This is a genomic window from Catellatospora bangladeshensis (assembly GCF_016862575.1).
Taxonomy (GTDB): Bacteria; Actinomycetota; Actinomycetes; order Mycobacteriales; family Micromonosporaceae; genus Catellatospora; species Catellatospora bangladeshensis.
Map to the genome: position 1 here is coordinate 56,368 of NZ_BONF01000001.1, position 90,536 is coordinate 146,903.

Genomic DNA, 90,536 nt, shown 5'->3' on the forward strand with positions numbered 1-90,536 from the left:
GCCGGCTGACCCGGGGGCGGGTCAGGCGTACACGCCCGTGAGCCACTCCTCCAGGGCCTTCTGCTCGGCGGCGGCGTCGGCGTCCGCGTCGAAGTGGTGCACCGCCACCCCCACCGGCGCGCCGAACGCGTTGCGGCCGAAGAACCGGTACATCGCGCTGCCGGTGCGCAGGCCGATGAAGTTCGGGTGGAGGTAGTCCACGACCGCCTCGGTCTCGCCGAGCGGCAGCGCCACCTGGACGGTGTCGTCCTGGCTGGTCTGCGCGGTCAGGCCGAGCGCGGCGCGCAGCGTGGTGAAGCCGCCGGGCGAGTTCGACGCGGCGGGCGCGTCGGTGGACAGGTAGACCACCGGGCGGTGGCTGAAGTGGGCCAGGTACTGCCCGAGGGTGTGCAGGTAGAAGTCGGTGTGCTGGGCGGCGCCGTCGTACTGGTTCTCCCAGTCGTCGGTGAAGACGCCGCTGTGCACGTACCGGAACCGGGTCCGGCCGCCCTCGCGGCCCTCGACGGTGTGCTCGACCTGGTTGAACCAGCCGTCCTCGCCGTCCATCCGGGAGCACAGGTGGTGCGGCGGCTCCCACGCCGTGATGGTGCCGCCGAACGCGGCCGCCCCGCCGACCCGTGGCTCGAACTCCATCGGCCACAGCCAGCCGCCGTTGCCGGTGGTGACGGCGTCCCAGTACTCCTCCGGGGTGGTCGCCAGCTCGCCCTCGCGCACGATCTCGAAGTTCTCGCCCATGGTCCTGCTCCTTGTCGGTATCCGCGCCGGACGGCACCGGATCTCGCCTCACCATGTCACCGACAATAAAAGTTGTCAAGGAGGGAAACCTCGTCGGTGTGTCCATTGGTGCGGTTTCCCCGAAAGTGCACCCGGAAACACGTCTCGACCTGCACTTTCCCCGAAACTGCGGCCCGCCGGGCGATCGAGACGGAGGCGCACGTGCGACGCCCCGGACGCGGAGGTCGCGGCCCGGGGCGTGGGAAGTGCCGGGTGGGGCGGTCAGGCGATCTGGTCGCGGAGGAGGGCGGCGAGGCGGCGTACGCCCTCTTCGAGGGTGTCCGGGTCGAGGCCGCTGCAGGACAGCCGCAGCGAGTGGGTGCCGCCGTCGGTGTAGAAGAAGCTCATCGGCGTCCACAGCACCCCGTGCCGGGAGGCGGAGACCTCCAGCAGTTTCTCGTCGGCGGCCACCGGCACGTCCAGCACGGCGAAGAAGCCGCCCGCGGGCACGTTCCAGCTGATGCCCGCCTCGTCGCGCCACGGCGCGGGCAGGTGCCGGTCGAGCGCGTCCAGCAGGCGGCGCAGGTTGCGCCGGTAGAAGGCGATCTTCTCGACGTTGGCCGCCTTCAGGCTGCAGCCCGACTCGACCAGCACCCCGCCGACCACCGCCTGCGCGATCGGGGAGGTGTTCACGGTGACCATGCTCTTGATCGTGGACAGCTCCTCGGCCAGCAGCGTGCGCCGCCCGGTGGCGTCGACCACGGTCTGGTCGGCGACCAGGAACCCGATGCGCGCGCCCGGGAACACCGACTTGGCGAACGAGCCCAGATAGATGACCCGCTGCTGCTCGTCCAGCGACTTCAGCCGGGGCCGGGGGCGGTCGTCGAGGCCGAACAGCCCGTACGGGTCGTCCTCCAGGATCAGCAGGTCCTCGGCCTCGGCCACGTCCAGCAGCGCGCGCCGGGCGGGCAGGTCCAGGCAGCGCCCCGACGGGTTCGAGAAGTCCGGCACCAGGTAGAGCGCGCGTGCCCGGCGGCCCTGTGCCCGTACCGCGCGGGCGACCTCGGCGACCCGCCGGGGGTCCAGGCCGTCCGGGTCCTCCGGCACCGGGACCACGTCGATGTTCAGCACCCGGGCCGCGCCGGTGATGCCGACGTAGCACGGCTCGGCGGCGAGCAGCACGTCGTCCGGGGTGGCGCAGAGGCCGCGCAGGGCCATGATCATGGCCTCCTGGCAGCCGGCGGTGACCGAGATCGCCTCGGCGGGCACCTCGATGCCCTCGTCCGTGGCGAGCATCCGGGCGATCAGGCCGTGGATCTGGCCGTTGGTGCGGCCGTACTGCATCAGCGCCCGGCGCACCTGCTCCTCGGTCTGCCCCTGCGCCCGCAGATGCCCGGTGTAGAGATCCAGGTAACGGGTGATGTCGGCGGTGTCGTAGAAGCCCTCGTACGGCCGCCCGGCGGCCAGCGAGATCGCGTCGGGGTAGCGGCCCGCCACCTCGTTCAGGAAGTTCATCGAGGCGGCGACGGGGTCGCTCACCGAGGCGTGCATCGCCTCCTTGACCAGCTCCACCACAGCGGCTCCCTCAGACGTCCGCGCGCTCGGGGGTGAGCACCGCGTCGCGGCCGATGTCGGCCAGCCGGGGGCGCCCGGCCAGCGCCATGGTGTGCGCCAGCTCCTCGCCGAGCAGCCGCAGCAGGTGCGCCACCCCGTCGGCGCCGTCCACCGCCAGCGCCCACAGCGCGGGCCGGCCGACCAGGACCGCGCTCGCGCCCAGGGCCAGCGCCACGAAGACGTCCCGGCCGTGGCGTACGCCGCCGTCCAGCAGCACGGGGCAGCGGCCCGCAACGGCCGCGACCACCTCGGGCAGCGCGCGCAGTGCGGGCACCGCGCCGTCGAGCTGCCGTCCGCCGTGGTTGGACACGATGATCGCGTCGACGCCGTGCTCGACAGCCCGGTCCGCGTCCTCGGCGGTCAGCACGCCCTTGAGCACCAGCGGCAGGTCGGTGAGGCTGCGCAGCCAGGCCAGATCGGCCCAGGTGACGCTGGGGTCGAAGGTCTGCGCCGCGTGGGCGGCGATGGCGGAGGCGCCGGCGACCGGCTCGTGGGTGGTGGCCATCAGCGCGTCGTCGAGGTTGACGGCGCGGATCGCGGGATCGACGGCGAAGCTGTTGCGCTGGTCGCGCAGGCGGCGGCCGATGCGCGGCGCGTCGACGGTGAGCACCAGCGCGCGGTAGCCCGCATCCTGGGCGCGGCGGGCCAGGTCGGCCAGTGCGGAGCGGCGGCGCAGCCAGTACAGCTGCAGCCAGAGCGGCCCGGTCGCGGCCGCCGCGATCTCCTCCAGGCTGCGGCTGGCGAAGATGCTCACCACGAACAGGGCCCCGGTCGCGCCCGCCCCCCGCGCCGTGGCGACCTCCCCGTCGGGGTGCGCCAGGCGGTGGTACGCCACCGGCGCGACGCCGAGCGGGGCGGCCAGCCCGCCGCCGAGCAGCTTGGTGGTGGTGTCGGTGACGGAGACGTCGACCAGCACGCGCGGGCGCAGCTGGGCGCGGTCGAACAGCCGGCGGTTGGCGTCGAGGGTGAGCTCCGCGCCGCTGCCGCCGTCGATGAAGTCCCAGACGTCCGCGGGCAGCCTCGGCTGGGCCAGAGCGCGGTAGTCGTCGGTGCACAGGATCGGCAACGGACCTCCACACACTCGTCCCGTCCGCGCCCCACGCTAGAAGAGCTGATCGACAGGACGCAATACCTGGCGATCACTATGCAGTGATTGTCGTAAGAATGATTTAGATACCGTTTTCAATCGAGAGAGCCCTGTTGTGTCGGCACGCCGACACTCATTGCCGTCTATTCGGACAGTTCAGAGCGCTTCGCCAACAGATCACCATTGAAAGGCTTCACTGCTGAGTCAACAATCGCTACAGTCCCTAACGCGAGCCGCTGGACCCCTTCGGTGACAAACCATGCAGTCATCGGAGGTCTGGACGGCGCGTGCCCGTCAAGATCTGCGGAGGAGGTGTGATCATGGAGGTCGCCAAGGAGGTCGCGAAGCGCGAGGTTGCGCGGCGCGAGGTTGCCAAGCGCGAGGTTGCTCAGCGCGAGGTCGACGGCGTCGTCGCCTGATCATCAGGTGACAACCGGGGCGCGGCAGCGCCGCGCCCCGGCCCCGTTTCACCGCCGGGCCGGCCCGGCCCGAACCCGTCACCACCACGCCCCCGGTGGACGTCGGGTCCGAGGCGAGGCCACCGCACCCGGCGGGCCCGGCTACGCTCGCCCCTCATGAGCAGGGCGGAGCGAGGGTCGGACGCGCTGACGCTGCTGCGCCGCGCCGAACACGTGCTCTTCGCGGCGCTGCTGGCGCTGGGCGCGGTCGAGGCGTGGGTGGACGGGCGGCACCGCCCGGCCGTCGTCGCGACGGGCGTCGCCGTCGCCGGCTGGTACGCCGTGGGCATGGCGCTGTCGCGCCGCGCCGCCGGACCCCGGCTCGCGATGCTGTGGCTGGCCGTGCTCACCGCAGGCTGGGCCGTGCTGACCGCGCTCTCGCTGACCTTCGTCTGGCTGGCGTTCGCGCTGTACCTGCTCACCATGCAACTGCTGCCGACCAGGCAGGCCCTGCCCTGGGTGGCCGCGCTCACCGCGGGCGCCGTCGCCGCGGGCGGCCTGCACCGCGATGGCCTCGACTCCGGCACGGTGCTCGGCCCCGTCTTCGGCGCCGCCGTGGCCATCGTCATCACCGCGGTCTACCGCCGGCTGCGCCGCGAGAGCGAGGCGCGCGCCGAACTGGTGCGCGAGCTGACCGCCGCGCAGGAGCGGCTCGCCGCGACCGAGCGCCGCGAGGGCATCCTCGCCGAACGCGAGCGCCTGGCCCGCGAGATCCACGACACCGTGGCGCAGAACCTGTCCAGCGTGATCCTGCTGCTGCGCGCCGCCCGCGACGCCGCCGATCCCGGTCCCCGGCTGGAGGTCGCCGAGCAGGCGGCGCGCGGCGCGCTGGAGGACACCCGGCGGCTGGTCCGCGCGCTGGCCCCGGCCGAGCTGACGGGACGTTCGCTGCCCGAGGCGCTGGAGCGGGCAGTGGGCGACGTACGCCACTTCGGCGTCGACGCGCGGTTCGTGGTGGACGGCGAGGCCGGTGCGGTCCCGACCCCGGTCGCGGTCGCGCTGCTGCGCGCGGCACAGGGCGCGCTGGCCAACGTGCGTACCCACGCGCAGGCGGGCACGGTCGTGGTGACCCTGGCCTTCCAGCCCGATGCGGTACGCGTGGACGTGGTCGACGACGGCGTCGGCTTCGACCCGCTGCGCCCCGCCGCCGCGCCCTCGGCCGGCACCGGGCTCGGCCTGTCCGCGATGAGCGGCCGCCTCGCCGAGGTGGGCGGGGCGCTGGTGGTGGAGTCCGCGCCCGGCCGGGGCACCGCCGTGAGCGCCACCGCGCCGCTGCCCGCACCCCCGGCGGAGCCGTCATGATCACCGTGCTCGTCGTCGACGACCATCCGATCGTGCGGGCCGGGCTGCGGGCCACGCTGGAGGCCGACCCCGGGCTGCGGGTGGTCGGCGAGGCCGCGAGCGGGGAGGAGGCGGTGCGGCTGGCCGCCGCGCACATGCCCGACGTCGTGCTGATGGATCTGCAGCTCGGACCCGGCCTGGACGGCGCGCAGGCCACCGCCCGGGTACGCGAGCTGCCCCGCCCGCCCCGGGTGCTGGTGCTGACCACGTACGACAGTGACGCCGACATCCTGCGCGCGATCGAGGCGGGCGCCATCGGCTACCTGCTCAAGGATGCCGAACCGGCCGACCTGCTGCGGGCCCTGCGCGCGGCGGCGGCGGGGGAGACGGTCCTCGCGCCCTCGGTGGCCACCAGGCTCACCTCGCGCGAACGCGCGCCCGGGGTCAGCCTGACCCCGCGCGAGGCGCAGGTGCTGCAACTGGTCGCGGGCGGCCACTCCAACTCGGCGATCGCCGGGCAGCTGTTCATCAGCGAGGCCACGGTCAAATCGCACCTGGTGCAGGTCTTCGCCAAGCTCGGCGTGGACAACCGCACCGCGGCCACCGCCGAGGGCCGCCGCCGCGGCGTCATCCGCTGACCGGACTTGCTCCCTGCCACCGTCCCTCGGCCGGTGCGCGCGGGATCGTGGCCGGATCGCAACTCGGCTGCCGTTGCCGGGGTGGCGCGGTGGCCCCACAGTGACGCCCATGCGATGGACACGGGTGGCGATCGCACTGCTGCTGGCGGCGGGCCTCACGGGATGCGGCCGGCCCGGCGAGCCGGTGCCGTGGGAGGTGACCGAGGTCGGCGACGCCGGTCCGGGCCGCGTGCAGATCCGCGTGACGGGCGGGGAGGCGGAGGAGATCTGGCAGGTCTCCGACGAAGGCCACAACCTCGGCCGGGCCGAACGGGCGCGCCCGATGACGGCGTCGGTGTCGTCCTGCGCGGGGCAGCTCTGCTACCGCGTCGTGACGGGCCTGCTCCGGGTGGAGACGGGCGGCGACGCCGCGGGCTGGACCACGGCCTGGCAGATCACCGGCGCGGACTACACGCAGCTCGCCGCGGACTACATGCCGCTGGGCGCCCCGGCCACGCACCTGTCGTCGACCTCGGTGGTGGTGCACGAGGTGGCCGGCGGGCGGCACGTGGTGTTCGTCGCCAACGGCCGCGACGGGCTGCTGCACCGCTCGGCCGACGGCCGCTGGCACCGGCTGGGCCTGCCCAAGGGCGGCGAGGGCTGGTACTTCGCCGAGCCCCCGCGGCTGGCCTCCGAGCCGCCCCCGGCCGACCCGTCCTGGGTGGTCGCGGCACTGGTGACGGCGCTGCTGCTGGTCGCCGGAGCGATCCCGCTCGCGGTACGCCGTGCCTGGCACCCGCGCGCCGTCCGGCTCACCGCGGGCACGGCCGTGGGCGGCGGGCTGCTGTCGTACGCGGCCTGCCACGTGCCCGGCGCGGGCATGTTCCCGCCCGAGTTCTACGCGGTCATCTTGGTCACGGCGATCGTGGTGACCGGGCTGGTGGTGATCCTCAACGGCATCGCCCACCACACCTCAGCGCCGCGCTGACCCGCCGCCGCGGGCGGATCAGCGGCCGTGCGAGGTGCGCGAGCGCTGCACCAGGGCGTCGATGACGACGGCGGCCAGCAGCACCGTGCCGGTGACGATGAGGCGTACGTCGCTGGACAGGCTGAGCAGCTCCAGGCCGTTGGCGATGGCGCCGATCACCAGCGCGCCGAGCAGCGGTGCGTAGCGGCGGGTCCGGCCGCCGAACAGGCTGGTGCCGCCGATGACCGCGGCGGCGATCGCGTTGATCAGCGTCTCGCCGCTGCCGGACTGCTGGTTGGCGAAGCCCAGCCGCATCGCCGCGACCACGCCGCTGACCGCCGCCAGCGTGCTGCACAGCGCGAACACCGAGATCCGGATCGCGTCCACGTTGATGCCCGCGCGCCGGGCCGCCTCGATGTTGCCGCCCACCGCGAAGATCTTGCGGCCGTACCCGGTGCGCCGCAGCAGCCAGTCGAAGAACACCACGATCAGCACCATGAACACGAACGTCCACGGCACGCCCCGGTCCAGGTACAGCTTCAGGACGATGACCTCCAGCAGCACGAACAGCGCCACGGCCACCGCGACCGGCAGCCACAGCGGCATCACGGGCAGCCCGGCCGCGCTCCGGCGGCGCCGCGTCATCAGGTTGAACACCAGGTAGAGCACCGGGACCAGGGTAGCCAGCAGCAGCGCCAGCCAGCGCGGCACGAACGAGAACTGCGCCCAGCGCACCAGCGTGCCCGCCGGGGGCAGGTTGATGGTGCCCTGCTCGCCGAGCACCCGCAGCTGTACGCCCTGCCAGATGAGCAGGCCGGCCAAGGTCACGATGAACGAGGGCACCCCGATCCGGGCGAAGATGGTGCCCTGCAGCGCGCCGATGAGCGTGCCCACGAGCACCGCGATCAGCACCGCGAGCAGCGGGGCGGAGGCGTGGTTGACGTGGGTGACCAGCAGCACCGCGGCGGCCAGGCCGCTGACCGAGCCGATGGACAGGTCGATCTCGCCGAGCATCAGCACCAGCGTGATGCCGGTGGCCATGATGCCCAGCGCGGCGATCTGGAGGCACAGGTTGACCAGGTTGAACGCGTTGAGGAAGGTCGGGTTCAGGCTCTGGAACACGACCACGATCAGGACCAGGCCGATGATGATGGGCAGCGAGCCGATGTCGCCGGTGCGCAGCGTCTGCAGCCAGCCGCCGACCGCCTCCTTCGGGGTGCTCAGCTCGGTCGCCGGGGTGGGCGGGGGCACCGCCGGGTCGGTCACGGGATCGGTCATCGGGCGCCGCCCTCCGGGCCGCCGGCCGTCAGCGGGTCGTCGCCGGAGGTCTGCTCCCGCAGCCGGGCCACCCGCTCGCTCACCACGTTCTGCGTCGCGCCGGTGATCGCCGCGATGATCTGCTCGTTGCTGACCTCGCCGATGCGGAACTCGCCGTTGTTGCGGCCCAGCCGCAGCACCACGACCCGGTCCGCGACAGCCTGCACGTCCACCATGTTGTGGCTGATCAGGACCACGCCCAGGCCGCGGTCGCGCAGCCGCTCGATGAGGTTGAGCACCTGCGCCGTCTGCGCCACGCCGAGCGCGGCGGTGGGCTCGTCGAGCAGCACCACCTTCGGGTCGCCGAGCAGCGACCGGGAGATCGCCACGGTCTGCCGCTGGCCGCCGGACAGGGACGCGACGGGCAGCCGTACGCTCGGGATCCGCGCGGCCAGCTCGCGCAGCAGGTTGCCGCTGCGCCGCTCCATCTCCACCTCGTCCAGCGCCGCGCCCCGCTTGAGCTCGCGCCCCAGGAACAGGTTGTTGACCACGTCCAGGTTGTCGCACAACGCCAGGTCCTGGAACACGGTGGCGATGCCCAGCTCCTGAGCCGCGTGCGGGCTGTCCACCCGCACCTCGCGCCCCGCGAACGTGATGGTGCCGCTGTCCGGCGGCCCCACCCCGCAGATCACCTTGACCAGCGTCGACTTGCCGGCCCCGTTGTCCCCGACCAGCGCGACCACCTCACCGGCGGCCACGTCCAGGTCCACCTCGGTCAGCGCCTGCACCGCCCCGAACCGCTTGCTGATCCCGCGCAGCGACAGGATCGGCTCCCTCGCCCCGCTCACCGCCACCCCCGGCTCAGGTCAGGCCCGCCGCCTGGCAGGCGGCCGCGTACGTCTGGGTGCAGATCTGCTCGACCGTGTACAGCTTGTCCGCGACCACGGTGTCCTTGATGTTCTGCTTGTTCACCGCCTGCGGCTCCAGCAGGAACGAGGGCACGTCCACCGCGCCGTTGTTCACGGTCCGGTCCGTCGTCGGCTTCTCGCCCTTGACCAGCGCGACCGCCAGCTCCGCGGCCTTGTCGGCCTCCGGCTGGAACGCCTTGTAGACGGTCATGTACTGGTCGCCGTTGACGATGCGCTGGATCGCGGCGAGTTCGGCGTCCTGGCCCGTGGTGGGCGGCACCGGGTTCATGCCCGCGGCGCGCATGGCCGAGATCGCCCCGCCGGCGGTGCCGTCGTTGGCGGCGTACACCCCGACGAACCCGTCCTTGCCGAGCTGCGAGATCTGCCCCTCCATGAAGCGCTGCGCGTTCTCCGGCTTCCACTCCGGCGTGAAGAAGTCGGGCGTCGGCACGGTCTTGAAGCCGGAGGTGTCCAGCACCGAGTGGGCGCCCTTGTTGAACTGCTTGGCGTTGTTGTCCGTCGGCGAACCGTTGATCATGACGATGTTGCCGGCCGTCTTGCCCAGCTCCTTGAGCCGGTTGACCAGCGACTCGCCCTGCAGTTGCCCGACGCGCTCGTTGTCGAAGGAGATGTAGTAGTCCACCGGCGCGTTCTGGATGAGCCGGTCGTACGAGATCACCGGCACGTTCTTCGACTTCGCCAGCGACACGATGGTGGCCGCCGCGGCGCCGTCGACCGGGTCGAGCACCAGCACCTGCGCGCCGTTGTTGAGCGCCGCCTCGGCCTGCTGCTGCTGGCGGCTCTGGTCCTGCTGGGCGTTGCTGTAGATGACCTCGCAGTCGGCGCACAGCTCCTTGACCTTGGCCTCGAAGAGCGGCCGGTCGTGCTGCTCGTACCGCGTGGTCTGCGACTCCGGGAGCAGCAGCGCGATCTTCCCGCCGCTCGCCGACCCGGACTGCGAACCGCCGCTCTCACACGCGGCCGCACCGAACGCGACCAGGAGAACGGCGACGCCAACGGCGAGACGCCGCCAAATCATGCGAACCCCCTTACAGCCGGCTCGCCGGGCGCGTCGGCACGGATAGGCGATACACCACCCTATATCTCACCTATGCCCGCATATTCCCGTATCGCAAAAACCCGATGATCACGACGATCTTGCGCGAAGTGTTAGGGATATGCCCGATATAGCCGTGTCGCACCCACAGCTCGCGCAAGATCGCCGCCGCGCTGGGGCGCGCCGCGCCGGCGGGGCGGGGTCCCGTTACGCGGGGGTGATGGGGACTTGGAGTTCGGTTATGCCGGTTTCGGGGGAGTCGGGGTGGTAGTCGAGGTAGACCTCGCGGTGGTAGCCGAGGGGGCGGTAGCCGTGTTGTTCGATCCAGCGGGCCAGGGTCTGGATGCTGGCGAGGACGTCGTCCATGGGGCCGTGGTGGATCAGGGTGGCGGCGTGGACTTCGGGGAGGTCGACGACGGTGAAGTCGTGGGCGGGGTCGGGGGCGTCGGCCACCTGCATCGCGGCGTGGACGAGGACGTTGTCGCCGTCGGGTTCGTAGTAGGCGATGGCGGGGGCGCCGAGGGGCGTGATGCCGGCCTTGTCGAGGCGGCGCATCAGCTCGGGGTAGAGCGGGGAGATGACGGGGCCGATGTGGGCGGGGATGTAGCCCTCGGCGACGGCGGTCAGCTCGGCGACGCGCAGCGGGGCGATCTGCTTGACGGTGACGTCCTGGGTGGGCATGCGGCCCTCCTCCTCGATCATCCGGAGTCTCGCCTCGACCATGGCCAGGCGCGCGGTGTCGGCGGCGACCTGGGCGGCCAGCTCCTCGCGCCGCAGGCGCAGCATGCCGCGCAGTTCGGCGACGTCGAGCCGGTCGTCGAGGATGGCCTGGACCTGCTGGAGCGTGAAGCCGAGGTCCTTCAGCGCGACGAGCTTGTTGAGCCGCCACAGCTGCTCCGCACGGTAGAGCCGGTAGCCGCTGGCGGGGTCGACGGACGCCGGCGGGAGCAGCCCGATGGCGTCGTAGTGGCGCAGCATGCGGACCGACACGCCGCCGAGCTTGGCGAAGTCTCCGATGGTGAACATGTCGAGAACCACCCTGGGGCCTGACATCGTGTCAGGGTCAAGCCCATCCTCGCGTACCGCATCGGGTCCGGGCATGGCGAGAGGCCCGGATCAACGCTGATCCGGGCCTCTCGTCGGGGGGATGGGTCGGGGTATGGGGGACGACTGTCAGCAGGAGGTCTGGATGCCTCGGTCAGCCAGCCAGCCGTCGGGGTTGATCTGGTTCCACATGCTGCCCTTGTGCACCTCGAAGTGCAGGTGCGGGCCGGTCGAGTCGCCGGTGGAGCCCTCGTAGCCGATGACGTCGCCGGCCTTGACCTCGTCGCCGACGGCGACGGCGTCACGGGACATGTGGGCGTAGTGGGTCAGGTAGCCGTTGTGGTGGTCGACCACGACGGAGATGCCGTAACCGCTGTACGCCCAGCCGGTGCTGACGACGGTGCCCTTGCCGACGGCCCGGATGGGGGTGCCGTTCGGCATGGCGAAGTCGATGCCGGCGTGCAGCACGCCCCAGCGCTGGCCGAAGCAGGAGGTGACCTGCGCGCCCTTCATGGGCACCACCCAGGCGGGCGGCTTGGGCGCGGCGGGCTTCGGCTTGGGCGCGGCTGCCTTCTTCACCGTCGCCTTCGGCTTGGGCGACGCCGAGGGGGAGCTGCTGGGGGAGGCGCTGGGCGACGCCGACGGGGTGACCGTCGGCACCACACGCTGGGCGCGGGTCGCGGCGTCGGCGATCGCCTGCCGCTGGGTCTCCCAGGCGGACACGTTCGTGATCGCCTGGGTCTCGGTGGGGGTCTCGCCGCCGTCGGCGTTCGCCGCGCTGATGAGCCCGAATGCGCTGACCCCGGCCAGGGCCGTCACGGCCAGAGCCAGGCGGGAGTGCCGGGCCAGGCCACCGCGAACCATTCCGCCGGTCTGGGCGAGGCGGTCACGGCTCTTGTCGAGGGTGCCGGGGACGCTGTGCTTGCCACGTCTGAAGTAAGTCACGGGGGTTGGGGGCCTTCCGTCATCGCCGTTGATACGGGAGCGCCCATATTGCCTGCTCAGTGAGGCTACTCACCAGCGCAGTCAGGAATCATCTGCCCTGAAGGGTGAACTTTCCTCCCCTTCTAGGGGCTTGCCGGGTGTTTCGTCACCTCTTGCGATCCTGTGATATGGCTCACATCATGTCCGTATTGCTGGCATTTACCCCTACGGGCTGACCGCATTCTGCGCCCGTTTTATGCAATCAAAGCTCCCTTCAGGCTGCCAAAACAGCACTAAACGGAGCTTTGATCTTGAGGGTTTTTTCAGTGCAGCATGACGGGCAGCCGATCCAGGCCGCGTAGCAGCGCTCCGGGACGCCATGCCAGCTCGTCCAGCGGCTGCGCCGCGCGCAGCTTCGGGAAGCGCTCCAGCAGGCCGGTGAACGCGATCTGCCCCTCCAGCCGGGCCAGCGGCGCGCCCAGGCAGTAGTGGATGCCGTGGCCGAAGGCCAGGTGCTGGTTGTCCGTGCGGGCCGGGTCGAAGCGCTCCGGGTCCGCGAACGCGGCCGGGTCGTGGTTGGCCGACAGCAGGCTGATCATGACGACCGCGCCGGCCGGGACGGTCACCCCGTCGAACTCCACCGGCTCGGTCGCCATCCGGATGGTGGACGTCTTCACCGGGCTCTCGAAGCGCAGGAACTCCTCGATCGCGGGGGAGAGCTGCTCGGGATACGCGCGCAGCTGCGCCATCCGGTCGGGGTGACTCAGCAGCAGGTAGACGCCGTTGCCGATGAGGTTGACGGTGGTCTCGTGGCCGGCGAGCAGCAGCAGGAACACCAGCGAGGTCAGCTCGTCCTCGGAGAGCCGGTCGCCCTCGTCAGCCGCCGAGATCAGGCCGGACAGCAGCGCGTGGTCGGGCTCGGCGCGCTTGCGCGCGATCAGCTCGCGCACGTAGTCGTTCATCGAGGTGGCCGCCGCCAGCGCGTCGCCCTGTGCGAGCGCGCTCGCGATGATGGTGTTCGACCAGGTCCGGAAGCTGTCCCGGTCGTCGATGGGCACGCCGAGCAGCTCGCAGATGACCTGCAGCGGCAGCGGGAACGCGTACTCGCCGATCAGGTCGACCTCGTCGCGCCCGGCGAAGCCGTCGAGCAGCTCGTCGGAGATGCGCTGCACGTCGGGGCGCAGGTCGGCGATGCGCCGCGCGGTGAACACGGAGGAGACCAGCTTGCGCAGCCGGGTGTGGTTGGGCGGGTCGGCGCTGAGCATGTGCGAGTCCATCGCCTTGCGCAGGTCGTCCGGCCAGCCGCCGCTGGTCCGGACCGGGGCGTCCTTGATGTTCTTGCTCAGCCGGGGGTCGTTGAGCGCGCGGCGGGCGTCGTCGTAGCGCGTGATGAGCCAGGCGTTGAGGTTCGGGCCCAGCGGGATCTCGTGAGCCGGGCTGTCCTCGCGCAGCCGGGCGTTGATCGGGTGCGGATCGGACGTCGCCTCAGGACCGAACGGATGCATGCTGGAACGTTACCAATCGATGTCCGGTTTCGATGCCCCGTGCGAGTGAACGGCGGGTTGCCCGGTTCGCCCCACGGATGCGCGGTGTTGCGCGTGGAAACGCTCCCGGAAAACCGTACGAACGGCACAAGTGTCGATACCTGTGCCATACGTCACCAGCTCCTCCTAAATTCCCTGACCGGCCGTTAAGGTCCGCGCAAGACTGGTTGTCGAGGAGTGGGGGTCACGATGACGAAGTACGTGTACGACTTCGCCGAGGGGAACAAGGACCTCAAGGACCTGCTCGGCGGAAAGGGCGCGAACCTCGCCGAGATGGTGCGTCTCGGGCTGCCGGTCCCGCCCGGCTTCACCATCACCACCGAGGCGTGCCGGGAGTACCTGGCCGCCGGCCGCCCGCCGGACGAGCTCGCCGCGCAGGTCGACGCGCATCTCGCCGCGCTGGAGGCCACCATGGGCCGCCGCCTGGGGGAGCCGGCCGACCCGCTGCTGGTGTCGGTACGCTCCGGCGCGAAGTTCTCCATGCCCGGCATGATGGAGACGGTGCTCAACGTCGGGCTGACCGACGCCAGCGTGCACGGGCTGGCCGCGCGCAGCGGCAACGAGCGCTTCGCCTGGGACTCGTACCGCCGCCTGATCCAGATGTTCGGCAAGACCGTCTGCGACGTGCCGGGCGAGGCGTTCGAGCACGCCATGGACCGGGTCAAGGGCGAGCGCGCCGACGTGGACCTCACCACCGAGGAGCTGCGCGGCCTGGTCGGCGAGTTCAAGGCCATCTTCGCCGAGCACACCGGGCGCGACTTCCCGCAGGACCCGCGCGAGCAGATGGACCTGGCGACCAACGCCGTCTTCGACTCCTGGAACGCCGAGCGCGCCGTGCTCTACCGCCGCCAGGAGCGCATCCCGGCCGACCTGGGCACCGCGGTGAACATCGTGGCGATGGTCTTCGGCAACCTCGGCCCCGACTCGGGCACCGGCGTGGCCTTCACCCGCGACCCGGCCACCGGCGCGCGCGGCGTGTACGGCGACTACCTGGCCAACGCCCAGGGCGAGGACGTGGTGGCCGGCATCCGCAACACGGTGCCGCTGCAGGAGCTGGAGCAGCTCGACCCGAAGTCGTTCGCCGAGCTGATGGCCATCATGGCCACGCTGGAGGGCCACTACCGCGACCTGTGCGACATCGAGTTCACCATCGAGGCCGGGCGGCTGTGGATGCTGCAGACGCGGGTGGGCAAGCGCACCGCGGCGGCGGCGTTCATCATCGCCTCGCAGCTCGTCGACGAGGGCATGATCGACCTGGACGAGGCGCTGCGCCGGCAGAGCGGCGCCCGGCTGGCCCAGCTGATGTTCCCCACTTTCGACGACAAGGACGTGGGCGAGCCGCTGGCCAAGGGCATCGCCGCCTCGCCCGGCGCGGCCGTGGGGCGGGCCGTGTTCGACAGCGCCCGCGCGGTGGAGGAGGCGGCGAAGGGGGAGAAGGTCATCCTGGTCCGCCGGGAGACCAACCCCGACGACCTGCCCGGCATGATCGCCGCGCAGGGCATCCTGACCAGCCGGGGCGGCAAGACCTCGCACGCCGCCGTGGTCGCCCGGGGCATGGGCAAGACCTGCGTCTGCGGCGCCGACGCGCTGGAGGTGGACACCGCCGGCAAGCAGGTCACCGTCAACGGGACCACCGTGCGCGAGGGCGACCTGATCTCGATCGACGGCACCTCGGGCGCGATCTTCCTCGGCGAGGTGCCGGTGCAGCCCAGCCCGGTGGTGCGCTACTTCGACGGCGACCTGGCCCCCGACGCCGACCCGCTGGTCGCGGCGGTGCACCGGCTGCTCACCCGGGCCGACGAGCGGCGCCGGCTGGGCGTACGCACCAATGCCGACACCGGGGAGGACGCCGCCCGCGCCCGGCGCTTCGGCGCGCAGGGCATCGGGCTGTGCCGCACGGAGCACATGTTCCTCGGCGAGCGCCGCGCGATGGTGGAGCGGCTGATCCTCGCCGACGGGCCGGACGAGCAGCAGCACGCGCTCGACGCGCTGCTGCCGCTGCAGCGCGACGACTTCGCCGAGATCTTCCGGGCCATGGACGGGCTGCCGGTGACCATCCGGCTGATCGACCCGCCGCTGCACGAGTTCCTCCCGCCGCTGGAGGAGCTGGCCGTCGCGGTGGCCACTGCCGAGACGCCCGACCCGCATCAGGAGGCGCTGCTCGCGGCGGTGCGCCGGATGCACGAGCAGAACCCGATGCTGGGGCTGCGCGGCGTACGCCTCGGCCTGGTCATCCCCGGCCTGTTCGGGATGCAGGTGCGGGCCATCGCGCAGGCGGCGGCGAAGGTCCGCGGCGAGGGCGGCGACCCGCGTCCGGAGATCATGGTGCCGCTGGTCGGCGCGGTGCAGGAGCTGGAGGCGGTACGCGCCGACGCCGAGCGCATCCTCGCCGAGGAGGGCACGGCGGGCACCCCGATCGGCACGATGATCGAGGTGCCGCGCGCCGCGCTGACCGCCGGGCAGATCGCCGAGGCGGCCGACTTCTTCTCCTTCGGCACCAACGACCTGACCCAGATGGGCTGGGGCTTCTCCCGCGACGACGTGGAGGGCTCGTTCTTCAGCCGCTACCTGGAGCTGGGCGTGTTCGGGGTGTCGCCGTTCGAGACGCTGGACCGCGACGGCATCGGGCGGCTGGTGCGCATCGCCGTGCAGGAGGGGCGGCAGGCGCGGCCCGACCTGAAGATCGGGGTGTGCGGCGAGCACGGCGGCGACCCGGAGTCGGTGCGCTTCTTCGACGAGGCCGGGCTGGACTACGTGTCGTGCTCGCCGTTCCGGGTGCCCGTGGCGCGGCTGGAGGCCGGTCGCGCGGCGCTGTGACCTGCGAGAGGTTAAGAAGGGCACCTTCTTATACGCATAGCGTTAAGAAGGTGCCCTTCCTTTCTTCGGGTGGGGTTTGCGGGTGGTGGCAGGAGGGAATCGGGGGGCGTACGCTTTCGGCACTCTGTCCACACCGGAGGAGGCGGCGATGGGGCTGCGCTGGCAAGGCACCGCGGTGGACGCCGGAGACCCGGCGCGGCTGGCTCGGTGGTGGGCGGAGGTGCTGCACTTCCAGATTCTGGAGGAGCGGCCTGACGCGGTGTCGATCGCGCCGGACCAGGGTGAGTATCCCGGGATGATGTTCGTGCGGGCGCCCGACGCGAAGGTGGGCCGTAACCGGCTGCCGCTGGAGCTGGACAGCGACGACCTGGTCAGCGACATCGAGCGCCTGATGGACATGGGCGCGCGGCACGTGCCCGCGCAGCCGGCGGGCGCGGGGTGGACGCTGCTGGCCGATCCGGAGGGCAACGAGTTCCGGCTGTTCCCGCCGCGCCGCTGAGCGCCGCCGAAACTTTCACCGTGCTGTTCGATCACCACGGTTCGGTGCCCGTGAATATGGGAGCGTTTCCATAGGTCAGCGTGTTGTCGCTGGTCATCGCCGCTTCACATGGCCGCAACATCGGGCTACATTGTCCAGCAACCGTGGGAGCGCTCCCGAGCCTCCCGCGAGGACTGCCCGATCCCACCGGGCCCGGAGCGCCGCGCCGGGCGGGGACGGACGCGCCCACGTCCGGCTCCGTGCACCGCCGTCGCCGCGCCATGGGTCCGGCTCCACGTACGAGGAGTCACTCCATGCCCGACGCACGTCCCCGCTGGGCCCGCCGCCTGGCGGCGACCGCGGCGGCCGCGCTGACCGCGGCGGCGTTCGCCGTCGCGGTCAGCCCCGGACCGGCCGCGGCCGCACCGACCTTCAACTACGCCGAGGCGCTGCAGAAGTCGCTGTACTTCTACGAGGCGCAGATCGCCGGCCCGAAGCCGTCCTGGAGCCGGGTCTCCTGGCGCGGCGATTCGGCCATGAACGACGGCTCCGACGTGGGCCTGAACCTCACCGGCGGCTGGTTCGACGCGGGCGACCACGTCAAGTTCGGCTTCCCGATGGCGTTCACCACGACCATGCTGGCCTGGGGCGCGGTGGAGTACCGCGACGGCTACGTCGCGTCCGGGCAGCTCCAGGCCCTGCTGAACAACCTGCGGGTGCCCAACGACTACTTCATCAAGGCGCACCCGTCGGCGAACGTGCTCTACGGCCAGATCGGCAAGGGCGACGACGACCACAAGTGGTGGGGCCCGGCCGAGGTGATGCCGATGGCGCGGCCCGCGTACAAGATCGATGCCACCTGCGGCGGCGCGGACCTGGCCGGGGAGACCGCGGCCGCGATGGCCGCCTCGTCCATGGTGTTCCGCCCGACCGACCCGACCTACGCGGACACGCTGCTCGCGCACGCCAAGCAGCTCTACACGTTCGCCGACACGGTCCGGCAGACCTACCACTCGTGCATCACCGACGCGACGAACTTCTACAAGTCGTGGAGCGGCTACACCGACGAGCTGGTGTGGGGCGCGATCTGGCTCTACCGGGCCACCGGCGACGCGAGCTACCTGGCCAAGGCCGAGGCCGCGTACGACAGCCTGGGCACCGAGCCGCAGAGCACCACGCGCTCGTACAAGTGGACCATCGCCTGGGACAACAAGCAGTTCGGCGCGTACGTGCTGCTGGCCAACCTGACCGGCAAGCAGAAGTACATCGACGACGCCAACCGGTGGCTGGACTACTGGACCGTCGGCGTCAACGGCGAGAAGATCCGCACCTCGCCCGGCGGCATGGCCGTGCTCGACAGCTGGGGCGCGCTGCGCTACGCCGCGAACACGTCGTTCGCCGCGCTGGTGTACAGCGACAAGACCACCGACACGGTGCGCAAGGCCCGCTACCACGACTTCGCGGTGCGGCAGATCAACTATGCGCTCGGCGACAACCCGCGCAGCTCGTCGTACATGATCGGCTTCGGGGCGAACTCGCCGAAGAACCCGCACCACCGCACCGCGCACGGTTCGTGGTGGGACAGCATGACCGTGCCCGTCGAGACCCGGCACGTGCTGTACGGCGCGCTGGTCGGCGGGCCGTCCTCGCCGGACGACGCGTACAAGGACGAGCGCAACGACTACGTGATGAACGAGGTCGCCACCGACTACAACGCGGGCCTCACCTCCGCGCTGGTCCGGCTGACCAAGGAGTACGGGGGCACCCCGCTGGCCGGGTTCCCGGGCGTGCAGGCGCCGGACATGGATGAGATGACCGTGGAGACCACGCTCACCGCCGACCTGCGGGAGACCCGGGTCAAGGCGATCGTCTACAACAAGTCCGCGTTCCCGGCCCGCGCGCTGACCACGGCGAAGTTCCGCTACTACTTCAACCGTGACGACGCCAGCCCGGTCGTGGTGACCTCCGGCTACACCCAGGGCTGCCCGTCGCCGAGCACCGCGAAGCAGGCGCAGGGCAACCTCTGGTACGTCGAGGTCGACTGCACCGGCTACACCATCGCGCCCGCCGGGCAGTCGCAGCACCGGATGGAGGTGCAGTTCAAGGTCGGCGTCGGCGAGGGCGGCACCTGGAGCGCGGCCAACGACCCGTCGTACCTGGCCACCGCGGGCGTCAACCGCAACGTGCCGCTCTACCACGGCGGCGTGAAGATCTGGGGCAACGAGCCGAGCACCACCCCGGACACCACCGCGCCCACCGCGCCCGGCACCCCGAGCGCGTCCGGCGTCACCAGCACCGGCCTGACGCTGGCCTGGGCGGGCTCGACCGACACCGGCGGCAGCGGCCTGGCGGGTTACGACGTCTACCGCGAGGCGGGCGCCACCGACGTGCTCGTCGGCTCGCCGAGCGCGGCGGCGCTGTCGCTGACCGGGCTCACGCCGAGCACCACGTACACCTTCTACGTGGTGGCGAAGGACGGGGCGGGCAACCGTTCGGCCGCCTCGACCCCGGCGAGCTTCACCACGCTGGCCGCCGACCCGGTCGACACCACCCCGCCGAGCACGCCCGGCACGCCGGTGGCCTCGGCCGTCACGCAGACCGGGGCGACCCTGACCTGGGCCGCGTCCACCGACAACGTGGGCGTGACCGGCTACCGGGTCTACCGGGAGGCCGGGGCGACCGACGCGCTGCTGGCCACGGTCACCGGGACGACCTACAGCGTGACCGGGCTGACCGCCGCCACGGCGTACCAGTTCTACGTCGTCGCGGTCGACGCGGCCGGCAACGCCTCGACGGCGTCGAGCGCGGTGTCGCTGACCACGCTGCCGAACAACCCGGGCGGGTCGTGCCAGGTCACGTACTCGACGAACGACTGGAACAACGGGTTCACCGGCAACGTGACGGTGAAGAACACCGGCACCACCACCATCAACGGCTGGACGCTGCGGTTCTCCTTCACCGCGGGCCAGCAGGTCACCCAGTCCTGGTCCTCGAAGTACACCCAGACCGGGGCCGACGTGGCGATCAGCAACGAGGGCTGGAACGGCACCCTGGGCGCCGGGGCGTCCACGTCGTTCGGCTTCAACGCCACCCACACCGGCAGCAACCCGCGGCCGGCGGCCTTCACGCTCAACGGCGCCACCTGCACCATCGGGTGACGCCCACGGCCCGCGCCGCCGCCAGGGGGTGGCGGCGGCGCGGGCGGCGCGGTCCGAGCCCAAGCGGACCGACAGGGGGTACGCGGGTGCGGCGCGTACCCCCTTTCACCCACCCCGTCGGGCGAGGGGTGGGGTGGGGCGGACGCCGCTGCGAAGCGGGGTCAGCAGCGGCGGCCGCGGTTGATGCAGTCGGTGGCGAAGGTGATCAGCTGGGCGGGCATCACGTTGGCGAAGTCGGCGTGGTCGGTGAGCGGGTTGTGGTTCTGCTCCGGGAACGTGTCCAGCGCGAACGAGCGCCCGCGCGGCACGGTGTAGGTGAGCGTCATCCGTAGCTGCGCGATCGGCTTGGTGCCCTCCGAGCAGCGGCCGTCCGCCGCCGGGAAGATCACGTGGGCGCGGTGGTTGGCGCTGTCCGTGTTGACGCCGTCCCAGCAGCTCGGGAAGTCCAGGATGCGCTGCACCTGGCTGCCGCGCGGGCAGAGCGGGTACTTGGTGGTGCGCCGGTTGGTGAAGCCGGTGCACGTCCACTGCGCCCTGGCGTTGGCCGGGCCGTTCGTCACCGCCTTGGCATCCCCCATGATCAGCCGCAGGAAGCGCGGCATCTCGGCGACCTTGGCGAAGCGGTTGCCCCGGAACTCCAGGCGCACCGACGCCGGGGTCAGGATGCGGCCGACGTTGCCGTCCTTGCCGCCGCCGTCGGCCTCCGCGTCGCCGCCCACGGTGCCGCGCACCCGCAGCACCGGCCAGTAGTACGTGGAGCGGTCGTCCCGGCGGCAGGTGGTGCCCGCCGCGGCCAGGCTCTCGTTGGTCGAGTTGCCGTCGGCGGACAGGTTGCCCACGTAGTCGTGGGTGTGGTGGGCGCCGTTGAAGACTCCCGGCGCGACGATGAAGTTGTCGGGGTTGCGGTGGTTGTTGACGTTGCGGCCGCAGAGCGAGATGAACGTGCCCACCGAGCCCTCCGCGGTGGCGCGCCGGTTCTGCACGTTCGGCGCGACCGAGCGGATGTCGACGTAGTCCGCCGCGGCCGGGTCACCGGTCGGGGCGTGGCAGCGGGCGGGCGGGCGCGAGCGGCGGCACTCGGCGTCCGGGCCCTGGTCGTTGGGGATGCGGGCGGCCGCGGCGAGCGCCTCCGGCACCGCCGCCGAGGGCTGCGCCGCCGGGTCGCCCGAGCCGGTCGCCGCCTGCGAGATGTGGGCGATGGTGGCCCAGACCGTCGCGGCCACCAGGACGATCACGGCCGCGAGCAGGCGCCGGCGGGGCTCCCAGCGATGCCGGGGGATGTGTGTGCGGGGTGCCATCGGAGGTTCCCTTCGGGGAGGACGGGTCAGCGCGGACGCCAGACCCGGGCGGCGGTGACCGTGCCGACGGCGAGCGCCGCGACCAGGACCAGCCAGATGAGGGGTTGGGGCGGGCCGCCGACCCGGTTGCGGGCGGCGGGGACCGGGGCCGCGGCCGGGGCCGGGGCGGTGGGCAGCGAGCCGTAGTCGACCAGGCCGCTGCTCTCCAGCAGGGTCATGTGCTTCATCACGACGGTCACGGCCTGCTGGGCGAACTCGCGGATCACCTGGTTGCGGGTGCCGGCCCGGACCCCGGCGACGACGCCGAAGACCTTGCCGTGGGCGGCGCGCAGGCGGGCCACCCAGACCCGGTCGTACGCGTCGCCGCGCAGCGCGGAGAACTCGTCCAGCCAGCCCTGCTGCTCGGGGCTGGGTTTGTCGGGCAGGGCCACGCCGAGCTTGGCGGCGACCCGGCGCACCTCGACGTCGAGCTTGAGGTGGTCGGTCATCAGGTGGTGGCCGATGTCCTTGATCCGCTGGTCGCCGGCCCGCTCCTGGGCCTGCTGGCCGGCGGGGGCCTCCCACAGGCCGGCCAGCCGGACCCGGACCAGCAGGTCCCGGTCGGCGGGGCCGAGCGGCCCGAACTCGTTGAGACTCCAGCCGGGGGGCAGGTCATCGGCCGCGGCGGCCGGTTGTGCCGCGGCGACCGGGCCGAGGGCGAGCAGCACGGCGGCGGCGAGCGCCGCGGCGCGGAAAAGGTGCCCGGTATTCATCCGATGCCCTTCCGTGGTCGGTTGAATACACCATGCGCATGCCTTATGGCAGCGACGGAAGCCTATGCTCAGCCCGCGCTGAAGAGTCAATACCGGTAGGCAATGTTAAGTAGCTATTAGGGTCCGCATAGGACCCACCTAAAAAAGTGTGCCCAGTTCGCAGGTGGCGTCCGCAATGTGAGTCGGTGTATTGACTTTGCCTCTTAAATTGCCGAAGGTTTCGACCGAAAGGGATTGCGGAGTCTATTCGCGATACCGGAGACGCCTATTCGAGAAGAGTAGCGGGGCGGTCATGGAGAGTGTGCACGTCATTGCCGCGACAGTGGGATTCACCTCGTTCGGCCTGCTCTGGCTGTCGGTGCTGGGCGGCGTGGCCCTGCGCAACGGCTGGGGCCTGACCCGGCTGCGCCAGCCCGTGGCGTACGCCCTGCACCAGGGCGTCGCGCTGACCGGGCTGACCCTCGGGCTGGTGCACGGCCTGGCCCAGCTCGCCGTGCCGAACGGCACCATCGCCGTGGTCGAGGTGATCATCCCGTTCGTGGACGCGCACGACCCGATCGGCACCGGCGCCGGCGTGCTCGGCCTGGAGCTGGTGCTCGCCGCCGCGATCTCGATCGTCATCCAGCGCCGGCTCGGCTTCAGCCGCTGGCGGGCGGTGCACACGGCGACCTACGCCGGGTTCTTCCTGATCTCGGCGCACGTGCTGGTGTCCGGCTCGGACATCGGGCCGTGGTGGGTCTGGGGCACCGTCTACACGCTCTGGCTGGGCACCGTGGCGCTGTGGTTCACCACGCTGCCGAAGCGGTCCCTGCGCGCCGAAGGGCCGACGCTCGTCGCGACCGGCCCGGCGCAGATCAACGGCAACCTGCGCGTCGACGTCGACCCGGTGCGGTGTGCCCGGTTCGGCTTCTGCGAGCAGGAGGCCCCGGAGGTGTTCAGCCTGCAGGGCGACGGCCGCCTGGACTACACCGCCGCGCCGCCGGTGACCCGGCTGGACGACGTGATCCGCGCGATCGAGATCTGCCCGGCCCGCGCGATCAGCGTGCGCCACTCGTCGGCGGGCGGCCCGGCGCCGCGCACCCCCGCCCCCACCACGCCGCAGGTGGTGCGGCAGCGCACCCGTACCAACACCTTCGAACCCGCGACCGAACTGGACGAGTACCGCCAGGCGCGGGGCCGGCACAGCCGGGCCCAGCACCACGCGGCCGTCCACCGCGACGAGCTGACCGACGAGGAGCAGCAGTGAGGCATCGTGCCGGTGACCTGGACCGGATCGTCATCGTGGGCGCCGGCCGCGCCGCCGTGGCCGCGGCGGAGGAGCTGCACCGCCTCGGCTTCACCGGTGCGATCACGATGCTGGGCGGCGAGGCGCACCCGCCGTACCACCGCCCGGCCTGCTCCAAGGGCCTGCTGACGGGGCGGCAGCGGCCCGCGGACGCGCACCTGTCGTTCTCGGCGCCCGTCCGCTGGCTGCCCGGCCGGACCGCGGAGGACCTCGACGTCACCCGCCAGATCGTGTACACGCAGACCGGCGAGGAGTTCGAGTACGACGGCCTGATCGTGGCGACCGGCGCCAAGCCGGTGAGCCCTCCCGGCTGGCCGGTCGGCGAGCCCGGCCTGCACGTCCTGCACGACATCGAGGACGCGTTCGCCCTGGCCGGCGCCCTGCGCGAGGCGCGCCGGGTGGCCGTGGTGGGCGCCGGGTTCACCGGCTGCGAGGCCGCCTACGTGGTCAGCTCGCTGGCTCGCGAATGCGTGATCGTCGACTCGAACCCGCAGGTCATGACGCGTGCCGTGGGAGCGGTCACGGGCGGGCTGGTGGCCGACTCGATGCGCCACGAGGGTGTGCGCATGCGGCTGGGCCGCCGGGTCCGCACGGTCAGCCGGAGCCGCCGCGGCTGGCGGCTCGATCTCGACGACGGCTCCCACGTCGACGCCGACGTGGTGATCTCGGCGCTGGGCGAGCGGCCCGACACGAGCTGGTTCACCGCGCGCCACGCCGACACCGGCGACGGCCTGCTCTGCGACGAGAGCCTGCGGGTGCTCGGCGTGAACCGCGTCGTCGCCGCCGGAGCCGTCGCCCGCTGGCCCAACCCCTGGTACGGCGACGCGCCCGGCCGCTGCGACCAGTGGATCGCGGCCCTGGAGCAGGGGCAGGCCGCCGCCCGGACGCTGCTGGCCGGGCAGCGGCCCGCCCCCGCCGCGCCGCTGCAACCGCGCTACTGGTCCGACCTGTTCGGACTGCGCATCCAGGTCTGCGGCCGGCTCGACGGCGCCGACGACGTCGAGGTCACCGAGCTGCGCCCCGGGCGCCGCGACATCGCGCGCGGCGGGATGGTCGCCGTCCACCTGCGCGACGGGGTGGCCCGCGGCGTCGTGGCCGTCAACGCGCCGCGGCAGTTCACCACGCTCGCGCGGGAGATGCGCGCGGCGGGTCCCGTGGCCCGGCCGCGAGTGTCGCTGCCCGCGGCGCAGACCTCACATCAGCGCCGGCTGAGCCTGGTCGGCTGATCCGAACCCCGCCCCGGCGGCCACCCGGCCGCTCGACCCGAGGAGGAAAGCTCGATGCACCGAAGGGTTAGCACCGCGCTCGCGGTGACGCTGCTGTCGGCGTCGCTGGCCGGGCTCACCGCTTGCCAGGGCCAGCTGCGAGAGGGCGCGGCCCCGCCCGCGACGCCCGCGCCGATCCAGCTCAAGCCCGGGGAAGACGCCGCGGCCGAGCTGGTCGCGGCGGTCGGCACGCCGACCGGGCAGCTGCGCGCGAAGAAGATCGCCAAGATGGGCTCCGTCGTCACCGACGGCGAGGGCTGGGTGCTCTACCGGTTCGACAAGGACAGCGCCGACCCGCCGGAGTCGCGCTGCTCGGGCGACTGCGCGGCGGTCTGGCCGCCGGTGCTGGTCGACGAGAACCTGGAGCTGACCGGCCTGAACGCCGACCTCGTCGGCACGGTCGAGCGGGAGGACGGCTCGACCCAGGTCACCCTGGCCGGCTGGCCGCTCTACCGCTACGTCGGCGACCTCAAGCCCGGCCAGTGGAAAGGCCAGGGCGTCGGCGGGGTCTGGTTCGTGGTGGCCCCGGACGGCAAGAAGAACCTGAGTTGCCTGCCCAAGGGCACCCCCAAGGCGGTGCCGCCGCCGTCGGCCGCGCCCGAAACGTCGCCCGAGCCCGGCGCGTCGCCCGCCGCTGACGCCTCGCCCTCACCCGAGCCCGGCGGGTACACCTACTGACGAGACCGCAACTTCTGGGATGCGGAGGCAACCCAGAAGTTGCGGGCCCTGCGGCATGACCTGCCGCGGGCGGCCGAGCCACCCGCCCGCGGCACCGCGCGGTCAGCGCCGGAAGCGGAACCAGTCGACGTTGACGTAGTCGCTGGGCTGGCCGGACGTGAAGGTCAGGTAGACCGTGTGCGTCCCGGTCACCGCGCCCACGTTGGCCGGCACCTCCCGCCAGCTCGTCCAGCCGCCGGTGTTGGCGATGGCGAAGCTGCCGGCCGGCGCGTTGGACAGGCTGTCGATCCGCACCTCGACCAGGCCGCTGATGCCGCCCGCGGCCCCGGACGCGACCCGCGCCACGAAGTCCAGCGGCCGCGTCGCGCCGAAGTTGACGCCGTCGAACCGCAGCCAGTTGCCGTTGTTGAGGGCGCCCACGTAGTAGCTCTCGTAGATCGTGGTGCCGGACTCGGCGTTGCGGCTCTCCGCCTGGATGTTGGCGTACGCGTCACGGTTGCCCGCGGGCGGCGGGCTGGCCGGCGGCGACGACGGCGGCGTGGTGCCGCCCGTGGTCTGGTAGACCGCCACGTAGTCGACCCGCATCGGCTGACCGGACACGGTGCTGCCGGTCGGCGTCGCCGAACCAGCCACGCCGTTCGGGAACGCGCCGCCCATGGCGACGTTGAGCAGCAGGAAGTAGCCCGCGTGCGAGGTCATGTTGGACCAGTACGAGCCGACCTGGCTCTGGTTCACGGTGTGGTAGAGCGTGCCGTCGACATACCAGCGCAGCTGCTGGGCGCTCTCGTTGGTGCGGTCCCACTCGAACCGGTAGGTGTGGAACGCCGACTGGCAGCTGCTGCCCGGGCAGGCGCGGCTGGCGCCGAGGCCGTTCGTCTCGTTGCACGGCCCGCCGGGGTTCACGCCGCAGTGCAGCACGCCCCACACCGAGTTGATGCCGTTGACGTTCTCCATGATGTCGAACTCGCCGACCCCGGGCCAGTTCTGGTAGTTGCCCCGGTAGGGGGCGCCCAGCGCCCAGAACGCGGGCCAGTAGCCGGCCGCCGCGGCGCCGGTGACGTTCGGCATCTGGATGCGGCCCTCGATGCGCAGCACCCGCCCGGCGGCGGGCTTGAAGTCGGTGCGGACCGTCTCGATGCGGGACGAGGTCCAGCTGTTGCCGTTGCGGATCGGCGTGATCAGCAGGTTGCCCGCGCCGTCCTGCCGGACGTTGCTCGTGCTGTTGGTGTACGTCTGGATCTCGCCGGTGCCCCAGTTGGCGGGGCCGCCCGGATACTGCGTGCCGGTGTCGATGATCCAGTTGCTGGACGACGGCAGCGTGTTGTTCGCGCCGTTGAAGTCGTCACTCCAGACCAGCGACCAGCCCGAGGGCGTCGCGGGCAGCGAGGCCTCGGCGGGCAGCGCGGTGACGGCCGCCGCGGTCGCGGCGATCACGAAGGCCAGGCCGGCGGAGCCCGCGGCCAGCCTTCTCGCGGAGAATCGTCTGCTCATCAGGGCATTCCTCCATGGGGGACGGGAGCGGTCCGCGCGCCGGGGAGGGGCGGCGCGGGCGGGCGGACCGGTCCGTGGCGGGTGTTGTGAGAGCGCTCTCTTGCCCACCCACTTAACGTCCCCGCAACACGAATGTCAATAACCGTCGATGCCAAGGTGGGGTACCCAGGTACTTGGGTACCTGAGTACCCTGGAGGTCATGAGCGAGCGACGGCAGGCGCCGCTGAAGGTGGACCCCGAGATCGACGAGCTGATCTCGCAGGGTGCGCACTTCCTCGGCCTGACGAAGAAGGACTTGGTCGCGGAGGCGGTCAAGGACTACTTGGCCGCGCGGCGGGAGGAACTCCACCGGCGGATGACCGAGGCGATGCGGGTGCTCGACGGCAGCACTGCGTCGCGGGTCGCCATGCTGGCAGGCGTCTCCCCGGACGACGTAGAACGCCTCGGCGGCATCGGGAAGCAGGTGGCATGACGCGCGTCCGGCCCACGCTGCGCTGCCTGAAGGAAGATCTGAAGATCGAGCTGCCTCCCGTCGACCGGCTGCTCGACGAGCTCGAACATCCGCTGCTGGCCAAGGCGTCGGAGCAGTTCGCGGACGAGTCCACGCCGCATGAGCGCATCTCCGCGGTCGACGACCAGGTCCTGTTCAAGGTGAAGGTCCAGCGCTGGCGCGGGGCCGTATGGGTCGAGCCCGGTCTGCCGTGGCTGGTCGCGGCGGGCTGGCGAGAATCCGGCAGCGGCGACGACTTCTACGCCGTGCTCGCCTCCGACGCGCGGACCGCGCGCAGCCGCTACAACGCCGAGTACCGGCCCTCGTTGACCACCGAGACCCATACCGCGTACCTGCTGCCCACACACGACGACCGGCTGCGGCACCGGCTGGAGTCGGTCACCCGGTTCGTGCGGCGGCTGGAGGCGCTCGTCCCGGATCTGGTACGGCAGTCGCTGCGTGACGGTCACGAGCGGGTCGCCGAGTTCGACTCGTTCGATCTCGGAGTGCAGGTCCGGGCGGATCGGGGGCATGAGACCTACGTGGCGATCCGGATCAGAGGGTCGGTGCCGGTGAACCTCGTTCCGGTGATCCTCGACATCGTGCCGGGCTGTGACCGCAGCGGGTGGTTCCCTGAGGCCGCTTTGCCGGATCGGTCGCTGCGCGCCGCTGAGCAGGCGTGGTCCAACATCATGGACACCGCGGTGGCGGCGGCGCTGCTGGACTCGTCCGAGGGGTGACCAGGCGGACGGCCGAAGTTCACCGTTGCGCACGTGAGGACGGCGGTCGCGGTCAGTAGTCTTGGTTGATGGTCGATCCCAGCGAGCGGTTCATCCCCGAGCCGGCCAAGGACACCGGCTTCGGGCGCAGCCCCTACGAGCGCGACCGGGCCCGGGTGCTGCACTCGGCCGGGTTCCGGCGGCTGGCCGCCAAGACCCAGGTGCACACGGCGGGCAGCGGCGACTTCCTGCGTACCAGGCTCACCCACTCCATCGAGGTGGCGCAGATCGCCCGGGAGACGGGGGCCCGGCTGGGCTGCGATCCCGATGTCGTCGACGTGGCCGGGCTGGCGCACGATCTCGGCCACCCGCCGTTCGGGCACAACGGGGAGGACGCGCTCGACGAGGTCAGCCGGGAGTGGGGCGGCTTCGAGGGCAACGCGCAGACGCTGCGGGTGCTCACCCGGCTGGAGGCCAAGGTCGAGGGCGCCGGGCTCAACCTGACCCGGGCCTCCCTCGACGCGACCTGCAAATACCCCTGGCCGCGCCGGGAGGGCACCCGCAAATTCGGGGTGTACGCCGACGACCGCCCGGTCTTCGACTGGGTGCGCCTCGGCGCCCCGGACGACGACCGGCGCTGCCTGGAGGCGCAGGTCATGGACTGGTCCGACGACGTGGCGTACTCGGTGCACGATGTGGAGGACGGGCTCTACTCCGGGTTCATCGAGCTGCAGCCGCTGATCATCGACGCCGACGAGCGGGCCGCGCTCTGCGCCGACGTGGCCCGGGTGTACTCGCCCGAGTCCCCGGCGGTGCTGCACGAGGCACTGCTCGACCTGCTCGCCGATCCGGTGGTCGCGCCGCTGGCCGGGTACGACGGCTCGTTCAAGGCGCAGCTCGCGCTCAAGCGGTGCACCAGCGTCCTGACCGGACGGTTCGTGGCGGCGGCGGTCGACGCGACGCGGGACAAGCACGGCGACGGGCGGCTGCGGCGCTACGACGCCGACCTGATCGTGCCGTCGGCCGCCCGGATCAGGTGCGCGCTGCTCAAGGGCATCGCGCTGCGGTACGTGATGCGACGCCGGGGGATGGAGCCGTGGTACGCCCAGCAGCGGGAGATCCTGACCGACCTGGTCCGGCTGCTGGCCGACCGGGCGCCCGACGAGCTGGACCCGGTGTTCGCCCCGCTGTGGCGGGCCGCGCCCGACGACACGGCCCGCTGCCGCGTCGTCGTGGACCAGGTCGCCTCCCTGACCGACACCGCCGCCCAGGCCTGGCATCAGCGCCTCACCGCCCCGGGCGACTGACCCGCCGCCGTGGCGCGCTGGGTCGCGCGGGCGGATGGGGAAGATCGCGGGTTCGTGTCAAAAAGTGCGGTCCAGCCACGGGTTCTGACACGAGACGGCGATCTTCACGCCGCCGGAGCCGCCGGAGCCACCGGAGCGGGGTCCGGCGCCGGGTCGGGGTCGGCGGTGGCGGAGGTGAGCGGCGGGAACAGATCGAGCACGTCGAGGGCGCGGGCGGCGAGCAGGCGCTCGCGCTCGGCGGCGTCGCGCCGGACGGTCCGGTCGACCCACCACAGGTGCACCGCGGCCGCGGCGGCGAACAGCGCCAGCGCGACCAGCACCACCGGCCAGCCGTCGAGCACACCGCTGACGGCGAGCGCGCCCGCCGCCGCGAGCAGGGTGCTGTTGACCAGGCCGATGGTCGCGGCGAGCCCGACCGCCTGGCGGCCGCGCCGGCTGCCGGCGGACGGCTGCAGCAGTCCCGCGTCGTCGAGGGTGGGCAGCAGCACGTACGGGGCGAGCTGCGGCGCGCGCCGGACCAGGTACGTGCGCAGCGCCTCCTCGGCGACGGCGTAGTTGCGCCCGGCGTTGCTGAACCGCAGCTGGCGCAGGAACACCGTCGGGCCCATGAGCAGCACCAGCAGGGCGAGCGCGGCGACGGCGCCGATCCGCACGTTGGCGTCGATGCCGCTGCCCAGCACGCCGGCGGACACGGCGGCCACGCCGGTGGCGATGACCAGGAAGAAGTTGTAGCGGTTGTGCGCCTGGTCGCTGATCGCGCGGCGGGCTTCGCCGAGCTTGGCGTACTCGGCGAGCGCGACGGTCAGCTCGATGTCGTCGGTGGCGCGGCGGGCAGGCTCGGGGGCAGCGGCGGGGGTGAGGGTGGGGTGGGCCACGATCGCACGGTATCGGCTGTGCGCCCGCCGGGCACCCCCTGGCAGGATGTAGCGCATGGCCGGGGGTCGGATCCGCGATGAGGACATCGCGCTCGTACGAGAGCGCAGCTCGATCGTGGACGTGGCCGGTGAGCAGGTCACGCTGAAGAACGCGGGCGGCGGCAACCTGAAGGGGCTGTGCCCGTTCCACGACGAGAAGACGCCGTCGTTCACCGTCTCGCAGGCGCGCAACGTGTGGTTCTGCCACGGCTGCGGCGAGGGCGGCGACGTGATCAACTTCGTACAGAAGATCGATCACCTGTCGTTCATCGAGGCGGTGGAGCGGCTGGCCGACCGGGCCGGTCTGGAGCTGCGCCGGGTCGAGGGCGGCCCGGCCCCGGCGCGCCCGCAGGCCGGCCAGCGGCAGCGCCTGGTCGCCGCGCACGTCGCGGCGCAGGAGTTCTACGCCGAGCAGCTGCTGACGCCGGGGGCGCGGGCGGCGCGGGAGTTCCTGGCCGAGCGCGGGTTCGACCGGGACGCGGCGCAGCGCTACGGCTGCGGGTTCGCCCCGGCGGAGTGGGACCTGCTGGTCCGCCACCTGCGGCAGAAGGGCTTCAGCGCGGCCGAGATGGAGACCGCGGGCCTGGCCCGCCCGGCGCGCTCGGGCAGCCTGGTGGACCGGTTCCGGCGGCGGCTGCTGTGGCCGATCCGGGACGTGTCGGGCGACGTGATCGGGTTCGGCGCGCGCAAGCTGTTCGACGACGACGACGGCCCGAAGTACCTGAACACCCCCGAGACGCCGCTGTACAAGAAGTCGCACGTGCTCTACGGCATCGACATGGCCAAGCGGGAGATGGCCAAGCAGGGCCGGGCGGTGATCGTCGAGGGGTACACCGACGTCATGGCCTGCCACCTGGCCGGGGTGACCACGGCCGTGGCGACCTGCGGGACCTCCTTCGGGGCGGACCACATCGGGGTGCTGCGGCGGCTGCTGCTGGACACCGACGCGTTCGCCGGGGAGATCATCTTCACCTTCGACGGCGACGCCGCCGGGCAGAAGGCGGCGCTGCGCGCGTTCGGCGACGACCAGCGCTTCGTCTCGCAGACCTTCATCGCGGTCAGCCCCGACAGCATGGACCCGTGCGAGCTGCGCCTGGCCAAGGGCGACCTGGCGGTACGCGACCTGGTGGCCAGCCGCGAGCCGCTGATCGCCTTCGCGCTGCGCTCCACGCTGGCCCGCTACGACCTGGACACGGTCGAGGGCCGGGTGGCGGCGCTGCGCGCGACCGCGCCGATGGTCGCCAAGATCAAAGATAGGTCACTGCTCACCGGGTACGCCCAGAAACTCGCCGGGGACATCGGCGTCGACGTGGACCAGGTGCGTACGGCCGTGCGCAACGCGGGCACCGAGGGCGCGGCCGTCCCGGCGCCCCGCCCGTCCGCGCTCGCGCCGGACAACCCGCGCCTGGTGGTCGAGCGCGAGGCGCTCAAGCTGGCCGTCCAGCAGCCGGTGCTGGCCGGGCCGGTGTTCGACGCGGTCGACGAGACCCACTACGCCCACCCGCCGTACCGCGACATCCGCGCGGCCATCGGCGCGGCCGGCGGCGCGAGCGCGGGGGTGGCCGGGGCGGGCTGGGTGAACAGCGTGCGCGACGCCTGCCCGGATCTGGCCGCGCAGATGCTGGTCATGGAGCTGGCGGTGGAGCCGGTGCGCTACGACGGCGAGCCCGACTCGGCATACCTGCACGTGGTGCTGGCCCGGTTGCAGCTCGCGGGGCTGCACCAGCGCATCGGCGAGGTCAAGTCGCGGCTGCAGCGCATCAACCCGGTGACCGAGGCCGACGAGTACCGTGCCCGTTTCACCGAACTCGTGGCCCTGGAGCAGCACTCCCGGGCGCTCAAGGAGAAGGCCGCCGGAGGGCTGTGATGAAGTTCCGACTGTTCGGCGGGCGCCGTGTGCTGCCCGTGGAGCGCCGCCCCGAGCTGGACCGGGAGGAGCGGGTGCTGGCCTGGGCGCCGGTGGGCGAGGACGACACGGTCGTCGCGACCAACCTCGGGCTGTGGTGGGGCGGGACCCGCACCGGCTGGCACCGGATCGACAAGGCCGTCTGGGACGGCGAGCACCTGGTGGTGACCCCGGCCGAGCTGGTGGCCGAGCGGGCCGGGTACGACGTGATCGCGGACGGGACGCCGGTGCGGCTGCGGCTGGCCGACCCCGATCACGTCCCGCACCAGGTGCGCCTGCGGGTGACCGGCTCGGTGCGCCACCCGCAGCACTACGAGCTGCCCGGCGGCGGGGTCTGGGTGTTCGCCCGGCGGGTGCCGGGAGCCGACGGCCTGGCCTGGGCGGTCCGCTACGACCAGGGCACCGACGGGGACGATCCGGCCGTCGTCGCCGCGACCGACCAGCTCGTGGCCCAGTCCCAGGGCGACGCCGTCGCCTGACCCACCCGAGCCGCCGCCCGGCAGGCTGGGCCCGGCGTGGCTAGGGCTCGGCGTGGCTGGGGCTCGGCGTGGCTGCCCAAGATCGCTGTCTTGTGTCCAAAAGTGTGGCCTGGCTCCAGGTTTGGACACGAACTCGCGATCATCGCCCGGCGGCCGGGGGACAGGTCGGAGTCGCCGGGTAGGCGGCCGGCCGGTAAACGGGAAAAGGCCGCGAGTTTGTCGGGGCCTGCGGTTAGGGTCGCCGGGTGAGCGAGCAACGGCCCCCCATGATCTACGCCCGCGGCCTCGTCAAACGGTTCGGTGAGTTCACCGCGGTCGACGGGATCGACCTGGAGGTGGCGCCGGGCGAGGCGTTCGGCTTCCTGGGCCCGAACGGCGCGGGCAAGTCCTCCACCATGCGCATGATCGGCTGCGTCTCCCGGCCGACCGCCGGTGAGCTGCGCATCCTCGACATGGACCCGGTGCGCGAGGGCCCGGCGATCCGCGGCCGGCTCGGCGTCTGCCCGCAGACCGACAACCTCGACCCGGACCTGACCGTCTTCGAGAATCTGACGACGTACGCGCGCTACTTCGGCATCCCGCGCCCCGAGGCCCGCCGCCGCGCCGCCGAGCTGCTGGAGTTCGTCCAGCTCACCGAGAAGTCCGGGAGCACCGTCGACCCGCTGTCCGGCGGCATGAAGCGGCGGCTCTCCATCGCCCGCGCGATGATCAACGAACCGGACCTGGTGCTGCTCGACGAGCCGACCACCGGCCTGGACCCGCAGGCCCGGCACCTGCTCTGGGAGCGGCTGTTCCGGCTCAAGCAGCGGGGCGTGACGCTGGTGCTGACCACGCACTACATGGACGAGGCCGAGCAGCTGTGCGACCGGCTGGTGGTGATGGACGCCGGGAAGATCGTCGCCGAGGGCTCGCCGCGCCACCTGATCGAGACGCACTCCACCCGTGAGGTGGTCGAGCTGCGCTTCGGCGACGAGCCGCCCGCGGCGTACGTGGAGAAGCTCGCCGGGATCGGGCAGCGCCTCGACCCGCTGCCGGACCGGCTGCTGCTCTACAGCGACGACGGCGACGGCGCGGTCGACGAGGTGCACCGGCGCGGGTTCACCCCGTCGAGCGTGCTGGTGCGCCGCGCCACGCTGGAGGACGTGTTCCTGATCCTCACCGGCCGGACGCTGGTCGACTGATGGGCACGCTCGCGGTGCTGGAGCGCGCGCTGGTCTCGTACAAGCGGCTCTGGCAGGCCTCGGTCTTCTCCTCGTTCATCCTCCCGGTGCTGTTCGTCATCAGCATCGGCATCGGGGTGGGCGGCTACGTCGGCGACGTCGACGGGGTGAGCTACCTCGACTGGATCGTGCCGGGCGTGCTGGCCTCGACTGCGTTCCAGATGGCGGTGGGCGAGTCGACGTTCCCGGTGCTGGGCGACTTCAAGTGGGTCAAGGGCTACCACGCGATGCGGGCCACCCCGGTCGGCATCGGCGACATGGTCGCCGGATACCAGCTCTACATCGCGTTCCGGGTGATCATCGCGTCGGTGGTGTTCCTCGGGGTGAGCGCGGCGTTCGGGGCGATCCACTCGCCGTGGGTGGTGGTGACGCCGTTCGTGTGCGCGCTGCTCGGGGTCGCGGTGTCCGCGCCGACCAGCGCGTTCTCCGCCAGCATCGAGAACGACAGCTACTTCGCGCTGCTGTTCCGGTTCGTGGTGATCCCGTCCACGCTGTTCGCCGGGGTGTTCTTCCCGGTGTCGCAGCTGCCGGCGCTGCTGCGGCCGCTGGCGTACGCGTCGCCGCTGTGGCACGCGGTCGAGCTGTGCCGGTCGGCCACGCTCGGCGTCGCGCCGCCCTGGCCCGCTGTCGCGCACGTGGCTTATCTGCTGCTCTGGGCGGTGCTGGGGGCTCTGCTCGCGGTGCGCGCCTTCCGCCGACGGCTCTCGGACTGAGGGGACGGACATGGTCACCACGTACGCCGTCACGCAGGCCCTGCGCGGCGGGATCGTCTCCCCGGCGCGGGTCGGTGCGGTCATCAACCGCAACGTCGGGGCGCTGCGCTCCGGTCCCGCGTACTGGATGGTGCTGTTCTCGGGGTTCTTCGAGCCGGTGCTCTACCTGCTGTCCATCGGCATCGGCGTCGGGGCGCTCGTCGGCGACCTGACCCTGAAGGACGGGCAGGTCATCACGTACGCCGCGTTCGTCGCCCCGGCCATGCTGGCGGTTTCGGCGATGTCCGGCGCGCTGGCCGAGACCACCTTCAACTTCTTCTTCAAGTTCAAGTACGTGAAGACGTACGACGCCATGCTGGCCACCCCGCTGCGCCCGGCCGAGATCGCCGCGGGGGAGCTGCTCTGGGCGATGATCCGCGGCTCGCTCTACACCGGGGCGTTCCTGATCGTCATGGTGGCGATGGGGCTGACCTCGGCGGGCTGGGCGCTGCTGGCGTTCCCGGCGACCTGGCTGGTGGGGCTGGCGTTCGGTGCGGTGGGCATGGCGGCGAGCACGTACATCCGCGGCTGGCAGGACTTCGACCTGATCAGCGCGGGCCAGTTCGCCATGTTCCTGTTCTCGGGCACCTTCTCGCCGGTGCAGGACTACCCGCCGGCGGTGGAGGTGCTGATCGCGGTCACCCCGCTCTATCACGCGGTCGAGCTGATCCGCGGCATCACGACGGGGTCACTCGGCTGGGCGATGCTCGGGCACGTGCTCTACCTGATCGTCATGATGGCCCTCGGCCTGTACGTGGCGAGCCGGCGCCTTACCACTGTGCTGTGCCGTTAAACCTGTGCGAGGATGAATGAGCACATGAGCGAGATCAAGCTCATGTGCTCATTTGTTAAGTTCTATTTGTCTGATGTGGATCAGGCGGGTACGTTCTCGGCAACACGCCGCCGGGCGGAGGTGACCGATGCGCCTACGACACCCCGACGGACAGACTGTGCACGTGGCGACCGTCGTGTCCGTCGAGAACGTCAAGGACGTGCGCGCGCTCCTGCGGGCCCTCGACGCACGAGTCGTCCCGCAGCGCCAGCGCCTGTTCGCCGACGTGCTCAGCGTGAGCCTGCGGCTCGGCCCGATCCTCGCCGCCACCCTCGCCTCCTCGCTCGGCCTGCGCCAGCGGCTGCGCCACGAGCTGGCCACGCGGCGGCTGGAGGTGGTCACCCTCGACACCGGCCCGGACGCCATCCCGCCCGACGCGAGCTGGCGCACCTGGTGGATGCATACCCTCGATCTCGCGCGGGTGCTGGTCGACCTGCTTCCCGACGACAGCCACCACGGCTCCGTCTCGACCACGCTGCCCCGCTCGGCCGCCGCGCTCGCCGCCGCACCGGCCCCCGCCCCGGCGGCCGAGCCGGCCCCCGGCGAGGAAGCCACCGCGCAGGGCGCCGCCGACCGCGATCATGAGCTGCATGAGCTGCGCGAACGCGAGTGGCAGGCGGCCACCCGGCTGATGGCCGACCTCAGCGGCGGGCTGACCGAGATCGCCTGGCACACCGGGCGGCTGGTCCGGGTCGCCGTGGAGGCCGCCCCGCAGACGCTGGTCACCGGCTCGAAGGACATCGTCCGGCTGCTGGAACGCGCCGACCCGGCCCGCATCGGCGCCTGCCTGAGCGCGGCCCGGCTCGCCGAGGCGGCCGAGAGCCCGGCCCAGGCGCTCACCCGGCTGCGCCGCTCCCGGCTGTCCGTCGTCAAGCTGCGGCTCGGCGGCCACGCCGACCCCGACCTGGCCGCCACCGGCCGCACCATGCTGGCCGCGGTGCTCGGCGGGGTCCACGCCGAGTGCGACCACCTGGAGGTCGAGGGCACCGAGGAACTCGACGCGGCCCGCGACGAGCTGGGCGCGGTGGGCCTGGACGGGGCGGCCGACCGCCCGATGCCGGGGGTCGGCCGTGCCGTGTGACGCGGAACCCGCGGTCACACCTGCTGGTTGAGCTTGCGCAGCCCCTCGTCGTAGAACCGTGCGGCCTGCGCCTGGACCAGACCCGCCGCCTCCTGCACCGTGGGGTGCTCCATCAGCTTGCGGGTGCCGGCGACCAGGTCCTCGTAGGTCTGGCGCCCGGCACGGGTGCCGAAGACGAATCCGACGGCCGCGCCCGCGGCGAACCACACCAGCTTCCCCATCGTGCCTCCTCATCCTCGATCGCGTGATACATCCCATCCTGCCTGGTGCGGGCATCGCGCGACATCCAGACCGGCCGGGGTTACCCGTTTGCCATACCCCCGGTGGTGTCCTGTACTCTTGTCGAGGCACGCCGCCCCGGAGAGATCCGGAGCACGTGTCGAGCGACATTCCCCTGTAGCTCAATTGGCAGAGCAGCCGGCTGTTAACCGGCAGGTTCTTGGTTCGAGTCCAAGTGGGGGAGCCAGAAGTCAGGCCCCGGGCGATCGCCCGGGGCCTGAACTGTCTTCGCGGCCGGTAGGGCCTCGCGGCCCGGGGCAAGATCGCTGTCCCGTGCCAAGATCTGCGGCGTCGCGCCAGGCGGCGACGCGAGACGGTGATCTTCCCGGCGGGCGCGAGAGTTCCGTGCGGCGCGGCGCGGCGAGAATCGGGCGTGTAAGCACCGGCGGTGACCCGCTAGGCTATGCCCGCCGGGCACTCCCGGCACGGGGCGGTAGCTCAGCAGGTTAGAGCAGGGGACTCATAATCCCTCGGTCGCGGGTTCGAGTCCCGCCCGCCCCACAGGCGTTGTGCGGTTCACACGGAAATGCGAATCGGCTGTGCCCGTCCGGTGACGGTCACAGCCGATCGCTGCTCATGCCGCGTTCAGTTCGCCGAGCAGGCGGTGTCCAGCTCCTTGAGGGCGGCTTCGAGCTTCTCCTTGCCGGGCTTGGCGGTGGCGCTGTCGTACGCGTCGGCCAGGGCCGCCATCTCCTGCTGGACCTTGTCGGCGGCGGCGCCGACCGGCCCGCTCGCGCCGATGGAGAACGCGATGACCGAGGCCGAGCCCGCGGTCCACTGTGCGCTCACCGCGATGTGCCCGGCGGGCGGGCCGATCTTCTCGGCTACGGCGATCTTGTCCGCGTTGTCCTTGAGTGCCTTCTTGATGTCGGCACAGGCCTTGGCGGTGGCCGCGTCGACGGCCGGGGCGGCGCTCGAGGCCGCCGGCGCCGGCGAGGCCGCGGACGGCTCCGACCCGGGTTGCGGATCGCAGCCCGCCATCGCGATCGCCGCCGCGAAGGCCAGGCCGCTCAGTACGAGCCGGTTCTGGTACATGAATGTCCCCCATGATCGTTAGGTCGGGGCGGACACTACCAGTTCGCGATCATCCGGGTTGTCGCGCGAAGGGCCGCGGGCGCGGTGAGCCCAGCCGTGGGGTGGGAGCGCCGCGCCGGTGGGCGGACTCGGGCAGCGCCGTCATCGGCTGCACCGCGCCGGGCCGGTTCACCGCTGCCGGACGCGCAGCACGCCGGTGAGCATCGGCAGGGCGAACTCGCCGTCGGCGGTCTCCGGCGTCTGCGCGAGGAACGCCCGGATCCGGCCGAGCGCCGCCTCCCGCGCCTCGCCCGGCATGGTGAGCATGCCGGCGCGGGTCCCGAGCGTCGCGACGAGGGACTCGGCCGTGCGGAGCTGTCCGTGCGCGAACTCCGCCTGCTCCGGCGAGCCGAACCGGGCCGCCCCGCCTGCGCGGGGCAGGTGCAGGCTCGCGGTCGCGGCGCGCCAGCTGCGGAAGGTGTCCCGCGGCCCGATCGCCTCGCCGCCGCTGACCCGTTCGAGCCCGGCGATCCAGCCGACCCGGTCGTCGAGGACGTTCCACAGCCCGGCCAGGATGCCGCCGGGCGCCAGCACGCGGGCGATCTCGGGGCCGGCGACGGCCATGTCGAACCAGTGCATGGCGTTGCCGGCCAGCACCGCGTCGACGTACGCGTCCGGCAGCGGGATCGCCTCGGCGCTGCCCGCCAGGGCGCGTACGGACGGCAGCGCGCGGCGCAGCTCGGCCAGCATCGCCGGGTCGGGCTCGACCGCGACGACGTCGGCGCCCAGCGCCGCCAGGGTGCCGGACAGCTTGCCCGTACCAGCGCCGAGGTCGAGCACGCGGGGGCCGGGTGCGGCCGCCAGCGCCCAGCGCACCGCGTCCGGCGCGTAGTCCGGGCGGTGTTCGGCGTACGCGGTCGCCGCCGCGCCGAACGACGACGCGAGCACCCGCTCGTCCTGTCCCATGATGTGCCCACGTCCAACGTGTACAGCTCGCCGGGCCATGAGATCAGAAGGCGGGCCGTGCCGCCACACCGCCGTTCGTCCGTCAGGTTGACGGCGACGGCGGCGGAGGGGCGGCGTGATGCGGGATCCGCTCGTGGGCCTGTGGCGGGGAGCCTTCGGCGACGGGACGCTCGTCGAGATCACGGGCACGCCGGCCGGGTACGCGATGACGTCGCTGGAGCCGTATCCGAAACGGCGTCTGGCGCTGCGCCGGATCCCCGCAGGGTCGGCGGTGGCACGGCTGCACCGGACCGGCGGGACGTCGTACGGCGGGGTCCACGGCCGGTGGTGGGAGACGAGCCTGCGCCTGGCGGAGTGGTCGGCGGTATGGCTGACGCTCGACCCCGCCGGCATGACGCTGTCCGGCACCATCGCCGGCAACTCCACCGACCCGGGCGCGCACCTCACCTACCGGCGGGCGCTCACCGAGGAGCGTGCCCGCCGAGTGGACGGCCAGGTGCCGGACGTGCCGCCAGGCCTGGCTGAGGCCGACACGGTGCCGAACCTGGACCGGCTGCCCGGCGATCCGTTCCGGAGGGCGCGCGGGCCGCGAGACGACCTCCGGCTCCGGAACCGCCGGGACAGCTACTGAGCGCCTTTCCGTGGTCCGGCCGCGCGACCTGCATCACAGATCAGACAGGACTCATCACCGGGCGTACGCTAAAGCATCGGCAAAGCCTCGACAAAGCGAAGCCAAAACCTCGATCGGGCATCGGTGAGGTGTCGCCGAAGAAGCGTTTCCGGAGTCTGTCCCGCAGTGACGCAGAGTATACGTTTCCAAGTTTCGCTCATCCGTCTCTCAGTCGGCGAAACTTGACACCCGTATAGGTCCGAACCAGACTTGGGATCGACTCTGGCGGGGGAGGCTGGCGTGAGATTCATCGTCATGGGTGGATTCGAGGTGAGGGATGATCAGGGGATGGACTGTTCTCCCGCCTCGCCGAAGCTGCGCGCGTTGCTGGCCTTGCTCGCCGTGGACGCCGAGCGGGTCCTGCCGGCGCAGCATCTGATCGAAACGCTGTGGGACTACGAGATACCACGCACCGCGTCCACCGCACTGCAGGTTTACATTTCGAAATTGCGGCAGCATTTCGACGCCATCGGAATAGGTCGCGAGGCCATTGCCACCAGGCCCGCGGGATACCTGCTCTCACTGGCCGGGCATCAGCTCGACCTGTTCGAGTTCGATCGGCTCGTGGCCGACGCGCGGCGGCTCTCGGCGGACGAGCCGCACGAGGCGATGGACCGGCTCGGGCGGGCGCTGGCGCTGTGTCCCGGCCCGTCACTGGGCGACCTGCGGTCCCACGGCAAGCTGGACATCATCGCCCGGCAGCTCGACGGGCGCCGCCTGCGGGCCCACGAGCTGCACTGCGACCTGGCCTTCCGGGTGGGCCGGGAGAGCGAGATCATCTGCGACCTCTACCGGCTCGCCGCCGAACGGCCCACCGACGAGTCCGTTCGGTGGTATCTGATGGCGGCGCTGTACCGCAACGGGTCGGTCGCCGATGCGCTGGACGTTTACCGCGACCTGCGCGAGGCGATGGTCGAGCGCCTGGCGATGGAGCCGGGCGAGCGGCTGACCCGGCTCTATGTCGATATCATCGGCCGGGCGTCCTGGCTGGACGGCGCAGGCGGCCTCGCCACGGCGCGGCGATGAGTCCCGGGGCCGTGCTGCCCGCCGCCGGCCACGTGCACAGCGAGTGGTCCTGGGACGCATACGTCGGGTCGATGGAGCGGACCTGCGCGCGGGCGGTCGAGCTGGGCCTGCCCGCGGTCGCCTTCACCTGGCCGACGGTGCGTTCGAACGAGTGCTGGGCTCCCTGCACTGCCTGCCGGTCGGTGCGGGGTTCGCCGAGCCACCGCACCACTTCCAGCGCCGGCCGCCCGCGGAGGTGATGCGCGACTACCTGGTCGAGATCGCGTGCCTCGTGGCGGGGTCGGACGTGTTCTCGGTGCTGGCGCATGTGGACTATGCCGTCCGCTACTGGCCGGAGCAGGCCGGGCCGTTCCGGCCACACCTCTTCGAGGGCGAGTTCCGTCATGCGCTGCGGGCGCTGGCCGGCGGCGGGCGGGTTCTGGAGGTGAACACCGGGGGACGACTGCACCCGGAAATCGTTCGCTGGTGGGGTGAGGAGGGCGGGAAGGCGGTCACCTTCGGCAGTGACGCGCACAGCCCGCGGGCTCTCGCACGCGACTTCGCGCAGGCCGTGGCGATGGTCGAGGCACACGGCCTCCGGCCCGGCCGGCACCCGTATGACACCTGGTTCCGGCCGGGCCGCTGACCGGCGGTTAGCGGATCGGGTTCCAGCCGTCCGCTCCGGCGAGGTACGCCTCGGGCGTCATCGCGGCGGCGGCCGCGGCGTCGAGCTGCGGCCGGTCCACGCTTGCCACGGCGCCCGGCCCGCGGTTGGCGTACTCCGCGTAGCGCGCGTCGCGCCAGGAGAACGCGCCGAAGTCGGTCCACGGCGCCGCGCCGATGATGTGCGCGCCGAGCTTCGAGTCGCGGATGAGCACCTGCGCGATCGCGTTCGGATCGTTGCTCGGATGCCACGGCCGGCCCAGGTGGACGGTGCCGGCCGGGGCGGTGCCGGTGAGGGTCGACTCGCTGAACAGGAAGCCGTAGGGGTTGGCGATGCTGGTGCTGGCCGCGGTGACGTACCCGTTGTTGGTGGCCGAGCCGCGGTCCAGGGAGTGCACCCGGCAGCGGTCGAACACCGCGGTGGCCCGGCCGAAGATGAAGTCGACGTCGCCCTCGACGTAGCACTTGCGCAGGTAGACCCGGGCCGGCACGTCCGCGGCGGGGCTGTTGACGTAGAGGGTGTCCTGGTTGCCGAGGAAGCGCACGTTGTCGAAGACGATCCGGTCGGCCCGGGTCAGCACGGCCACCGCCTGCCGGTTGGTGATCTCGGGATGGGCCGCCTCGTCGAACGCGTTCTCGAAGGTCAGGTTGCGCGCGCTGAAGTCGTGCCCGTCGATGGTCACGGAGGCGCTGCCGGAGGTGCCCCAGGGGGTGCCGTCCGGCTTGAGCGTGCCGTTGGCCCGGTCGTCGGTGATGACCACGGCGGACGGGTCGGGGCCCTGGCCGCGGAACACCACGTACGGCTTGCTCGCCGGGACGATCACCTGTCCGTGGTAGACGCCGGGCTGGATTTTGATGGTGAAGGTGGACGCGTTCCCGGCGGGCACCGCGTCGACGGCGGCCTGGACGCTGGTGAAGTCGCCGCTGCCGTCGGCGGCGACGGTGACGTAGGGCCCCGGCCAGGCGTGGGCCGGTGCGCCGGGCACCACGATCACGGCCAGGGCCAGCACGGCCGGCCAGATTCTGCGCGCGCGCATGAACTGCTCCTCAGGGATGGAGGCGATGCGGGACGAAAGGGGAAAGCGCTTTCCGCGCCAACATAGACGGATCTCGCTCCGGCGTCAACGCATCGGCCGCCCGGCCAGGTTTCCCCGTGCCGAAAGCAGGTGGTGTCTTCGGACGGTCGTCGCTAGCGTCACCCGATGACCTACCTCAGCCCGCTGGCGTACCTGCTCGGCATCGAAGGTGTGGCCCTGCTGCGGGGCATCCGGGAGGGCGGCGCCGACCGGGCGTTCGTCGAGGCCCGGCTCACCGAGATCCGTGCCCTGCTGGACCTCCCGGCGCTCGACGAGGAGGCCGAGGTCATCACGGCCACGCACGGCACGATCAGCACCGCCGACGTGTACCGGGACTGGGCGCCGACCTATGACGAGCCCGGCAACGGGATGATCGAAATCGAGCAGCCGCTGGTCCGGCAGATCCTGGACGGGTTGCCGGTCGGCACCGCGCTCGACGCGGCCTGCGGCACCGGGCGGCACGGGGCGTACCTGGCCGAGCTGGGCCACCGCGTGATCGGCGTGGACCAGTCCGCCGAGATGCTCGCCCTGGCGGCCGTGCGGTTGCCGGACGCCGACCTCATCCAGGCGGACCTGGCGGCGATCCCGCTGCCCGACGATTCCGTGGACACCGTCGTGTGCGGACTGGCGCTGGCCCATGTGCCCGACCTCGGGCCGGTGCTGGCCGAGTTCGCGCGGGTGCTGCGGCCGGGCGGGCACCTGGTGATCTCCGACGCGCACCTGCTGCTGTCGTACCTGCGGCCGACCCTGCCGCGGCGGCCCGGACCGGACGGCCGCCCGAGCATCCTCACCGAGTACCACCGGCCGCTCAGCGCCTACCTGGCCGCGGCCCTGCCGCTGGGATTCCAGGTCCGGCACTGCGCGGAGCCGGGCCGTCCGCCGTCGCCCACCGCATCCGGCCCGCTGCCCACGGAGATGTCCTGGGACCTGCTGCGCTGGTGCCCCGAGGCGGCGTCCGCAGCCCACGACGACGCCCCGGTCGTCGTGATCTGGCACTTCCAGCTCGAGGTCAGCGGTGGTTCCACCAGTCGGGCTTCTTGAATACCCAGCGGATGCTCCGGTAGACGAGCCACGCGGGGACGAGCCAGCAGCACAGCTGACCTACCAGGTGTCCCGCCTCATACGAGTCCACTGATGATCCTTTCGGCGCGGTCCGAAGATCATATGGGGGTACGCGGCAGGCACGCGCCCGGCTGATCGGCCGGGAACCGGCCCGGCCCGGATGATCCACAGTCGCCCGGTCAGGCGTAACGGGCCGCCGCGGCGCGCAGTTCGGCGGCCACCCGTTCGCGGAAGGCCGCCGGGGCGAGCACCTCGACGTGGGAGCCGAGGCCGAGCATGGCCGACACCGCCCACAACCCGTCCTCGAACGGCACGGTCAGCTCGACGTCGCCGTCCGCGGTGAGCGGCACCCGGTCCTGCCCGTGCACCGGCACCAGGCGCCGCAGCCGGGGCAGCGCCCACGCCGACACGCGCACCGTGACCTCGACCGCGGTGGTCTCGCGCTCCAGCTCGCGGCGGGACAGGGCCCAGGTCTCCGCGAGGTCGAACCCGTCCGGGCGGGCGGCGGGCGTCTCCAGCGGCTCGACCGCCCGCACCCGCGACACCCGGTAGGTGCGCCGGCCTCCGTCCCGCAGGGCCACCAGGTACCAGTCCCCGGCGGCCAGGACCAGGCCGAGCGGGTCGATCTCGCGCACCGACTCCCGCCCGTCGCGTACGTAGGTCAGGCGCACCCGGCGGTCCGCCCACACCGCCGCGGCCAGCTCGGCCAGGCAGGGCACGGGCTCGGCGGTGGTGTACCAGCGGGTCGGGTCGAGGTGGAAGCGCTCGGCGCTGCGGCCCGCCCGCTGCCGGGCCTCGCCGGTGAGGCTGGCCCACACCTTCATCCGGGCGCCCTCCAGCATCTCGCCCAGCCCGAGCTGCTGCGCCGGGCCCGCCAGCCCGAGGAACGCCAGCGCGCCCGCCTCGTCCAGCCCCACCCCGGTCAGCCGGGTCCGGTAGCCGCCGTCCAGGCGGTAACCGCCCGCGGGGCCGCGCGCCGCGCGCACCGGCACCCCCGACGCGACCAGGGCCTCGACGTCCCGCTGCACGGTGCGCTCGCTGACCTCCAGCAGCCGGGCCAGATCCCGCGCGCTGGCCTGGCCGCGTACCTGAAGGTGCAGGAGCAGGGACATCATCCGGGAGGCGCGCATCCGCCGATTCTCGCCGACGTATACGACAGAAGATGTCGGGAATTAGGGGCATAGTGTCTCCGGCGGTGCCGCCCGAGGCGCCGATCAGGGAAAAGGGAGTGACATGACCGAGACGGCGCAGCGGATCTCGCCCGCGCAGTTCCACCAGGCGGAGGGCGTCGGCGACTGGCGCGTCATCGGCGACGGCGCGTGCGCCTGGTTCCGGATCCCGTCGTTCGCCGCGGGCGCGCGGTTCGTACAGGCGATCAGCGAGCTGCCCGGCGCGCCCGCCCCCGACGTCGACCTGCGGGACGGGGCGGTCACCGTACGCCTGATCCGGTGGGTGCCCGGCTTCTTCGGGATGACCGAGGCGCACGTCGAGCAGGCCCGGCTTATCTCGGCCGCGGCGCGCGAGCTGGGCCTGACCGCCGACCCGTCCCGGGCGCAGAACGTGCAGATCTGCCTCGACGCCCTGGTCGTGCCCGACGTCATGCCGTTCTGGCTGGCCGTGCTCGGCTACACGCAGCGCGGGGACGGCCCCGGCGACATGATCGACCCCCGGCAGCGCGGGCCGCTGATCTACTTCCAGGAGATGGACGCGCCGCGCCCGCAGCGCAACCGGATCCACCTCGACGTCTGGGTGGCGCACGACCAGGCCGAGGCGCGGGTCGCCGCGGCGCTCGCGGCGGGCGGCCGGCTGGTCACCGACGAGCACGCGCCGTCGTGGTGGGTGCTGGCCGACGCCGAGGGCAACGAGGTCTGCATCGGCACCTGGCTGACCCGCGCCGAGTAGCGGGCACGGCCCCGGCGACAGGCCGGGGCCGTGCCCTCCGGTCAGCGGCGCTTCAGGGCGAAGACGCCCCAGCCGAGGTACGGCCGCCGGTAGCGGACGTGGTCCAGCGGCGCCCGGTCCAGCTCAGCCCGGAGGTCCGCGGCCAGCTCGTCGTCCGGGTTGGCGTCCAGCCAGGCCCGGATGTTGAACCACTGCGCCGCGGCGTACCGGTCCCAGCTGTCCTCGTCGGCCAGCACCATCTCGACCAGGTCCCAGCCCTGCCGCCCGCACAGCTCGACGAGGCCGGGCAGGTCCCGGAAGTCGTCCCTGGACGTGGCGTGGCAGCCCTCGACGGTGGCCTGGTCGGGCGGGTCCTGCCGCCAGAACGGCTCCCCGACGAGCAGCAGCCCGCCCGGCCGCAGGCTGCGGGCGAGCAGGTCGAGGGTGCCGGCGAAGCCGCCGCCGATCCAGGTGGCCCCGATGCAGCAGGCCACGTCGACGGGGGTGGGCGCGACGTGCCCGGCGGCGTCGCCGTGCACGAAGGTCACCCGGTCGGCGACGCCGAGCTCGGCGGCCCGCTCGCGGGCCCTGGCGGTGAAGACGGTGCTGATGTCGACACCGGTGCCGGTGATCCCGTGGTCGCGGGCCCACCGGCAGAGCAGCTCGCCGGTGCCGCTGGCCAGGTCGAGCACGGTGGTGCCGGGGCGCAGGCGCACGGCCCGGCCCAGCAGGCCGAGCTTCTCCTCGGTGATCGGGTTGTGGACGCGGTGGCTGCTCTCGCGGATGGTGAAGCTACGTGGAAGATCCACTTCTGCGATTCCTCTGGTCTGGTCTCAACATGGTCGGGGGGTCGAGGCGGACCAGCAGCGCGGGCATCAAAGCACCTCCGGGAATCGTCGGAACCGTCAAGCCAACCGCACGGCCGAAGCGGTGTCGAGCGGTTTCCGGATCTCCACTTCGGATTGCCGCCCTTGACGGGCGGGCCGGGCGATGCCTACGGTACGCGCGACAACTGAAGACTTCGCTGAACGAACCGCAGCGGGAGAGCCCCGGCCATGCCGGGCGCCGAAGGAGCAACACTCCCCGTCAATCTCTCAGGCCCACGTACCGCCGCGGTCAGGCGACTCTGGAAAGCCGGGACACCGTCCCGCGCCCACGGTGCAAACCACCCCGCCGGTGGTGAAGCTCTCAGGCTCCATGACAGAGGGGGAGGCACACCGACCTCGGTGCCGCGCGCCGCGGCACCCGGACCAGGGAGCCTCCCGTGAGCAGTGCCGTGCCCGCGCACCTGCGCTACACCCGTGACCACGAATGGCTGGACGGCGACGGTGTCGCGACCGTCGGCATCACCGCGTTCGCCGCCGACGCGCTCGGCGACATCGTCTACCTCGAACTGCCCGAACCCGGCCGGACCGTGGCGGCGGGCGAGCCGTGCGGCGAGATCGAGTCGACGAAGTCGGTGAGCGAGCTTTACGCCCCCGTCGACGGCGAGATCGTCGCCGTGAACGAGGCCGCCGCGACCGAGCCGGGCCTGCTCAACAACGATCCGTACGGGCAGGGCTGGCTGTTCCGGCTGCGCCTGACCGGCACGCCGGAGCTGCTTGACGCGGCCGCCTACGCGGCGTTCACGGGGGAGGCGGCGTGACCGGGCTGGACCGCACGCTGGCCGAGTGCGACCCCGAGGTGGACGCGGCGCTGCGCGCCGAGCTGGGCCGCCAGCGCGACACCCTGGAGATGATCGCCAGCGAGAACTTCGCGCCGCTCGCGGTGCTGCAGGCGCAGGGTTCGGTGCTCACCAACAAGTACGCCGAGGGGTACCCCGGCCGCCGCTACTACGGCGGTTGCGAGCACGTCGACGTGGTGGAGCGGCTGGCGATCGAGCGGGTCAAGGCGCTGTTCGGCGCGGCGTACGCGAACGTGCAGCCGCACTCGGGCGCGCAGGCCAACGCGGCCGCGATGGCGGCGCTGCTCCAGCCCGGCGACACCATCCTCGGCCTGGACCTGGCGCACGGCGGCCACCTCACGCACGGCATGCGGATCAACTTCTCCGGCCGCCTCTACCGCGCGGTGGCCTACCGCGTGTCCGAGCACGACGGACGGGTGGATCTGGCCGAGGTCGAGCGGCTCGCGCACGAGCACCGGCCCGCGCTCATCATCGCGGGCTGGTCGGCGTACCCCCGGCAGCTCGACTTCGCCGCGTTCCGGCGCATCGCCGACGCGGTGGGGGCCCGGCTGATGGTGGACATGGCGCACTTCGCGGGGCTGGTCGCGGCTGGGCTGCACGCCAACCCGGTGCCGTACGCGGACGTGGTGACCACCACGACCCACAAGACGCTCGGCGGCCCGCGCGGTGGCGTGGTGCTGACCTGCCACGAGGACGTCGCGCGCAAGGTCGACAGCGCGGTCTTCCCGGGTCAGCAGGGCGGGCCGCTGCAGCACGTGATCGCCGCGAAGGCGGTGGCGTTCAAGCTGGCGGCCGAGCCGGAGTTCACGCAGCGGCAGCGGCGCACGCTCGGCGGCGCGCGGCTGCTGGCGCAGCGGCTGGCCGAGCCGGACGTGGCGCGGGCCGGGATCAGCGTGCTCACCGGCGGCACCGATGTGCACCTGGTGCTGGTGGACCTGCGCGGCTCGGTGCTGGACGGCAGGCAGGCCGAGGACCGGCTGCACGCGGTCGGGATCACGGTCAACCGCAACGCGGTGCCGGGTGATCCGCGCCCGCCGCTGGTCACCTCGGGCCTGCGTATCGGCACCGCCGCGCTGGCCGCCCGGGGCTTCACCGAGCCGGACTTCGTGGAGGTCGCCGACGTGGTGGCGCACGCCCTGCTGCCTTCCTTCGACGGCGCGGTCGCGGCCTGGCTGCGCTCGCGCGTCGCGGCCCTCACCACGGCGCACCCGCTCTACCCGGGTATTTGATCTTTACCCCCTCCATAGAAAGACGCCGGTCTGCCCGGGCTCATCCGGGCAGGCCGGCGTCGACGGGCAGCGCACGCTAGCGCCCGGCCGTAGGGGACGGGGTGGCCCGGCGTGCGCCGTCGAGCTGCGCGTACACGTGGTCCGGGGTGGCCAGCCGGGTGACCGCGGCGGCCAGCGCGCCCGCCGCGTGCACCGGGGGCACGTCGGTGTTGGCGAGCACCACCAGCGTGGCGCTGCGCTGCGGGATCGACATCACCACGCTGGTGTAGCCGGGGATGCTCCCGTTGTGCCCCCACCAGCCGCCGCTCTCGAAGATCGCGAACCGGTACGCCGCCGCGGGCCCGCTCTCCGGCGCCCGCTCCAGCCGGACCGCCTGCGTCTGCGGATCCAGCAGGGTGCCCTTGCCCAGCGCCAGTGCCCACGTCTTCATGTCGGCGAACGTCGACACGATGGCGCCCGCCGCCCCGGCCCAGGCCGGGTTCCACAGCGAGGCGTCGGTGACCGCGCCGTCCGCGCCCCGGGTGTAGCCGTGCGCGTACGGCTCCGGCAGGGCCCCGGATACGGGATAGACCGATTCGGACAGGCGCAGCGGTGCGAAGACGTGCTCGCGCAGGTGGTCGCCGAGCGGCCGCCCGGTCACCCGCTCCACCACCATGCCGAGCAGCACGGCGTTGACGTCGACGTACTCGAAGCGGCTGCCGGGCGGGAAGCTCAGCGGGCGGGCGGCGCTGACGTCCACCAGCTGCGCCGGGGTGACCGCGCCCGCGCCCGGCCCCTGCGGCAGCTCGGCCAGCATCGCCGCGACGAACGCCGGGTCCTGCTCGTACGAGTACAGGCCGCTGCGCATGTCGCCGAGCATGCGCAGGGTGATCTGATCGCCGGAGGGCAGCCCGCCGACGAACCTCGCGATCGGATCGGTGAGGGCCAGCAGCCTGTCCTCGACCAGCCGCAGCACGGCGGTCCCGGTGAACGTCTTGGTCACGCTGCCGATCCGCATGTGCTCGGCGAGGGTCATCGGCCGGCCCGTGACGTCGTCGGCCACCCCGAAGGCCCGGCTGTACTCGACGATCCCGGGCACCGAGAGGCCGACGATCGCGCCGGGGATGCCGAGCTGCCGCATCGTGCCGGTGACCGCGGCGTCGAGCCGGGCGTTCAGGTCGTCGCCGGGCGCGCGGGGCGAGGCGGTCGGCAGCGGCCCGGTCGCCGCACAGCCGGCCGCGGCCGAGCCGGCGAGCAGCGCGCCCGTTCCGGCGAGCAGTCTCCGGCGGGAGACGCGCGGCGGATCCGGCGGTGGGGCGGACTCCGCGGCGCGTCCGGTCATCGGGGCGGCCAGAGGGCGTCGATGCGGGCGACCGAGCGGTCGATCTGCGCCGGGCTGACCTTGCCCTCGCGGATCAGGCGCAGCACCAGGTCGACGGTCTGCTCCACGATCGCGGTGTCGTAGACCGCCTGGTTGCAGAAGACGAGCTGGTCCACCCCGGCCTGCAGGGCGTACGTGGTGGCCTCGTCCCGGGCGTAGCGGCTGGTGATGGCCACGGCCTGCATGTCGTCGGTGACCACGACCCCGTCCCAGCCGAGCTGCCCGCGCAGCAGGTCGGTGACCACCGCCTTGGACAGCGACACCGGGCGGTCGGGGTCGAGCTGCCGGTTCAGGAAGTGGGTGACCATCACGGTGTCCACCGTGCCCGCGGCGATCAGCCGCTGGAACGGCTCGATCTCGGCGCGCGTCCAGGTGCCGGTGACGTCGACGGCCTCGAAGTCGGTGTTGCCGGTCGCGCTGCCCAGTCCGGGGAAGTGCTTGATCGAGGTGCGCACCGAGGCCTTGCGGAACTCGCCGATGAAGTCGGTGCAGCAGGACACCACGACGTCGGGGTCGGCCGAGAAGCTGCGCTGGAGCTGGGCGATCGCCGGGTTGTCCGGGTTGACCGCGAGGTCGGCGACCGGGGCGAAGTCGAAGTTCACCCCGATCTGGACCAGCGTGTGCGCCATACCGGCGGCCCAGGTCCGGGTGATCGGCGGGGAGTTCGTCGCGCCGATCTCCGCCGGCGACTTCGTCGCGGGGAAGCCGTTCTGCGGGCCGAGCCGGGCGATCCGGCCGCCCTCCTGGTCGATGGAGACGATCAGCCCGTGCGGCGCGGCCCCGGTCAGCGTGTCGATCAGGGTGGTGACCTGGTCCGGAGAGTCGATGTTGCGGCTGTCCCCGGTCAGCTGGTCGCGGTCGAAGAGGATGACGCCGCCGAGCCCCTGCTCGCGGATCGCCCGCATGATCCAGTCATCCGGGCCGACCGTGGCGCCCCGGAAGCCGACGATCAGCATCCGGGCGATCTTCTTGCGCAGCGCCGCCTCGTCCGCCGGGCTCGGGCTGGGGGCGGGCGTGGGCTGCGCGGCGGGCAGCGGGACGTCCTTCGCCCGGCACGCGCCGAGCCCCGCCGCCACCGCGGCGGAGCCGAGCCCGGCGAGCAGGCCGCGGCGGGTGACTCCCTCGCCCGTCACCCCGTCCACGTTACTTACCGGGCAGGTCCGGCAGGCTGCGATCACCGTTATCCACTCGCGGGCGAGATCGCTTGCACGCGCTTGCTAATGATGGACTGTTTCTTGCGTAAAATCTGCTGTCGGCAGGCTGTCGGAGCAGGTTTTCACTCCCCTGTGAGTGGGTGATGGGGCGGCAAAGCTCCTGTAAGGGGCCATAACCTGGGCGCCCTGCCGCCTCATGGCGGTGGCGGAGGGTTGTCGAATTTTTGCGTTGACCTCTGGACGTGGCGGCGATGGCGGTCTTAATCTGCTCGCGTCCCGTTCAGCTACGCGGTCGCGACGTGTTCGAACGGCGGCTCCACCACACCCCCGATCCGATGAGGCGCGCCCCGCGGCGCGCGATTCGTCCTGATAGGAGCCTTTGATGAAGCTCCGCTCCACCGTGCTGGCCGCGGTCGCCGCGACCGGCCTGCTCGCGGCGTCGAGCCCGGCGCACGCGGCGGCCCCCGCCCTCCCCACCCTGCCCGGCACCGCGCTGCCGTTGCCCGCCCTGCCCGGCGGCCCCGGCGCGCGGGTCCCGTTCACCGAGTACGAGGCCGAGTCGGCGCGCACAAACGGCGCCGTGCTCGCGGCCACCCGGGCGTTCACGAAGCTCGCCGCAGAGGCGTCCGGCCGCCGCGCGGTCGCCCTAGACGCGGGCGAGTACGTCGAGTTCACCCTGGCCAAGGCGGCCAACGCGGTGGACGTGCGCTACTCGGTGCCGGACGGCAGCACCGCCTCGCTCACCGTCAGCGCGAACGGCAAGGCCGCCGGCTCGCTGGCGCTGTCCTCGGCGTACGCCCATGTTTACGGCAACTACCCGTACACCAACGAGCCCGCCGACCGCGGGCAGCACCACTACTTCGACGACGCGCGCACGCTGCTCGGCCGGACGCTGGCCGCAGGCACCCGGGTGCGGCTGCGGGCGAGCGCCCCCGCCGTGCTCGACCTGGCCGACTTCGAGCTGGTCGCCGCCGCTGCGGCCAGGCCGGACGGGTTCCTGGACGCGCTCGCCTTCGGCGCCGACCCGACCGGGGCCGCCGACTCCGGCCAGGCCCTGCAGGACGCGATCGACGCGGCCCGCGACCAGCAGCGCGGCCTGTGGATCCCGCCCGGCGAGTACGCGGTGACCCGCAAGCTCCAGGTGGACCGGGTGACCGTGCAGGGCGCGGGCCCGTGGCACACCGTGCTGCGCGGCGCGGGCGTCGGCGTGTTCGGCAACGCCGCGCCGAGCCCGAGCACCGGCGTGCACCTGTCCGGCTTCGCCGTCTTCGGCGGCACGGCCGGGCGCGACGACGCCACGATCGACAGCGGCTTCGGCGGCTCGCTCAGCGACTCCAGCATCAGGAACGTGTGGGTCGAGCACGTCAAGGTCGGCATGTGGTTCGACGGCCCGTCGGAGAACCTCGTCATCGACGGCGGCCGGATCAAGAACGTGTGGGCCGACGGCCTGAACCTGCACAACGGCGTCAGCCGGTCCACGGTCGGCAACCTGTTCGTGCGCAACACCGGCGACGACGGCATGGCCATGTGGTCGGCCAGCAACGCCGACACCGGCAACACGTTCGCGCACAACACCGTCGCGCTGCCCATGCTCGCCAACGGCTTCGCGGTGTACGGCGGCCGGGACAACACGGTGCGCGACAACATCGCCGCCGACACCGTCACCCAGGGCGGCGGCGTGCACGTCGGCAACCGCTTCGGGGCGAGCCCGCTCGCCGGGACCACCACCATCGCCCGCAACCTGCTGGTACGCACCGGCAGCCTGGTGCCCAACGAGCCGACCCAGATCGGCGCGCTGTGGTTCTGGGCGGCCGACGGGCCGATGACCGGCGCGGTCAAGGTCCAGGACGTGTCGCTGGTGGACAGCTCGTACTCGGGCCTGCACTTCTTCGGCAAGAGCATCACCAACGTGTCGGTGGAGCGGGTGACCGTGGCCGGGGCGGGCACGGTCGCGCTGCAGCTGCAGGCGCCGGGCGCGGCGACGTTCGCCGGGGTGGTCGCCTTCGGGCTGGGTGGCACCGGTGTGCACGACTGCGGCAGCGGCTTCACGGTGACCCGCGGCGCGGGCAACCTCGGCTGGTCCGGCAGCCGGTGCGGGTTCGCGCCCGCCGGTCAGCTGGAGATCGCGCAGGCCACCGGCGTGGACTACGGCTTCCAGCCGCTGGGCACGGACGCGGTCCGGCCGATCGCGATCACCAACCCGGGGCCGGAGCCGATCACGGTCGAGGCCGTGGTGCCGCCGCGCGGATACACGGTCGGCGGGATGTGCCCGGTGATCGAAGTAGGGGCCACCTGCACGCTGTCCGTGCGCTTCGCGCCCACGGCGTCCGGCAACTACGCCGGGCTGCTCACGATCCACAGCAGCTCGCCCGCCGGGCCGTACGTGGTGGGCCTGCGCGGCATCGGGTTCGACCCGGACGGCAACCTGGCGCTGGGGCGCGACATCACGTCCAGCTCCCAGGCCGGGTGGTGGATCGCCCCGCCGAACCTGGTCGACGGCGACCCGGCGACGTACTTCGAGAGCCAGAACGGGGCGTTCCCGCAGACCGTCACCCTGGACCTCGGCCACCAGGTCGAGGTCCGCCGGATCGTGCTGAAACTGCCCGCCAACTGGGGCGGCCGCTGGCAGACGATCGCCGTCGACGCCGACGGGGCCGCGCTGGTGCCCGCCGCGGAGCACCTGTTCGCCCCGGAGACCGGCAACGTCGTCACCATCGCCTTCCCCGCGGTCACGGCGCGGGAGCTGACGCTGACGTTCACGTCGAACACCGGCTGGCCCGCCGCGCAGATCTCCGAGTTCGAGGTGTACGCGCACTGACCACGGCGGAAGCTCCCCTGCATGCTGCTGGACCGGCATGCAGGGGAGCTTCGGTCGCAGGCGTCAGGGGTTCAGCGCACCGGCTCGGGCGGCCGACAGGGGATCGCGGCGGGCGGGGCGCTTGAGCGTGGCGCGTGCCGTGTCCTGAGCCTTGCGGATCTCCGCCATCAGCACGTCCGGGGGCACCGGGCGGGCCAGGGCGAAGCCCTGCACCTGGTCACAGCCCAGCTCGTCCAGCATCGCCAGCGCGGTGAGGTCCTCCACGCCCTCGGCGGTCACGAACAGGCCGAGGTTGTGCGCCAGCTCGATGGCGCTGCGCACCAGGATGGCGTCGCCGGGGTCGGTGGCCAGGTCGTGCACGAACGTCTTGTCGATCTTCAGCTCGTCCGCGGAGAGCAGCTTGAGCTGGTTCAGTGAGCTGAACCCGGTGCCGAAGTCGTCGATCGAGACCTGTACGCCGTCCCGGCGTACCCGGCGCAGCACGTCCTGGGCCCGCACCGGGTCGGTGGTCATGCCGCTCTCGGTGATCTCCAAGCGCAGCAGCGTGGCGGGCAGGCCGTGCTCGGCCAGCGCCGAGCGCACCTGCCCCACGAACGCGTCGTCGAGCAGGCAGTTCGGCGACACGTTGACCGAGACCGTCAGCGGGTGCCCCTGCGCGCACCACTTCGCGGCCTGCTTCACCGCGATGCCCATCAGGTGGTAGGTGAGCGGGATCTCCAGGCCGCCGGTCTCCGCCACGTAGAGGAACGCGTCCGGCGACAGCAGCCCGAGCTGGGGGTGCTGCCAGCGCACCAGCGCCTCGGCCGCGCTGACCGTGGCGTCGGACAGCCGGACCTGCGGCTGGTAGTAGAGCACCAGCTCGCCCTCGGGATCGCCCTCGGTGAGCAGGGCGCGCAGGTCGCCGAAGAGAGCCATCCGGCTCGGCTGGTCGGTGTCGACGTCGGGGTCGTAGACGGCCACCCCCTTGCCGCTGGTCTTGGCCCGGTACATCGCCGCGTCGGCGTGGCGCAGCATGTCCTCGGGGCAGGTGCCGGCGTGGGCCAGGGCCATGCCGACGCTGCCGCTCACCGCGGCCGAACCGGCGGGCAGCAGGTAGTTGCGGCGCAGCGCGCCGGTGGCCCGCTCGGCGATCTCGACGGCCGCCTCGACCGAGCCGACCCGGGGCAGCAGCACGGCGAACTCGTCGCCGCCCAGGCGGGCGACGGTGTCCCCGTCCCGGACCACCTTGCGCAGCCGGTGCCCGGTCTCCACCAGCACGTCGTCGCCGGCCTGGTGGCCGAGCGTGTCGTTGACGGCCTTGAAGCCGTTCATGTCGATCAGCATGACCGCGAGCTGGTCACCCGGCGCGGCACCGCCCGGGTCGAGGGCGTCCTCCAGCTGCCGCTGGAACAGCAGCCGGTTGGCCAGCCCGGTGAGCGGGTCGTGCAGCGCCTGGTGCTGGCTGACCTCGGCGTGCTGCAGCACGCGGCGCTGGTAGCCCAGCATGACCCGCCAGATCGCGGCGACCAGGCCGAGGCCGACCGCGAAGCCGACGACGGTCGCCGCGAACATCCGGGTCTGCACCTTGCGCAGGTCGGCGACCAGCTTCTGGGCCTGCACGTGGTGGGACCGGGATACCTCGGTGACGTCGTGCTGGAGCGTGTAGTACGCCGGGGTGACCTCCAGCCGGTCCTGGGTGACCGCCTCCGGGTTGCGGTCGGTCACCATGACGATCAGCTCGTCGGCGGCCTGCCGGTACGCCGACTGCTCAGCCTGCAGCCGCAGCGCGTCGTCGTGCGCCGCGCCGGAGCTCAGCTCGACCGCCCGGCGCAGCGCCGCGTCGGCCTGCGCGGCGGACTCCAGGTAGCGGGCGCGCGCCGCCACGGACGGCTCCAGCTGGTAGTGGCGGGCCTGCATCTCCTGCACCGCCACCGCCGAGCTGGCCTCGCTGAACACCGCGTCCAGCACGAGCGCCTTGGACTGCGCCTCGGTGGCCTGGGTGGCCTGCAGGGTCCCCCAGAGGGTGAACGCGCCCAGCCCGCACAGCACGAACGCCAGGGCGGCGGTCATGCCGAGGCTGCGGCGCGGCCGCAGCACCGGATCGGCCCGGCGGGCGGACACGCCCTGCCTGCCGAGCCGCTTGACGGCCCGCCTCCACGACGGCCAGCGCATGTTTCGGGGGTCCTCCTCCGGTCGGCCTCAGCCGACCTGTCCGGTGCTGCTAGCAGTACAAGTCGGCCAGCCTATGCGGCGATTCCGACTTTCCCGAGAATTCTGATATTAATTCACGATATGGACAAGCTCCACGAGTCGGGCGCGCTGCGTCAGTTGAGGCGAGTGGTGAGCGTGGTGCTCGCCGCCGCCCTGTGCGGCGTGGCCGCCGCCTGCACCGACGGCGCAGAAAAGGACGAAACACCCCAGGTGGTACGTCTCGGTGCGCTGATCCCGCTGACCGGCGACAACGCTCCCACGGGCAAGCGCCTGCTGGAGGCGTACCAGATCGCCATCCAGGACGCGAACGAGGCCGGCGGCGTGCTCGGGCGCAAGGTGGAGCTGGTCGTCGGCGACGACGCGTGCGACCCCGGCACAGCGGTGGTCAAGGCCAACGAGATGATCGGCCGGGACATCACCGTCTCCGTCGGCGGCGGCTGCAGCGTGGCCGCGGTGCCCGTGCTGAAGGTGTTCCACACCGCCGGCATTCCGATGATCATCCCGGCGGCGAACTCGACCGACCTGCTGGTGCCCGGCTACAACAGCGTCTTCCTGCTCTCCGGCACCACCACGGTGGAGGCGGCGCACGCGGTCGACGCGATGGAGGCGCTGGGCCGCAAGCGGCTGCTGGTGATCGACGACGGCACCAGCTTCCCGGAGACCATCGCCGACGCCGCTGTGGCGGACGTGAACAAGAGCGGCGGGCCGCTGAGGCTGGCCGACCAGATCACGGTCAGCCAGGGCGCCACCAGCTACCCGCGGGTGGTGGACACGGTGCGCGAGAAGAACGCCGACCTGGTCTTCTTCACCGGGTACTACCCGGAGGCCGCCCGGATGATCCGCGACCTGCGCGACTCCGGCTTCCAGGGCACCATCATGCTGTCCGACGCGGGCACCGACCCGACCCTGTTCGACCAGCTCACGGACGCCCAGGAGAAGGGCGTGTACGGCATCACGCTGCCGCTGGCGCAGTTCGAGCCCGCGGCCTCGGACTGGGCCGCGAAGTACCGCGCCTCCTACGGCCACGAGCCCGGCCCGTTCACCATGCAGGCGTACGACGCCGTCCGGCTCAGCCTGAACGCGATCCAGCGGGCGGGCAGCCTCGACCGGGAGGCCGTGCGCAAGGCGATCGCCGAGACCAAGCCGGGCGACATCGAGCTGCTTTCCGGCCCGGCGGAGTTCAAGCCGGACGGCACCCAGCCCAATCCCACGTTCATCCTGCTGCAGATCAAGAACGGCGAGTTCTCGCTCGTCCGCGAGGTCAGCTGAGATCTCGCTCTCCTGTCCCGACTCCCGCGGTTAGCGCTCTCCCGAGCGGGTATCCGGTTCGCGAACGGGCCACGTTCTTAGGCGTGCTCGGCGCGAACGAGGAGGTCTGCTCATGGCAAGGAACAACGGAGTCGCCGCTTCGGCCAGCCAGCTCAAGGAGACGCTGGCCGAGTCGGGTCGCGCGGTCGCCGCGCAGGCCGGCGAGGTCAGGCACACCCTGGCCGAGTCCGGTCACACCCTCGCCGGCCAGGCGGGGGAGGTCAAGGACCAGGTCGCCGCGACGGCGGCGCTGGCCCGCGACAAGGCGGGCGAGGTCGTGCACGATCTCGCCGTGAAGATGCCGTCCAGCTCCCAGGAGTGGGAGGCGGCGGGCCGCGACGTGATGGCGAGCGTCCGGCGCAACCCGCAGCCGTGGATCGTCGGCGCGGCCGTCGTCACCGTCGTGTGGTGGCTGGCCCGCAAGACCAAGCGGTAGGCGTAACCGCACCTCCGGCACCGCGAGGGCCGGCCACCTCCCACCCCCGGGTGGAGGTGGCCGGCCCTCGCGGTGTGACGGTCCTTATCGGAGGCATGCCGGGTACGCAATCCCTCGGTGACGGACAGTGTGTGCGATTCGCCGAGGTCGAAGGTGCGTAACCTCCCGTGCGGCCGGGCTTCGGCGGAGGACCCACCTGGTGGGCACACCATCCAGCGCACCGTCTACATACGACTTCCATGGGTCTTTCGGGCAATTAGTTACAGACGAATAGTTTTCGCGTGAATCATCTCTTATCTCTGTCACCTGCTGTAGTCTGCACCGAGCTACCCGTTACCGCGGCGGTGATCCAGGCGCGCCGAACGGCGACGACCCGCGGGTGGCCTCACTCTCCGGGGAGCGGGTGTGCTTGATATCGACGACTGCCTTCAGCAGTTGATGGCGCTCCAGGGCGTGCACGGGGCAAGCCTCATCGACTTCCCCAGCGGATCGGTCATCGGCGCGGCCGGCCGAGGGCCCGGCAGCATCGGCGACGCGCCCGCGGACGCGGCGGACATGATCCACGCGACCATGCAGACCGCGGCCTTCGCCACCGTCGGGCAGCCCGCGCACGTCGAGGACATCGTGATCACCGCGGGCAACGGCTATCACGTGATGCGCCTGCTGCGCTCGGACATCGAGGCGCGCATGGTGCTCTACCTGTGGCTGGACCGGTCGGTGGGCAACCTGGTCGTGGCGCAGCGGCAGCTGAGCGCCGTCGCCGCGCAGATCAGCGCGAACTGATCGCCGTATGCCTACGAGCTCACGCCAGCCGATGCTGCGCGAACTGCTGGAGCCCTGGTGCGCCGCCGGCGTCACCGGCGCCCTGCGCATCCTCGACCCGCCCGGCGGGGTCGTGTACATCGTGGACGGCCGCGTCGCGTACGCCGAGTGCCCGGTCGCGTCCGGGCTGGAGCGGCTGCTGACCGCCTCCGGCCGGCTGCCCGCCGAGGCGTGGCGCGCCGCGGTCAACGCCGGCCGCGCCCAGCACCGCATCGGCCCCGAGCTGGTGGACGGCGGGCTGGTCAGCCAGCCCGAGCTGGAGGCGCTGGGCGTGATGGCGCTCTACGACGCCGCCTTCTTCCTGTTCGACCTGGTCGTGGGCACGCAGTTCGAGCACCGCGCCCGCCATCCGGTCGGCCACCTGCGCACCCTCGACCTGCGCGTGGTCTGCCAGGAGGTGGACCGGCGCAAGCGGCTGCTCGCCGACGCCTGGCCGGACGCCGCCATCGACACCGCGGCCGTGCTGCCGCAGCGCCGGCTGCGCTCGCAGTGTGTGGCGCTGACCGCGCTGCAGTGGGAGGTCGTGGCCAACGCCGACCGCCGCCGCAGCCCCGTCGACCTGGCCCGCCTGCTGGGCCGGGACACCTTCTCGGTCATGCTCGAGGTGCGCCGGATGGCGAGGTCCGGGCTGGTCGAGCCGGGTCGGCCCGGTGGCTCCGCGGCCGCCGAGTCCGTCGCCACCGTGCGCGCGCGGGCCGCCGCGGGCCTGCCCACGACCCCTGAGGCGGAGCGGGTCGGCAGGCATGCCCGGCCGGCCCCGGAGCACGAGCCGCTGCCCGAACCCGAGCCGGAGCAGGTGGACACGAGCCTGCCGCCGCCCGTGCTCCCGCATCGCGCCGTACGGCACCAGCCCTCGGCCGAGTTCCTGGTGCCTGCCGGGATGCCGGCAGAACCCCGGGTGTCCGAACAGATCCTCGTCCGGCTCCTCGCCGGGCTGGGGGCGCTGTGATGCGTCACCTGCTGAGAAACGTCCTACGCGGTAGGAGGAGAGGAGTCACCCCTTTGACACCTGACAGTCCGGTGCTCGCTGAGATACGCGATCTGCGCCTGCGCCTGCCACACGTGCTGGGCGTGGTCGTGGCCAGCGTGGACGGCCTGCTCATAGCGCAGGACACGCACGGTGTGGAGCCGGAGGTGTTCGCCGCGATGTCGGCGGCCCAGCTCGGTCTGGGGCAGCAGACCGTGGCGGCGGTGCGGGCCGGCGAGTTCCGCGAGTCGGTCACCACGGCCACCAACGGCTACGTGGCGACCTTCGCCGCAGGGGCATCGGCACTGCTCACCGTCATCGCGGGGCGGGAGCTCAACGTCGCCCGCCTGCACCACGAGGCCCGCCCGGCCGCCGCCCGCATCGGCGAGCTGGTCCGGCAGGCCGAACAACGCCGAATCACCGAACAGTACGACCCTTCATCCGGAAAGAGATCGAGGTAGGCCATGGCTGACATGGAGAGCTCGCTGCAGGAAGCGATGCAGATCGAGGGCGCGACCGGCGTCGCGCTGGTGGACTACACCAGCGGTATGGCGCTGGGCACGCTCGGCAACAGCAAGGACTTCGACCTGACCATCGCCGCGGCGGGCAACACCGACGTGGTGCGGGCGAAGCTGCGCACGCTGGAGATGCTCAAGCTCAAGGAGAACATCGAGGACATCCTCATCACCCTGAGCGGGCAGTACCACGTGATCCGGCCGCTCACCAGCCGTAACACCCAGGGGCTCTTCCTCTACCTGGTGCTGAGCAAGGGGCGGGCGAACCTGGCCATGGCCCGGCACAAGCTCAAGACCATCGAGGAGGGGCTCCAGATGTGACGCCGCCGCCGTCCACGCCGCCGACGGTCGGGGCCGTGCGCCGGTCCGTCGGCGGTGGACGGTCGTGATCGGACGTGATTCACTTTAATCTTCGTTAAAGTCTGCGGTATCGCAGATTGCTCTATGGCGATCAAGGTCGGTCGATCTCATACTGGGCGGTAAGGAAGCGCCGCCGCTTCCGCCGACAGGAGCGGCGCCCGGCTGGCACCGAGCGCCGCTCGAAGGCCTCATCCCGTGCAGGGAAAGGAGGACCGATCTCATGTCATCTTCGCAAAACCGCCTCCCCGCCTGCAAGGGCCGTTCGAGGGAGAGCGGAGATGCCCGTCTTTTATCGAGGTCCCTGCGCGCGCATCACCCACCGGGTGCTCGCCGTGCGCACCCCGGCGCCGCGCCGGTTCGCGCTGTGCGGGCTGAGCGCGGTGCACATCGTCGAGCTGGCGCCTGAGCGCGACGGCTCCGGCGCCACCGCCCGGCTGTACGCCACCGGCACCGCCGGCGCCGCGGTCGTGGCGGCCTGGCCGGTGCTCGGCTCGACCCCGCTGGCCGTGGCGGCGACCCTTGCCGCCGCCGCGCTCGCCGGGGTCGGCGGCTGCTGGCGCACCCGAGGTCACTCCTACGAGTTGCACGGGGTCTACCAGGGCTCGCTGCAGGTGCTCTTCCGGAGCACCGACCGGCGCACCTTCTCGCAGGTGGTGCGGGCTCTGGTCCGCGCCATGGAGTACGCCGACGACCACCTGACGAATTGACATCGTTTTGTGTCGCGAGGCGGTCCCGGGGGATGCCGCGGAGGTGTAACGTCGTTGCGTTACGTCGCTCAGCGGCATCTCGATCTGCGGTACGGCTGATTGAACGTCGGGAGGACCACCATGAGTTCGGGTGACTCGCCCGCGGTGGCCCGGCGGCGTCTCCGGCTCGCGCTGCGGCGCTCGCGGGAGGCGCACGAGCTCACCCAGGGGCAGGTCGCCGAGGCTCTGGACTGGTCGCTGTCGAAGGTGCAGCGCATCGAGAGCGGCGAGGTCACCGTGTCCAGCACCGACCTGCGCGCGCTGCTGCAGACGCTCGGGGTCACCGACCGCGACACCGTCGACCAGCTCGCCCAGGACGCCCGGACCTCCCGCCGCCGTGGCTGGTGGGACCAGTCGGACTACCGCAGCCAGCTGACCAACGGGATGCTCCAGCTGCTGCAGTTCGAGAGCCAGGCGACGGCGATCCGCTGCTTCTCCTCGACGATGATCCCGGGTGTCCTGCAGACCCGGGAGCACGCCGACACCGTGTTCGAGTTCTGGAACCGGGACCTCGCCGAGATGTCGGACGAGCAGCGCGCCGTCCGGCTCGAGGTGCGGATGCGCCGGCACAGCCAGGTCTTCGACCGGCCGGATCCGCCCGAGTACCTGCTCGTGCTCGACCAGTCCGTGCTGCACCGCGAGGTGGGCGGGCCGGAGATGATGTACGAGCAGCTCAGGCAGCTGCTCGCGTACATCGCCGTCGGCAAGGTCGTGCTGCGCATCCTGCCGTTCACGAAGGGGTCCTTCGTGATGCTCGGCCCGTTCGTGATCCTGGACCTCGGCGCCGACGACGACCTCGTCCTCTACCGGGAGAGCTGGCTGAAGGACGAGGTGGTGCACGCCCCCGAGGCACTGCACCGGCATCGGTGGATGTTCGACGAGATGTGGCGCGTGTCGTACCCGGAGGAGAAGTCGGTCCTCCTGGTGGAGGCGCGCGTCGCCGCACTCAAGGCCGCCATTGATCGTTGAGCGAGGTGATAATCCGCCACTCCGGGTCCGAAGGGAATTGCTGATCAGAAGATGTCTGTTGTCGAAACGCCCACTGGCTGGGTGAAGAGCAGCTACTGCGATTCGAGCGCGTGCGTCGAGGTGGCGCTCGCCGGTCAGGAGATCGCCGTACGCGACGGAAAGGACCCGCAGGGGCCGGTCCTGCGCTTCAGCCGCCAGGAGTGGCAGACGTTCGTCGCCGGTGTGGGGGCCGGCGACTTCGCGTCCCGGTAGCCGATCACCTCGGCCACAGCTTCGGTGACCGGCACTCGTGACCACGGGTGCCGGTCACCGGCCGAAAGCGGCACGTTCCTCCGGTTCCCGCGTGTGCTGGAGCTTGTAGATTTGAGAGCCAGCCATCGATGGGAGGGCGAGCCCATGACATCGGACGACAGCGAGCGTGTGACCTGGCGGATCGGCTCCTTCTGCGACACCAGCGCCTGCGTTGAGGTGGGCTTTGGCGCCGGCGAGGTGCGGGTGCGCCGGGCACGGACGGACGGGCCGGACGTCGTCTTCAGCAAAGAGGAATGGGCGGCATTCCTGCAGTCCGCCAAGGCCGGCGAGTTCGATCTCTGACACGGGGCGGCGCGGCGACGGAGTGGTCACCGCGCCCGACCGCGAGGATCACCAGCCCCGCCAGAACTGGAACAGGTGGTAGCCGAGGCCCACCGCCTCCAGCGGGATGCCGGACACGTCGAGGAAGAAGAACGTCGCCTCGCCGAACAGGTCCCGGAACACGTCGATCCAGAGCAGTGCGAACACCAGCAGGATGCCGAACGGCTTGATCCGGTCCCCGACCATGCGTGCCGATGCGGGCAGATACGGCTCGATCGTGCCCCAGCCGTCCAGCCCCGGCACCGGCAGCAGGTTCAGGATCGCCGCCGCGACCTGCAGGTATGCCAGCAGCGACAGTGCCGCCCAGAACGCCGCCTCCGGCTCGGGCACCAGGGCCAGGTACTCCGGGCCGAACGCCGAGACCGTCGTGAGCAGGACCGCCGCCGCGATGATGTTCACCGACGGGCCGGCCAGCGAGACCATCGCGTCGCGCAGCCGGTTGCGCAGCCGGTGCGTCTCGATCAGCACCGCGCCGCCGGGCAGCGGCAGGCCGCCGATGAGCAGCACGAGCAGCGGCAGGATCAGGGTCAGCACCGGGTGGCCGTAGCGGCGCGGGTCCAGGCGCAGGTAGCCCTTGCCGGCGACGGTGTCGTCACCGCCCCGGTGCGCGGTCAGCGCGTGCGCGAACTCGTGCAGGCACAGCGTCACCAGCCAGCCGGACAGCACGAAGACGAACACGGTCAGCGTGGCGGGGCCGAGCCCGGCCCAGGTCGCCGCCGCGCTGCCCACCGTCAGCAGCACCAGCAGCACGAAGATCCAGGACACGCCGCCGCGCTCGGGCCGCACGCCCCGGGGGCGCGGTGTCCGGGACGGACGGAACACCGGCCTGCGCAGCTCGCGACGCACGTCCTTCTCGACCGCGCGCGCCCGGCGGCTCCAGTCCTCTTCGGCCGCCAGCCGGTCCAGCGGGTCGTCGTGCTCCCTGGCGTTCATGCCGGGCAAGGCTACCCGAGCCGGCCGCTCGCGGGGGTACGCCGCGAGTGTCGGGGTGTGCTGCGACGATCGGAGCATGAGCGACACGGTTCTCACCCGGCGGCAGGCGTCCGATGCGGTCACCGGGCTGGGCTGGCGGTTGGTGCTGGGCGAACTGCAAGCCGTGGTGCCCGTGGCGGCGCCCGCGCAGGGGGTCGACGTGGCGGCCCGCGCGGTCGCGGCGGCGGGGCCCGGCGACGACCACCACCTGCACCTTGACCTGCGCGCGGACCGGGTGCTGCTGACCGTGCGGCGGCCCGGCTCCCGGCCGGCGGCGGCGGAGACGGCGCTGGCCGCGCGGGTCTCGGCCGCGCTTGGCGAGGCCGGATACACCATCGACGCGGCGGCCGGGCCGGAGCGGGCCGTGCAGGCGCTGGAGATCGCGATCGACGCGCTGGACATCGCCGCGGTGCGCCCCTTCTGGCAGGCCGTGCTCGGGTATGTGCCGGAGCCCGACGGATCGCTGGCCGACCCGTACGGTCAGGGCCCGGCGGTGTGGTTCCAGCAGCTGGACGCGCCGCGCCCGCAGCGCAACCGCATCCACCTGGACGTCTCGGTGCCGCACGACGAGGCCGACCGCCGGGTCGCGGCGGCGCTGGCGGCGGGCGGTCGGATCGTCTTCGACGGCGAGATGCCGGCGTTCCGGGTGCTCGCCGACGCGGAGGGCAACGAGGCCTGCGTCACCACCTGGCAGGGCCGGGACTGACCACCCTGCCCCGCCCCGCGACAAGATCGCCGTTTCGTGTCAGAAAGTGCGGCTGGACCCGAGGTCTGGACACGAAGTCGTGATCTTTAAGTGGTGGAAGCCGTCCTCAGCCGGCGGAGAGCCCGCGCAGCGCGGTGCGGATGGACGGGGTGGGGTCGAAGGTGGGGTCGGGGCAGGCGAGCTGGATCGCGAGCAGGCCGTCGATCAGCGCGAGCATGGTGAGGTAGTCGGCCCGCGGGTCGCGTGAGCCGAGGTGGGCGAGCCACGGCTCGCCCCAGGCGGCCAGCCGCTGCCGGGCCGCGCCGATGCGTTCCTGCAGGCCGGGGTGGAACGCGGCCTCGTGGAAGATCGCGTGGCGGGCGAGCGTCAGCTGCCGGGCGGGTCCGGCCAGCTCCCGCACCATCTGTGCGACGAGCAGCGTCGCCTGCTCGGGATCGGACGGCGGGGCGCTGTGGCCGGTGGCCAGCCGCTGCCACACCTCCGTCTCCACCTCTACCAGCCGATCGAGCACCCCGCCGATCAGCGCCTCGCGGGTGCGGAAGGCGTTGGAGGTGGAGCCCTCGGGCAGTTCGGCGGCGGCGTCGACCGCGCGGTGGGTCAGCGCGCGCAGGCCGCGGGTGCCGAGCACCTCGATCGCGGCGTCGAGGAGCTGCTGTCTGCGGTCGGACATGAGAGCCATACTACAGTTGTAGTCAGTCTCACTACAGCTGTAGTACGGTCGGGTCATGGCGAAGAGAGCTGCCGTCGTGGGTGGCGGCATCGGCGGTCTGACGGCCGCCATCGGACTGCGGGCCGCGGGCTGGGACGTGACGGTGTACGAGCGGGCCGACGCGCCCCCGGCCACCGGCACCGGCCTGGGCATCTGGCCCTCGGCACTGCGCGCGCTCGACGGGCTCGGCCTCGGCGGCGAAGTGCGCACGGCCGGGCTGCCGCAGGGCAACGGCGCGATCCGCCGGCCGGACGGCAGCCGGATCGTGGCGCTGGACATGGACGCGGTGACCGCCCGCCACGGCGAGCCCGTGCACCTGGTTGCCCGGCCCGCGCTGCTCGGCGTGCTGCACGGGGCGCTGCCCGCCGGGGTGGTCCGCTTCGGCGCCCCGGTCGGCGACGCCACGGCGCTGCGGACCGAACACGACCTGGTGGTGGCCGCCGACGGCATCGGCAGCCGCATCCGCACCGCGCTGTTCGGCGACCGGCACGGGCTGCGCTACACCGGGGCGACGGTCTGGCGGGGCACCGCCGACCTGGACACGGACGCCGGCGGCGAGACCTGGGGCGTCGGCGCGCGCTTCGGCGTCACGCCGCAGGGACCGGGCCGCACCAACTGGTACGCCGTGGTGACCGCCCCCGAGCACCACCAGCCCGCCCTGCCCGCCCCGGACGAGCTGCGCCGGATCTTCGGCGGCTGGCACGACCCGATCCCGGCCGTGCTCGACCGGTACGCCACCTCGGACGTGATCCGGCACGACCTGCACCACCTCGCCCCGGCGCTGCCGTCCTACGTGCACGGCAACGTGGCGCTGCTCGGCGACGCCGCGCACGCGATGACGCCCGACCTGGGGCAGGGCGCCTGCCAGGCGGTCATCGACGGCGCGGTGCTCGCGAAGTGCCTGGCCGACGGCGACGTGCCGGCCGGGCTGCGCGAGTACGACCGGCGGCGCCGCCGTCCCACCCAGCGCATGGCGGCGACGTCGCTGCTGGTGAACCGGATGTCGCAGGCCCGCCGGTTCCTCCCACTGCGTGACCTGGTGCTGCGCACCGCGCTCTCGCTCGGCGGACCGCCCGCGTAGGGGTGACGCCCGCGTCGGGGGTGACGCCGCGTAGGCGTGACGCCTGCGTCGGGGTGAGGTCGGGGTGACCGGCCGGCCCACGGCCTTGGCTGGCGGGCCATGATCGCGGTCTCGTGTCCGAAGGTGCGCTCTGACCTCACCTTCGGACACGAGAGGGCGATCATGGTCGGCGCTGCGCGGTGGGAGCGGTATCCGTCGTTGCGGTGGGCGGTGGTGGGACCCGCGCGGAGGGGTCTGACCTGGGCTTTCCGAGTGTGCAACGGGTTGCGGGCGGTGGGTTGGTTTTTGCACTGGTTGCTGTAAGATTCCCGGGGTGACGACGAGCAGGCTTGCGGCGGTGGCGAAGTTCGCGGGAGTGTCCGAGGCGACCGTGAGCCGGGTGCTGCGCGGCAAGCCGGGGGTCTCCCAGGCGACGCGCGACGCGGTGCTCACCGCGCTGGACGTGTTCGGGTTCGCGCGGCCGGAGCCGGTGCGCAGCGAGCGGGCCCGGCTCATCGGGCTGGTCGTGCCCGATCTCAGCAACCCCATCTTCCCGGCGTTCGCCGAGGTCATCGGGGTGTCGCTGATCCAGCGCGGGCTGGTGCCGGTGCTGTGCACGCGCACCTCCGACGGGGTGTCCGAGGCGCACTACATCGAGATGCTGCTGGCGCAGCAGGTCGGCGGGATCGTCTTCGTGGGCAGCAGCTACGCCGACGCCGGCCCGGCCGCGATCAAGCAGCTCACCGAGCGCAAGCTGCCGATAGTGCTGATCAACGCGGCGGACGAGAACCTCGGCGTCGCGCGCATCTGCGTGGACGACGCGGGCGCTGCCGAGCAGGCGCTGACGCACCTGGCGGGCCTGGGGCACGAGAAGATCGGCCTGATCCTCGGCCCGGTCGGGCACGTGCCGTCGGCGCGCAAGCTGGCCGGGTTCGCCAGGTTCTGGGAGGAGCGGGGGGAGACCCGCTGGCGGCGCTGGGTCGACCACACCGTGTTCACCGTCGAGGGCGGCCGCGGCGCGGCGAACCGGCTGCTCGCGGCGGGGGTGACCGGCCTGGTCTGCGCCAGTGACGCGCTCGCGCTGGGCGCCGTGCGCGCGGTGCGCAAGCAGGGCCTGGACGTGCCTGGCGACGTGTCCGTGGTCGGCTTCGACGACTCGACCTTCATGGGCGTCACCGACCCGCCGCTGACCACGGTACGCCAGCCGGTCCGCGCCATGGCCGGCGCCGCCGTGCTCTCGCTGCTCCAGCAGCTGGAGGGCCGCCCGGCGGCGTCCGAAGAGGTCCTCTTCGACCCCGAACTCATCGTCCGCAGCACCACCGGCCCGTGCCCCGTCGCAGCCTGACCAGCCGTCCGGCATGACCGCCCGTTCCCGCGCGACCGCCCGCAGGGCGACCGCCCGGGTCGGCATCGTCGTCGCGTGCGTCGCGGCCCGCCGACCGGGCATGATCGTCCGACTTGCCTGGCACCTGGGCGTAAGCGCGTGCAAGATACGCCCGAGTGCCAGGCAACTCGGACGATCAAGGGCGGGCGGCGGCGGGGCGATCTAGCGATCGCGCTGGTCGCGCCCTTCTTGGTCGATCATATCGATGCGTCACGAACTTGCGGTGCAGTGCAAGTAGATGGCAAAGCTGCGATCACGTTTTTGCGTCATCCTCTGGACTTCCGGGCGCGAGCGCGCCTATCCTTCTGTCCACGCCACGGCGCTTAACCCCCGAGCGACGTGGCAGCAATGCGCAATTAACAACCGGCGCGCTGGTCGTGGCCGGTGCCGTGTGCATACAGAAGGGAACGGAACCCCATGAACCGACGCATGTTCGGCAGGTCCCTGGCGGTGGCGCTGGTGGCCGGCACGACGCTGCTCGGCGCCGCCTGTGCCGGCGAGGAGCCGGAGACCCCCAGCGGTCCGGTCACCATCACCGTCAACGGCATGCCGCCCGCGACCGACGCCGTGAACCGCGCCAACTTCGAGGCCGACGTCAAGGCGTTCGAGGCGAAGTACCCGAACATCAAGATCGACGCCAAAGAGGGGTTCATGGACCCCCAGCAGTTCGCCACCAAGCTGGCCGGCGGGCAGCTCGAGGACGTCTTCTACGTCTACCTGACCGACCCGGCCGCGCTGATCGCCAAGCGCCAGGTGCAGGACATCTCGGCGCAGCTGGCCGAGTTCCCGGCGGTCAAGGACATCAAGCCGGACCTGATGAAGGTCTTCACCGACTCCGCGGGCAAGGTCTACGGCGTGCCGGTGGCCAACTACTCGCTGGGCCTGGTCTACAACCGGACGCTGTTCGCCAAGGCCGGTCTCGACCCGGCCAGCCCGCCGAAGACCTGGGAAGAGGTCCGCGAGGCGGCCAAGAAGATCACGGCGCTGGGCAACGGCGTCGTCGGCTACGGCGACTACAGCAAGAACAACACCGGCGGCTGGCACTTCACCGCCGAGATCTACTCGATCGGCGGCGACGTCGCGGTCAAGGACGGCGACACCTGGAAGGCCGCCTTCAACAACGACAAGGGCAAGCAGGTCCTCCAGCAGCTCAAGGACATGCGCTGGACGGACGACACGATGGGCCAGCGCCAGCTGCTGGAGTGGGCCGACCTGCTGCAGATGATGGCCTCCGGCAAGCTCGGCATGTACGTCGGCTCGGCGGACAACTTCCCCGTCATCGTGAACCAGTACAAGGCCAAGTACGAGGACTTCGGCCTGGGCGGCATCCCCGGCGGCCAGGGCACGCTCGGCGGCGGCGACGGCTACATGTTCAAGGCCGGCCTCAGCCCGGAGAAGATCAAGGCTGGTCTGACCTGGCTGTCGTTCAAGGGCGGCGCGCTCGACCCGTCCCGCATCGCGGCCGACAACGAGAAGGCCGCCGCCAAGGGCCAGCCCGTGGGCCTGCCGCAGCCGAACATCTGGACCGGCGACTCGCTGGCCAAGTGGGAGGAGGCGACCAAGAAGTTCGCCAACATCCCGTCGGAGAACTTCGGTCCCTTCCTGGCCACCGCCACCACGATCCCGCTGAAGCTCGAGCCGCCGCTGGCCCAGCAGATCTACGCGGTGCTCGACACGGCGATGCAGAAGGTGCTGACCGACAAGAACGCCGACGTCAACGCGCTGCTCGCCGACGCGGAGAAGCAGGTCAACCAGATCCTGACCGCCGTCAAGTGAGGCGAGGAGGGGTCCCTGGCAGCTCGCGGGGTTGCCGGGGACCCCTCCGGATCAGGTAGACCGGTGGCCCGCACCAGCAGGAGAGGAAGCAGACGATGACGGTGATCGCGCCGGAGCAGGCGGCGTCGACGGCACGGGGGAGCGGTGGGCGCGACGTTGCGCCCGCGGGGCCGGGTCCGGCCCGGATGGCCAGGCTGCGCCGCAAGATCGGCGACAACCTGCAGGCGTACGCGTTCCTCGCGGCGGGCCTGCTGTGCTTCGGCCTGTTCTCCTGGTGGCCGCTGGTCAAGGGCATCGTGCTCAGCTTCCAGCAGGACAACTTCGTCACCGACCCGATCTGGGTCGGGTTCGACAACTACCGGGCGGTGCTGGACGACCCGCTGTTCGGCACGGCGTGGCTGAACACGCTGGAGTTCACCGGGCTGGCGCTGCTGTTCGGCTTCGCGGTGCCGTTCGTGATGGCGCTGGTCATCAACGAGTTCCGGCACGCCAAGGGCTTCTTCCGGTTCGCCGTCTACCTGCCGGTGATGCTGCCGCCGATCGTCAGCGTGCTGCTCTGGCAGTACTTCTACGATCCCGGCACCGGCCTGTTCAACGCGGTCCTGTCGGGCGTCGGGCTGCCCACCTCCGACTGGACGCAGTCGCCGAAGATGGCGATGATCTCGCTGGTGCTGGTCTCGACCTGGGCCAACATGGGCGGCGCGACCATCATGTACCTGGCCGGGCTGGCCGGCATCCCCGGCGAGCTGTACGAGGCCGCCGAGCTTGACGGCGCGTCGATCTGGCAGCGCGTGCGGCACGTGACGATCCCGCAGATGCGCTTCATCATGCTGGTCCTGCTGCTGCTGCAGATCGTGGCCACGATGCAGGTCTTCATCGAGCCGTACCAGCTCACCGGCACCACCAACGAGGAGACCATCACCGTGATGGTCCTCATCTACCGGTACGCGTTCACCGTCAACAACGACTTCGGCCTCGCCGCCGCGATGAGCGTGCTGCTGTTCATCGTGCTGGGCGCGTTCTCGGCCGTCTACCTGCGGCTCACCCGCAAAGCCGACTGAGGAGGATCACCATGAGTGCGATGACGCGATCCCTGGTCTCCGAGGCGGACCTGCGCCGCGGCAGCGGACGCCTGATCTACCGGCTGGTGCTCGGCGCCATGGCGGTGGCCTTCACGCTGGCCTTCCTCTTCCCGCTGTACTGGATGGTCACCGGCGCGCTGAAGTCGCCGCTGGAACTGGCACAGACGCCGCCGACGCTGTGGCCGCAGGAGTGGCACCCGGAGACCTACCTCGACGCGTGGCGGCGGCTGGAGATCGGGAAGTTCCTGGTCAACACCGCGTTCTACGCGCTGGGCGGCTGGCTGATCCAGCTGATCGTCGACGTGGCGGCGGCCTACGCGCTGTCCAAGCTGCGCCCGGTGCTGGGCAACGTGGTGCTGGGCGGCATGCTGGCCAGCCTGATGCTGCCCGCCGCGGCGCTGCTGGTGCCCGCCTACCTGACCGTGGCCGAGGTGCCGATCTTCGGGGTGAACCTGCTCAACACCCCGTGGGCGCTGTGGCTGCCCGGCGCGGCCAACGCGTTCAACATCTACGTGCTCAAGCGCTTCTTCGACCAGATCCCGAACGACCTGCTGGACTCGGCGGGCATCGACGGCGCGGGCCGGTTCCGGCTGCTGTGGCACATCGTGCTGCCGCTGTCGCGGCCGGCGCTCGCGGTGGTCTCGATCTTCGCGATCATCGGGTCCTGGAAGGACTTCCTCTGGCCGCTGCTGGTGCTGCAGGACCCCGAGGTGCAGACGATCAGCGTGGCGCTGAGCCGCCTGGCCAGCACCGGCCGGGTCACCAACAACGAGATGTTCGCGGGGCTGGCCATCGCCTCCATACCCATGGTGATCGTCTTCATGGTCTTCCAGCGCAGCATCCTCAACGGCCTCTCCGCCGGAGCCCTCAAGGGCTGACCCGAGACTTCCGGCCGCCCCGCCCGGTGGCGGTCCGGACAGAGATCCGCTCACGCATCGCCGCCCGGTCCCGCCTGCCCGGGGGCCGGTCGGTGCTGCCCGGAACACGGCCGCCGGGCCGGGTTCCTGCCACGGGGGAGGGACGTGCCCACGTCCCGAACAGACCGATGCAAGTGAAGGGAGTACGCAATGACGCTGCACCATCGCACCGCTCCACGGATCCCCGCTCGCACCCTGCTGGCCGCCGTCGCCGCGGCCGCGGTCACGCTGACCGCCGGCCTGCTCACGGCGCTGCCCGCCGCCGCCGCGACCACCACGTACCAGGCCGAGTCGGCCGCGCTGGCCGGTGGCGCGGTCGTCGCCACGGACCACACCGGCTACACCGGCTCCGGGTTCGTCGGCGGCTACACCGACGCCAACAAGGGCAACGCCGCGACCACGTTCACGGTGACCGTGTCCGGGACGGCGAGCCGCACGCTCACCCTGCGCTACGCCAACGGCACCACCCAGACCAAGACCCTGTCGCTGTACGTCAACGGCAGCAAGGTCAAGCAGATCAGCCTCAACGCCACCGCGAACTGGGACAGCTGGGGCACCCAGGTCGAGACCGTCTCCCTGCCCGGCGGCGGCAGCACCGTCGCCTACCGGTTCGACAGCGCCGACTCGGGCAACGTCAACCTGGACAGCCTGACCGTCGCCGACGTCGCGACCCCGCCCGCGGGCCAGTACGAGGCCGAGTCGGCCGCGCTGTCCGGCGGCGCGACCGTGGCCGCCGACCACCCGGGCTTCACCGGCTCCGGTTTCGTCGGCGGCTACACCGACGGCAACAAGGGCAACGCGAACACGACGTTCACGGTGAACGTCGCGAACGCGGGCAGCGCCACGGTGACCGTGCGCTACGCCAACGGCACCGGCGCGACCATGACGCTGTCGCTGTACGTCAACGGCGGCAAGCTGCGCCAGATCAGCCTGCCCGCCACGGCGAACTGGGATACCTGGGGCATGATCGCCGAGGCGGTCGCCCTCAACGCCGGGAACAACACGGTCGGGCTCAAGTTCGACAGCACCGACTCGGGCAACGTGAACCTCGACCACCTCGCCGTGTCCGGGGCCGCGTCGCCGAGCCCGACCCCGTCCACCAGCCCGACGCCGCCGCCCACGGGTGTGGCGTACGAGCTGGAGACCGGCTTCCTGTCCGGCGGCGCGTCGGCGGCGACCTCGACCGGCGGCTACACCGGCAGCGGCTACGTCACCGGCCTGACCACGTCCGGCGCGCGCGTGATCCGCACGGTCAACGCGTCGACCGCCGGGGCGACCACGGTCACCCTGCGCTACACGAACACCAACGGGGCGGCCCGCACCGTGTCGGTGTACGTCAACGGCCTCAAGACCGGCCAGCTCTCGCTGCCCGCCGGGTCGGGCTGGCTCACCGCCGCGCAGAGCCTCACCCTGCGCGCCGGGCTCAACATCATCGGCTACCAGTACGACTCCGGCGACTCCGGCAACGTGCTGCTCGACAGCGTCACCGTGGGCAGCGGCACCGCCCTGGCCACGCGCGGCGCGACGGTGCCGTACACCGTCTACGAGGCCGAGTCCGGCAGCACCAACGCCGCGGTGATCGGGCCGAACCGGGCCTACCTGTCCGAGCCGTCGGAGGCGTCCGGCCGCCGCGCCGTGAAGCTGTCCTCGACCGGGCAGTACGTGCAGGTCACGCTGACCAAGCCGGCCAACGCGTTCGTGATCCGCTACTCGATTCCGGACAACGCGGCGGGCACCGGCACCACCGCGCCGCTCGCGCTCTACGCGGGCAGCACGAAGCTCCAGGACGTCTCGCTCAGCTCCACCTACAGCTGGGTGTACGGGGCGTACCCGTACAACAACAACCCCGCCGGGGGCGAGGCGCACCGGTTCTTCGACGACGTCCGGGTCCTGCTCGGCACGACCTACCCGGCGGGCACGGTCATCAAGCTGCAGAAGGACGCGTCGTCGAGCGCGGCCTACTACACCGTCGACCTGATCGAGGCCGAGGTCGCCCCGGCGGCGCTGAGCCAGCCGGCCGACTCCCTGTCGGTGACCTCCTACGGCGCCGTCGCCAACGACAGCGGCGACGACACCAACGCCTTCAACAGCGCGATCGCCGCCGCGCAGAGCCAGAACAAGGTGCTGTGGGTGCCCGCCGGCACGTTCGTCACCAACGCGCGGATGAACATCCAGAACGTCAGCCTGCGCGGCGCCGGCATGTGGCACACCGTCATCAAGGGGACCAACGGCAAGGGCGGCTTCTTCGCCACCGGCTCGAACGTGCGGCTGGCCGACTTCACCTTCAGCGGCGACGTGCGCTACCGCGACGACAGCGCGTTCGACACCGGCATCGAGGGCAACTTCGGCACCGGCTCGCTGGTCAGCCACGTCTGGATCGAGCACACCAAGGTCGGCATGTGGCCGTCCACCGGCACCAACGGCCTCTACGTCGTGGGCACCCGGATGCGCAACATCTTCGCCGACGGCGTGAACGTCAACGGCGGCGCGACCAACGTGCGGATCGACCAGAGCGCCCTGCGCAACACCGGCGACGACGCGCTGGCCATGTGGTCCAACTCGGCTCCCGTCACCGGCAGCGCGTTCACCTTCAACACGGTGGCGCTGCCGATGCTGGCCAACGGCGCGGCGATCTACGGCGGCAACGGCAACCGGATCGAGGACAACCTGATCAGCGACTCGGTGTACGCCGGGTCGGGCATCGCGATCAGCACCTGGCACGGGGCGCTGCCGTTCAGCAACACGACCTCGGTGGCGCGCAACACGCTGACCCGCACGTCCAGCTTCGAGCGCAACTGGAACTCGGCGCTGGGCGGCCTGTGGATCTACGCCGAGGCCACCGACATCACCGCCCCGGTCCTGGTCAAGGACGTCGACATCATCGACTCCACCTACCAGGGCATCCTGCTCAGCTACCAGCGCAACATCACGAACCTCACGCTCGACCACGTCACCGTCAACGGCGCCGGGACGTACGGGATCGAGCTGAACGCCGCGGGCAGCGCGTACGTCACGTACGTCACCGTCACCGGCGCCGCGAGCGGTGGGTTGATCAACCACACCGGATACACGCTCAACCGCGGCCCCGGCAACAGCGGCTTCTGACCCGACCCAGCCCTTAGCGACGAAGGCAGGTACCCGTGTTCCACAACGACGACCGCGACTGGTGGCGTCACGCCGCCATCTACCAGGTCTACCCGCGCAGCTTCGCCGACGCGAACGGCGACGGCGTCGGCGACCTCGCGGGGATCCGCGCGAAGCTCGGGTACCTGCACGCCCTCGGCATCAACGCCATCTGGTTCAGCCCCTGGTACCCGTCGCCGATGGCCGACGCCGGCTACGACGTGGCCGACTACCGCGACATCGACCCGAGCTTCGGCACCCTCGCCGAGGCCGAGGCGCTCATCGCGGAGGCCCACGCGCTGAACATCCGCACCATCGTCGACATCGTGCCCAACCACTGCTCCGACGCCCACGCCTGGTTCCAGCGGGCGCTGGCCGAGGGACCCGGCTCGCCCGCCCGGGACCTGTTCTGGTTCCGGGCCGGGCGGGGCGAGCACGGCGAGCTGCCGCCCAACGACTGGACCTCCGTCTTCAACGGCCCGGCCTGGACCCGGGTCGCCGACGGCGAGTGGTACCTGCACCTGTTCGCCCCCGAGCAGCCCGACCTGAACTGGGAGAACCCGCTGGTCCGGGCCGAGTTCGAGGACATCCTGCGGTTCTGGTTCGACCGCGGTGTCGACGGCATCCGCATCGACTCCGCCGCCATGTGCGTCAAGGACCCCGAACTCGCCGACTTCGACCCGGCCGCGCCGCCGACCCCGCATCCGTTCGTCGACCGGGACGAGATCCACGAGATCTACCGGGCGTGGCGCGTGGTCGCCGACTCGTACGAGACGCCGCGCGCCCTGATCGGCGAGGTGTGGCTGGCCGACATCGACCGGTTCGCGCAGTACCTGCGGCCGGACGAGATGCACGCCGCGTTCAACTTCGACTTCCTCGGCTGCCCGTGGGACGCCAAGGCGCTGCGCCACTGCGTCGACGCCACCCTCGCCTCGCACGCCGGGGTCGGCGCGCCCAGCACCTGGGTGCTGTGCAACCACGACGTCACGCGTACGGTCACCCGCTACGGCCGGGCCGAGACCGGCTTCGAGCACGGTCTGCGCCAGGCCCGCCACCTGCTGCCCAGCGACGAGGCGGTCGGCCTGCGCCGGGCCCGTGCGGCGGCGCTGCTCACCCTCGCCCTGCCCGGCTCGGTGTACGTGTACCAGGGCGAGGAGCTCGGCCTGCCCGAGGTCGAGCGGCTGCCCGACGCCGCCCGGCAGGACCCGATCCACCACCGCAGCGGCGGCGTCGACCCCGGCCGGGACGGCTGCCGCGTGCCGCTGCCCTGGTCCGCCGAGGGCGCCTCGCACGGCTTCAGCCCGGACGGCGCCGCCCCCGCCTGGCTGCCCCAGCCCGGCTGGTCCCACCTCACCGCCGCCGCGCAGCAGGCCGATCCTGGCTCGATGCTGCGCCTCTACCAGGCCGCGCTCGCCATCCGCGGCAGCGAGGCGGGCCTCGGCGACGGCCCGATGACCTGGCTGGACAGCCGCGAGGACGTGCTCGCCTTCACCCGCCCCGGCGGCTTCACCTGCCTCGTCAACCTCTCCACCGACCCCGTCGACCTGCCCGCCCACACGGCTGTTCTGCTCGCCAGCGTGGACCTCGACGGCGGCCGGCTCCCGCCCGACGCCGCCGCCTGGCTGCGTACCCACTGAAAAGCCCCCGGGGCGGCGAGTTGAGCGGACTCGCCGCCCCGGGTTGAAGAGCGAAGATCGCTGGTTCGTGTCGAAACCTAAGGCAGGAGCACAGGTTTCGACACGAAACACCGATCTTGCCCCACGCTCGGCGGGAGTCCGGGCAACGCAGATCCGCGGCTCCGGCGTGCAAGTGGCTTGCATGTGAGTGTTCTACACTTGCGCGATGGCGCGGAGGCTGGCCGAGGTGGCCAAACATGTGGGGGTCAGCGAGGCCACGGTCTCGCGGGTGCTCAACGGCAAGCCGGGCATCTCCGACGCCACCCGCGCGGCGGTGCTGTCCGCGCTCGACGTGCTCGGCTACGAGCGGCCGACCAAGCTGCGCGGCGAGCGCGCCCGGCTGGTCGGCATCGTGCTGCCGGAGATGCAGAACCCCATTTTCCCCGGGTTCGCCGAGGTCATGGCCGGGGCGCTGGCCAAGCGCGGGTTCACCCCGGTGCTGTGCGCGCGCACGATCGACGGAGTGCCGGAGTCGGAGTACGTCAGCATCCTGCTGGAGCAGAACGTCTCCGGCGTGATCTTCGCCAGCGGCCTCTACCAGCAGACCCGGGCCGCGCACGAGCACTACGCCCGGCTGCGCGAGCGCGGCCTGCCCACGGTGCTGATCAACGCGACCGCGGACGGTCTGAGCTTCCCCCGGGTGTGCACCGACGAGGAGCACGCGGTCGAGCAGGCGTACGCCCACCTCGCGGCGCTCGGCCACGAGCGGATCGGCCTGGTCCTCGGCCCGCCCGACCACGTGCCGTCGGCCCGCAAGCTCGCCGCGTACCGCACCGCGCGGGCGGGCGCGGACGAGCTGGTCGCGTACGGGGCGCTGACGATGGAGGAGGGCCACGCCGCGGCGGCGCGGCTCATCGCCGAGGGTGCCACCGCGCTGATCTGCGCCAGCGACGTGCTCGCCATCGGCGCGATGCGGGCGGTGCGCCGGCTCGGCAAGCAGGTGCCGGGGGACGTGTCGGTGGTGGGCTTCGACGACTCGGGGCTGATGGCGTTCACCGACCCGCCGCTGACCACGGTGCGCCAGCCGGTCACGGCGATGGGGCAGGCCGCGGTGGCGCTGCTGATCAGCCAGATCGAGGCCGAGCAGGTGCCCGACGACGAGCTGCTGTTCGAGCCCGAGCTGGTGGTCCGCGCCTCGACCGGTCCCGTCCCGGCCTGACCCACCCCCTGCGGCGTCGTCGCGTCCGTCCCCGGCGGTCACAGCTGGGCGATAAACGCGAAAGTTTCCCCACATTGTGCACATAATGGGGCGACTCACCGAGCCGGAGGAGGCAGGGTGACACCGCGGCTCAGTGTGATCGTCCCGTTCTTCGACGTCGCCGAGTACATCGGCGACTGCCTGGAGTCGCTGCGCCGCCAGACGCTGCGCGAGCTGGAGGTCATCCTCGTCGACGACGGCTCGCGCGACGGCAGCACGGCGATCGCCGAGCGCTGCTGCGCCGCCGACCCGCGCTTCCGCATCGTCCGCCAGGAGAACCAGGGTCTGGGCCCGGCGCGCAACACCGGCGCCCGGGAGGCCGCCGGGGAGTACCTCACCTTCGTGGACAGCGACGACGTGGTGCCCGCGCACGCGTACGAGGCCATGGTCGGCTCGCTGGACCGCAGCGGCTCCTCGCTGGCGGCCGGGGGCGCGCGCCGCTTCGACGGCTCCTTCGGGGTATGGGAGTCCTGGCTGCACCGGGTGCCGTTCGCGCGCGACCGGCGCGCCTGCCACGTGCTGGACTTCCCGCCGCTGGCGCTGGACCGGATGGTGTGGAACAAGGTGTTCCGCCGCTCCTTCTGGGACGAGTTCGGCTACGCCTTCCCCGCGATCCGCTACGAGGACTACCCGGTCACGCTGCGCGCGCACCTGGACGCGGTGACCGTGGACTGCCTGTCCGCGCCGGTGTACTACTGGCGCGAGCGCGACGGCGGCGGCTCCATCACCCAGCGCCGCTACGAGTACGCCAACCTGCGCGACCGGGTCGCCTCGGCCGAGCTGGTGCTCGCCGTGGTGGACGAGCGCGCGCCCGAGCTGCGCACCCAGGTGCACCGGCACTTCGCCCAGATCGACCTGATCACGCTGGTGGAGGCGTTCGGCGCGGCGGCCGGGCCGGACACCACCGAGCTGGCGGCGCTGGGCGCGCGGCTGGCCGGGCGGCTCGACGGCCGGGTGATCGCCGGATTGTCACCCCTCGACCGGCTGCACCACCACGCGCTGCGCACCGGTGACGTGGAGCTGCTGCGGCGGCTGGCCCGGTTCCGGGAGGCGGCCGACCCGGCCCGCCCGCCCCGCGCGGTGCGCCGCGCGCTGCCGCCCTGGGCGTACGAGCTGCGCTATCCGGAGCTGGACGGGCCGCGCCGGCTGGGCCGTCTCGCGTCCCGCGCGCTCTACCTGCACACCACCGTGACCGGGGTGGACTGGCAGGATGGGGACCTGGCCGTGACCGGCACTGCGGAGATCCGGCACCTGCGCATGGACGAGCGGGCGGCGGTCCGGGTGACGCTGCAGTGCGGGAACGCGCCGGGCACGCCGCTGCCGGTGACGCGTTCGATCGCGGTCGACTCGCACGGCGAGCGCAGCCGGTGCGGGTTCGCCGTACGCATCCCCGGACCGGTGCTGGCCCGTCTGGCCACCGGCCGCCCCGCACACCTGCACGTCGAGGTCACGCACGGCCGGGTACGCCGCCGGGGCGTGCTGCGCCACCTGCGCGCGGGCAACGCCGAGACGGCCGCGGGCGGGTGGATCAGCGGCACCGGCTGGCTGCAGCCCTACGCCGGGCCCGACGGGCGGCTGCTGCTGCGCCACGAGCGCGACCCCGGCCGGCTCACCTCGGCATCCATCCGCGACGGGCTGCTGGTGCTGGCCGGGCGGCTGCCGCCGGACGCGGGCGGCCGGCTGCACCTGTCCGGCCGGTGGGGCGGGCCCAGGCCGCTGCCCTGCGAGGTCCGCCCGGCCGCGGGCGGTGCCGCGTTCACGGTCCGGCTGCCGCTGTCCCGCCTCCACGCCGACAGGGCGCCCGACGATCCGGTCACCGGGCTGACGCTGTGGCCGATCGAGATCACCCGGAGCGGCCGCCCGCTGCTCGCGACCGGGCTGCACGAGACCGTCGGCTGCCTGCACGACGGCCGCCTCTACACGGTCGGCAGGGGCGCCGAGGGCCGGGCCGTGCTCGCCGAACGGCCGCCGCGCCTCCTGGTCGACGAGGCCGTGCTGCGCGACGACCGCACCGTCGCCGCCGGAGGCCGGCTGTGGGTGCCCGCGGACGGGATCACCGTGGTCTGGCGCGGCACCGGCCCCACCCGCGGCACGCCCGATCTGGCCTGCACGGTGTCGACCGGCGGAGGCCGCTGGAGCGCCGTCACCGCCTGGCGCGACTTCCTGGCTCACAGCGCCGGGGACGGGGAGTGGACGCTGTTCGCGCAGCCGGCCGACGGGATCGCGTACCCGGTGGTGGTCGACGGTTTCCTGGCCGGGCGCAGCGCGGTGACGCTGCGCGCGGGCCGGGTCGAGCTGGTGCTGCGCCCGCTGGCCGACCGGCTGCAGGTCGAGGTGCACGAGGAGGCGGCGGGAGGGGCGGCGCCATGACCGACACCCGCTCCGGCCCGGCGGACGCGCACCTCGTCGACCTCGCCGTCCCGGCCGGCCGCCGGGCCGCGACCGGCGCCGACGCCGCCTGCACCGGGGCTGTGCTGCGGCGGCTGCTGCGCGACGTGCTGCCGCCGGACGCCCGGGTGCTGGCCGCCGGTCCGCACGCCCCCGACGTGATCGCCCTGGTGGCCAGGCACGCCGCGCACACCACCGTGCTGGTGGGCGAACCGGAGCAGGCGCGTGAGCTGGCAGCGGTGTACCCGGCGGGCGTGGACGTGCGGGTCGGCGCGGTCGGCGGCGCCGCCGAGCACGTTCCGTTCGACGCGGTGCTGGCGCTGGACGGCCTCGACCACGTGCCGGGCCTCGACGGCCAGGAGCCCTGGATCCACCGGCTCCACCTGCTGATCGCGTACGCGACGGGAGCGCCGCAGCAAGGGCTGCCCGCCGGCCGCCGAGGGCCGGACGGGGATCGCCCCCCACCGCCGGACGGCGCCGTGCCGGATTCCGCCGAGGCGGCTGGAGCCGTCATGCCGCGAGTCAAGCCGGTGCTCGTGGTGGGCTGCCTGAACGCCTTCTCGCTGGTCGGGCTGCTCGACGCGCGCCCTCCGGGGCAGCGTCCGGTGGTCCGGGGAGCACCACGCGCGGCACGCGACGGGGCGGCGCCGCCCGGATCGCCCGCCGCGCTGGCGGCCGCGCTGGACGCGGCCGGGGTGCTCCCGGGCACGCTGTACGCCGCCTTCGGGCCCGACGGCATGCCGCACACGCTGCTGGACACCGCGCTGACCGTGGACGCCGACGGGTTCGCGGCCCGTGCCGCGATACGGGGCATGGAGGCGGCCGCGCGCGACCTGCCGCTGGTCAGCCCGATCGGCGGGGCGGCCGCCGCGGCGGCGGACGCCGGGCTGCTGGCCGCGCTGCCCGAGCGCTGGCTCGCCGTGTCCGGCGCCCGCGGCCGCCCGCTCTACACCCGGGGCGGGGGCGACCTGGCCGTCGCGGCCGAGCCGGAGCCGGACGGCTGGCGGCTCACGCCGGTGGCCGACCCACCTGCCCCGGGACGGGCCGTGCCGGATCCGGGCCCGTCGCCGCTGGGGGCGTCGGCGGCGGCCGTGCCGGAGCGGGTCCCCGAGGGCGAGACCGTCGAGCGGCTGCTGCGGCGGCAGGCCGCGACGGGTGACGTCACCGCCGTGCGGGTGCTGGCCGCGGAGCTGGGCGCGTGGCTGCGGGCGTACCACGTGGACCGGCCGGATGCGCTGGTCTGCCTGGACGACCTGGTGCCGGACGGGCCGGACCTGGTGCCGGGGGTGCTGGGCCGGGTCTGGGGCGAGCCGGTGGGCTCCGGCGAGGTGCTCGCGGCGGCCTGGCACCGCTGGCACGAGCGGCTGGCCGCGGCGGGCGGGGAGCATCCGTGGCCGCCGTGGATGAGCGCCGACGACCTGGTCGCGGTGTGGCTGGACGCGGCCGGCGAGCCGCCCGCGCCCGAGATCCTGGCGCAGGGACGGCGCATCGCCGCCGCGCTGCGGGAGGCCGAGGGGCCGCCGACGGCACCGGCGGACCTGCGTACCGCGCTGGCCGCCGCAGCGTCGGCGGGGGAGCACACCGCGCAGCTGTCCGCGCACATCGCGGGGCTGACCCGGACCCTGCAACTGCGCGACGAGCAGCTGCGGGTCCGCGAGGAGCGCATCCGCGCGCAGCGTGCGGAGCTGCGCCGCATCCGCGGCTCGCGCAGCTTCCGCCTGGTGCGGCTGCTGCAGCGGCCCCGGGAGCTGGCCCGCGCGCTCGCCCGCCGCCTGCACCTGCGCTGAGTCTCAGGATCGGAGCTGGTACGAGGCGAGCAGCCGGTCCTCCTCCGCATGCCTCGGGTACGCGAGCGCGACCAGCACGATGCCGATCACGATGGCCAGGGCCGCGGCCGAGTACGCCCAGCGGTCGCCCGCCAGGAACGCCTCCCGCGCCGCCTGCACGATCTGCGTGGCGTACTCGGGGTAGCGCTGCGCGGTGTCGGCGGCGCTGGAGAAGGACTTCTGCAGCTCCGCCTCGGTCGCCTGGCTGACCTGCTGCGCGTCGGGCGACTGCTGGATCTGCGCGGCGAACGACCGGGCGTACCCGGCGGTCAGCAGCGCGCCGAGCAGCGACTGCATGATCGCGCCGCCCAGGTCGCGCTGCAGGTCGGCGGTGCCGGAGGCCATGCCGGCCCGCCGCACCGGCACCGAGCTGGTCAGCGCCCGCGACGCCGGCGTCCCGGCGAACCCGATCCCGGCCCCGACCAGCGCGTACGCCAGCCCGACCCGCCAGTACGGGATGCCCTCCCGCCACAGCAGCAGCATGGCGAGGAAGCCCAGCAGCAGGAACGCGTACCCGCAGAGCAGGGTGAACCGGGAGCCGTGCCGCTCGACCAGCCGCGCCGAGTGCGCCGCGACCATCGTCATCAGCAGCGGCGAGGGCAGGATCGCGGCGCCGGACTGCAAGGTGCTGTAGCCGAGCACGTTCTGCAGGAACTGCTGCCCGATGAACAGCGATCCCATCAGCGAGCCGAACACGATGACCCCGGCCAGCGCCGCCACCCAGAACGTGCGCCGCGCCGCCACGTCCAGGTCGTACAGCGGGTTGGGGGCGCGGCGCTGGCGCAGCACGAACGCGGCCGCGGCGGCGAGGGCGATCACGAACAGCCCGGCCACGGCCGCCCCCGCGCCCGGGGTGGGCGCGAAGTTGACCCCCAGCACCAGCGCCGCGACGAGCAGCACGGACAGCACGCCGCCGAGGTTGTCGACGGGCTCGGTGGTCTCGTTGACGTGCGCGGGGATGACACGCCACGCGAGCAGCAGCGCCACCAGCGCCAGCGGCAGGGTCAGCAGGAAGACCGAACCCCACCAGAACCACTGCAGCACCAGGCCGGCCAGCAGCGGCCCCGTAGCCGAGATCGCCCCGCCGATGGCCGACCACAACGCGATCGCCCTGGTCCGCCGCGCGCCCGACCACAGCGCCGTGATGAGGGCGAGGGTGGTGGGGTAGGCCATGCCCGCGGCGAGCCCGCCCAGGACACGCGACAGCACCAGCATCACGTCGGACACCGAGAACGCGGCCAGCAGGCAGGCCGGGACGGACAGGCCCACGCCGGTGATCAGCAGCAGCTTGCGGCCGTGGCGGTCGCCGACGGCGCCGAGGTAGAGCACCGAGGCGGCCAGGCCGAGCGAGTAGCCGACCGCGACCAGGTTCAGCATGGTCTGCGAGGAGTCGAACGCGCGGCCGATCGACGGCAGGGCGACGTTGGCGACCGACAGGTTCAGGTTCGCCACCCCGGCGACCAGGATCAACGTGCCCAGCACCAGCGACTGGCGCGCCGGGGCGGTGCCGGGCGGCGTGGCCGTCATCCCGCGAGCCTCCCCTGTCGGTGGGTACCTCCCAGGCTATGCCGACACAAGGCGCTTACTTCGTGAATCGTCCTGTTCGGTATGCCGGGCCCGGCACGCGTGATCGGGGCGGCGGATGGCCCGCCGGTAGCATCGCGGCCGTGGTGGAGCTTCTCGCGCAGCGGCTGGCGGCGGTGCCGGGTGTGGTCGGCGTCGTGCTCGGCGGCAGCCGCGCCCGCGGCGAGCACCGGCCGGACAGCGACACCGACCTCGGCGTTTACTACCGCGCCCGGCTCGATGTCGATGCGCTGCGGGCGCTGGCCGCCGAGGTGGCGGCCGAACACGACGTGTACGCCCCCGGCGACTGGGGTCCCTGGGTCGACGGCGGCGCCTGGCTCACCGTGGACGGGCGCGCCGTCGACTGGATCTACCGGGACCTCGACCGGGTGCACGGCGTGTGGGCGGACTGCCGGGCGGGCCGGTACACGGTCGAGCGGCAGGCAGGGCACCCGCTCGGCTTCTACAGCCACGCGTACGCGGGCGAGCTGGCGCTGTGCCGGGTGCTGGCCGATCCGTCCGGGGAACTCGCCGCGCTGCGCGAGCAGACCCGGCGTTACCCGGCCGCACTGGGAGATGCACTGGTCGCGGGCCTGTGGGAGGCGGAGTTCTCGATCGCCGGGGGCCGCAAGGCACCGGACGACCGGGTGTACGCCGCCGGGTGCGTGTTCCGCGCGGTCGGGGTGATGGCACAGGCGCTGCACGGCCGGGCCGGGCGCTGGACGATCAACGAGAAGGGCCTCGTCGCGTCCGCGGCCCGGCTGCCGCTCGCGCCGGCCGGCTTCCGCGAACAGGCCGAAGCCGCCCTGTCCGACCTGGACGCGGCCGCGGAGCTGCTCGAACGTGTCCGCGCCGCAGTAGCCTGACCCGCCGAGCCGCCACCGGGCGGTCGCTTGCCGCGGCGTCGGCGCAGACGCCGCTGGAGGTTGAGAAGGTGCCCTTCCTCTACGTATTGCGTTAAGAAGGTGCCCTTCCTTTCGGATGGAGGCGGTGTGGAGGCGGGCGGGGTGCGGGCCGCGGTGCGGGCGCTGCCACGGGAGCCGGGGGTGTACCGGTTCCGCGACGGGCGTGGCCGGGTGCTCTACGCGGGCCGCGCGGTGGAGCTGCGCCGCCGGGTCGGCTCGTACTGGCGCGACCTCGGCGACCGCCCGCACCTGGCGCGTATGGTGCGCGCGGTGGCCCGGATCGAGGCGGTGGTGTGCGAGTCCGAGCATGAGGCGGCCTGGCTGGAGCGCAACGTGCTGGAGCATCGGATGCCGCCCGCCAACCGGGTCCCCGGCGGGCTGGAGTCGCCGGTGCACATCCGTCTGGACCTTTCCGCCGCGGCGCCGGGGCTGAAAGTCGCGCATGTGCCCACGCCGCGCCGGGAGACGGTGTGGTTCGGTCCTTACCTGGGCGGGCAGCGGGCACGCACCGCCGTCGCCGCACTGCACCGTGCCTTCCCGCTGCACTACACCGGGACCGGGCTCACCGTCGCGGAGAGGGAGATGGCGCAGGCGCGCGGTGTCGGGCCGGGGCAGCGCGCGGACCTCGCCCTAGCCGTGCGGGCGGTGCTCGAACGGGAGCCGGGCGCGGTGGCGGCGCTGCGGGCCGAGCTGATCCGGCGCCGTCAGGCCGCCTCGGACGAGGCCGCGTACGAGCTGGCCGGGCGCATCCAGGCCGAACTCGAAGCGCTGGAGTGGACGGTCGCGCCGCAGCGGGTGACCGTGTCCGCGGCGTACGACCTCGATGTGTCCGGCTGGCACGAGGGTGTGCTGGTCACCTTCACCATCAGGGGCGGCCGGATGCTGGACTGGCGGCAGCGCGCGTGCTCGCCCCGCGCCGCCGCCCCACACCTCGCCGCGACCCCGCCGGAGTGGCACGCCTTCGCGGCCCGCAACGCCGCCCTGGCCGCGACGCTCGCCGCGCACACCGCCTGAACCGGCCGCAGTTTCGGGGAAACCGCGGCCTCCAGCCGCCTCGTTCCTGCACTTCCCCCGAAACTGCGGGCAGGCTTCGGCTGAGGGTCAAGCAGGTGCCCTTGTTTACGAGAGCTCAGGGGCGACCTCGGCGGCGACGAGTTCCAGGTGGTCGAGGTCGGTGAGGTCGAGGAACTGCAGGTAGATGCGCTCGGAGCCGGTCTCGGCGTAGCGGCCGATCTTGTCGGCGATCTCAGCGGGGGAGCCGGTCAGGCCGTTGGTGCGCAGCTCGTCCTCGGCGCGGCCGATGGCGGCGGCGCGGCGGCGGACCTCCGCGTCGGTCCGGCCGCAGCACACGACCAAGGCGTTGGACAGGCGCAGGGTGCCCGGCTCGCGGTCGAGCCGGAGGCAGGCCTGGCGCACGCGCTCGAACTGCGCCGCGCTGTCCTCGACGCTCGCGAACGGCATGTTGAACTCGTCGGCGAAGCGTGCCGCGAGCACCGGGGTGCGCCGCTTGCCGCCGCCGCCGAGCAGGATCGGCGGGTGCGGCCGCTGCACCGGCTTGGGCAGGGCGGGGGAGCGGGTGACCGTGTAGTGCTTGCCGTGGAAGTCGAAGCTGCCCCCGGCGGGGGTGTCCCACAGCCCGGTGATGATCTGCAGCTGCTCGCCCAGCCGGTCGAAGCGCTCGCCGACCTCGGGGAACGGGATGCCGTACGCCTCGTGCTCCGCGGTGAACCAGCCCGCGCCCAGCCCCAGCTCGACGCGCCCGCCGCTCATCGCGTCCACCTGCGCCACGCTGATCGCCAGCGGCCCCGGGTAGCGGAACGTGGCGGCCGTCATCAGCGTGCCCAGCCGGATGCGGCTGGTGTCGCGGGCCAGGCCGGCCAGCGTGATCCAGGCGTCGGTCGGCCCGGGCAGCCCGCTGACGTCGCCCATCTTCAGGTAGTGGTCGGACCGGAAGAACGCGCCGTAGCCCGCGTCCTCGGCGCAGCGGGCGACGGCGAGCAGCTGTTCGTAGGAAGCACCCTGCTGGGGTTCGGTGAAGACGCGCAACTCCATGATCGCCAGCTTAGATGGGTCCGGCGGGCGGCGGCCCCTTGTCTGTCAGTTAACAATGTTGCAAGAATGCGTCTTCGAAATGTCTCGATCTTCGCCGCACGGTCCAGGGGGTCGCCGCGTGCTGCTCGTCTACTCCGGCCGGCACAAGGCCGCCTCCAGCTGGTCCCGGGCCATCCTGCGGGAGGCCTGCGGGCTGCTGGGCCTGAACATGGTCACCGTGATCGCGCCGGAGCAGTGGGCGCCGTACGGCTCGCTGGCCGAGCTGGTCCGCCAGGAGCGGGTCGACCTGCTGTCGCTGACCAACATCCAGCAGAAGCACTACGAGACGCTGCCGCCCCGGCGCACGGTGAACGTCATCCGCGACCCGCGCGACATCATCGTCTCCGGCTACTTCAGCCACCGCAACACCCACGCCGTACAGGCGCTCGGGGTGACCTGGCACGAGCTGCCCGAGCACCGCAGGCGCCTGCGGGAGCTGGACGTGGCGGACGGGATGCTGGAGGAGATCGAGTTCAGCGGTTACTTCCTCGACCACATGAACACCTGGGACTACCAGCAGCCGGAGGTCCTGGAGCTGCGCATGGAGGAGCAGATCGGCGACCAGGTCGCGGTCTGGGCGCGCATCTTCGACCACTACGGGCTGCTGGTGCCGCCCGGGGCCGTCGGCGAGTGGGTCCGCATGGCCGCGGTGCGCTGGCGGCTGGGCGCGCTGGGGGAGCCCGGCCGGTGGCGCCGCGCGCTGCCCGCGCCCGCGCTGCGACGGCTGCCGCGGTCGTACGTGCCGCACACGGTGGGCCGGCACACCTTCACCCGGCTGTCCTATTCGGATCGGCGGCCCGGCGAGGTCGACGAGATGAACCACTACCGCAAGGGCGTGCCGGGGGACTGGCGCAACTACTTCACCGAGCGTCACCGGGCCGCCTTCCGGGCCCGGTACGGCGACCTGGCGGAGCGGCTCGGCTACCCCGCCGACTGAGCGCAGCCCCGGGAGCGCCCGCGCCGGCCTCGGCATGCGGTGGAATGTGGTGTCGATCACTCCGGATGCGACTGTCGCCCGGAGAGGGTAGGTTTTCGTTTCGTGACATTCAGCGCGTTCACCGGTCCGATCCGGTGGGTTGCGCGCCTCTCCGCGCGGTTGCTGACCGCGCTGGCCCTGATGAGCCTGCTGCTGGCCCCGGCCGCGGCCCGGGCAGCCGAGCCCGCCCCGCAGCCGCGCGCCGAGCAGTCGGCCGTCACCGCGAGCGTCCAGGAGGAGCGGGCGCCGTCCGCCCGCCCGGCCGCCGCCGTCCACCCCGGATGCCTCGGCGACGCCGAGACCGTCCGGCCCCTCCCGGTCGCCGCCGAGCCGTCCGGCTCGGTGACCCCCGGGACGCGCGGCTGCCGCGCTCCGCCCGCGCGGTAACGGCCTTCCGTCGAGTTCGCGGCGTTCCGCCGGTTTCGTTCCCGCGCTCTCCGGTGATGACACCGGTATGCCGCCGACCGACGTCCCCCTCCGGGCGCCCGCCCGTGCGCCGTAACACCCTTCCCTCTTCGTGACGTGTCCCCGCCGTCGCGCCCACCCCTCAGCCACCCCGAGGTGTTGATCATGAACGTTGTCCTGGACATCTTCTGGCACGACCTGCCGAGCGCCGTGCTCGCCTGGTCCCTGCTCGCCCTGCTGGCCGCCGTGGCGATCGGCGTGCTCGCCGCGTACACCCGCCAGGCCGAGCCGCAGCCCGCCGGCCCCGCCCCCGAGCTGCTGGAGCAGCAGACGATGCTCTCCGAGTACGCCCAGACGCTGGCCCGCAAGGCCCGGGAGGCGAGCGCGGCGGCCGAGCGCGCCGCCGTGACGGCCCGGCGCCGCCGGGAGGAGTGGCTGGCCGCGCAGGAGGTGGCCGAGCGCGCGTGGCAGCACTACGACGAGGCCGACTCGCAGGCCCGCCGGGTGCTGACCGCGTCGGCGCTGCCGCTGCCGCGCACCCCGCAGACCCCGGCCGAGTACGCCTTCCGCGAGCGCTACCTGCACCGCTCGGCGATGTCGGCGTGCTCGCACAACCGGATGTCGCCGCTGGAACTGAGCGACGCGCTGGCGCACCGCCGCGGCTGGGACCCGCGCCGCCACCCGATCGAGCAGGAGGCGGTGCTGACGAAGGTGGCCCGGGCGTCGCTGCGCACCGCGTACCGCCGCGCGTCGGAGGCGGAGAAGCAGGCGTGGCTGGCCACGGAGGCGGCGACCGCCGCGGCCCAGTCCCTGCGTTCGGCCGCGCACACCGCCCAGATGCGCGCCCGCCGCGCGAGCCGCCGGGTGACCCCTGCCTGACCGGCTCCTCCGCTCCAGGACCGAGGCTCCCGCCACGTCGTGCAGACGACCTGGCGGGAGCTTTGCTCGTGTGGGGCGGGGAGGTTATGGCGTCGCGTGGCGGAGCGGGCGGCCGGTAGGGTCCGAGACATGATCATTCGTGAGGCGACCGGCCGGGACTGGCCGTCGATCTACCCGTTCTTCCGGCAGATCGTCGCGGCGGGCGAGACGTACGCGTTCCCGGAGGGCATGGACGTGGACCAGGCCCGCCCGTGGTGGATGGAGCAGCCGCCGGGCCGGACCGTGGTCGCCGTCGACGGGGACACCGTGCTCGGCTCGGCCAAGATGGGGCCTAACCGCCCCGGGCGCGGCGCGCACATCGCCACCGCCAGCTTCATGGTCGATCCGGCGCACGGCGGGCGCGGCGTGGGCCGGGCGCTCGGCACGCACATGATCGAGTGGGCGCGGTCCGCGGGCTATCACGGCATTCAGTTCAACGCGGTGGTCGAGACCAACGCGGCGGCGGTGCACCTGTGGCAGGCGATCGGCTTCGAGATCCTCGCCACCGTCCCGGAGGCGTTCGCGCATCCCGTGCACGGCCGCGTCGGGCTGCACGTGATGTACCAGCGGCTGTAGCCGAAACCGCCCATCCGGTCACGATCCCGTTGTGCAACCTACACGAATGGGGTGAATCGCGCGGCGGCGAAGGGCGGTGCGGTGCGGAATCCGTGCCCACCGGGCGAGCGCGGAGCGTGTATGGCTGATTACGTTCAGTGAAAAAATCTTGAGTTTGCCCTGGACGGAGCCCTGTAGGCCGACGTAGCGTGTTCACCAGTGGCGCGACGCTCGATGAAGGCCCCAGGGGTCCCAGCGGGCCGGCCCGGACGGAGATGTTCCGTCAGGAGGCGCCGAGCGAAGTGCACAGGGGGATGGGTGGACAGATGCCGTTGGGGGACGGCGTCCACCCGGACAGTGAAAGGCCGGCGGTCGCTAACGGGGGTGAGCGACCGCCGGCCGCACTGTCACCAATGCAAGGAAGGGCACCTTCTTAACGCTATGCGTAGAGGAAGGTGCCCTTCTTAACGTCTGCCGGTCAGCGGGCCGGTGGCGACGGCCGTGGCGTCGCGGTCACGGCGATCTGCGAGGTCAGCCGCTCCGCCTCGGCGGCCCGCCTTCGCCACTCCGCCCGCACCAGGTCCAGGTCGGCGCGGTGCGCGGCCTCCCATTCGTCGAGCCACCAGGACACCAGCCGCATCGCCGCCGTGTACGACGGCATCCGGCACGCGGCGTCGTCGGCAAACACGCCGGTCATCTCGTCCTCGGCGGCCCGCCAGGCGGCGGTGGCCGGACGGCCGCTAATCGGAGCGTCCGCCGTCCGCAGCCCCCAGTCGCGGAACAGGAAGTCGTCGCGGCCGTTCCAGTCCACCTGGTGACCGCGCTCCCGCATGCACGGCGCGTAAAGCAGCCGGCCCGCCAGCACCAGCGGGTTCGCGTCGATCCGCTCGGAGAGACCGGGCAGCGAGCTCAGCTGGTCCGTGCCGGCGGGCCGGTCGGTATCGTGGTACTCGCGGTAGTCGAACGGCCCGCGGCACGCGTTCGAGGCCGCGATCCAGGTCTCCTGATCCACCCCGGGCGGCAGCAGCGGCAAGCCGTAGTCGTAGCCCGGCGGGGCGTACGCCGACGCGATCACGTTGAGCGCGAAGCGGCGGCCGTGCTCGGTGACCGAGTCGAGCACGGTCGCGCCGCCGGTGCCGTAGCCGACGTCGGCGTCGGTGAAGCCCTCGTAGAGGCTGAAGTACGGCGCGACGGTGTACGGCAGCCCGCGCTCGCGCATGCAGTTGGCCATGCCGCCCTCGACGCGGTGGTAGTTGAGCAGCTCGTTGGCGCGCTGCTCGGCGACCGAACCGTTGATCCGCACGATCAGCGCGTCCAGCCGCGCCGCCGTCGCCGCGAGGTCGAAGGCCGTTCCGCGGTACACCGCGTACCCGGCACCCGCGGCCAGCAGCACGAGCACGCTCACGATCGCGATGAGCCTCCGCCGCGTCAGCCGGATCATCCCCCGCCCCCTCCTCGACCGAAGTCAGCGGTGTGAATGTAGCGTCCGGCGCGGCGGATGGCCGTCCCGTCGCCGTCAGCCGCGGGCGGCGTCCAGATCGGAGCGGGTCAGCAGGGCGCGCAGGGTGATGCCGTCGGCGGCGAGCGCGGCGGCGCCGCCCTCCTGCCGGTCGATCACGCACAGTGCGCTGTCGATCGTCGCGCCCAGCTCACGCAGCTGCCGGGTGGAGATCGCGATCTGGCCGCCGGAGGTCACCACGTCCTCCACCACCAGCACCTGCCGCCCGGCGATCTCGGCGCCCTCGGCGAGCTTCGCGGTGCCGTACGCCTTGGCGGTCTTGCGGACGAACGCGCACGGCAGTCCGGTGTGCCGCCCCAGCGCGGTGACCACGGCGATGCCGCCCATCTCCAGCCCGGCGAGCACCTGCGTGCCCGGCGGGACCAGCGCCGCCATCCGCCCGGTGAGCGCGTCGAGCAGGAGAGGGTCGGCTTCGAAGCGGTACTTGTCGAAGTATTCGGTCGCGGTGCGACCGGACCGGAGCAGGAACTCGCCGCGCAGGCGGCATCGGGCGTCGACCTCACGGGCCAGCTCGGCAGGCGTCACAGGCGATCATCCTGGCATGCCTCGCGCACTTTCGGGGAAACTGCACAATCGAAGCGTCTCT

Annotated in this window: 83 protein-coding genes, 2 tRNA genes and 2 riboswitches (1 of these 87 running past the window's edge); of the genes, 57 read left to right on the plus strand and 28 right to left on the minus strand. The window is 72.4% G+C overall.

Going from position 1 to position 90,536, the window contains the following annotated elements:
• Window positions 1-9: the end of a LipP1 family hormone-sensitive lipase gene (gene lipP1 / locus Cba03nite_RS00245; protein WP_203740277.1), read on the plus strand. The gene continues 927 nt to the left of window position 1, outside the view; only the last 9 of its 936 coding nucleotides appear in the window; the start codon falls outside the window, past its left edge; its stop codon occupies window positions 7-9.
• A 12-nt stretch (window positions 10-21) separates the two neighbouring features.
• On the opposite strand, the gene Cba03nite_RS00250 is transcribed toward lipP1, so the two are convergent.
• From Cba03nite_RS00250 to Cba03nite_RS00260, 3 genes are all read right to left on the minus strand, one after another.
• Window positions 22-735, minus strand: a complete 714-nt coding sequence (locus Cba03nite_RS00250) for an SRPBCC family protein (protein ID WP_203740279.1) — start codon at window positions 733-735, stop codon at window positions 22-24.
• A gap of 261 nt (window positions 736-996) precedes the next feature.
• Window positions 997-2,265 carry an aminotransferase-like domain-containing protein gene (locus Cba03nite_RS00255; protein ID WP_239125359.1) on the minus strand — a complete coding sequence of 423 codons (1,269 nt, stop codon included), beginning with the start codon at window positions 2,263-2,265 and terminating at the stop codon, window positions 997-999.
• 34 nt (window positions 2,266-2,299) lie between these two features.
• Window positions 2,300-3,388: an alpha-hydroxy acid oxidase gene (locus Cba03nite_RS00260; RefSeq protein ID WP_373315709.1), complete on the minus strand. Its 1,089-nt coding sequence runs from the start codon at window positions 3,386-3,388 to the stop codon at window positions 2,300-2,302.
• Window positions 3,389-3,990: 602 nt separating this feature from the next.
• On the opposite strand from Cba03nite_RS00260, the gene Cba03nite_RS00265 reads away from it, so the two are divergent.
• The 3 genes from Cba03nite_RS00265 (at window position 3,991) to Cba03nite_RS00275 (ending at window position 6,759) form a co-directional block, all read left to right on the plus strand.
• Window positions 3,991-5,175 carry a sensor histidine kinase gene (locus Cba03nite_RS00265; protein WP_203740281.1) on the plus strand — a complete coding sequence of 395 codons (1,185 nt, stop codon included), beginning with the start codon at window positions 3,991-3,993 and terminating at the stop codon, window positions 5,173-5,175.
• A complete protein-coding gene (locus Cba03nite_RS00270) occupies window positions 5,172-5,792 on the plus strand; it encodes a response regulator (protein WP_203740283.1) in 621 nt (206 codons plus the stop codon). The genes Cba03nite_RS00265 and Cba03nite_RS00270 overlap by 4 nt, the downstream gene beginning before the upstream one ends.
• 109 nt (window positions 5,793-5,901) lie before the next feature.
• Complete coding sequence (locus Cba03nite_RS00275; protein ID WP_203740285.1) at window positions 5,902-6,759, plus strand: hypothetical protein; 858 nt, start codon at window positions 5,902-5,904, stop codon at window positions 6,757-6,759.
• A gap of 18 nt (window positions 6,760-6,777) precedes the next feature.
• Here Cba03nite_RS00275 and Cba03nite_RS00280 read toward each other — a convergent pair whose 3' ends face one another.
• From Cba03nite_RS00280 to Cba03nite_RS00305, 6 genes are all read right to left on the minus strand, one after another.
• On the minus strand, window positions 6,778-8,016 hold the full coding sequence (locus Cba03nite_RS00280) for a sugar ABC transporter permease (protein WP_203740287.1): 1,239 nt from the start codon (window positions 8,014-8,016) through the stop codon (window positions 6,778-6,780).
• Window positions 8,013-8,843 carry an ATP-binding cassette domain-containing protein gene (locus Cba03nite_RS00285; RefSeq protein WP_275411518.1) on the minus strand — a complete coding sequence of 277 codons (831 nt, stop codon included), beginning with the start codon at window positions 8,841-8,843 and terminating at the stop codon, window positions 8,013-8,015. Before Cba03nite_RS00285 ends, Cba03nite_RS00280 begins: the two co-directional genes overlap by 4 nt.
• Window positions 8,844-8,856: 13 nt before the next feature.
• Window positions 8,857-9,942 carry a sugar ABC transporter substrate-binding protein gene (locus Cba03nite_RS00290; RefSeq protein WP_203740289.1) on the minus strand — a complete coding sequence of 362 codons (1,086 nt, stop codon included), beginning with the start codon at window positions 9,940-9,942 and terminating at the stop codon, window positions 8,857-8,859.
• Between the two features lie 225 nt (window positions 9,943-10,167).
• On the minus strand, window positions 10,168-10,986 hold the full coding sequence (locus Cba03nite_RS00295; protein ID WP_203740291.1) for a MerR family transcriptional regulator: 819 nt from the start codon (window positions 10,984-10,986) through the stop codon (window positions 10,168-10,170).
• Between the two features lie 147 nt (window positions 10,987-11,133).
• Window positions 11,134-11,949, minus strand: coding sequence for a M23 family metallopeptidase (locus Cba03nite_RS00300; RefSeq protein WP_239125351.1), 816 nt, complete (start codon window positions 11,947-11,949; stop codon window positions 11,134-11,136).
• Window positions 11,950-12,251: 302 nt separating this feature from the next.
• Window positions 12,252-13,433, minus strand: a complete 1,182-nt coding sequence (locus Cba03nite_RS00305; RefSeq protein WP_203740293.1) for a cytochrome P450 family protein — start codon at window positions 13,431-13,433, stop codon at window positions 12,252-12,254.
• A 228-nt stretch (window positions 13,434-13,661) separates the two neighbouring features.
• On the opposite strand from Cba03nite_RS00305, the gene ppdK reads away from it, so the two are divergent.
• The 3 genes from ppdK to Cba03nite_RS00320 all read left to right on the plus strand — a co-directional run bounded on the left by ppdK (window position 13,662) and on the right by Cba03nite_RS00320 (window position 19,925).
• Window positions 13,662-16,289 (plus strand): pyruvate, phosphate dikinase, encoded by a 2,628-nt coding sequence (gene ppdK / locus Cba03nite_RS00310; protein ID WP_203740295.1) that lies wholly within the window; start codon window positions 13,662-13,664, stop codon window positions 16,287-16,289.
• 148 nt (window positions 16,290-16,437) lie between these two features.
• Entirely contained in the window at window positions 16,438-16,788 is a 351-nt protein-coding gene (locus Cba03nite_RS00315) for a VOC family protein (RefSeq protein ID WP_203740297.1), read from the plus strand.
• 293 nt (window positions 16,789-17,081) lie between these two features.
• Window positions 17,082-19,925 carry a glycoside hydrolase family 9 protein gene (locus Cba03nite_RS00320; protein WP_203740299.1) on the plus strand — a complete coding sequence of 948 codons (2,844 nt, stop codon included), beginning with the start codon at window positions 17,082-17,084 and terminating at the stop codon, window positions 19,923-19,925.
• 161 nt (window positions 19,926-20,086) lie between these two features.
• Here the strand turns inward: Cba03nite_RS00320 and Cba03nite_RS00325 are convergent, their stop codons facing one another.
• Window positions 20,087-21,223 (minus strand): DUF1996 domain-containing protein, encoded by a 1,137-nt coding sequence (locus tag Cba03nite_RS00325; protein ID WP_203740301.1) that lies wholly within the window; start codon window positions 21,221-21,223, stop codon window positions 20,087-20,089.
• A 26-nt stretch (window positions 21,224-21,249) separates the two neighbouring features.
• Window positions 21,250-21,975 (minus strand): DUF4142 domain-containing protein, encoded by a 726-nt coding sequence (locus tag Cba03nite_RS00330; RefSeq protein WP_203740303.1) that lies wholly within the window; start codon window positions 21,973-21,975, stop codon window positions 21,250-21,252.
• Between the two features lie 292 nt (window positions 21,976-22,267).
• Between Cba03nite_RS00330 and Cba03nite_RS00335 the strand changes: the two genes are divergently transcribed.
• From Cba03nite_RS00335 to Cba03nite_RS00345, 3 genes are read left to right on the plus strand one after another with little or no spacing between them, the layout of a single operon-like run.
• On the plus strand, window positions 22,268-23,221 hold the full coding sequence (locus Cba03nite_RS00335; RefSeq protein ID WP_203740305.1) for a 4Fe-4S domain-containing protein: 954 nt from the start codon (window positions 22,268-22,270) through the stop codon (window positions 23,219-23,221).
• Window positions 23,218-24,486, plus strand: coding sequence for an NAD(P)/FAD-dependent oxidoreductase (locus tag Cba03nite_RS00340; protein WP_203740307.1), 1,269 nt, complete (start codon window positions 23,218-23,220; stop codon window positions 24,484-24,486). Before Cba03nite_RS00335 ends, Cba03nite_RS00340 begins: the two co-directional genes overlap by 4 nt.
• A 54-nt stretch (window positions 24,487-24,540) precedes the next feature.
• Window positions 24,541-25,203, plus strand: a complete 663-nt coding sequence (locus Cba03nite_RS00345) for a hypothetical protein (protein WP_203740309.1) — start codon at window positions 24,541-24,543, stop codon at window positions 25,201-25,203.
• Between the two features lie 102 nt (window positions 25,204-25,305).
• Here Cba03nite_RS00345 and Cba03nite_RS00350 read toward each other — a convergent pair whose 3' ends face one another.
• Window positions 25,306-26,694 (minus strand): carbohydrate-binding protein, encoded by a 1,389-nt coding sequence (locus Cba03nite_RS00350; protein WP_203740311.1) that lies wholly within the window; start codon window positions 26,692-26,694, stop codon window positions 25,306-25,308.
• A gap of 199 nt (window positions 26,695-26,893) precedes the next feature.
• Here Cba03nite_RS00350 and Cba03nite_RS00355 point away from each other — a divergent pair, with 199 nt between their 5' ends.
• From Cba03nite_RS00355 to Cba03nite_RS00365, 3 genes are all read left to right on the plus strand, one after another.
• A complete protein-coding gene (locus Cba03nite_RS00355; protein WP_203740313.1) occupies window positions 26,894-27,166 on the plus strand; it encodes a hypothetical protein in 273 nt (90 codons plus the stop codon).
• Window positions 27,163-27,924 carry a hypothetical protein gene (locus Cba03nite_RS00360; RefSeq protein WP_203740315.1) on the plus strand — a complete coding sequence of 254 codons (762 nt, stop codon included), beginning with the start codon at window positions 27,163-27,165 and terminating at the stop codon, window positions 27,922-27,924. The genes Cba03nite_RS00355 and Cba03nite_RS00360 overlap by 4 nt, the downstream gene beginning before the upstream one ends.
• 68 nt (window positions 27,925-27,992) lie before the next feature.
• Complete coding sequence (locus Cba03nite_RS00365) at window positions 27,993-29,210, plus strand: deoxyguanosinetriphosphate triphosphohydrolase (RefSeq protein WP_203740317.1); 1,218 nt, start codon at window positions 27,993-27,995, stop codon at window positions 29,208-29,210.
• A 104-nt stretch (window positions 29,211-29,314) separates the two neighbouring features.
• On the opposite strand, the gene Cba03nite_RS00370 is transcribed toward Cba03nite_RS00365, so the two are convergent.
• Entirely contained in the window at window positions 29,315-30,085 is a 771-nt protein-coding gene (locus tag Cba03nite_RS00370) for a hypothetical protein (protein ID WP_203740320.1), read from the minus strand.
• A gap of 55 nt (window positions 30,086-30,140) precedes the next feature.
• Here Cba03nite_RS00370 and dnaG point away from each other — a divergent pair, with 55 nt between their 5' ends.
• The 6 genes from dnaG (at window position 30,141) to Cba03nite_RS00400 (ending at window position 36,394) form a co-directional block, all read left to right on the plus strand.
• Window positions 30,141-31,991 (plus strand): DNA primase, encoded by a 1,851-nt coding sequence (dnaG, locus tag Cba03nite_RS00375; RefSeq protein ID WP_203740322.1) that lies wholly within the window; start codon window positions 30,141-30,143, stop codon window positions 31,989-31,991.
• The gene (locus Cba03nite_RS00380) at window positions 31,991-32,509 is read left to right on the plus strand and encodes a hypothetical protein (RefSeq protein WP_203740324.1); all 519 of its coding nucleotides are present in this window, start codon (window positions 31,991-31,993) and stop codon (window positions 32,507-32,509) included. The genes dnaG and Cba03nite_RS00380 overlap by 1 nt, the downstream gene beginning before the upstream one ends.
• Window positions 32,510-32,775: 266 nt before the next feature.
• The gene (locus Cba03nite_RS00385; protein WP_203740455.1) at window positions 32,776-33,690 is read left to right on the plus strand and encodes an ABC transporter ATP-binding protein; all 915 of its coding nucleotides are present in this window, start codon (window positions 32,776-32,778) and stop codon (window positions 33,688-33,690) included.
• Entirely contained in the window at window positions 33,690-34,442 is a 753-nt protein-coding gene (locus Cba03nite_RS00390) for an ABC transporter permease (protein ID WP_203740326.1), read from the plus strand. The genes Cba03nite_RS00385 and Cba03nite_RS00390 overlap by 1 nt, the downstream gene beginning before the upstream one ends.
• A gap of 10 nt (window positions 34,443-34,452) precedes the next feature.
• On the plus strand, window positions 34,453-35,274 hold the full coding sequence (locus Cba03nite_RS00395) for an ABC transporter permease (protein WP_203740328.1): 822 nt from the start codon (window positions 34,453-34,455) through the stop codon (window positions 35,272-35,274).
• Window positions 35,275-35,437: 163 nt separating this feature from the next.
• Window positions 35,438-36,394: a hypothetical protein gene (locus Cba03nite_RS00400; protein ID WP_203740330.1), complete on the plus strand. Its 957-nt coding sequence runs from the start codon at window positions 35,438-35,440 to the stop codon at window positions 36,392-36,394.
• Window positions 36,395-36,408: 14 nt separating this feature from the next.
• On the opposite strand, the gene Cba03nite_RS00405 is transcribed toward Cba03nite_RS00400, so the two are convergent.
• A complete protein-coding gene (locus Cba03nite_RS00405; RefSeq protein WP_203740332.1) occupies window positions 36,409-36,615 on the minus strand; it encodes a hypothetical protein in 207 nt (68 codons plus the stop codon).
• 169 nt (window positions 36,616-36,784) lie between these two features.
• Here Cba03nite_RS00405 and Cba03nite_RS00410 point away from each other — a divergent pair.
• A tRNA-Asn gene (locus Cba03nite_RS00410) sits at window positions 36,785-36,860 on the plus strand.
• A gap of 240 nt (window positions 36,861-37,100) precedes the next feature.
• Window positions 37,101-37,174, plus strand: a tRNA-Ile gene (locus Cba03nite_RS00415).
• 84 nt (window positions 37,175-37,258) lie between these two features.
• Here the strand turns inward: Cba03nite_RS00415 and Cba03nite_RS00420 are convergent.
• Both Cba03nite_RS00420 and Cba03nite_RS00425 read right to left on the minus strand, forming a co-directional pair.
• A complete protein-coding gene (locus tag Cba03nite_RS00420; RefSeq protein ID WP_203740462.1) occupies window positions 37,259-37,708 on the minus strand; it encodes a hypothetical protein in 450 nt (149 codons plus the stop codon).
• 168 nt (window positions 37,709-37,876) lie between these two features.
• Window positions 37,877-38,653 (minus strand): class I SAM-dependent methyltransferase, encoded by a 777-nt coding sequence (locus Cba03nite_RS00425; protein ID WP_203740334.1) that lies wholly within the window; start codon window positions 38,651-38,653, stop codon window positions 37,877-37,879.
• 118 nt (window positions 38,654-38,771) lie between these two features.
• On the opposite strand from Cba03nite_RS00425, the gene Cba03nite_RS00430 reads away from it, so the two are divergent.
• From Cba03nite_RS00430 to Cba03nite_RS39500, 4 genes are all read left to right on the plus strand, one after another.
• Window positions 38,772-39,284, plus strand: coding sequence for a hypothetical protein (locus tag Cba03nite_RS00430; RefSeq protein WP_203740342.1), 513 nt, complete (start codon window positions 38,772-38,774; stop codon window positions 39,282-39,284).
• 279 nt (window positions 39,285-39,563) lie between these two features.
• Window positions 39,564-40,349 (plus strand): AfsR/SARP family transcriptional regulator, encoded by a 786-nt coding sequence (locus Cba03nite_RS00435; RefSeq protein ID WP_203740344.1) that lies wholly within the window; start codon window positions 39,564-39,566, stop codon window positions 40,347-40,349.
• Window positions 40,346-40,588 carry a hypothetical protein gene (locus Cba03nite_RS39495; protein WP_239125352.1) on the plus strand — a complete coding sequence of 81 codons (243 nt, stop codon included), beginning with the start codon at window positions 40,346-40,348 and terminating at the stop codon, window positions 40,586-40,588. The genes Cba03nite_RS00435 and Cba03nite_RS39495 overlap by 4 nt, the downstream gene beginning before the upstream one ends.
• Window positions 40,588-40,974: a PHP domain-containing protein gene (locus Cba03nite_RS39500; RefSeq protein WP_239125353.1), complete on the plus strand. Its 387-nt coding sequence runs from the start codon at window positions 40,588-40,590 to the stop codon at window positions 40,972-40,974. The genes Cba03nite_RS39495 and Cba03nite_RS39500 overlap by 1 nt, the downstream gene beginning before the upstream one ends.
• A gap of 7 nt (window positions 40,975-40,981) precedes the next feature.
• On the opposite strand, the gene Cba03nite_RS00445 is transcribed toward Cba03nite_RS39500, so the two are convergent.
• A complete protein-coding gene (locus Cba03nite_RS00445; RefSeq protein ID WP_203740346.1) occupies window positions 40,982-42,028 on the minus strand; it encodes a pectinesterase family protein in 1,047 nt (348 codons plus the stop codon).
• Between the two features lie 165 nt (window positions 42,029-42,193).
• On the opposite strand from Cba03nite_RS00445, the gene Cba03nite_RS00450 reads away from it, so the two are divergent.
• Window positions 42,194-43,108, plus strand: a complete 915-nt coding sequence (locus Cba03nite_RS00450; protein ID WP_203740348.1) for a class I SAM-dependent methyltransferase — start codon at window positions 42,194-42,196, stop codon at window positions 43,106-43,108.
• A gap of 200 nt (window positions 43,109-43,308) precedes the next feature.
• On the opposite strand, the gene Cba03nite_RS00455 is transcribed toward Cba03nite_RS00450, so the two are convergent.
• Entirely contained in the window at window positions 43,309-44,259 is a 951-nt protein-coding gene (locus Cba03nite_RS00455; RefSeq protein ID WP_203740350.1) for a helix-turn-helix transcriptional regulator, read from the minus strand.
• A 103-nt stretch (window positions 44,260-44,362) separates the two neighbouring features.
• Between Cba03nite_RS00455 and Cba03nite_RS00460 the strand changes: the two genes are divergently transcribed.
• Window positions 44,363-45,031, plus strand: a complete 669-nt coding sequence (locus Cba03nite_RS00460) for a 4a-hydroxytetrahydrobiopterin dehydratase family protein (protein WP_203740352.1) — start codon at window positions 44,363-44,365, stop codon at window positions 45,029-45,031.
• A gap of 41 nt (window positions 45,032-45,072) precedes the next feature.
• Here the strand turns inward: Cba03nite_RS00460 and Cba03nite_RS00465 are convergent, their stop codons facing one another.
• Window positions 45,073-45,819: an SAM-dependent methyltransferase gene (locus Cba03nite_RS00465; protein ID WP_239125354.1), complete on the minus strand. Its 747-nt coding sequence runs from the start codon at window positions 45,817-45,819 to the stop codon at window positions 45,073-45,075.
• Between the two features lie 220 nt (window positions 45,820-46,039).
• Window positions 46,040-46,130: riboswitch (glycine riboswitch) on the plus strand.
• Window positions 46,131-46,224, plus strand: a riboswitch (glycine riboswitch). It abuts the riboswitch before it with no gap.
• 50 nt (window positions 46,225-46,274) lie between these two features.
• Between Cba03nite_RS00465 and gcvH the strand changes: the two genes are divergently transcribed.
• Together gcvH and glyA are read left to right on the plus strand one after the other, a co-directional pair.
• Complete coding sequence (gene gcvH / locus Cba03nite_RS00470) at window positions 46,275-46,655, plus strand: glycine cleavage system protein GcvH (RefSeq protein ID WP_203740354.1); 381 nt, start codon at window positions 46,275-46,277, stop codon at window positions 46,653-46,655.
• Window positions 46,652-47,923 carry a serine hydroxymethyltransferase gene (gene glyA / locus Cba03nite_RS00475; RefSeq protein ID WP_275411519.1) on the plus strand — a complete coding sequence of 424 codons (1,272 nt, stop codon included), beginning with the start codon at window positions 46,652-46,654 and terminating at the stop codon, window positions 47,921-47,923. Before gcvH ends, glyA begins: the two co-directional genes overlap by 4 nt.
• Before the next feature lie 76 nt (window positions 47,924-47,999).
• Here the strand turns inward: glyA and Cba03nite_RS00480 are convergent, their stop codons facing one another.
• Together Cba03nite_RS00480 and Cba03nite_RS00485 are read right to left on the minus strand one after the other, a co-directional pair.
• Window positions 48,000-49,244, minus strand: coding sequence for a serine hydrolase domain-containing protein (locus Cba03nite_RS00480; RefSeq protein ID WP_203740356.1), 1,245 nt, complete (start codon window positions 49,242-49,244; stop codon window positions 48,000-48,002).
• Window positions 49,241-50,416, minus strand: coding sequence for a glycoside hydrolase family 3 N-terminal domain-containing protein (locus Cba03nite_RS00485; protein ID WP_203740358.1), 1,176 nt, complete (start codon window positions 50,414-50,416; stop codon window positions 49,241-49,243). Before Cba03nite_RS00485 ends, Cba03nite_RS00480 begins: the two co-directional genes overlap by 4 nt.
• Before the next feature lie 403 nt (window positions 50,417-50,819).
• Between Cba03nite_RS00485 and Cba03nite_RS00490 the strand changes: the two genes are divergently transcribed.
• A complete protein-coding gene (locus tag Cba03nite_RS00490) occupies window positions 50,820-53,255 on the plus strand; it encodes a glycosyl hydrolase family 28-related protein (RefSeq protein WP_203740360.1) in 2,436 nt (811 codons plus the stop codon).
• 63 nt (window positions 53,256-53,318) lie between these two features.
• On the opposite strand, the gene Cba03nite_RS00495 is transcribed toward Cba03nite_RS00490, so the two are convergent.
• On the minus strand, window positions 53,319-55,406 hold the full coding sequence (locus Cba03nite_RS00495; protein WP_203740362.1) for a putative bifunctional diguanylate cyclase/phosphodiesterase: 2,088 nt from the start codon (window positions 55,404-55,406) through the stop codon (window positions 53,319-53,321).
• Window positions 55,407-55,526: 120 nt separating this feature from the next.
• Here Cba03nite_RS00495 and Cba03nite_RS00500 point away from each other — a divergent pair, with 120 nt between their 5' ends.
• The 10 genes from Cba03nite_RS00500 (at window position 55,527) to Cba03nite_RS00545 (ending at window position 62,162) form a co-directional block, all read left to right on the plus strand.
• The gene (locus tag Cba03nite_RS00500; RefSeq protein ID WP_203740364.1) at window positions 55,527-56,714 is read left to right on the plus strand and encodes a branched-chain amino acid ABC transporter substrate-binding protein; all 1,188 of its coding nucleotides are present in this window, start codon (window positions 55,527-55,529) and stop codon (window positions 56,712-56,714) included.
• Between the two features lie 112 nt (window positions 56,715-56,826).
• Window positions 56,827-57,189 carry a hypothetical protein gene (locus Cba03nite_RS00505; RefSeq protein ID WP_203740366.1) on the plus strand — a complete coding sequence of 121 codons (363 nt, stop codon included), beginning with the start codon at window positions 56,827-56,829 and terminating at the stop codon, window positions 57,187-57,189.
• Between the two features lie 405 nt (window positions 57,190-57,594).
• Complete coding sequence (locus tag Cba03nite_RS00510) at window positions 57,595-57,972, plus strand: hypothetical protein (RefSeq protein ID WP_203740368.1); 378 nt, start codon at window positions 57,595-57,597, stop codon at window positions 57,970-57,972.
• A 7-nt stretch (window positions 57,973-57,979) separates the two neighbouring features.
• The gene (locus tag Cba03nite_RS00515) at window positions 57,980-58,960 is read left to right on the plus strand and encodes a hypothetical protein (RefSeq protein ID WP_203740370.1); all 981 of its coding nucleotides are present in this window, start codon (window positions 57,980-57,982) and stop codon (window positions 58,958-58,960) included.
• Between the two features lie 53 nt (window positions 58,961-59,013).
• The gene (locus Cba03nite_RS00520) at window positions 59,014-59,439 is read left to right on the plus strand and encodes a roadblock/LC7 domain-containing protein (RefSeq protein WP_239125355.1); all 426 of its coding nucleotides are present in this window, start codon (window positions 59,014-59,016) and stop codon (window positions 59,437-59,439) included.
• Window positions 59,440-59,442: 3 nt separating this feature from the next.
• Complete coding sequence (locus Cba03nite_RS00525) at window positions 59,443-59,814, plus strand: hypothetical protein (RefSeq protein WP_203740380.1); 372 nt, start codon at window positions 59,443-59,445, stop codon at window positions 59,812-59,814.
• 317 nt (window positions 59,815-60,131) lie between these two features.
• Window positions 60,132-60,560: a DUF6232 family protein gene (locus Cba03nite_RS00530; protein ID WP_203740382.1), complete on the plus strand. Its 429-nt coding sequence runs from the start codon at window positions 60,132-60,134 to the stop codon at window positions 60,558-60,560.
• A gap of 120 nt (window positions 60,561-60,680) precedes the next feature.
• A complete protein-coding gene (locus Cba03nite_RS00535) occupies window positions 60,681-61,568 on the plus strand; it encodes a helix-turn-helix domain-containing protein (protein WP_203740384.1) in 888 nt (295 codons plus the stop codon).
• 51 nt (window positions 61,569-61,619) lie between these two features.
• Complete coding sequence (locus Cba03nite_RS00540) at window positions 61,620-61,820, plus strand: DUF397 domain-containing protein (RefSeq protein WP_203740386.1); 201 nt, start codon at window positions 61,620-61,622, stop codon at window positions 61,818-61,820.
• 144 nt (window positions 61,821-61,964) lie between these two features.
• Complete coding sequence (locus Cba03nite_RS00545) at window positions 61,965-62,162, plus strand: DUF397 domain-containing protein (RefSeq protein WP_203740388.1); 198 nt, start codon at window positions 61,965-61,967, stop codon at window positions 62,160-62,162.
• 48 nt (window positions 62,163-62,210) lie between these two features.
• Here Cba03nite_RS00545 and Cba03nite_RS00550 read toward each other — a convergent pair whose 3' ends face one another.
• Window positions 62,211-63,134: a site-2 protease family protein gene (locus Cba03nite_RS00550; protein ID WP_203740390.1), complete on the minus strand. Its 924-nt coding sequence runs from the start codon at window positions 63,132-63,134 to the stop codon at window positions 62,211-62,213.
• A 76-nt stretch (window positions 63,135-63,210) separates the two neighbouring features.
• Between Cba03nite_RS00550 and Cba03nite_RS00555 the strand changes: the two genes are divergently transcribed.
• Window positions 63,211-63,879 (plus strand): VOC family protein, encoded by a 669-nt coding sequence (locus Cba03nite_RS00555; protein WP_203740392.1) that lies wholly within the window; start codon window positions 63,211-63,213, stop codon window positions 63,877-63,879.
• Window positions 63,880-63,985: 106 nt separating this feature from the next.
• Here the strand turns inward: Cba03nite_RS00555 and Cba03nite_RS00560 are convergent, their stop codons facing one another.
• The gene (locus Cba03nite_RS00560; protein WP_203740394.1) at window positions 63,986-64,549 is read right to left on the minus strand and encodes a TetR/AcrR family transcriptional regulator; all 564 of its coding nucleotides are present in this window, start codon (window positions 64,547-64,549) and stop codon (window positions 63,986-63,988) included.
• Window positions 64,550-64,604: 55 nt separating this feature from the next.
• Here Cba03nite_RS00560 and Cba03nite_RS00565 point away from each other — a divergent pair, with 55 nt between their 5' ends.
• From Cba03nite_RS00565 to Cba03nite_RS00610, 10 genes are all read left to right on the plus strand, one after another.
• The gene (locus Cba03nite_RS00565; protein ID WP_203740396.1) at window positions 64,605-65,669 is read left to right on the plus strand and encodes an FAD-dependent monooxygenase; all 1,065 of its coding nucleotides are present in this window, start codon (window positions 64,605-64,607) and stop codon (window positions 65,667-65,669) included.
• A 313-nt stretch (window positions 65,670-65,982) separates the two neighbouring features.
• Complete coding sequence (locus tag Cba03nite_RS00570; protein WP_239125356.1) at window positions 65,983-66,993, plus strand: LacI family DNA-binding transcriptional regulator; 1,011 nt, start codon at window positions 65,983-65,985, stop codon at window positions 66,991-66,993.
• Between the two features lie 456 nt (window positions 66,994-67,449).
• Window positions 67,450-68,808 (plus strand): ABC transporter substrate-binding protein, encoded by a 1,359-nt coding sequence (locus tag Cba03nite_RS00575; protein WP_203740398.1) that lies wholly within the window; start codon window positions 67,450-67,452, stop codon window positions 68,806-68,808.
• A gap of 95 nt (window positions 68,809-68,903) precedes the next feature.
• Window positions 68,904-69,869 carry a carbohydrate ABC transporter permease gene (locus Cba03nite_RS00580; protein WP_203740400.1) on the plus strand — a complete coding sequence of 322 codons (966 nt, stop codon included), beginning with the start codon at window positions 68,904-68,906 and terminating at the stop codon, window positions 69,867-69,869.
• Window positions 69,870-69,889: 20 nt separating this feature from the next.
• Complete coding sequence (locus tag Cba03nite_RS00585) at window positions 69,890-70,768, plus strand: carbohydrate ABC transporter permease (protein WP_239125357.1); 879 nt, start codon at window positions 69,890-69,892, stop codon at window positions 70,766-70,768.
• Between the two features lie 189 nt (window positions 70,769-70,957).
• The gene (locus Cba03nite_RS00590) at window positions 70,958-73,912 is read left to right on the plus strand and encodes a CBM35 domain-containing protein (RefSeq protein ID WP_203740402.1); all 2,955 of its coding nucleotides are present in this window, start codon (window positions 70,958-70,960) and stop codon (window positions 73,910-73,912) included.
• Window positions 73,913-73,947: 35 nt separating this feature from the next.
• Window positions 73,948-75,567 carry a glycoside hydrolase family 13 protein gene (locus Cba03nite_RS00595; protein ID WP_203740403.1) on the plus strand — a complete coding sequence of 540 codons (1,620 nt, stop codon included), beginning with the start codon at window positions 73,948-73,950 and terminating at the stop codon, window positions 75,565-75,567.
• Between the two features lie 205 nt (window positions 75,568-75,772).
• On the plus strand, window positions 75,773-76,765 hold the full coding sequence (locus Cba03nite_RS00600) for a LacI family DNA-binding transcriptional regulator (RefSeq protein ID WP_203740404.1): 993 nt from the start codon (window positions 75,773-75,775) through the stop codon (window positions 76,763-76,765).
• 117 nt (window positions 76,766-76,882) lie between these two features.
• Window positions 76,883-79,174 (plus strand): glycosyltransferase family 2 protein, encoded by a 2,292-nt coding sequence (locus Cba03nite_RS00605; RefSeq protein ID WP_203740407.1) that lies wholly within the window; start codon window positions 76,883-76,885, stop codon window positions 79,172-79,174.
• Complete coding sequence (locus Cba03nite_RS00610) at window positions 79,171-80,979, plus strand: hypothetical protein (RefSeq protein WP_203740409.1); 1,809 nt, start codon at window positions 79,171-79,173, stop codon at window positions 80,977-80,979. Before Cba03nite_RS00605 ends, Cba03nite_RS00610 begins: the two co-directional genes overlap by 4 nt.
• Window positions 80,980-80,982: 3 nt before the next feature.
• Here Cba03nite_RS00610 and Cba03nite_RS00615 read toward each other — a convergent pair whose 3' ends face one another.
• Window positions 80,983-82,545 (minus strand): MFS transporter, encoded by a 1,563-nt coding sequence (locus Cba03nite_RS00615; RefSeq protein ID WP_203740412.1) that lies wholly within the window; start codon window positions 82,543-82,545, stop codon window positions 80,983-80,985.
• Between the two features lie 140 nt (window positions 82,546-82,685).
• Between Cba03nite_RS00615 and Cba03nite_RS00620 the strand changes: the two genes are divergently transcribed.
• Window positions 82,686-83,447, plus strand: a complete 762-nt coding sequence (locus Cba03nite_RS00620; protein WP_239125358.1) for a nucleotidyltransferase domain-containing protein — start codon at window positions 82,686-82,688, stop codon at window positions 83,445-83,447.
• A gap of 126 nt (window positions 83,448-83,573) precedes the next feature.
• Complete coding sequence (locus Cba03nite_RS00625) at window positions 83,574-84,500, plus strand: GIY-YIG nuclease family protein (RefSeq protein WP_203740416.1); 927 nt, start codon at window positions 83,574-83,576, stop codon at window positions 84,498-84,500.
• A gap of 105 nt (window positions 84,501-84,605) precedes the next feature.
• On the opposite strand, the gene Cba03nite_RS00630 is transcribed toward Cba03nite_RS00625, so the two are convergent.
• Entirely contained in the window at window positions 84,606-85,538 is a 933-nt protein-coding gene (locus tag Cba03nite_RS00630) for an LLM class F420-dependent oxidoreductase (RefSeq protein WP_203740418.1), read from the minus strand.
• A 118-nt stretch (window positions 85,539-85,656) separates the two neighbouring features.
• On the opposite strand from Cba03nite_RS00630, the gene Cba03nite_RS00635 reads away from it, so the two are divergent.
• From Cba03nite_RS00635 to Cba03nite_RS00650, 4 genes are all read left to right on the plus strand, one after another.
• On the plus strand, window positions 85,657-86,514 hold the full coding sequence (locus Cba03nite_RS00635) for a sulfotransferase domain-containing protein (protein WP_203740420.1): 858 nt from the start codon (window positions 85,657-85,659) through the stop codon (window positions 86,512-86,514).
• A 102-nt stretch (window positions 86,515-86,616) separates the two neighbouring features.
• The gene (locus tag Cba03nite_RS00640; protein ID WP_203740422.1) at window positions 86,617-86,940 is read left to right on the plus strand and encodes a hypothetical protein; all 324 of its coding nucleotides are present in this window, start codon (window positions 86,617-86,619) and stop codon (window positions 86,938-86,940) included.
• Between the two features lie 183 nt (window positions 86,941-87,123).
• Window positions 87,124-87,837 (plus strand): hypothetical protein, encoded by a 714-nt coding sequence (locus Cba03nite_RS00645; RefSeq protein WP_203740424.1) that lies wholly within the window; start codon window positions 87,124-87,126, stop codon window positions 87,835-87,837.
• Window positions 87,838-87,966: 129 nt separating this feature from the next.
• Window positions 87,967-88,452: a GNAT family N-acetyltransferase gene (locus Cba03nite_RS00650; protein ID WP_203740426.1), complete on the plus strand. Its 486-nt coding sequence runs from the start codon at window positions 87,967-87,969 to the stop codon at window positions 88,450-88,452.
• 457 nt (window positions 88,453-88,909) lie between these two features.
• Here the strand turns inward: Cba03nite_RS00650 and Cba03nite_RS00655 are convergent, their stop codons facing one another.
• Both Cba03nite_RS00655 and Cba03nite_RS00660 read right to left on the minus strand, forming a co-directional pair.
• Complete coding sequence (locus Cba03nite_RS00655) at window positions 88,910-89,872, minus strand: hypothetical protein (RefSeq protein WP_203740428.1); 963 nt, start codon at window positions 89,870-89,872, stop codon at window positions 88,910-88,912.
• Window positions 89,873-89,947: 75 nt separating this feature from the next.
• Window positions 89,948-90,475, minus strand: coding sequence for an orotate phosphoribosyltransferase (locus Cba03nite_RS00660; RefSeq protein WP_203740430.1), 528 nt, complete (start codon window positions 90,473-90,475; stop codon window positions 89,948-89,950).
• Window positions 90,476-90,536 lie beyond the last annotated feature (61 nt).

Excerpts from the sequence above, each read along its gene's own strand:
- Cba03nite_RS00250 (WP_203740279.1), bottom strand. The coding sequence starts at position 735 with ATGGGCGAGAACTTCGAGATCGTGCGCGAGGGCGAGCTGGCGACCACC.
- Cba03nite_RS00255 (WP_239125359.1), bottom strand. The coding sequence starts at position 2,265 with ATGCACGCCTCGGTGAGCGACCCCGTCGCCGCCTCGATGAACTTCCTG.
- Cba03nite_RS00265 (WP_203740281.1), top strand. The coding sequence starts at position 3,991 with ATGAGCAGGGCGGAGCGAGGGTCGGACGCGCTGACGCTGCTGCGCCGC.
- Cba03nite_RS00270 (WP_203740283.1), top strand. The coding sequence starts at position 5,172 with ATGATCACCGTGCTCGTCGTCGACGACCATCCGATCGTGCGGGCCGGG.
- Cba03nite_RS00275 (WP_203740285.1), top strand. The coding sequence starts at position 5,902 with ATGCGATGGACACGGGTGGCGATCGCACTGCTGCTGGCGGCGGGCCTC.
- Cba03nite_RS00280 (WP_203740287.1), bottom strand. The coding sequence starts at position 8,016 with ATGACCGATCCCGTGACCGACCCGGCGGTGCCCCCGCCCACCCCGGCG.
- Cba03nite_RS00290 (WP_203740289.1), bottom strand. The coding sequence starts at position 9,942 with ATGATTTGGCGGCGTCTCGCCGTTGGCGTCGCCGTTCTCCTGGTCGCG.
- Cba03nite_RS00295 (WP_203740291.1), bottom strand. The coding sequence starts at position 10,986 with ATGTTCACCATCGGAGACTTCGCCAAGCTCGGCGGCGTGTCGGTCCGC.
- Cba03nite_RS00305 (WP_203740293.1), bottom strand. The coding sequence starts at position 13,433 with ATGCATCCGTTCGGTCCTGAGGCGACGTCCGATCCGCACCCGATCAAC.
- ppdK (WP_203740295.1), top strand. The coding sequence starts at position 13,662 with ATGACGAAGTACGTGTACGACTTCGCCGAGGGGAACAAGGACCTCAAG.
- Cba03nite_RS00315 (WP_203740297.1), top strand. The coding sequence starts at position 16,438 with ATGGGGCTGCGCTGGCAAGGCACCGCGGTGGACGCCGGAGACCCGGCG.
- Cba03nite_RS00320 (WP_203740299.1), top strand. The coding sequence starts at position 17,082 with ATGCCCGACGCACGTCCCCGCTGGGCCCGCCGCCTGGCGGCGACCGCG.
- Cba03nite_RS00325 (WP_203740301.1), bottom strand. The coding sequence starts at position 21,223 with ATGGCACCCCGCACACACATCCCCCGGCATCGCTGGGAGCCCCGCCGG.
- Cba03nite_RS00330 (WP_203740303.1), bottom strand. The coding sequence starts at position 21,975 with ATGAATACCGGGCACCTTTTCCGCGCCGCGGCGCTCGCCGCCGCCGTG.
- Cba03nite_RS00335 (WP_203740305.1), top strand. The coding sequence starts at position 22,268 with ATGGAGAGTGTGCACGTCATTGCCGCGACAGTGGGATTCACCTCGTTC.
- Cba03nite_RS00345 (WP_203740309.1), top strand. The coding sequence starts at position 24,541 with ATGCACCGAAGGGTTAGCACCGCGCTCGCGGTGACGCTGCTGTCGGCG.
- Cba03nite_RS00350 (WP_203740311.1), bottom strand. The coding sequence starts at position 26,694 with ATGAGCAGACGATTCTCCGCGAGAAGGCTGGCCGCGGGCTCCGCCGGC.
- Cba03nite_RS00355 (WP_203740313.1), top strand. The coding sequence starts at position 26,894 with ATGAGCGAGCGACGGCAGGCGCCGCTGAAGGTGGACCCCGAGATCGAC.
- Cba03nite_RS00360 (WP_203740315.1), top strand. The coding sequence starts at position 27,163 with ATGACGCGCGTCCGGCCCACGCTGCGCTGCCTGAAGGAAGATCTGAAG.
- Cba03nite_RS00365 (WP_203740317.1), top strand. The coding sequence starts at position 27,993 with ATGGTCGATCCCAGCGAGCGGTTCATCCCCGAGCCGGCCAAGGACACC.
- dnaG (WP_203740322.1), top strand. The coding sequence starts at position 30,141 with ATGGCCGGGGGTCGGATCCGCGATGAGGACATCGCGCTCGTACGAGAG.
- Cba03nite_RS00380 (WP_203740324.1), top strand. The coding sequence starts at position 31,991 with ATGAAGTTCCGACTGTTCGGCGGGCGCCGTGTGCTGCCCGTGGAGCGC.
- Cba03nite_RS00385 (WP_203740455.1), top strand. The coding sequence starts at position 32,776 with ATGATCTACGCCCGCGGCCTCGTCAAACGGTTCGGTGAGTTCACCGCG.
- Cba03nite_RS00390 (WP_203740326.1), top strand. The coding sequence starts at position 33,690 with ATGGGCACGCTCGCGGTGCTGGAGCGCGCGCTGGTCTCGTACAAGCGG.
- Cba03nite_RS00395 (WP_203740328.1), top strand. The coding sequence starts at position 34,453 with ATGGTCACCACGTACGCCGTCACGCAGGCCCTGCGCGGCGGGATCGTC.
- Cba03nite_RS00405 (WP_203740332.1), bottom strand. The coding sequence starts at position 36,615 with ATGGGGAAGCTGGTGTGGTTCGCCGCGGGCGCGGCCGTCGGATTCGTC.
- Cba03nite_RS00420 (WP_203740462.1), bottom strand. The coding sequence starts at position 37,708 with ATGTACCAGAACCGGCTCGTACTGAGCGGCCTGGCCTTCGCGGCGGCG.
- Cba03nite_RS00425 (WP_203740334.1), bottom strand. The coding sequence starts at position 38,653 with ATGGGACAGGACGAGCGGGTGCTCGCGTCGTCGTTCGGCGCGGCGGCG.
- Cba03nite_RS00430 (WP_203740342.1), top strand. The coding sequence starts at position 38,772 with ATGCGGGATCCGCTCGTGGGCCTGTGGCGGGGAGCCTTCGGCGACGGG.
- Cba03nite_RS39495 (WP_239125352.1), top strand. The coding sequence starts at position 40,346 with ATGAGTCCCGGGGCCGTGCTGCCCGCCGCCGGCCACGTGCACAGCGAG.
- Cba03nite_RS39500 (WP_239125353.1), top strand. The coding sequence starts at position 40,588 with ATGCGCGACTACCTGGTCGAGATCGCGTGCCTCGTGGCGGGGTCGGAC.
- Cba03nite_RS00445 (WP_203740346.1), bottom strand. The coding sequence starts at position 42,028 with ATGCGCGCGCGCAGAATCTGGCCGGCCGTGCTGGCCCTGGCCGTGATC.
- Cba03nite_RS00450 (WP_203740348.1), top strand. The coding sequence starts at position 42,194 with ATGACCTACCTCAGCCCGCTGGCGTACCTGCTCGGCATCGAAGGTGTG.
- Cba03nite_RS00455 (WP_203740350.1), bottom strand. The coding sequence starts at position 44,259 with ATGCGCGCCTCCCGGATGATGTCCCTGCTCCTGCACCTTCAGGTACGC.
- Cba03nite_RS00460 (WP_203740352.1), top strand. The coding sequence starts at position 44,363 with ATGACCGAGACGGCGCAGCGGATCTCGCCCGCGCAGTTCCACCAGGCG.
- Cba03nite_RS00480 (WP_203740356.1), bottom strand. The coding sequence starts at position 49,244 with ATGACCGGACGCGCCGCGGAGTCCGCCCCACCGCCGGATCCGCCGCGC.
- Cba03nite_RS00490 (WP_203740360.1), top strand. The coding sequence starts at position 50,820 with ATGAAGCTCCGCTCCACCGTGCTGGCCGCGGTCGCCGCGACCGGCCTG.
- Cba03nite_RS00495 (WP_203740362.1), bottom strand. The coding sequence starts at position 55,406 with ATGCGCTGGCCGTCGTGGAGGCGGGCCGTCAAGCGGCTCGGCAGGCAG.
- Cba03nite_RS00500 (WP_203740364.1), top strand. The coding sequence starts at position 55,527 with ATGGACAAGCTCCACGAGTCGGGCGCGCTGCGTCAGTTGAGGCGAGTG.
- Cba03nite_RS00505 (WP_203740366.1), top strand. The coding sequence starts at position 56,827 with ATGGCAAGGAACAACGGAGTCGCCGCTTCGGCCAGCCAGCTCAAGGAG.
- Cba03nite_RS00515 (WP_203740370.1), top strand. The coding sequence starts at position 57,980 with ATGCCTACGAGCTCACGCCAGCCGATGCTGCGCGAACTGCTGGAGCCC.
- Cba03nite_RS00525 (WP_203740380.1), top strand. The coding sequence starts at position 59,443 with ATGGCTGACATGGAGAGCTCGCTGCAGGAAGCGATGCAGATCGAGGGC.
- Cba03nite_RS00530 (WP_203740382.1), top strand. The coding sequence starts at position 60,132 with ATGCCCGTCTTTTATCGAGGTCCCTGCGCGCGCATCACCCACCGGGTG.
- Cba03nite_RS00535 (WP_203740384.1), top strand. The coding sequence starts at position 60,681 with ATGAGTTCGGGTGACTCGCCCGCGGTGGCCCGGCGGCGTCTCCGGCTC.
- Cba03nite_RS00540 (WP_203740386.1), top strand. The coding sequence starts at position 61,620 with ATGTCTGTTGTCGAAACGCCCACTGGCTGGGTGAAGAGCAGCTACTGC.
- Cba03nite_RS00545 (WP_203740388.1), top strand. The coding sequence starts at position 61,965 with ATGACATCGGACGACAGCGAGCGTGTGACCTGGCGGATCGGCTCCTTC.
- Cba03nite_RS00550 (WP_203740390.1), bottom strand. The coding sequence starts at position 63,134 with ATGAACGCCAGGGAGCACGACGACCCGCTGGACCGGCTGGCGGCCGAA.
- Cba03nite_RS00555 (WP_203740392.1), top strand. The coding sequence starts at position 63,211 with ATGAGCGACACGGTTCTCACCCGGCGGCAGGCGTCCGATGCGGTCACC.
- Cba03nite_RS00560 (WP_203740394.1), bottom strand. The coding sequence starts at position 64,549 with ATGTCCGACCGCAGACAGCAGCTCCTCGACGCCGCGATCGAGGTGCTC.
- Cba03nite_RS00565 (WP_203740396.1), top strand. The coding sequence starts at position 64,605 with ATGGCGAAGAGAGCTGCCGTCGTGGGTGGCGGCATCGGCGGTCTGACG.
- Cba03nite_RS00575 (WP_203740398.1), top strand. The coding sequence starts at position 67,450 with ATGAACCGACGCATGTTCGGCAGGTCCCTGGCGGTGGCGCTGGTGGCC.
- Cba03nite_RS00580 (WP_203740400.1), top strand. The coding sequence starts at position 68,904 with ATGACGGTGATCGCGCCGGAGCAGGCGGCGTCGACGGCACGGGGGAGC.
- Cba03nite_RS00585 (WP_239125357.1), top strand. The coding sequence starts at position 69,890 with ATGACGCGATCCCTGGTCTCCGAGGCGGACCTGCGCCGCGGCAGCGGA.
- Cba03nite_RS00590 (WP_203740402.1), top strand. The coding sequence starts at position 70,958 with ATGACGCTGCACCATCGCACCGCTCCACGGATCCCCGCTCGCACCCTG.
- Cba03nite_RS00600 (WP_203740404.1), top strand. The coding sequence starts at position 75,773 with ATGGCGCGGAGGCTGGCCGAGGTGGCCAAACATGTGGGGGTCAGCGAG.
- Cba03nite_RS00610 (WP_203740409.1), top strand. The coding sequence starts at position 79,171 with ATGACCGACACCCGCTCCGGCCCGGCGGACGCGCACCTCGTCGACCTC.
- Cba03nite_RS00615 (WP_203740412.1), bottom strand. The coding sequence starts at position 82,545 with ATGACGGCCACGCCGCCCGGCACCGCCCCGGCGCGCCAGTCGCTGGTG.
- Cba03nite_RS00630 (WP_203740418.1), bottom strand. The coding sequence starts at position 85,538 with ATGGAGTTGCGCGTCTTCACCGAACCCCAGCAGGGTGCTTCCTACGAA.
- Cba03nite_RS00645 (WP_203740424.1), top strand. The coding sequence starts at position 87,124 with ATGAACGTTGTCCTGGACATCTTCTGGCACGACCTGCCGAGCGCCGTG.
- Cba03nite_RS00650 (WP_203740426.1), top strand. The coding sequence starts at position 87,967 with ATGATCATTCGTGAGGCGACCGGCCGGGACTGGCCGTCGATCTACCCG.
- Cba03nite_RS00655 (WP_203740428.1), bottom strand. The coding sequence starts at position 89,872 with ATGATCCGGCTGACGCGGCGGAGGCTCATCGCGATCGTGAGCGTGCTC.